At 54.9% G+C, this 115,343-nt stretch carries 80 protein-coding genes and 2 tRNA genes (1 of these 82 running past the window's edge); 36 read left to right on the forward strand and 46 right to left on the reverse strand.

Translation table 11 applies throughout. The features are described from left to right. Positions 1-583 (reverse strand): transposase (locus tag FHS27_RS00005; protein WP_184300058.1); only part of this gene is annotated, 583 nt, incomplete at its 3' end. A 494-nt stretch (positions 584-1,077) separates the two neighbouring features. On the opposite strand from FHS27_RS00005, the gene FHS27_RS00010 reads away from it, so the two are divergent. Further along, positions 1,078-2,079, forward strand: a complete 1,002-nt coding sequence (locus tag FHS27_RS00010) for a hypothetical protein (protein ID WP_184300061.1) — start codon at positions 1,078-1,080, stop codon at positions 2,077-2,079. 420 nt (positions 2,080-2,499) lie between these two features. Here FHS27_RS00010 and FHS27_RS00015 read toward each other — a convergent pair whose 3' ends face one another. From FHS27_RS00015 to FHS27_RS00040, 6 genes are all read right to left on the reverse strand, one after another. Further along, the gene (locus FHS27_RS00015) at positions 2,500-3,921 is read right to left on the reverse strand and encodes a hypothetical protein (RefSeq protein ID WP_184300064.1); all 1,422 of its coding nucleotides are present in this window, start codon (positions 3,919-3,921) and stop codon (positions 2,500-2,502) included. A gap of 384 nt (positions 3,922-4,305) precedes the next feature. Next, positions 4,306-4,581 (reverse strand): hypothetical protein, encoded by a 276-nt coding sequence (locus FHS27_RS00020; protein ID WP_184300068.1) that lies wholly within the window; start codon positions 4,579-4,581, stop codon positions 4,306-4,308. Between the two features lie 15 nt (positions 4,582-4,596). Next, positions 4,597-4,839, reverse strand: a complete 243-nt coding sequence (locus FHS27_RS00025) for a hypothetical protein (RefSeq protein ID WP_184300071.1) — start codon at positions 4,837-4,839, stop codon at positions 4,597-4,599. A 139-nt stretch (positions 4,840-4,978) separates the two neighbouring features. Next, positions 4,979-7,345, reverse strand: a complete 2,367-nt coding sequence (gene hsdR / locus FHS27_RS00030) for an EcoAI/FtnUII family type I restriction enzme subunit R (RefSeq protein ID WP_184300076.1) — start codon at positions 7,343-7,345, stop codon at positions 4,979-4,981. Then, positions 7,342-8,664 (reverse strand): restriction endonuclease subunit S, encoded by a 1,323-nt coding sequence (locus tag FHS27_RS00035; protein WP_184300079.1) that lies wholly within the window; start codon positions 8,662-8,664, stop codon positions 7,342-7,344. Before FHS27_RS00035 ends, hsdR begins: the two co-directional genes overlap by 4 nt. Beyond that, on the reverse strand, positions 8,661-10,403 hold the full coding sequence (locus FHS27_RS00040; RefSeq protein ID WP_221224783.1) for an N-6 DNA methylase: 1,743 nt from the start codon (positions 10,401-10,403) through the stop codon (positions 8,661-8,663). Before FHS27_RS00040 ends, FHS27_RS00035 begins: the two co-directional genes overlap by 4 nt. On the opposite strand from FHS27_RS00040, the gene FHS27_RS00045 reads away from it, so the two are divergent. Then, entirely contained in the window at positions 10,377-11,678 is a 1,302-nt protein-coding gene (locus tag FHS27_RS00045) for a tyrosine-type recombinase/integrase (RefSeq protein WP_184300082.1), read from the forward strand. The two genes, FHS27_RS00040 and FHS27_RS00045, sit on opposite strands and share 27 nt — an antisense overlap. Positions 11,679-11,778: 100 nt before the next feature. On the opposite strand, the gene FHS27_RS00050 is transcribed toward FHS27_RS00045, so the two are convergent. From FHS27_RS00050 to FHS27_RS00075, 6 genes are all read right to left on the reverse strand, one after another. Continuing rightward, positions 11,779-11,862, reverse strand: a tRNA-Leu gene (locus FHS27_RS00050). Positions 11,863-12,007: 145 nt separating this feature from the next. Next, positions 12,008-12,550: a 50S ribosomal protein L9 gene (gene rplI, locus FHS27_RS00055; protein ID WP_009095466.1), complete on the reverse strand. Its 543-nt coding sequence runs from the start codon at positions 12,548-12,550 to the stop codon at positions 12,008-12,010. Positions 12,551-12,691: 141 nt separating this feature from the next. Next, a complete protein-coding gene (gene ssb / locus FHS27_RS00060) occupies positions 12,692-13,183 on the reverse strand; it encodes a single-stranded DNA-binding protein (RefSeq protein WP_044252168.1) in 492 nt (163 codons plus the stop codon). A gap of 54 nt (positions 13,184-13,237) precedes the next feature. Next, the gene (rpsF, locus tag FHS27_RS00065) at positions 13,238-13,651 is read right to left on the reverse strand and encodes a 30S ribosomal protein S6 (RefSeq protein ID WP_184300084.1); all 414 of its coding nucleotides are present in this window, start codon (positions 13,649-13,651) and stop codon (positions 13,238-13,240) included. A 121-nt stretch (positions 13,652-13,772) separates the two neighbouring features. Then, positions 13,773-14,342: an aminoacyl-tRNA hydrolase gene (pth, locus tag FHS27_RS00070; protein WP_009095459.1), complete on the reverse strand. Its 570-nt coding sequence runs from the start codon at positions 14,340-14,342 to the stop codon at positions 13,773-13,775. Further along, complete coding sequence (locus tag FHS27_RS00075) at positions 14,339-14,968, reverse strand: 50S ribosomal protein L25 (protein ID WP_184300087.1); 630 nt, start codon at positions 14,966-14,968, stop codon at positions 14,339-14,341. Before FHS27_RS00075 ends, pth begins: the two co-directional genes overlap by 4 nt. A gap of 278 nt (positions 14,969-15,246) precedes the next feature. On the opposite strand from FHS27_RS00075, the gene FHS27_RS00080 reads away from it, so the two are divergent. The 3 genes from FHS27_RS00080 (at position 15,247) to FHS27_RS00090 (ending at position 19,392) form a co-directional block, all read left to right on the forward strand. After that, positions 15,247-17,466, forward strand: a complete 2,220-nt coding sequence (locus FHS27_RS00080; protein WP_184300090.1) for an NADP-dependent isocitrate dehydrogenase — start codon at positions 15,247-15,249, stop codon at positions 17,464-17,466. 71 nt (positions 17,467-17,537) lie between these two features. Beyond that, positions 17,538-18,095, forward strand: a complete 558-nt coding sequence (locus FHS27_RS00085) for a DNA-3-methyladenine glycosylase family protein (RefSeq protein ID WP_246418935.1) — start codon at positions 17,538-17,540, stop codon at positions 18,093-18,095. 16 nt (positions 18,096-18,111) lie between these two features. Continuing rightward, complete coding sequence (locus FHS27_RS00090) at positions 18,112-19,392, forward strand: hypothetical protein (protein ID WP_184300096.1); 1,281 nt, start codon at positions 18,112-18,114, stop codon at positions 19,390-19,392. A gap of 49 nt (positions 19,393-19,441) precedes the next feature. On the opposite strand, the gene FHS27_RS00095 is transcribed toward FHS27_RS00090, so the two are convergent. From FHS27_RS00095 to FHS27_RS00150, 12 genes are all read right to left on the reverse strand, one after another. Continuing rightward, positions 19,442-20,341, reverse strand: a complete 900-nt coding sequence (locus FHS27_RS00095) for a DUF1559 domain-containing protein (protein WP_184300099.1) — start codon at positions 20,339-20,341, stop codon at positions 19,442-19,444. A gap of 9 nt (positions 20,342-20,350) precedes the next feature. Next, entirely contained in the window at positions 20,351-20,893 is a 543-nt protein-coding gene (locus FHS27_RS00100) for a hypothetical protein (protein WP_184300101.1), read from the reverse strand. Further along, on the reverse strand, positions 20,890-21,543 hold the full coding sequence (locus tag FHS27_RS00105; RefSeq protein ID WP_184300104.1) for a PulJ/GspJ family protein: 654 nt from the start codon (positions 21,541-21,543) through the stop codon (positions 20,890-20,892). Before FHS27_RS00105 ends, FHS27_RS00100 begins: the two co-directional genes overlap by 4 nt. Beyond that, positions 21,540-21,947 carry a type IV pilus modification PilV family protein gene (locus tag FHS27_RS00110; protein WP_184300107.1) on the reverse strand — a complete coding sequence of 136 codons (408 nt, stop codon included), beginning with the start codon at positions 21,945-21,947 and terminating at the stop codon, positions 21,540-21,542. The genes FHS27_RS00105 and FHS27_RS00110 overlap by 4 nt, the downstream gene beginning before the upstream one ends. Next, on the reverse strand, positions 21,947-22,999 hold the full coding sequence (locus FHS27_RS00115) for a type II secretion system F family protein (protein WP_184300110.1): 1,053 nt from the start codon (positions 22,997-22,999) through the stop codon (positions 21,947-21,949). The genes FHS27_RS00110 and FHS27_RS00115 overlap by 1 nt, the downstream gene beginning before the upstream one ends. Then, positions 22,996-24,192 (reverse strand): Type II secretion system F domain protein, encoded by a 1,197-nt coding sequence (locus FHS27_RS00120; protein WP_184300113.1) that lies wholly within the window; start codon positions 24,190-24,192, stop codon positions 22,996-22,998. Before FHS27_RS00120 ends, FHS27_RS00115 begins: the two co-directional genes overlap by 4 nt. Then, positions 24,189-25,175 carry a hypothetical protein gene (locus tag FHS27_RS00125; RefSeq protein WP_184300116.1) on the reverse strand — a complete coding sequence of 329 codons (987 nt, stop codon included), beginning with the start codon at positions 25,173-25,175 and terminating at the stop codon, positions 24,189-24,191. Before FHS27_RS00125 ends, FHS27_RS00120 begins: the two co-directional genes overlap by 4 nt. Beyond that, positions 25,172-25,687 (reverse strand): hypothetical protein, encoded by a 516-nt coding sequence (locus FHS27_RS00130; protein ID WP_184300119.1) that lies wholly within the window; start codon positions 25,685-25,687, stop codon positions 25,172-25,174. The genes FHS27_RS00125 and FHS27_RS00130 overlap by 4 nt, the downstream gene beginning before the upstream one ends. Then, positions 25,680-26,282, reverse strand: coding sequence for an RNA polymerase sigma factor (locus FHS27_RS00135; RefSeq protein ID WP_184300122.1), 603 nt, complete (start codon positions 26,280-26,282; stop codon positions 25,680-25,682). Before FHS27_RS00135 ends, FHS27_RS00130 begins: the two co-directional genes overlap by 8 nt. A gap of 107 nt (positions 26,283-26,389) precedes the next feature. Continuing rightward, positions 26,390-26,758 carry a DUF3127 domain-containing protein gene (locus FHS27_RS00140; RefSeq protein WP_044252192.1) on the reverse strand — a complete coding sequence of 123 codons (369 nt, stop codon included), beginning with the start codon at positions 26,756-26,758 and terminating at the stop codon, positions 26,390-26,392. Between the two features lie 73 nt (positions 26,759-26,831). Continuing rightward, positions 26,832-27,089, reverse strand: coding sequence for a hypothetical protein (locus FHS27_RS00145; protein WP_184300125.1), 258 nt, complete (start codon positions 27,087-27,089; stop codon positions 26,832-26,834). A 60-nt stretch (positions 27,090-27,149) separates the two neighbouring features. Further along, positions 27,150-28,223 carry a D-2-hydroxyacid dehydrogenase gene (locus FHS27_RS00150; protein ID WP_184300129.1) on the reverse strand — a complete coding sequence of 358 codons (1,074 nt, stop codon included), beginning with the start codon at positions 28,221-28,223 and terminating at the stop codon, positions 27,150-27,152. 216 nt (positions 28,224-28,439) lie between these two features. Here FHS27_RS00150 and FHS27_RS00155 point away from each other — a divergent pair, with 216 nt between their 5' ends. Further along, positions 28,440-29,714, forward strand: a complete 1,275-nt coding sequence (locus FHS27_RS00155; RefSeq protein ID WP_184300132.1) for a hypothetical protein — start codon at positions 28,440-28,442, stop codon at positions 29,712-29,714. On the opposite strand, the gene FHS27_RS00160 is transcribed toward FHS27_RS00155, so the two are convergent. The 3 genes from FHS27_RS00160 to FHS27_RS00170 form a co-directional block, all read right to left on the reverse strand. After that, positions 29,686-30,750 carry a sugar phosphate isomerase/epimerase family protein gene (locus FHS27_RS00160; RefSeq protein WP_184300135.1) on the reverse strand — a complete coding sequence of 355 codons (1,065 nt, stop codon included), beginning with the start codon at positions 30,748-30,750 and terminating at the stop codon, positions 29,686-29,688. The genes FHS27_RS00155 and FHS27_RS00160 overlap by 29 nt on opposite strands. Positions 30,751-30,754: 4 nt before the next feature. Then, a complete protein-coding gene (locus tag FHS27_RS00165) occupies positions 30,755-32,119 on the reverse strand; it encodes a 3-keto-disaccharide hydrolase (protein WP_246418936.1) in 1,365 nt (454 codons plus the stop codon). A 103-nt stretch (positions 32,120-32,222) separates the two neighbouring features. Continuing rightward, positions 32,223-33,347: a sulfotransferase family protein gene (locus FHS27_RS00170; RefSeq protein ID WP_044252187.1), complete on the reverse strand. Its 1,125-nt coding sequence runs from the start codon at positions 33,345-33,347 to the stop codon at positions 32,223-32,225. Positions 33,348-33,617: 270 nt separating this feature from the next. On the opposite strand from FHS27_RS00170, the gene FHS27_RS00175 reads away from it, so the two are divergent. From FHS27_RS00175 to FHS27_RS00185, 3 genes are all read left to right on the forward strand, one after another. Next, entirely contained in the window at positions 33,618-33,938 is a 321-nt protein-coding gene (locus tag FHS27_RS00175; RefSeq protein WP_009095425.1) for a MazG nucleotide pyrophosphohydrolase domain-containing protein, read from the forward strand. Next, positions 33,935-36,310: a hypothetical protein gene (locus tag FHS27_RS00180; protein ID WP_246418937.1), complete on the forward strand. Its 2,376-nt coding sequence runs from the start codon at positions 33,935-33,937 to the stop codon at positions 36,308-36,310. The genes FHS27_RS00175 and FHS27_RS00180 overlap by 4 nt, the downstream gene beginning before the upstream one ends. Positions 36,311-36,410: 100 nt before the next feature. Continuing rightward, complete coding sequence (locus tag FHS27_RS00185) at positions 36,411-37,349, forward strand: ABC transporter ATP-binding protein (protein WP_044252184.1); 939 nt, start codon at positions 36,411-36,413, stop codon at positions 37,347-37,349. 90 nt (positions 37,350-37,439) lie between these two features. Here FHS27_RS00185 and FHS27_RS00190 read toward each other — a convergent pair whose 3' ends face one another. From FHS27_RS00190 to FHS27_RS00210, 5 genes are read right to left on the reverse strand one after another with little or no spacing between them, the layout of a single operon-like run. Then, positions 37,440-38,240 (reverse strand): class I SAM-dependent methyltransferase, encoded by an 801-nt coding sequence (locus FHS27_RS00190; protein ID WP_184300138.1) that lies wholly within the window; start codon positions 38,238-38,240, stop codon positions 37,440-37,442. Between the two features lie 33 nt (positions 38,241-38,273). Continuing rightward, complete coding sequence (locus FHS27_RS00195; RefSeq protein WP_184300141.1) at positions 38,274-39,056, reverse strand: class I SAM-dependent DNA methyltransferase; 783 nt, start codon at positions 39,054-39,056, stop codon at positions 38,274-38,276. Further along, positions 39,049-39,483 carry a hypothetical protein gene (locus FHS27_RS00200; protein ID WP_184300144.1) on the reverse strand — a complete coding sequence of 145 codons (435 nt, stop codon included), beginning with the start codon at positions 39,481-39,483 and terminating at the stop codon, positions 39,049-39,051. Before FHS27_RS00200 ends, FHS27_RS00195 begins: the two co-directional genes overlap by 8 nt. A gap of 25 nt (positions 39,484-39,508) precedes the next feature. Then, positions 39,509-40,588: a glycosyltransferase family 2 protein gene (locus FHS27_RS00205; protein ID WP_184300147.1), complete on the reverse strand. Its 1,080-nt coding sequence runs from the start codon at positions 40,586-40,588 to the stop codon at positions 39,509-39,511. A 2-nt stretch (positions 40,589-40,590) separates the two neighbouring features. Continuing rightward, positions 40,591-41,445 (reverse strand): ABC transporter permease, encoded by an 855-nt coding sequence (locus FHS27_RS00210; RefSeq protein ID WP_315854445.1) that lies wholly within the window; start codon positions 41,443-41,445, stop codon positions 40,591-40,593. A 419-nt stretch (positions 41,446-41,864) separates the two neighbouring features. On the opposite strand from FHS27_RS00210, the gene FHS27_RS00215 reads away from it, so the two are divergent. The 5 genes from FHS27_RS00215 (at position 41,865) to FHS27_RS00235 (ending at position 49,053) form a co-directional block, all read left to right on the forward strand. Then, on the forward strand, positions 41,865-43,127 hold the full coding sequence (locus FHS27_RS00215) for an ABC transporter ATP-binding protein (RefSeq protein ID WP_184300150.1): 1,263 nt from the start codon (positions 41,865-41,867) through the stop codon (positions 43,125-43,127). A 35-nt stretch (positions 43,128-43,162) separates the two neighbouring features. Continuing rightward, on the forward strand, positions 43,163-44,533 hold the full coding sequence (locus tag FHS27_RS00220; protein WP_184300153.1) for a class I SAM-dependent methyltransferase: 1,371 nt from the start codon (positions 43,163-43,165) through the stop codon (positions 44,531-44,533). A 149-nt stretch (positions 44,534-44,682) separates the two neighbouring features. Beyond that, positions 44,683-45,291 (forward strand): class I SAM-dependent methyltransferase, encoded by a 609-nt coding sequence (locus FHS27_RS00225; RefSeq protein WP_184300156.1) that lies wholly within the window; start codon positions 44,683-44,685, stop codon positions 45,289-45,291. Positions 45,292-45,778: 487 nt separating this feature from the next. Beyond that, positions 45,779-47,185: a hypothetical protein gene (locus FHS27_RS00230; RefSeq protein WP_184300159.1), complete on the forward strand. Its 1,407-nt coding sequence runs from the start codon at positions 45,779-45,781 to the stop codon at positions 47,183-47,185. Positions 47,186-47,226: 41 nt separating this feature from the next. Then, positions 47,227-49,053 carry a hypothetical protein gene (locus tag FHS27_RS00235; protein WP_184300162.1) on the forward strand — a complete coding sequence of 609 codons (1,827 nt, stop codon included), beginning with the start codon at positions 47,227-47,229 and terminating at the stop codon, positions 49,051-49,053. 336 nt (positions 49,054-49,389) lie between these two features. Here the strand turns inward: FHS27_RS00235 and FHS27_RS00240 are convergent, their stop codons facing one another. Both FHS27_RS00240 and nrfH read right to left on the reverse strand, forming a co-directional pair. Continuing rightward, positions 49,390-50,961, reverse strand: a complete 1,572-nt coding sequence (locus tag FHS27_RS00240) for an ammonia-forming cytochrome c nitrite reductase subunit c552 (RefSeq protein WP_184300165.1) — start codon at positions 50,959-50,961, stop codon at positions 49,390-49,392. A gap of 78 nt (positions 50,962-51,039) precedes the next feature. Then, entirely contained in the window at positions 51,040-51,573 is a 534-nt protein-coding gene (gene nrfH / locus FHS27_RS00245; RefSeq protein WP_184300168.1) for a cytochrome c nitrite reductase small subunit, read from the reverse strand. Between the two features lie 160 nt (positions 51,574-51,733). Here nrfH and FHS27_RS00250 point away from each other — a divergent pair, with 160 nt between their 5' ends. Both FHS27_RS00250 and FHS27_RS00255 read left to right on the forward strand, forming a co-directional pair. Then, positions 51,734-52,429 carry a Crp/Fnr family transcriptional regulator gene (locus tag FHS27_RS00250; RefSeq protein WP_184300171.1) on the forward strand — a complete coding sequence of 232 codons (696 nt, stop codon included), beginning with the start codon at positions 51,734-51,736 and terminating at the stop codon, positions 52,427-52,429. Between the two features lie 27 nt (positions 52,430-52,456). Then, positions 52,457-54,106: a permease gene (locus tag FHS27_RS00255; protein WP_184300174.1), complete on the forward strand. Its 1,650-nt coding sequence runs from the start codon at positions 52,457-52,459 to the stop codon at positions 54,104-54,106. Positions 54,107-54,208: 102 nt separating this feature from the next. Here FHS27_RS00255 and FHS27_RS00260 read toward each other — a convergent pair whose 3' ends face one another. The 5 genes from FHS27_RS00260 to FHS27_RS00280 all read right to left on the reverse strand — a co-directional run bounded on the left by FHS27_RS00260 (position 54,209) and on the right by FHS27_RS00280 (position 62,919). Beyond that, complete coding sequence (locus FHS27_RS00260; protein ID WP_184300178.1) at positions 54,209-55,993, reverse strand: SulP family inorganic anion transporter; 1,785 nt, start codon at positions 55,991-55,993, stop codon at positions 54,209-54,211. A 476-nt stretch (positions 55,994-56,469) separates the two neighbouring features. Beyond that, a complete protein-coding gene (locus FHS27_RS00265; protein WP_246418939.1) occupies positions 56,470-57,798 on the reverse strand; it encodes a DUF1559 domain-containing protein in 1,329 nt (442 codons plus the stop codon). A gap of 253 nt (positions 57,799-58,051) precedes the next feature. Then, positions 58,052-59,266, reverse strand: coding sequence for a hypothetical protein (locus tag FHS27_RS00270; protein ID WP_246418940.1), 1,215 nt, complete (start codon positions 59,264-59,266; stop codon positions 58,052-58,054). A 497-nt stretch (positions 59,267-59,763) separates the two neighbouring features. Continuing rightward, positions 59,764-61,677 (reverse strand): serine/threonine-protein kinase, encoded by a 1,914-nt coding sequence (locus tag FHS27_RS00275; RefSeq protein ID WP_184300186.1) that lies wholly within the window; start codon positions 61,675-61,677, stop codon positions 59,764-59,766. Between the two features lie 54 nt (positions 61,678-61,731). Next, entirely contained in the window at positions 61,732-62,919 is a 1,188-nt protein-coding gene (locus tag FHS27_RS00280) for an aldose 1-epimerase family protein (RefSeq protein ID WP_184300189.1), read from the reverse strand. 594 nt (positions 62,920-63,513) lie between these two features. On the opposite strand from FHS27_RS00280, the gene FHS27_RS30885 reads away from it, so the two are divergent. Both FHS27_RS30885 and FHS27_RS30890 read left to right on the forward strand, forming a co-directional pair. Next, entirely contained in the window at positions 63,514-63,930 is a 417-nt protein-coding gene (locus FHS27_RS30885) for a hypothetical protein (protein WP_246418941.1), read from the forward strand. Positions 63,931-63,960: 30 nt separating this feature from the next. After that, positions 63,961-64,527, forward strand: coding sequence for a hypothetical protein (locus FHS27_RS30890; protein WP_246418942.1), 567 nt, complete (start codon positions 63,961-63,963; stop codon positions 64,525-64,527). Positions 64,528-64,626: 99 nt separating this feature from the next. Here FHS27_RS30890 and FHS27_RS00290 read toward each other — a convergent pair whose 3' ends face one another. After that, on the reverse strand, positions 64,627-65,349 hold the full coding sequence (locus FHS27_RS00290; RefSeq protein WP_246418943.1) for a hypothetical protein: 723 nt from the start codon (positions 65,347-65,349) through the stop codon (positions 64,627-64,629). A gap of 234 nt (positions 65,350-65,583) precedes the next feature. On the opposite strand from FHS27_RS00290, the gene FHS27_RS00295 reads away from it, so the two are divergent. After that, positions 65,584-67,878, forward strand: a complete 2,295-nt coding sequence (locus tag FHS27_RS00295; protein ID WP_184300192.1) for a serine/threonine-protein kinase — start codon at positions 65,584-65,586, stop codon at positions 67,876-67,878. Between the two features lie 77 nt (positions 67,879-67,955). On the opposite strand, the gene FHS27_RS00300 is transcribed toward FHS27_RS00295, so the two are convergent. The 4 genes from FHS27_RS00300 to FHS27_RS00315 all read right to left on the reverse strand — a co-directional run bounded on the left by FHS27_RS00300 (position 67,956) and on the right by FHS27_RS00315 (position 73,021). Beyond that, on the reverse strand, positions 67,956-69,839 hold the full coding sequence (locus tag FHS27_RS00300; protein ID WP_184300195.1) for a hypothetical protein: 1,884 nt from the start codon (positions 69,837-69,839) through the stop codon (positions 67,956-67,958). A 32-nt stretch (positions 69,840-69,871) separates the two neighbouring features. Further along, positions 69,872-70,483 (reverse strand): hypothetical protein, encoded by a 612-nt coding sequence (locus tag FHS27_RS00305; protein WP_184300198.1) that lies wholly within the window; start codon positions 70,481-70,483, stop codon positions 69,872-69,874. Further along, positions 70,480-71,769 (reverse strand): reverse transcriptase family protein, encoded by a 1,290-nt coding sequence (locus FHS27_RS00310; RefSeq protein WP_184300200.1) that lies wholly within the window; start codon positions 71,767-71,769, stop codon positions 70,480-70,482. The genes FHS27_RS00305 and FHS27_RS00310 overlap by 4 nt, the downstream gene beginning before the upstream one ends. A gap of 370 nt (positions 71,770-72,139) precedes the next feature. Then, positions 72,140-73,021, reverse strand: coding sequence for a hypothetical protein (locus FHS27_RS00315; protein WP_184300203.1), 882 nt, complete (start codon positions 73,019-73,021; stop codon positions 72,140-72,142). A 326-nt stretch (positions 73,022-73,347) separates the two neighbouring features. Here FHS27_RS00315 and FHS27_RS00320 point away from each other — a divergent pair. The 15 genes from FHS27_RS00320 (at position 73,348) to FHS27_RS00385 (ending at position 94,005) form a co-directional block, all read left to right on the forward strand. Continuing rightward, a tRNA-Val gene (locus tag FHS27_RS00320) sits at positions 73,348-73,421 on the forward strand. Positions 73,422-73,864: 443 nt separating this feature from the next. Further along, positions 73,865-74,254 carry a hypothetical protein gene (locus FHS27_RS00325; RefSeq protein WP_184300206.1) on the forward strand — a complete coding sequence of 130 codons (390 nt, stop codon included), beginning with the start codon at positions 73,865-73,867 and terminating at the stop codon, positions 74,252-74,254. A gap of 897 nt (positions 74,255-75,151) precedes the next feature. Next, positions 75,152-76,369 (forward strand): DUF1559 domain-containing protein, encoded by a 1,218-nt coding sequence (locus FHS27_RS00330; RefSeq protein WP_184300209.1) that lies wholly within the window; start codon positions 75,152-75,154, stop codon positions 76,367-76,369. A gap of 124 nt (positions 76,370-76,493) precedes the next feature. Beyond that, a complete protein-coding gene (locus FHS27_RS00335; RefSeq protein WP_184300212.1) occupies positions 76,494-76,673 on the forward strand; it encodes a hypothetical protein in 180 nt (59 codons plus the stop codon). Between the two features lie 1,828 nt (positions 76,674-78,501). Next, entirely contained in the window at positions 78,502-79,746 is a 1,245-nt protein-coding gene (locus tag FHS27_RS00340) for a DUF1559 domain-containing protein (RefSeq protein WP_184300215.1), read from the forward strand. A 209-nt stretch (positions 79,747-79,955) separates the two neighbouring features. Next, positions 79,956-80,123: a hypothetical protein gene (locus FHS27_RS00345; protein WP_160167277.1), complete on the forward strand. Its 168-nt coding sequence runs from the start codon at positions 79,956-79,958 to the stop codon at positions 80,121-80,123. Between the two features lie 1,474 nt (positions 80,124-81,597). Next, entirely contained in the window at positions 81,598-82,131 is a 534-nt protein-coding gene (locus FHS27_RS00350) for a sigma-70 family RNA polymerase sigma factor (protein WP_009096146.1), read from the forward strand. Continuing rightward, positions 82,128-83,759 (forward strand): LamG-like jellyroll fold domain-containing protein, encoded by a 1,632-nt coding sequence (locus FHS27_RS00355; RefSeq protein ID WP_184300218.1) that lies wholly within the window; start codon positions 82,128-82,130, stop codon positions 83,757-83,759. The genes FHS27_RS00350 and FHS27_RS00355 overlap by 4 nt, the downstream gene beginning before the upstream one ends. 26 nt (positions 83,760-83,785) lie before the next feature. Continuing rightward, a complete protein-coding gene (locus FHS27_RS00360; RefSeq protein WP_246418944.1) occupies positions 83,786-86,533 on the forward strand; it encodes a DUF1592 domain-containing protein in 2,748 nt (915 codons plus the stop codon). A gap of 170 nt (positions 86,534-86,703) precedes the next feature. Continuing rightward, positions 86,704-88,101 carry a DUF1552 domain-containing protein gene (locus FHS27_RS00365; protein ID WP_184300224.1) on the forward strand — a complete coding sequence of 466 codons (1,398 nt, stop codon included), beginning with the start codon at positions 86,704-86,706 and terminating at the stop codon, positions 88,099-88,101. Positions 88,102-88,359: 258 nt separating this feature from the next. Then, positions 88,360-89,232 carry a DUF5060 domain-containing protein gene (locus tag FHS27_RS30895; RefSeq protein WP_246418945.1) on the forward strand — a complete coding sequence of 291 codons (873 nt, stop codon included), beginning with the start codon at positions 88,360-88,362 and terminating at the stop codon, positions 89,230-89,232. Further along, entirely contained in the window at positions 89,232-90,209 is a 978-nt protein-coding gene (locus tag FHS27_RS30900; RefSeq protein ID WP_246418946.1) for a putative collagen-binding domain-containing protein, read from the forward strand. Before FHS27_RS30895 ends, FHS27_RS30900 begins: the two co-directional genes overlap by 1 nt. Positions 90,210-90,991: 782 nt before the next feature. Then, a complete protein-coding gene (locus FHS27_RS00375) occupies positions 90,992-92,224 on the forward strand; it encodes a DUF1559 domain-containing protein (RefSeq protein WP_044252555.1) in 1,233 nt (410 codons plus the stop codon). A gap of 146 nt (positions 92,225-92,370) precedes the next feature. Next, a complete protein-coding gene (locus FHS27_RS00380) occupies positions 92,371-93,603 on the forward strand; it encodes a DUF1559 domain-containing protein (RefSeq protein WP_044252552.1) in 1,233 nt (410 codons plus the stop codon). 213 nt (positions 93,604-93,816) lie between these two features. Beyond that, positions 93,817-94,005 carry a hypothetical protein gene (locus FHS27_RS00385; protein ID WP_184300227.1) on the forward strand — a complete coding sequence of 63 codons (189 nt, stop codon included), beginning with the start codon at positions 93,817-93,819 and terminating at the stop codon, positions 94,003-94,005. 934 nt (positions 94,006-94,939) lie between these two features. On the opposite strand, the gene FHS27_RS00390 is transcribed toward FHS27_RS00385, so the two are convergent. Then, a complete protein-coding gene (locus FHS27_RS00390; protein WP_184300230.1) occupies positions 94,940-95,176 on the reverse strand; it encodes a hypothetical protein in 237 nt (78 codons plus the stop codon). Between the two features lie 136 nt (positions 95,177-95,312). Between FHS27_RS00390 and FHS27_RS00395 the strand changes: the two genes are divergently transcribed. Both FHS27_RS00395 and FHS27_RS00400 read left to right on the forward strand, forming a co-directional pair. Continuing rightward, entirely contained in the window at positions 95,313-96,104 is a 792-nt protein-coding gene (locus FHS27_RS00395) for a helix-turn-helix transcriptional regulator (protein WP_184300233.1), read from the forward strand. A gap of 291 nt (positions 96,105-96,395) precedes the next feature. Then, positions 96,396-115,343: the 5' portion of a pentapeptide repeat-containing protein gene (locus tag FHS27_RS00400; RefSeq protein ID WP_246418947.1), read on the forward strand. 9,225 nt of this gene lie beyond the right edge of the window; only the first 18,948 of its 28,173 coding nucleotides appear in the window; its start codon is at positions 96,396-96,398; the stop codon falls past the right edge of the window.

Here is a 115,343-nt window from a genome sequence, read left to right on the forward strand (position 1 = left end):
AGCTCTGAGCCCCCAAGTCCTTGCCTCGCAATTCGTCGACAAACTTGTGCCCCACCTCTTTCCACAATCGCGATACATTCGACCGGCTGACTCCCGGGGAATTCGGTTTAATGTCCTCGATCGCTCGACTGCTGACGCCAGACACGATCGCCTGGATGATCTGCGTCTGCAACTGACTGGGATCCTTCGCCGCTCGATAAGTGGCCAATTCGACTTCGTGACTGTCCCCGTCGTCGCCTCGGCGACGCACACGAGGCCGAACAACTTCTTCCCGTTCACCCTCGTAAAGAACGCGTCCGGGACTGGTTCCAGCTCGATAGTGATCGCCTTCATGCGGCGCGTGCTTGGGACCACAAAGCTGCGTGACTTCAGCAGCCATCACTTCACTGATCATCTCGCGGACGTGGCCACGGATGAAGTCACGAAAGACTTCCCCGGTTTCTGACGCTGAAACTTGCCCAAGAGATTGCAAAAGACTAACTTCATTCATGATGGTCTCCCCGTCGGTTGCCGCCGACGAAAATTGGAAAGTTGCGGAGGGCAGATTCTGCCCTCCGGGAGACCATCTTTCAACTTTCAACAATTATTGGGACGCTTCCCGTTCCAGAGACCGGCAACCGACTAGGTCTAGAGCTTCTGTTGCTATTCGCGGCCTAGTGTTCCAATCAGGACTAATCTTGAATCCTGGATTCGTTGGCAGCAAGGCTTTGTAAAAGAAAAAGAGGGTGGGGCGGTTCTGTTTCCCAAATTGTCCTTCTGCCACTATGGGCTTGGCTTGGGTGAGACATCCAGTAAGGGCCCTATCCAACGAGAACGCTTCACTTGCCTTAATCTAGCGATCCCTTGCGTTGAGTCCGAATACACTCTCCTTTTCTTGTTAGGCTGCCGTTGGATGTCACGGCGATTTGTGTGCACCATGACCGGATGCAAATTGTCGTCAACGACGGTTACAATGTCGCAGAGCGGAGGAGGCGTTTGCCGTTCACCAAATGGACGCTAGAACTCGCAGATCCTCGAGAGTCAAGATCTGTCGACAAAGCGGACCAATCGATCCATCAGATTTACGCTAAGGTCACTATGTCGCAATCCCCTTTTCTCCCCATTCAGCTTGCATCTGAGATTGCAAAAATACACGAACAGTCCAGACGTGACATATCGAACATGTTTGGCTCGGTGCTTGGATCTTTAAATAGCTCCGCCTTTGGAATAGATAACGCGATAAGAGAGCTGCAACTCACTACATCAATTCGAGGGGACTACATCCAGACCGTTGGTCGGGCAATGTCACAAGCTCAAGAAGAGATGAAACTGTTCCAACGCAATATGTTCGCTGAGCTTGGCAGTTCCATTTCGATTTACCAAGACATTTTGCGGCAACAGAAGATCCCAATAAACCTTGGGATCGCCAGGGCTGTTGAACAGTCCATGACAGATTACAGAGCGATGATTGGGCAAATTGGAAGCGAAGCTTTCAGCTCAGTCTTCGCAAGCATGGATATCTCGATTGCCATAGATGAGTTGATAAATGATTTGGAAGAGCTGGAAGTAGAGCCGATGGACGCGGAGGCTCTCGAAACCAGTCAAACCGAACTTATCCGGCAAACTGCCTTGGAGATTGGCTGTTCTAGGACAGCAGACCAGTTGTTCGAGGTTCTGAACTCGATAAACGAAAAGCTCTCCGACCTTACCCAGCCTGCAAGAAAGACAGTTTTGCTGATCCTGTTTGGTATTGTCAGTACCTACTTTTGCTCTGTGATTGACACATGGTGGGCAAGCTATATTCGAGACTACCGTTTGCACCGGATAGAATATCGGCAAGGGGTAGAAGCTCTGGAGACGCTCACTGAGACAGCCCCTTCGTTCTCTATCAGCAATGTAAGTGGTGTCACTCGAACTCCATGTGTCGCTGTAAAGAATGTTAACGGAATTCTACATCAAGCAAAGGTTTCGGCAGGCACGCTTGTGAAGGTTACTAAACGCAATGGTAAGTCAATTGAAATTCACTGGTACGACTCGGGCAAGCAACTAAGTGGATGGATCAATATCACACATGTCAGGTACCCAAAACGCTTTCGCTAACAGACTGATACTCGGTCTGGAAAATAGCAAACAGGGTCGTTGCTATGAAATTTTCTTTGGTTGAATTTGGGCGAAGATTGGGTGAGACATTGTCTTTCACCATGCTTTTTTCTCAATTGGTCAGTAGCGGGTGACCAGCCAGCAGCTATCGTCAATAGACGGTCTAGCGATTTAGTTGAATTAAATGAACTAAGGGGGCGTGCCTTTTATCTTCAAAAATGAAGTACCCCGCCTCGTCCTGTTTTGGTCGGGTAGGTTGAGAAGCAATGGAGCTTTTGAAACTTGGGATTCATTCCAAATTCAGTACTCAGGGCAGCTTCAATATCTCACCGGAAAAGTATCCTCCCCACATTAAAGAGGGAGAGTAGATCAGGAGTAGAAAGAAATATCAGAGTAAGAAAGAGAGTAAAAAAATGGTCCTCACTCTCTCGATAGCTTTGCCTTCAAACCCGACTTGCGAATACGTTCCCTGAACACTTCTTCGGCCCTGTCTGCGTCAGACTCTTTGACGTAAACGGCGTCATGCACTGGGTGCCCAAGAATGCCAGCTTGCCTTAGGTCAGTGTTGTAGTACTGGTCAATGAAGAGCCTACTTTCGGCAGCTTGCAATTCTCTGGCGACCTGACGGAAAGGCTTCTCTTCTTTGAGATCATAGACGTACTGGGCCGTCCTCTTGTAGTTCTCGAACATAAACTCCTGAATCAAGAACTGATCTTTTTTTTCATGCTTCTCCTTGGTTCTGTTGGGGCCGAATAAATATTCCATTACGGCAAACTTTGCCCGCTCTCGTGTCGGCGTCCTAAGGGCTGGCCACTTTTCCTCAATCCATTTCAATTCTTCTTCGCCCACCATATCCATCTCAGGGTCCGGCAAAAGCGGATGGGCGGAACGTGGCTCCAGGTACTCGCTTACCTTCGAATAGAACTCGTTGCCCAAGCAGTCTCCCAAGAGGTCGGGATCTGCCGTCTTGTTGGCTAGCAGTGTTATCTGGCATGAACAAATATCCAAAGCCGTTAGTCTTTCGCCATCAAGTCTCAGAGACTTCCGTAGCTCTCGCTTCAAGAACGTAAAGGGAGAGAACAGCCTGTGTCCGTGACTCTTCGAAACCCTGAAGACGGCTCCCCCACCAGCCCTAATCTGTAGTGCGGGTTGAATGATACTGGCGTTGACTCGCCCCGCCTTGGCCATCATCCATCTGTTGTATTCCCCGATATCTCGAAGTTCGTTCCACTTGTTTTCCTCATCTCTTGTATTGGGAATAAAAAACAATCCTGTTTCCTTTATCCAGTCTCTTCGATCAATGTGACTCAGGTAAATGTTTCGGATGATCTGCTTTGCTTCATCCTCGATAACTTCGGTTCGATCAAGTGCGTGACGTGAGTACTTACAAGCCGGGTCGTCGTCTGTAAAGCTCCCCAAGATTCGGTCTGTTGTTTTGAAACTTAGGTCAACGAGAACAGGGTCGTCAGTTGGGATGATCTTCATTCTGTGCGGCGTCCCTTCTTTCCAGTCAGCCCAACCCTCTGCATCGAAAAGAATTTTGAGATCGGACAATCCACCATTGCTGTCTACGATCTTCTTAAGTTCGTATTGGCGTACCTTGGCCCAGTTGTCGTCCTTCGGATCTCCTCTGCCGTTGATGAAGCTCCACATCAAGTAGATGTTGTCGTAGGTGTTGCCCACCTTTGAGAGTTTACGTTTGTCGCCATGTGCCTTCAGCTCCTCGTAGTGCTGCTTACACCACTCGACGAGTGCAGGATCTACCAATAGCGACTTACCATCCAGCATGGCCCCGATTTCGGTGTCTAGATTTTCCTCCGTCAGTCCTCTTCCATTCTTCACTAGCTAACCTCATCAATGCGAATGCAGTCCAAATACTACGCACATTGTGTCCGATGGCATGAGCTACGTGCAGAGGCTGCGAAGATAAGAAAAAGAGGGCCGCTAGACTGGTTTTTCTCTATTTATTTGCCTGTTTTCGCTGAATCGAAAAGAAAAAGGCGGCTTGGTTGAACCGCGTTGTTTTTGTGCCACTCCACATTGGCGGGCATGAACAGAATAGGCGGCCTGAAACGTTGGGGTTATCGCCCTATTTACGAGCACAAAGCAAATATCCCCTGAGCGACCACACCCAAGGGAGTTAGCTTTTGCATTTACGGGCCCTGTTTAGACAGCACCCAATCCTTTTTCTTTTACCTGCTCATTGAGCGTTCACTTTCGGTTGGCCTACACCCTGGCGGTCTCAGCAAGTGCGAGAAGGTTTCTGGCTTGGTCGTAGTCGCCCACCAGATTTAGAAACCTCTTTGCTTGGTCAACCAGATTGACGGAGTAGGACGCCATCCCCAAACGCTTCTTATGGCTACCGATCACGTTGATAATGGCCGAACTCGAAACGATTAGCCCATGCTTTCGTTTGACCTCCTGTTTGATTTGCAGGTTCGACCAATGAAGGTTCTTTCTTGAGACCTCTCGTATGGCGTCGGCTTTGTTTTTGAAACTCATTTGTTGCCTCCGTGGCTAAATAGCGGGGTGAAGAACGTTGTCCCAGCAAGAATCATTAACGATCTCGACCAGTTTGATGTTCTCTGGCCCTAGCGGCTCGTCGCCTCTTTGCGGGCAATAGTGAAAACAACTTCCGTCGCCGTCAACTTCGCCTAACAGGGCGGCTATCTCAAAGAACTCGTCTTGGTCTTCAAAGTCATGGTCTTCTGGCATGTTGTTCCATGCCTGCATTAGTCTTCTATGTGTTTGGTGTCGCATTTGGTTTCTCCCATAAATGCTGAGTGTATTAATGAGCAAAGGTGCTCTACTTATCTATACACATCTTTTGGGCGAACTCTCGTTTAACGCCAAATCAGCCCATCCAGAGTGACGGGTGAGGCACTGCAATCGAGCTGGATTAACCAGCAAGGACCGCGTAGAGAGACCTCTGGAAGCCTACGAAGGTGCTGGTGATGTCATCGGCACTACCTAGCACGGCAAGTGCGTCTTCAATCGCGTCGTATTTCAGCTTTAACAGCTCGGGCAAAATCTCGCGATCCAAAACTTCGGTTCCCGATTCGATATACCGTGAAAGCACAAACTCGACAAACTCTTTCTGTTCGTCTGAAAGCCCTGCGTAGATCATTGGCTCGGCTGCCGCTACTCTTTGTGCCCTTGTGATCGGTGAGACTTCAAACGAAACGTATTCCAACACGTCGAACAGGTCACTGTCTGGATTCGCTACCAACTCGCGGAGGGTATGTAGGGCGTCAATGCCGAATCCTGCTTCATCCAATCGGTCCAGCAAAACCTTTCGGGTCGATGGATCAGACCAGATATCTCTTAGTTCTTGTTCTGTGCGGTAGAACTCGGGCAGCTTACCGAAGAGTTGCTGTATGAATATCTCTGCGGTCACTGGTTGCCCATCTGGTCCCCAGAATGAAGTCTCTGTCATGTGGTTGATTTGAAGACTTTTTCCTTTACCCAGCTCTATCTTCACTTTCTTAATGCAGACGCATGGGCGTTGCCCGCATTCCTCACAGGGTTCCTTCTCGCAAACGCAGTATGCTTGACCGCACTTTGGGCATTCCGGTGGCGGATCTTTGATACAGATACAAGGATACTGCCCGCAGTTATCGCACTGTTCTGGTTCAACAGGGTCACCGTCCCACTCGGGGTCAGCGAAGTGATCGAAAATGTTCACGAAGTCGTAGATCGTAAAGTAATCCTTGCCCTCAAACATTCGTGTCCCACGCCCCACGATCTGTTTGAACTCGATCATGTCGTTAACGGGCCGCATCAAAACAATGTTGCGGACATTTCGTGCATCAACGCCAGTGGATAGCTTCTGTGATGTGGTCAGGATGGTGGGAATGGTCTTTTCATTATCCTGAAAATCTCGAAGATGCTGCTCTCCAATCCCCCCATCGTCTGCTGTAACTCGGCAACAATAGTTTGGATCGTCGCTGTCTTTCATTTGGTTAATTAGGTCACGCACAATCCCGGCATGAAGCTGGGTTTTGCAAAAGACAATTGCCTTTTGTTTCTGGTCTGCTTGCTCCAGATATATCTTCACCCGGTAGGCTTCACGCTCAACGATCTCAATTACCCTATTGAAATCTTCTTCTTTATATTGCTTTTTGTTCTCCACTTGGCCCTGAATGACCTTGTCATCAGGTGAGTAAACGTACTCGTCAAGCGTGGTCTTGATACGCTTAACTCGGAACGGGGTTAGAAACCCATCGTTGATCCCATCTTTCAGTGAGTAGGTGTAAACGGGTTTGCCGAAATAATCGTAGGTGTCGACGTTGTCTTTTCGTTTGGGTGTTGCAGTTAGCCCAATTTGCACCGCAGGGGAGAAGTATTCCAAAATATCCCGCCAGCTAGATTCGTCAGATGCTCCACCCCGATGGCACTCGTCAATGATGACTAGATCGAAGTAGTCTCTCGGGTAGTCTCCGAAGTAGGGAGTGTCATTTGGCCCACTCATGAAGCTCTGGAAGATCGTGAAGAAGATGCTGCCATTGGTTGGCACTCGTCCCCGCTTGCTTATCTCATCGGGGCGAATCCGCACCAGTGCATCCTCTGGGAAAGCAGAGAAAGCATTGAAGGCTTGGTCGGCAAGAATGTTTCGGTCAGCCAAGAAGAGGATACGTGGGCGTCTCGACCCATCTCGCTTGAGGTTCCATCGAGTCTGAAACAGCTTCCACGCAATCTCAAATGCACATGCGGTTTTCCCACAACCTGTAGCCATCGTCAGGAGTACACGCTGCTCACCGTCAGCGATTGCACCCGTCACGCGGTTGATTGCAATGTCCTGGTAGTACCTTGGTTGCCAAAGCCCACCACTCAGATTCATCGGCTCGCGATTGAACTTGTCTCGCCACTCATTTGACTCCGCAAACGTCTTATCCCAAAGTTCTTGCGGCGTGGGATACCGATCTATCGTGCCCTCTGCCCCAGTCTTCATGCAGATTCGGTAGATTGTCTTTCCGTTGGTTGCAAAGGTCGTGTCAATGTCCAACTTTCCTGCGTACTCCTTTGCCTGCCCAACGCCGTCGGCAGCTTCCTTTTCGTCACTCTTGGCTTCAATGACGCCCAACTTGATCCCACGATAAACAAGAACATAGTCTGCTATCATCCGCTTAGATCGCCGTCCACCAATTTGAATTCGCCCATCGGTGATTTTGAACTCACGACGCACCAATGAATCTTCAACGCTACCCCAACCGGCAACGGCTAACGCTGGGTCGATCAATTCGGCTCTGGTTTCTGATTCGTTCATCCCACCAACTCTAATTCAGCGGATTTGGCGGTGAGTTGCCCGGTGAAGGCTTTTTGCAGAATGGATTGCTTGAGTTCGTCGAGGGCGGTGAGCTTTTGCGTGTAGAGCGTTTCCATTTTCTCTGTCTTCTCACGTAGAGAATCAAACCTATCGCAGAAGGTTTCAACGAGTGCGGAGTCTGGCGGAACTGGAATCTTAAAACGCCCAAGTGCTTTGCCAGTGAAATGTTGTATGCCAGCACCCGTGAAATACTGTCGTAGCGTACCACGAACATCGGAGTGGAAGATGAAGTAAACGAACCACCTGTTGTGTGCCGCATCGTTGAATCGGATTCGATGGATGGCTTTCTGAAAGAATATGGGGTCCGTCGAATTCCAAATCGCAGCACGTCCCGGATAACCACCTTCGCACACCAACACATCACCACTTTCAGCAGTGTATTTATGTTTTTCTTGGGACTCGAACTTCATTTCGAGCAAATCGTCAAGGTCGAAGTCGAACCATCTAACATTCTTATTTCGCAAATAGGGACTTGGAGTCCCTCTGTTCTTTCGTTTGTCAAGCATTTTTCCGAGTGAGTGAATAGCGATCTCACCGACTGTCTTTTCTTCCCATCCGTCGCCTTTCTGTGCAAACACCCGATCCAGGTAGCTGGCGAACAATTCCTTGGCGTTAGCCAAGTTTCTCTCTGCATTCTCCTTCGCCCTTTCAATCGCCCCAAACGCTTCGTCGAGAATCGAAACGATTCGCTTTTGCTCTGCAACAGACGGATGACAAATGTGGAACGCTTTCGCCTCTGGGAAATAGATGGTTTGATGCACGGCACCACTTGAAAACTTGCTGTACGCTTTCTTCTCGGCGACTAAGAGATATTTGAGAAATTGCGGGTAAAGGTCGTCTGAACAAACCCAATTGACGAAATCCTGGCTGGTCGCCATCTCTTCGCCCATGACAACGACGTAGCCGACGGAAGCTGTACGCGAAAGGCACACCGTTTTTGCAGGAAGCAATCTTGCAGACGAATTTTTAAGGCCAAGCGGGTTGGTGTACTCGCGAGTTTGATGGATTGTCTCTCCGTGATATTCCCTAGCGTCCTTGATACCGAGCCACGGCACGGTTCCTCCCCAATACTCAGGGAACCTTCGACTCGGCGTATGCCCAGATTCCAACCTGGAGACGTCGGTAAGCTTGGTCCACTTCCAACCGGTGGGTGCTTCGGCTTCGGGCAGTCCAACCGCTAAGGCATACTCGCCCATGATGACTCGGTCTGTCGCTGATCTTCCGCCAGTTTTGGTGTTCGCGGTCCTTGCATTTTTCATATCAGTGCTCGGATCGTCTCAAGGATGCCAGCAGCCTCTTCGTCCAACGCTTGAATCTCATCTAGAATCGCCTCAGGTTCTCTCAACGGAACGTCTTCATCGCAATTTGGATTTTTGGCAGACAAATCAAACGATGTTTGATCCAAGTCTTTGACCTTCACCGTCCATGAATTCGCACTGTCTTTTTTCTTTTTCTGTAGCTCAACAAACTCGGCGAGGTCATTCTCGTTGAGTGGATTCGTCTTGCCCAAGTTGCGATCTAGGTTGAGTTGATAAAACCAAGTCTTCTTCGTCGGCTTCCCTTTCTCAAAGAACAGCACCACTGTCTTCACTCCTGCCCCTGTGAAGGTGCCACCGGGTAGATCAAGAACCGTGTGAAGGTCACAGCTTTCAAGCAATAGCTTTCGCAAGCTCACGCTGGCGTTGTCGCTGTTGCTTAGGAACGTGTTCTTGATGACGATGCCCGCTCTGCCACCTGCCTTCAACCGTTTGATAAAGTGCTGAAGAAAGAGAAAAGCAGTCTCGCCAGTTTTGATCGGGAAGTTCTGTTGAACCTCTTTTCTTTCCTTGCCTCCAAAGGGCGGGTTGGCAAGGCAAACATCGAAGCGGTCTTTCTCTTGCAGGTCATTGATGCTTTCGGTCAGCGTGTTGGCGTGAACGATGTTGGGGGCCGAAATCCCATGAAGGATCATATTCATCGTGCCGATGATGAACGCCATCGACTTCTTCTCTTTGCCGTAGAGCGTTTGCTTCTGCAAAGCTCGCATCTGCTTGACCGTTAGCTTCTTGCCCCTGTTGTTCTTCGGGTCTTTGATGTGGTCAAAGGCTTCGACCAAGAAACCAGCGGAGCCTACGGCAGCGTCATAAACTGTCTCGCCAATTTGCGGATTGACGACTTCAACGATGGCACGAATCAAGGGCCTAGGTGTGTAGTACTCTCCACCATTCCGGCCCGCGTTGCCCATGTTCTTGATCTTGTCCTCATACAGATGGGACATTTCATGCTTTTGGGTGCTTGTCTGAAAACGAAGCTCATCGACAAGATTGACCACTTCACGGAGAGAGTAGCCACTTTGAACTTTGTTCTTTATCTCGCTAAAAATCTCACCGATTTTGTATTCGATAGTGTCAGTGGTCTCGGCTGACGTCTTGAACTTCGCCAGATACGGAAACAGCTTGCCATTCACGAAGTCGATCAGGTCGTCGCCAGTCAATGCGGCATGATGGTCAACTTCCCCATCTGCCTTACGTGGCATCGCCCAGATTCCCCAGCAGTACTTCTTGCTGAGGATTGGTTTGTAATCAGTTCCCGACAGACTCGCGGCGGATTCTCGTTCTCTCTCCAAGTCGTCCAGGTATTTCAGAAACAGCACCCACGAAGACTGCTCCACGTAGTCAAGCTCACTGCCGCACCCAGCGTCTTTGTGAAGTACGTCGTCGATATTTTTGAATGTCTGCTCAAACAACTGGATTGATCTCCCTGCAAAGTGTGGTCTGCCATTCTCCGTAGGCGATCCAGTGCCTATTTCAATTGCCCAGCAGTTTACCAACCCAGCGGCTGATGTGCTTCCCGCCGTCAATATCGCCCCTTGTCCTCTTTTTCTCTTATCCAGCCCTTTGTTTCCTCGCGAAACCGGCCTGCGTAGTATTGGCAACCGCATGACTGGCGAATGCGGGTTGAGCGTTTCGCCCTGGTCCCGAAAGAGCAACGAATGGCAAGCCTGAGAAAGAATAAACACGGTCAGTGGGTGATTTCAATTCAATCACTTGGTTTCAATACCACGTTCTGCACCAAGACACCAAGCAAGGTCGATGCAAACCGCCTGAGACGAAATATCGAGGGAAGAGTTGACCGCGTGAAATTGGACGGAACACACCCTTTCTACGTATGGCCAAAAGCTGATCAGCTAGCTTGGATCAAAACGGGGAAAGAACCTAAGCGTGTTGAGGATGCTCCGATCACGGTAGCGATGGCAATCAAGAAATACGTTGAATTCAAGGAAAGCCAGAATCGGGCATTAAACACAACGAGAGGTTACGACTTTCATCTTCGACCTGCCAAGCGTCGGTTTGGTGAGATTCCGCTTCGGGATATTACCGCAACGCTGCTGCAAGATTGGGTGATTGAACTTGCGAAGAGTACGATAACGAAAGGAGCGAATCGCGGTAAAAAGCTAAGCGTGAAGTCCCAAAAAGTCAAAGTAGATGCACTCAAACGGGTAATGCGGCACTTCCAAAGCCTGGGCGAGCCTGGAATGAATGACCGAGTGTTCGATGCCATTACCTACGGCGTAGCAGCTCCCGATGAACTAAGCCACCTGACACCGTGGACCGATTTTGAAAGGCGACTAGGCGAACTTGAACGCCTGGGAATTGACCCTGCAACCGAAGGGGCCTTCAAGCGAATGATCCTCACCGAGAGCCAATTGAAAGAACAGCTTGGCTATCTCGAATCCAAGCTATTCCAGGATGGAACGTTAGCGAGCACCCGGCTCTACGCTACGATCTACTTTTGCTGCGTTACTGGTGCTCGAAGGTCGGAACTGACAAGGGTGCGGCGGCGTGATCTACTATTGGACAGTGACCTACCACTTGTGACGCTGTTGAAGCGTAAAGGACGAAAAGACAAGGACTTGCTAATGCAGAAGGCGGTTCTGCCCACAAAGCTAGTGCCTGTCCTCCAGCGTCTCTTGAAACTGTTACCTGATGCCCAGGAATCTCTTTTTACTTCGGATGACAAGCATTTGGCTGGAGGCGGGTTCTCAGAACGGGTAGAGCGTTCCAAGGCGAACTATCTCTCTAAGCACTTGATTGCTGCCTTGAAGGGATCGAAGTGGGAGAACACGGCGGGTTGGCACTTGTACCGACACACGTTTGCCTCTCGCCTTCTAGCCAACGGATACTCAAAAACGGATGTAATGGAGCTAATTGGCTGGTGTAGCGACTCAATGGCACAAAGGTATCAGCACCAAACTTTTGACCGCAAAGCAGCCATCGTTAACAGCCTCATCTAGCCTTTTGAAACAAAATCATGTTCTGATCATGTTTTCGTTAGTGAGTAAACAGAAAAACGACTCACATTGAATCACCGTAAGTCGTTTTGCTGTAATTAGATAGGGCCGACAGGAATCGAACCTGCACTCCAGTAAAGGAACTGGATCCTAAATCCAGCGCGTCTGCCAGTTCCGCCACGGCCCCGTGGCAAGCTGCCTGTGTGTGGCATGCAGCTTGAGTTTTTTTTGCGACGGTTGTTGCCGTCGTATTTGATTCTAGAAAAGCCATTCGGGGTTTGCGAACGGCTCTGCAGTTGTTCTGGTGCTTGGTTGACTAAGCACCGATTTGACTAGGCACCGGGTTCGCCGGTTTCCGATGCGACAGTTGGAACGACCCAAACCTTGAGGCTCGCTTCCACTTCGCTGTGCAGGTGCACTTTGACGGTGTAGAGGCCGAGTTCTTTGAGCGGGCCATCGAGTCGGATTTGGTCTTGGGCCAAGTGAATGTCGACGCTCTTGAGCGATTCGACGATTTCGTGAGGACCGACGCTGCCGTAGAGGTGGCCTTCGTCGTTCGCATTGGCTTCGATCGTGATCGATTGCTTCGCGAGTTCGTCGGCTTGGTCCTGGTAGCTCTTGAGCTTTTGGATTTCGATTTCGCGGAGTTTTTCGCGGTGCTTCTCGACCATCCGTTTGTGGTGGTCGGTCGCGATGGTAGCGAGCCCTTGTGGCAACAGGTAGTTCAGTGCGAAACCTGGTTTGACTTCGACCAAATCACCCTGTTTTCCGAGGTGTTCGACGTTGTGGATCAACAGCAATTGGATCCCGCCGTTGCTTCCTTTAGGAAGGCGTTTGAAGTGGCTGTTGGCTCGGCGAGTGGCAGCGTTGGACATAGCGGATTAACTATAAAACGGGGTGACTGCGAATGGGTTGTTTGGAGTTTGGGAGGTGCGGCGTTCGCGGGTAACGGAAATCGGCCGCGATCGGCTGCAGGTGGCTTTGGGGAGTTTGAGGTCCTGCAAAGCCGATGTTGACTAAAACGGGATTTCGGGTTCGTCGTATCCTGGTCCGCCGCCTGTAGGCTGAGCATCGCGGGAGGGTTGGGGTGGTGGCGGTGTGTTGCTGGAATTGACGTATCGCTGTTGAGCGGGTGCCGATTCACGGACAGAACCGCCACCGGAGTTGCCGCCGCCTTCGCTGCGTCCGCCGATCATTTGCATTCGCTCGCCGATCACTTTGACCTTCGAGCGTTTTTGGCCGTCTTTTTCCCACGTGTCTTGTTTGAGGCGTCCTTCGATGAAGATCGGAGAGCCTTTGGACAAATACTCGCTAGCGACTTCCGCAGTCCTTCCGAACAGGGTGATGTCAAAAAAGTTGACATCGTCGACCCACTGTCCTTCGTTATTTTTGCGTTTGTCGTTGACTGCCAGGCCGAATTCCGACACCGCCATCCCGCTCGGCAAATAGCGCAGTTCGATGTCTCGGGTCAGGTTGCCCATCAACATTACGCGGTTGTAGCTTGCCATGATTTGGGTTGTTCCTCTCGGTCGTCGGCGTGGGGGAGTCTACGTCGAGTCGACTTACGCGTCCGCTGCAGCGGGTTCATCCGAAGTTTCTGCGGTTTCGTCTTCTGCTTCACCGCCTGCGGGTCCGCTGAAGTGTTCTCCCCGTGCGTTGGCGAGGATCGGCTCGACCAATCGTGGGTCCAGTCGAATTGTCAGTTCACGAATGACTGGTTCGCACAGTTGCAAAGAGCGAGCGAGCTTAGGCAGGTTCGGCCCATCCATGCTGAAATAGATGAGGTAGTAGGTGCCTTTTTGGTGTTTGTCGATCGGATAGGCGAGCTTTTGCTCCATCCACATCCGGCTGACGAGCACTTCGCCGCCGGCTTCGGCAATGAGTTCCTCGAGTTGTTTGCTCACTCCACCCGGATCGCGGGCGTAGTGATTGCTGTCGAGGATGAACAGTGTTTCGTAGGTTTTGACGTTAGCCACGGGTCAGATCGCGGGGAAATCGGAAGATGTTTGAAAGTGAAAAAACGTAACGGTAGTCTTGGTGAGGGGGCCAGATTGAAATCGGGTTTGGTCGTCGATCGTTGGGACGGGTTTCGGTTGTTTAGGTTGCGTTGGAGTTGAAACGACTCATCGCTTCGGTAATTCCTTCGGTCGCCCAGCAGCCGATCGCGTCGCAGGATCGCATGATGGCCAAATCGATATCAGGCCGTTCCTCTTCGTTAAAGTTCCCAAGGACGTAATCGGTAACTTGCCATTTCGCCGGCGGGCGATCGATTCCGATTCGCAGCCTTGGGTACTGGTCGGTACCGAGGTGAGCGATCGTATCGGCGAGGCCTTTTTGGCCTCCTGCTGAACCGCCGCGTCGGATCCGAATTCGACCGCTGGTCAGATTCAGATCGTCGCAAATCAGGATTAAGTCTTCGAGGTTAAGTTTGTAAAAATCAAACGCTTTGCGGACGCTTTTTCCGCTCGCGTTCATGTAAGTGTGGGGACAAAGTACCAGTCCCTTTTCGGTACCGATACGGATTTCGCTAATTTCGCCATCAAATTTTTTACTCGGGGTCGATCCCGAGTATTCGCGGCACAACTGGGCCGCGACCATGAAACCGACGTTATGGCGTGTTTGTTCGTACTTCCGACCGGGATTACCCAGCCCGACGATCAGCTTCACGCCTCTTCGTCGTCTCCGCCACCGCCTTTGCTGATGACTTCCGGTTCGGCACCGATGCTGTCGGTTGCTTCTTCGTCGGCTTGTTCAGCACGAGGTGCTTCGACGTGAGCGACAACCGCATCGCCGTCGGTGACGAGTTCGACACCTTCGGGTAATTGCAGGTCGCTCGCCGTGGCGTGTTCGCCGAGGTGCAGTCCGTTGACGTCCAGTACAAGGCTCTCAGGGATGGCTCCGGCTGAGCAGCGGATGTCGACTTCACGCATGTTCTCGAGCAAAATGCCGCCTTCGCGGGTTCCGACGGCTTCGCCGTGAGTTTCGATCGGGACGGTGACGTCGACTTTTTCCTTCAGGTTCACGCGGATCAGGTCGAGGTGGAGCACTTCGATTCCGAGTGCGTCCCACTGCATTTCACTGACCAGTGCGTTTTCGTTGACGTCACCGGTGAGCTTGATCATTTTCGAGTGGTGACGCAGCAAACCCTTGACCTGGGTGGCAGGGATCGCCAGGTGTTCGTTGGATTCACCGTGGCCGTACAGCACAGCGGGAACTAGTCCATTTCGACGCAGGCGGATGGTCGCTGCGGTTCCGGTGGAGTCTCGTTTGGTGGCTTGAATGACATCCGTCATGGCGGGAACCGGTCCGGCAAAAATAGAAGGTGGAAGGGTGGATTTTTTTTGAAGCACGGCAGTATGGCGATTTTGCTCTTAACCGCAAGCCCAAACTGGGGTGACTCGGCATTGACAGATGAAGTCCGCCTCTGCAGGCTTTTGCAACCATTGGTAGCGGAACGACGCCTTGCCCCTCGCCTGGGTCTGGTGCCGGTTCAGTTCCGTGATTCACGCTCTGACGAGTGTGAAACCTCCCTTTCAAGACGCCCTCCACACATTTACTGTCGGGAATTTCCATGGCAACGATTGTATACACGATTACCGACGAAGCTCCCGCGCTGGCGACTCACTCGCTGCTGCCGATTTTACGTGCCTTTACCGCCGCATCGGGGCTGGAGTTTGAAGCAAAGGATATTTCGCTCGCCGCTCGCGTTCTGGCGAGTTTTCCTGAACGTTTGAAGGACGATCTCCGCGTCCCGGACGCGCTCGCCGAATTGGGCCGCCTCGTGAAAGAGCCCGGTGCCAATATCATCAAATTGCCCAACATCAGCGCGTCGATCCCCCAGCTCACTGCCGCGATTAAGGAATTGCAGGCCAAGGGATACAACGTTCCTGATTTCCCGGCCGACCCGCAAACCGATGAGGAAAAATCGGTTCGTGCGGCTTATGCCAAAGTGCTCGGTAGTGCCGTCAATCCGGTTCTCCGCGAAGGGAACTCGGACCGCCGCGTGGCAGCTCCGGTGAAAAAATACGCTCAGAAAAACCCGCACTCGATGGGTGAATGGATCGCCGAGTCGAAAACACGGGTCGCTCACATGAGCGAAGGCGACTTCTACGGCAGCGAGCAATCGGTCGTTTTGCCAGCAGCCGATACGCTGAGGATTGAACACGTCAGTGAAACAGGCGAAGTGACCGTCCTGCGGGATTCAATCCCGGTCGAGGAAAGTGAGGTGTTCGACGCCGCCGTGCTCAGTCGTGAGCATTTGCGGGCGTTCTATGCCGAAACCGCTGCGGCTGCCAAAGCGGACGACGTGCTGCTGTCGTTGCACCTGAAGGCGACGATGATGAAGGTGTCCGACCCAATCCTCTTCGGCCACGCGGTCAGCGTTCTGTATTCCGAAGCGTTCGAAAAATACGCCGGTATTTTCGCCCGCGTCGGTGTCGACCCCAACCAAGGTCTCGGCCAAGTCTTCAACAAGATTGAATCGCTCGAGCCCGATGAGCGCGCTTTGGTCGAGTCGACGATGGCGAAGATCGAACTCGAGTTGCCGCAATTGGCGATGGTGGATTCGGACCGTGGGATCACCAACCTTCACGTACCGAGCGACGTGATCATCGACGCTTCGATGCCCGCGGCCATTCGTGCCGGTGGCAAAATGTGGGGCAAGGACGGCAAAGCGCATGACATGATCGCAATGATCCCCGACCGTTGTTATGCGGGTGTCTACCAAGCCGTCATTGATGATTGCAAAGCCAACGGCAAGTACGACGTCTCAACGATGGGCAGTGTTGCGAACGTCGGTTTGATGGCCAAGAAAGCCGAGGAGTACGGTTCGCACGACAAGACGTTTGAAGTGACCGCGGCGGGTGAAGTCCGGGTGGTCAACGCCGCTGGTGAAGAGCTGTTGAAGCACACCGTCGCGACGGGTGACCTGTGGCGTGCCTGCCAAACCAAAGATGTCGCAGTCGTCGACTGGGTGCGATTGGCCGTGGCCCGTGCTCGTGCGACCGGTGCGGCGACCGTGTTTTGGCTCGATTCCCAGCGTGCTCATGATCGCAACCTGATCGCGAAAGTCGAAACCTATCTGAAGGACCACGACACCGAGGGCCTCGATCTGCAGATTTTGGCACCCGTCGAAGCGACTCTTCACGCGTGCGGTCGATGCCGGCAAGGGCTCGATTCGATTTCCGTCACCGGCAACGTGCTGCGGGATTATCTCACGGACTTGTTCCCAATTTTGGAATTGGGCACCAGTGCCAAGATGCTGTCGATCGTTCCGCTGCTCGCCGGCGGTGGCATGTTCGAAACTGGTGCGGGCGGATCGGCGCCTAAGCACGTTCTGCAGTTCCAAGCCGAAAATCACCTTCGCTGGGATTCGTTGGGCGAGTTCCTCGCGATCGCGGTTTCGTTGGAAGATTTGGCTGAAAAGTCCGGTGACGAGTCGCTCGCCGTGTTGGCCGCGACGCTCGATGAGGCGACCGGTCGTTTCCTCGACGAGGACAAATCGCCGTCTCGCAAAGTCAACGAACTGGATAACCGAGGCAGCCATTTCTATCTCGCGTTGTACTGGGCGGAAGCACTCGCGGCTCAGACCAAAGATGCGGCGTTGAAAGAACGCTTCACACCCGTTGCCAAAGAAATGGCGGCGAACGAAGCCAAGATTGTCGAGGAGCTGAACGGGGCTCAAGGAGTCGCAGTTGATATCGGCGGTTACTACTTCCCCGATCCGGCTGCGGCCTCCAAAGAGATGCGTCCGAGTGCGACCCTCAACGGGATCATCGACGCGCTCGCGTAGTCACCGCCTCATTGGGAAACAACCGCCCCACCCCATCCCCGCTGGACATCCTATGTCGGCGGGATCCGCAGTTGAAAGCCGTTCGCGAACGCGTCGGCGATCCGCTCGCGTGGACGCGTCCGCCGACCTTCGCGACGTTAGTTCGAATTATCCTCGAGCAGCAGGTCTCGTTGGCGTCGGCGAAGGTGACGTTTGACCGTTTGAAGGCTGCGTGCGGAGGTGTGATTAACGCCAAACGCATCGCCGGGCTCAGCGACGCGGACCTGCGTCGTTGCGGGTTGAGTCGGCAGAAGGCTCGCTATGTCACGTTGTTGGCCGACGACGTTCGCCGGCGAGAGTTTTCGGTCACGGGGCTCGCTACGATGGCGGATGATGGGGTCCGTCAATCGATCACCGCGAGAATGGGGCTGGGTAATTGGACGGCAGACATCTTTTTATTGATGGCACTGAGACGCGACGACATCCTGCCGGTTGGTGATCTTGCACTCGTCAAAGGGATCCAAGAACTCGACCCGTCGGTCGGATCCACTCTCGAAGCCATTTGCGAGCGAGCCGAAATTTGGCGACCGTATCGTTCCGCGGCAACCAAAATGATTTGGACGCTGTATTTGTTCAACCGAAACCGATAACCCTTAGCCGCGGCTGATGAATTCACCCTCGAATCAATCTGATCGTCGCGATCCGATGTCACGATACTGGGCAGTGTCGCTGGCGTTGTTGGTCGCCGCGTCGTTTCGGCTGTGGGTCCCGGCAGAATGGACGCAGACTGCGTTCTATCCGGGGGTTCCGTTGTTCGCTGTGCCCGTGTGGTTCGTTCGTTTCGCTGCGTACGCGACGGTACCGTTGTTGGTCGGATCGTGTGCGGTGGTCTTCTTTGCCGATCGTCGCGATTTGCTCCGGCGCACGGGGTGGTTGACGATTGCGGTCGTGTTGGCAATTGCGTTTCTCACCGATCAGCATCGGTTGCAACCGTGGGCGTATCAGTCGTTCCTCTACGCGTGGCTGTTTTGGTTGTTGCCCGCGAGATTGACCACGACGGCGTTTCGAGTGCTGACGATCAGCATCTATTTCTACAGCTCGATGGGGAAGTTCGACTTTCAGTTTTTGCACACCGTGGGGCAGGAGTTTTTAGGCACGGTGGCGCGTTGGTTATCGATGGATATCAGCCAGTGGGATCAACGCAGTCGTTTGATCGCGGCAGGTGGTTTTCCCTCGGTGGAGCTGACGCTGGCTTTGTTGCTGATGATTCCACGAACGCGTTGGATCGGCGGTTTGCTCGCGATCATCATGCATGTCGGTTTGATCGTGATTTTGTCGCCATGGGGCATGCATCACAGTCTCGGTGTGATCTGCTGGAACGCGGTGTTGGCAGGGCAAGCGTATTGGTTGTTTATTTATCCGCAGCGCGAGCGTTCCAGTGAATCGCAGGATTCAATGCCGAGAGACGAGACGACGGTATGCTGTCGGTCTGTTCGTGTTGGGGTGGCTTCGGTGATCGTTTTGGCTGCGGTGTTGCTGCCATTGACGGAGCGTCGGGGGCGGTCTAATCGCGGCAATTGGCACTGGGATCATTGGTTGTCGTGGGCGTTGTACTCGCCGCACAACAGTCGTGTGCAGATCGAAGTTCATCGCAGCACGTTGGACGATCTATCGCCAGCCCTTCGTGAGGTTGTCCTCGAAGACAGTAACGAGGATGCGTGGTGTGAATTGGATTTGGGACAACTCTCGTTGCAAACCCGAGGCGTTCCGATTTTGCCTCAGGCACGCTACCAATTGAAGCTCGCGAATGCCATCGCCGAGCAGCAAGGTTGGACGCACGAGATTCGCGGAGTGCAACGTTCGGCCTCGGACCGTTGGGACGGTACACGCGACGAGCAATGGATGAACCGACTCGAGGCGATGCAGGAAGCAGCGAGGCAGTATTGATCGACGACGGCTTTCGCGGTTCGTCTTTTCGCTGGTCGAGATCGATTGGTTAGTATTCGGTCCCCATCATCGCTCCGTCTTCTCGGTGGCCGAGATTTTGGAACAAAGTGGCGTCGATTGAATGCGTCAAAAAGCGGACTGAACCATCGGCAAAGCAGAATTGGGCACCGCCTTGGTGTTTGCTCGCGAAGCCTCCGACGTAGTCGCTGGCCATTTCGCCGTTGTCGACCTCGCCTGCATTGCCGGGATCGATCGCGTTGACGTCGTTTTGCTGGGTGTTGTCCGGAGTCATAACAGTTCCGCCGAAGGTGCCCGTGTTTCGCAGCGACGCGCGAGTGCCCGATGCCCAGCCAAGACTCGATTGCTCAGGAGTCATCTCGCCAATCAGGATCGTGTGCGAGCTGCCGTCGGTGATGTCGCCGTATCGCACACGGCTGTTGAGGAATAGCAAACCACTGTTGTTCGCGTCGATCGTAGCTTCGGTGTGATGGTGGCATCCGGCGTAGTTAGTGAGGCCCGATGAATTGTCTTGGTTCTGGCCGAATGGGAATGAGGGGCAAAGAAACGTTGGGATCGTTTGAGCACGAGCGGGCGCGTTGTCGGGAGCGTACGTGCCGAGGGCAATGTCGAATTGATCTGCGATCCCCCGCTGTTCCACGTAAGGGCAGAGTTGCACGAGGTACCCGACATGTTGACCTACGGGTTCGTTGAGCACCGGGCCGGTGGGGTTGATCGAACCGGAAGGCAGGTGTTCCATCGAAAATTCGAAGTTGTGCACGGCGAGGCCGAGTTGGGCCAAATTGTTTGAACACGAACAGCGTCGGGCTGCTTCGCGAGCGGCTTGCACGGCTGGTAACAAGAGACCGACCAACACGCCGATGATCGCGATCACGACCAACAACTCGACGAGGGTAAAGGCATTCGAAATGCGATGAGATTTTTGTGTCATGAGAGACTCCTACGAGTTGTCGGATGGTTCGTTGGGGGACGAGTTGTCGTCAGATGGGCGAGAGGGGGCGGGTGACGATGTGCGTTGCGTCACGACGATCTGGGACCGTTTGGTTTGCACGGGTTGGAGGTCACGGTTTCGGATCGTTGCGATAACTTCAAACTGCGTTAAGTCCGTCTCGTCGGGACTGTCGGTTGGAAGTAGTTTGATCTCAACTCTTGCTTCGGAGAACGACTCAAGGGCGTCATCGACGACCCACGATTCACCTTCGTAGTTGGAGTCTTCTGCAGCGAGGCTGAGCGTGCGTCGGATACCTGCGTCGAGTAACGTTCGTGTTTGTTCGAGTTGCCAGTGGACTTTCATTTGATGTCTCGCACGCAGGCTCGACTGTATCGCCGCCCCGGTGATCGTGGATGCGATCGCAAGGCAAACCAAGACGGCAATGAGAATGGTTCCACGAGGTTTCTGTGCTGCGTGTCGGTACGCTGGCTGCTGGTACGCTGGCTGCTGGAATGCTGCGTGTTGATGCGTGTGGCGTTGCAGTGATGTCACGGCTGAGTCTCTTCGGTTTCTGGTCCAGCCCGTTGTGTTTGTGCATTGCGCCACCGTCCGACGGCGGCTCGGACGGTGAGGTCCGTCAGCGTGGTTGATTGCTCGTCGAAGCCCTCGATGATTTGAGGGTTGATGTTTTGAGTATTATCGGAGGGGACGTTCGATTCGTCCGTGTTGCGTTTGGTTGGTGGGCCTGCGCGTCGAACGACGAGGGTCGCCCAGCCGGCCGTGGAGTCCACGTCAAACCGAAGACGAGAGTTTGTGGCGAGTTGGTAGCTTTCTCGTCCGACGACATCCTCAGCTGTTGTCTTTCGAAGGCTGCGAATAACCGCGTTGCCACCGACTCGATATCGGATCGTCAAATCGTCGAACAAGAAATCTACGCCCGCGTCGACGGGGCTTACCGAAGTGGCCAGGTGCGCGTCCTCACGGAATTGCCGTGACAGTCGAAGCAAACTTTGGTGGTTTCGCTCGTGATTTCGCATGGCCGTGGCAAGACGGAACGACTGGTGAATCCAACCGACGGCGAGCACGAGTAGTGTCGAGGATACCGAGAGTACCACCATGATTTCGATGAGGGATGATCCACGTCGAGGTTCGGTTTGCCAGCGGGAATGTGCCCGCCTGTGCCAATGGAAGTGAGTGTTCATGGTGTCGTCTCCCGCGGGGTGATCCAGCCCGTCAGAGACACCGGGTGAATCGGGTTTGTTGACCGCCACGAGAGCGTCAGGACAATGCGATCACCGAATTCGTCCGTCGCGCGAGTGGCCGAGAGTTGCGGTTGATCGAGGTTTGAGGATGCCATTGCCGAAGGTTGGATGGCGGCAATCGCTTCGTCAATTTGTTCAGCGGGAAGTTCGGTGATTGACTCGAGCGTGTTGGCGAGTTCGTTCATTGCGATTCGTTGGTCAGCAACATCGATCCACAAACGATTCACTCGAAACGCCATCGTTGTTACGGTGGTCATCGCTACCAGCAAGATCGACGTGGCGACCACGCATTCGATCATGGTGACGCCCGTGCGGTGGTTTCGATTGCGATTGAACGTTTTCATCAGACGTACACCACGCAGGCGAGAGCATTGACGAGGCCGTAGACGGACGTGAAAACAGCCACGGCTGCTAATAAGACAATCGCGGCCAACACAAAGAGCGATGTCAGCGAAATGCAACGAACGACGAAGGCTCCACGTAAATCTTTCCACGTGTTGCTCAATCTTGCCGCACGACGCAGCAGCCACGCTTGGGCCGATTTGTCATCGGCAATCTGCAGAGCGTCCATTTCGGTAGGCCCGATGATTTTTTCCGCGGCGAGTGCCCGCCATGTGTCTTCGCCCTGGTCGATGGATTTCGACGCGCGGACGAGGTGAGTGCGGATTCGACTGACCGGATGGATCCGAGACAGCGTCTCGATTCCTGATTTCAGCGGACGCCCCGATTGAATGATGATCGCGAGCAGCGACAGCAGGTCGGACCCCGCACGCGGTAATCGTCGCCCGAGCCCGAAGGCCCACGCGGGGCGTCCAAAAATCAGTGGCCCCATCGCTAACAGGAACACGAAAAAACCGAGAGACAGGATCATCATCAACGGCCAGTACTGGCCGATCGCGATCAGCAGCAGCATCGAGTCAGGTAGATCGATGCCAAATTCCTCAAACATCTTTTGGAACGTCGGAATGATGAACGTCAGTAAAAACGTGATCAGTAACCACGCCATCATGAAGCCGACCGCGACTTGATAAAGCTGGTTTTCAACCGATGTCGTGCGAAGTTCATCGGCCAGATCGGTCTGCCCATCGTTGGCGATCAGTGAGTCCAGCGTTTCGGGAAACGTCCCGCTTTCAGACGCGAGTCGCAGCAGCAATACCGCCGTCGGGTCGAGTGCTCTTGGAGTTTGTTCGAGTGCGTCGACGATGGGCGTTCGTTCGGCTAGCAGACGGGCTACCTGACGCAACGCTCGCCCGGGGCCGCGAGAAAACTCGCCCGCCAATCGCTCAACCGTGATCGCCGTGTTGAGTCGTCGACGTACCGACATCGACAAAACCCGAACGAGTGCGCGTTCGTGTGGCACCGTGACTTGAAAAAAGAGAGGTTCGTTGTTGCTCATGATAACCCCGTAATCAAGCTGACCAGCGGCGCGAACAGAGCGATGACGACAAACCAGATGATGAAACCGACACCGAAAACGATCAGCGGGGAAACCCATCCCAAACGCCATACTGTGCCGCGTTGATCACGGTCCCAGTACAGTTCGGCGATATCACGCAATACACCCGCCTGATATTGCTTTAGCGAAGTCGTGTCGATTGCTGCAGTGCGAGATGACGTGTTGGGTGGGCGAACGTGTTGGGTGAGGGCGACGTCGAGCCCGAGTGCATCGGCGAGTAAATGGCACGGCACTTTGCGAAAGTGAGTAACGCCATGAAAGGGATCGTCCCCGTTTCGAATCGCATCGGCCCAGAATCGACTGCCACGAGCGAGCCATGATTGTTGAGAGGCCGCCCCCGCCATCTCGATCGCTTCAGTTTTTCCGAGTCCCGCCCGCATCAGCAGCGAGACGTGCCACGCCCAATCAGCCCACGCACCCCGTGTTGTCCGCGGTCCGGATCCATGCAAATTGACCGACGTGCCGGAGGCGCCTGAGCGGCGATGGAGAGGAGATGTTGATCCCCATCGCAGCCATGCCAGTAATCCGACGCACGCCCCTACCGAGGCTAGTCCGAGGTAAGTCATTGGTGATTGGATCACCGCCGCAATCGCAAAGAGAGTTTGAGTAAAAAAAGGAAGCTGTAGACCGAACTCATCAAACATTTGTTCAAACGTCGGGACGACTAGCAAGCTGGTTAAGACCAACACGCCGGTGCATACGGTAAGCACGATCAACGGATAGGCGATCATGGTGAGAACTCGTTGGCCTCGCGATTGAACTTTCAGGTGAGACAACACGACGGCGTTGACCGCGGCTTCGATTCGCGATTCGATGTTTTCAGTTGGAGCGGCAGGTTCCGGCTTCGTCGATGAAGCAAGCGAGTGAGACGAATCGAGTGGATCGAAGTCACCGGTGGCGTTGGGGATGGATTCAAGGTGTAGGAAAATCTCCAACGCCAACGGGTTTTTGAGGACATCCATCTCGTTGTCGACGAAAGCGACCTCATCGGCCAATTGGCGTAGTTTTCGTCGAGGGGATCCCGAAATCACGTCGGACGTGAGAGTCAACGCCGAAACAATTTTGTCCCGATGAGGAAGCCAGGTGTCGATCCACTGCGTTTCGGGGGAGAGTGTCATGTCGTTGTCGGTCATGGCCACATTCCCTGTTCGGCCGCAATCGTTGCCAAGTCATGAATGAGCCAGATAAGCGGACCAAAAAGGATCAGGCAGTAAAACAACGCACCGCCGCCACCGAGGACGGCAACCAAGAGAGTCGGCAATCCGATTCGTAGTCGAGTCAGTCGATGCTGCGCCAGCGAGAACGCGTGGGCGGACATTAACGACAATCGACTGCGCCGTCCCGTGTAATCTTTGTCGTCGGCGTCTTCGCGTGCCCTTTCAATGTTTGCGAGAACGGCACGTGAGCGGTCGGTGCGATAGCGTCGGCCGCCCAGGCCACTGACGATGGTCGCGGAACCCTTCGTCGTGAGTCCGAGCGTGATCATGCCAATGGTCAACAATGGCAAAAGGATGAGCAGCGGATTGATGTCGGGGGCGGCGAACCAAGAGTCGCTCGTTGTCGCGGCGGGCATTAATGCCAAGTCCTCGCGAATGGCTGCAACCCGCGGAGCCGAGATGGTTGCAAAAACCGTGATGCCTGCCGTCGCGACGACCAGCATCAACGCAAGGTAGAACCAAACTGGACGAACGGTGCTGGCGAGTTCACCGGCAATCGTTGACGGCAGTGACAACGAATCGAGAACCAAATCGATCCTGCCGGTTTGCTGAAAGACACGAAACGCTGAAACATAAGATGCGGGCAGCGTGTGCGCCGACTCCTCGTTTTGCTTCCCGGGCGAATCGGTGGTTGTGCGTTCCCGGCGAACGAGATCATCGAGCAAAGGTTCGAGCCGGTCGAGCTTTGAAATGGTCGCGATACCGCCGTGGTTTTTGGCGCCCGAGAGCAGTTGTTTGTTATCAGTCGATGTGGCTGCTTCAGCGAGAGAATTGTCGGCGTGAGAACGCGGGGAACCGAGATCGAGCTTTGCGCCTGCGACAACGGTCGCACGCAGAGAGCGATGAAACGAACGCAAGCACATTGTCAATTCGTCCGCGTCCGATGCTTGCTCGTTCATCTCTCGGCTCCATCGGTCGGAGATTCGCCCGTTCGAACTTTCGGAGGATGGGCAGGTTCGCAATGGAGGCTCGCTGCCGCTGAGCGACGCCAGTCATAAACCACCTCGGTAAGTGCCCACTCCCACGCGACGCCGTCAGCGTTGGCGCGCCGAGTGGCTTGATGTTGAAGGTCGCTGGCCGTCCGGCCTCGTGGTGTGACGGCGAGGCCGATTTGACCGATGATGATCAATGCCAACACCACGGTGGTTGCCAACGCAAAGCCGCCGAAGAACCGTTGCCACATGTGGCGTCGTTCGCGTCGGCAATTTACGGACTCAAGTATGCGGGCGCGGAGTTGATCGCCGGGGTGAACGTAGTGGCCGGCGCCGCGAATCAAGTCCTCTAAGTCTTGCCCGTCATGCGACGCTTCGTCGGTAAAGTGGGGTTCTCGCAAGTCTTCGCCGAACAGATCGTTCATCTCGTTGTAGAACGAATTGTGCCGGTTGCGATTCGGTGGGGAGGGATCAAACATGATGCTGCAGATCCTCGCTCGACGACGGTGCGATCTGTTCGCGGAGTTGACCGTTGAGTTTTGCGATCGCGTACCGATATCGGCTCGCGGCGGTCGAGGGAGAAATTTCCAGAACGCCCGCGATACCGGCGAACGTCATCTCTTCCCAGATTTTTAGGACAACGACCTCGCTTTGTTCAGTCGGCAGCGTTCGCAACGCCTTCCAGATCGCACGGTAACTCTCCTCGCGTTCGAGTTCGTCGACGCGGCACCGCGTGAGTAGATCGCAAAGATCGCCGATCAGGTTCCAGCGTGGTCGTCGCCGTAGAATCATCAAAGACTCGTTGCGGACCATTCGCAGAAGATACGCCCACGGATCCGTGCATTGATGCAGCCGCCCTGGTTGGGCCGCAATCTTAACCAGGGTTGCCTGAACCGCGTCCTCGGCGTCGTGCTGGTTCCGCGTGAGCGTGGTGGCAAAACGAACCAACCTCAGGGAGGTCAGGTCGATCAATCCGCTGATCGCGTCCTCGCCGAGTTCGGCGAGTTGGCGGGCGCTGGTCCGGACCCGTTGGGAGAAGGCGGCAGCAGACGGCGGTGCGGTAGAGTGGCTCATCACCCCACAAGATGCACCTTAGGGCGACATTTGTCTAACGTTTGTGAGGTATTTCAGAGAAAACCTCAAATTGTCACCGTGGGGACGTCGTTTCCCGTTCCGTGAGGCTAGAACGGGGCGTCGTCTTCTTCTCCGCCGGCTTCGGCGAATGCGTCGTTAGCCGAACCGCTCGACGACGGGCTGCCACCGACCACTTCGAAGGACATCGCTTCGACGTTGACGAAGAATTTGACCTCGCTGTTGGCGTCTTTTTGCCATCGGCGTCCGTTGAGACGGTAAGTGACCTCGACTTCGTCGCCTTTCTTCATCTCGTCAACGCTATCGCAGGCGTCGCGGGTGAATTCCACGGGGACGTAGTTGGTGAAACTGCCTTTGTCCTGTTCCAGGACGACCATCCGTTTGCGAAAGCCCTTTTGGCCGTAGGTCTTCGTTTCCTCGATCAGGTGGACTACACCACGTACTTTTGCATCACTCATTGTATTCTCGATCAATATCGCCCGGTCAAAATCGTACCCACGCCGGCTCGTTGCCACCGTGCTCGGTGCCCGTTCAAACGGTTCCCGATACGAACGCATCGGCGTGTCCGGGAGAGCAGCACTCGATCGGAGAGTGTAAACCTTTCACCTGCGAGACTAAAGGGCGTCCCTGTTCGTTCAAGGTCACCGAAAGCCCGATCGAACGGTAAGTCCGGTTGAATTCCTCGACAAATGATTCCCCATTTTGATCGGGCATCGTCATGGGACCGACGGGGCGTCCGCTGTGGGTCACGATGGCATGGGACGGCATCGGCGGGCGGTTACTGCTCACGTTCAAACTCGTCGTCTAGGAGGAAAGGTTGTCTCGAAAACAGGGGATATCGTCTCGGTATCACTGCGAATCGTTCGTCGGTTGAGCACCGGCGACCCGGTATGAAACGCTCGGGTGTGGGAAGCCGAGCGTCTTGTCGACCCGATTGTATAGCGGCAAACCGGAAAAGTATCGACGAAGATTGATGCAAACGAGATCCGTCGTGTCGTCCACACGGCGAATCGATTGAGCCCCAACGTGCGGCGTGATTAATACGTTTGGATCCGTCCACAGCGGGCTCGTCGGAGGCAACGGTTCGGTCTCCGTCACATCCACGCCGGCACCGGCTAAATGACCGCTCGCGAGTGAGGCGACCAACGCCGATTCATCCACGACCGCGCCTCGCGCCACGTTGACGAAGTAGCTGCCGGGTTTCATCGCCGCGAATTGTTTTTCAGAGACGCAGTGCCGAGTCGACGCGTTTAGAGGCAGCGTCAAAATCACGATATCCGACGTAGCGAACAATTCGTCTGTTCGGCTCGTCGGCCATAACGCGTCGACTTCGTCCGGTTGGTTTTCGGGATAGTAATCCGTCGCGAGAATTTTGACTTCCCAGGGCCGCAGCATTTTTGCAATTTCTCGTCCGTTGCCACCGAGGCCCACGATCCCAACGGTCTTGCCACGGATGTCGTCGGTGGGGCGACGAATGAATTCAGGAATCTGCCGAGCCCGTTCAAACAATCCGATCCGTCGCAGTAATCCGAACAACAACGCAAACGTTTGCTCGGCAACCTGTGGTGCAAACAATCCAGACGCACTGCTGACAATGATGCCGGGTTCCGCGATCACACCCGCGACCAAACAGTGATCCAATCCGGCCGCTGATGATTGGATCCATTGCAACCGTTTTGCCGCGAGAACACGGTCCCAGTCGACAGGCACCTTGGCATGGCCGATGAAGATGTCCGCCGTCGGCAGCAGTTCGTCAACGCGTTCCTGGCCCGCGTCAACGACTTCGATTTCGTGGTCCAACGGGATCGTCGCGTCGTTCTTGCAGTCCGCGAGTGTTTGTTTGATCTGAGCCACATGATGTGGTTCGACCGGGTAACACAGAACGATCCGGCGAATCATTTCGAAAGTCTGTTGATTGGTCATGGGAAGCTAAAACGTCGGTGCGGGAAAATATTGAAACCTCGGGCCCGAGGATCGTATCAAAGATCGCTTAAACGCAGGAGACGGACATTTTCGCGGTGCGGTGTCCAGCGATCTTCGGCGAAATGTGCGTTTCACCGAAAGCGTATAATCGGGGATGCGTCGCACCGCAGTCGGTAAATCGATTCTGCGTGGTGATCTCATCCCCAAGGAATTCCCATGTCCGAAATCCAGTCACATTCACAGGCCTTGCCGCTTCGTGTCGCGATGGTGGAGGTGCGTGATGTTGCGATCGCAGACTCGCCGCCGGGGCCGGTTCAGTGCACCCTGCGGATCAAGCGACTCTCCCGCGTACCGGTCGAGAACGAGTCGGCCGGACGATCGGATTCGGAAGGCGGCAACCTGTTGGTGGCCAATGGTGAAAGCCCCTTTGCCGCGACTTTGGCCGCCGTTTCTCAGTTGTGCCGCAAACCGTTGTTTATCGTTTCGCATCACGAAGATGGATCCGGTGGCCACTACCGGTGTGTGGTCGCGGTGTCCGATCAAGAGGGCGGCGGCGATCTCAATGTGTCGTCGCGAGGATCGGGGCGAGCGACAGCGGGTCGGCCGGAAATCGCCTGGACGCTCGCGATCATCCGTGCTGCCAATCACGCCGGTTTGCTCAAGCGTGAGTTTCGAGCGAACAACCAAAAAACGTTGCGACAATGGTCACGGGAGGCTGTGCTAGAAATATCCGATTGTCTTTCGCGATCGGATGTTCGCCCAGGAGAAGACCCCGCGGTAATGCTGGAAGTCGAAAGCATTGTTTTGGACTATCTGAATATCGGGTCCTCCGCTGCCGTGATCACGGCTTCTAATCAGCCACGACCTGAAACAATTCTGAGCCTGTTTGACACCAGCGTTTGGTTGTACGACGAGGAAGGGCGACCACGCCGGTATTACACCGATACTGACCTTTGGTTGGCGTGGTATCCCGGTGTGGACGATGACCATCGCAGTGTTGAGGAAGTGATCGAGTCGATGCCCGCAGCACCCGCCACCGCAATCCCGTGGATTGTCAGGTTGTTTGAGAATCCGACTAGCCCGATTCGATTTCGTGGTGCAATCGACTTGCACGATCACGATGTGCTGCACGTTCTTTTGGGACGTGGATTGCAAGATCAAGACGAGGCGTTTGTGCTCGGGTTCGCAATGGGGACGGCCAAGAAAATCAGCACGATTCAGTATCACGTTTTCAAATTCTTGATGGCGCGAGTTTATCCCGAGCCCTATCGAATTCCTGGGTTCCTGCAGCCCGCGTTTGATCTCGGCGTCCAGTGTGGCAAGAAAACCGGTGCAGAGGAATTGTACAAACAGCCTCTGAAGGAACTGCGCTCATTGACGATCGAGGAGGCCCGTCGGCGGGCCGGGATCAACATGGATATCGTGAGGGAGCACTACCGAGTCGAGCAGCAACGGATTCCGTTCACGATCGCGAGTCTGCGGTTGCCTTGACAACGGCCTGCTCGATCACGGCTTTTGATTTTTGGAATCCTTCTCGCGTCACGTCAGCGACAGGGCGTTTCCAGTAGCCGGGGTTAAACAGTTCTAACGAGAACGTTCCGGCAAAGCCGTGTTTGAGCAACATCGCAATCGTCTCGACGAGAGGGCACACGCCGTCGCCCGGAAAGACTCGGTCTTTGTCCGCGATGGTCGCCGGCGGTGGTTGGTCTGGATAATCGTTGATGTGGAACAGTGGCATCCGGGACGCCTCGATCATGGCGAGCGAGGTCATTGAGTTTCCGCCTTTGTAGATGTGATAGAAATCAGGCAGTACTGCGGCGCTGGGGTGTGCTGCTGCGGTTGCAACATAGGCCAACTCGCCGAGACGGCTCAGTGTTGGCGAAAAACCCCAAAGTTCGAGCAGAGGTGTCACACCAATTTTGTCACCGATATCCAGCAAGGTTCGATAGCGTTCAGCAATCACTTCCAAATCGATCGGTCCGGAATCACGAAGGGCACTCTCGGTGTGCGCCCCGATCGGTGGCGCCGCCATCACGGTTCCGCCTAGCTGACGGACCATTTCCATGTCACGCCGTGCTTCATCGAGCCCCGCGGTTCGCTCTGCCGGGTCGTTGATAATCCATTTCGCAAACCCGATCGCACCGGCCATTTCGATACCGGAATCATCGAGTTGTTGACGCAAATCGGATAGTTTGCCACCGCCGTCAACGTAGGATCGTAAATCGCGGATCCACGGTTCGATCGCGTCAAAGCCCGCCTTCGCGGTGACCCGGATCTGTTCGGGGACCGGCAATTCGTGACCGCGAATGGTGCTAGTATTGAGAGAAATCTTGGGCATTGGCACGTTACCCACAGCCGGTTGTGTGAGTGACGATTTGGTCGCGTGCGGCGCCGCAGAATCGGCTCGACACGGCGTCGCGAACGATGCCGCAATACCGCCGAGTGCGCCAGTGCTCGCTAGGCCAGTCGTTAGCAAACCGCTGGCTCCGGTTTGGAGGAAACGACGGCGAGATGGATGGGATGCCATGGCGTTACTCGTTTTCTTCTTGAGGTGCGGCGTCTTCCGACACGACCGGCTCGGGTGAAGGTTTGACGGCGATCTTGCGATAGGCCGCTTTGGTTGTCTCGTCGTGACCTTGGATGATCAAAGTTCCCGGTTCGACCCGCAGCCCTTTGCGTGGATTTTCATGAGGTTCGCGGTCATCGTAAACGTCCGTCACTTGAAGGCCGTTCACCCACGCTGCGAAGTGCGATCCTTCTGCGGCCAACAGAATCGAATTCCAACGACCCGGTTCGCCTGCAACGATTCGTGCATCTTGGCGTTTGAAGATCCCGCCCGCTCCACAATCGGCGGGCTGCAGAGGATTGTTGTTCATGGTTTCGTTGTTGACTTGGCACTCGTACCCCATCATCACATCGCCCGGGATTGAGCGAAAGAAGATTCCCGAGTTGGACTTGGGGGCATCCATCTTGTAATCCGCGAGCAGCGTGAAATCGCCGTACGTCTGGGTGGACTCGAGTTGTTGTTTTCCGCCATCGACGATGAGGTGTTGATTGTCGTCGACGGTGAAGTCGCCGGGCATGTCGGCGTACTGTTTCCAATGAGTCAGTTCCGCGTCAATTAGGTTTTCCAAACCGATCGGACGCAAACGAATGTTTCGAAAGCGGATCATTCCCGAGCGGAATTGCAGGCCGATGTAACCGGTTCGTTCAGACGGCGCGTCGTTGATTTCGCAAGTCAGTGCACCGTCAATCTTGACTGTCACGTCGTCTTGGTTGCAAACCATGTTCATGGTGTGCCATTGATCAGGATGCGTTGTGACGGGATTGCCCCTCTCTCGCTGGACAATGCCACCGGTCGGAAACGGGTTATCTTCGGGGGCGATGTTGACTTCGTAGCAACTGGTTTTGACGTCTCGTGGTTCGATGCCGGTGCGAAGGAAGACGCCGGAGTTCGTTTCTGCGTCGCACTGAAATTCGAGTTCGAGTTCATAGTCTGCCCACTGTGTCGTCGTGGTCAGTAGACAGGCGCGACCACGGTCGGCAACGAGTGCGTTGTCTTCCACTCGCCAGTTCGCTTCGCCCGCGATAACCCATCCGAGCATCGTGTAACCATCGAAGAGGCGGATCCAACCTTCGGTCGTTTGTTCGATCGGGAGTCGCTGTTCGAGCAATTGTTCGGCACTGGCTTCGTAAGCTTTTGCTTCAAAAATGAAAGGAGCTTCTTCCTCCGGTTCGGTGTTTTCGGCGACCGAGGTGTCTGCGGCAGGCGATTTTGCGGCTGAGGCGGAGTCTTCGGAGTCGGTCGATTTCGGCTTGGCCGAGCAACCAACCATGGCGACCACCAACGAAAGACCGACTAAGAAACGAGAGACCATTCTGGAAGCAGAGATCATTCTGGATGCACTGTGATCAAGGCAAGGCATAACGCACTCAGGGATTGGAGAGTGGATGGAGTGAGGGGCGATGAAGGCCGATGCAGCGGCCCGCCAATACGGCCTAATAGCCGTACTCGTCAAAGTACTCGCCCCAACGCTCACGTAACTGTTGCTCTTGAGCTGAGGATAGTTGGTGGGCGTTGGTTTGGTAGGATTTGTGTTCGGTTTCCGTCCACGTTTGGATGTCTTCGCGGACCGTTTCGAAATCAGCGAGGCGTAACGAATCATAAATCGTTTGCAACGTTCCGACGGGGTCAGCAATCAAGTCTTCGTAACGAATGTCGATCAGGTGATGCTGGTCAATTTCTTGACGCTGTTGATGGAACGCGCGATACATTTTTTCGAGGCATTCGAGCACGTATTCTTCAATCCCGTCGTCCGACGTGTCGGCTTTCGGTGCTTGCAAACCTTGGACGTCGTCGAGACTCCGCCACAATCGGCAGGTGCTGGGGAACAACGCCCGAGGGTCCCGAGTGATGTGGATGAATCGTGCTTGAGGAAATGCGGCGGCGAGATGGCCGATCCGTCCGGTGTGCGTGGGGCTCTTGATGACGAGCGGCCGCGTGGTCGAGGCGCTGACGCGGTGTAGGAAGGACCGCATGGTCGTGATCCAGTGCTCGCGAGCGGTCTCGTCCACGCCTTCGAAGTCGAGGTATCCCATATCAACGGCCCCGCCGCGTGGGAAAGCGATCCGCCGATACGGTGAAGGCAAGCCGAGGTTGACGAGGGCGAACTCGTCTTCCTGAGGGCGGTCCCAGCCGGTGTCCATGTTGTCCATCGGCCGTTTGCCCGGCAGCATCCATTTTGCGAAACGCCGGAAAAACCACTCGGTCAACAGAAAGTGCGACGGCGCGAAACACTGAAACGTCGACGGGCTGCTGAATCTCTCGTCGCGGACCATTAATTCATGCAGCAGCGTCGTGCCGCTTCGCCAATGTCCGATGATGAAAACCGGCGGGCCGTGCAGTTCGGCCTCGCGAATCCGACGCCGGTACAGCAGGTTTTGCAGGCCCATCAAGAGCGTATTGAACGGTGTCGCGATCGAAACGGAGCACGCCAGCGGCACTCTCGACGGGCTAATCGCAAACCCTCCACTGCGCAACAGACGCCACCAAGCCGACGGTCGCATCCCATGCCAAAATCGAGGGCAATAGAACGGGTAGCGATTCAGTGAAGACTCGGGCATGAAAGAGGAAAGTCCTTCGCAAAAAAGGCCGATTCGGGCGAACAAAATGGCTCGTGTGAACGTCTGGCGACTGGCCGTTCGCCAGGTGCCGTCTCCCTCCAACGAAATACAACGTTAGACTGTTTGGGCACGCGTTCGCCCGTGAAGGATAAAGCGTGATCCCGTCCAGGCCCATTAGTTGCCTGTAGAATGGCGGGGATTTTATGCGTTTTTCCAAACCGGGTGGGGCATCTGCCGCTCCGACACCTCGTCTTTTACGTTGATTTTAACATGCCCAGTCCCGCCAGCGATCTTTCGATTGAAGATTTGCAACAGCACATTCGTCGGATGTATTACGACAAAGACGTCGCCCGTGGGATCGACGGAACGTTCATGTGGCTGATGGAGGAAGTTGGCGAATTGGCCTCTGCCCTGCGAGGCAACGATCGCGAGAACCTTCAGGAAGAATTTGCGGACGTGATCGCGTGGCTATTTACAATCGCAAATGTGGCGGACGTGAACCTGGCCGAAGCCCTCTCGGCAAAATACGGACAAGGATGCCCGGGATGCCACCGTTTCGAATGCGAATGCAGCTTGGATGAGAAACCATGAGATTTGTTCTCCTCATGATCGCGGCCGTCTTCTCGCTGGTCGGCACCGTCTCTGCGCAAGATCCACCCGCGGAGACGCCTGCGGTCGATTTTGTCGGGATCAATGGCCACTATCGAGCCGGGCGATGGACGGCGGTTCGATTCGCACCGATCGCCGATGCGGTTCTGGAAACCACGGACGGCGATGGGAGTACTGTTTTCTATGAACAAGATTTCCTCGGCTCATCAAATGATGCCGACGCGGCTGTGTTTGGGTACTGCGTCCCGGGGACCGAAGCGGCACCGTTGACGATTCGATCCGCGGGCAAAGCGACTGCGACGAAGGCTTCGTCAGGCGACCAGGTTGATACCGACGGGCTGGCAGATCGCAGTGAAGGTAGCGGCAACGGACAGGTCGCGCTGAAGACTCGTTTTCCCGAAGTCGGTACGCCGGCGGAGGGGCCCGCCATGATCCCAGATGACATGCCTTGGGTCGTTGTCTTTGGAGATCCGTTAGGGATCGAAACAATCGGTGCCAATGAGTTGCTCGACCGAGATGCCTCCATCGCGGTCACCCGAGTGACGGAGCCCGCGTCGATCCCCGACCACGTGTTGGGCTTTTCGGGTGTCGACATGATGGTCGTCACCGGTTCGGGCGTCGGTGTGCTGGAGCAGTTGTCGGAGTCACAAGGCTCGGCGATCGGCGACTGGGTTCGCGGCGGAGGGCAGTTGTTTGTCACCCTCGGAGGGTCTGCCCCAAAAACTCTCGAGGCTTCGCCCTGGTTGGTGGAGTTGTTGCCCAAGAGCGTTGCCTCGTCTTCGGTCGTTCGCATGGATCCCTCGGGGTTGGAAACGTTTGCGAACAGTCAGTCGCGTCTGAGTCCTTTCGATGGCTGGCAGTTGCCCAAGACAATCGGCGCAGGCGGCATCACATTGTCGAGCGTAGGGGAGGCGTTGATCGCGGGCCGTACTTCTCGCCGAATCGGATTGCCGCTCGCGGTGCGGTACACGATTGCTATGGGGCGGGTCACGATCGTGTCGGCCGATTTGGACGCTTCGCCGTTTGTCGATTGGCCCGAACGCCTGGACTTGGTTACCAAATTGACAGGCGATCTGTTGACCGAAGACCGAGGCGAAGTCAGCAGTAGCTTTCGCTTGGGTGGATACTCGGATCTCTCGGGACAGGTTCGGCGAAGTCTGGATCGTTTCTCGACGAAGCGAAACGTGAGTTTTTCGATCATCGCGCTGGTGATTGCTGCTTTGATCGCCCTGGTCGCGCCGCTGGATTATCTATTCGTTCGACGTGTTCTCGGTAATCCGCTGCTCGGTTGGGCGACGTTTCCGGTGGTGGCAATCTTGCTTTCGATTGCCTTGGTCATTGCTGCGAACCCTCGTCGCACTTCGCTTGCCACAGATGAGTCAAATGATGCCGCGCCGGCATCTGAACAAGGTGAAGATAGCCTGTTGCGGGCCAATGCGGTTGAGTTCCTCGATATCGATGGAAGCTCGCAGGTGGGCAGGTTGTTTCGTTGGTCTTATCTGTATTCGCATCCAGCCCAAACGGTTAGCGTGACGGCGAATCGCAGTTCATCACTGGACAACATCTCGCGGGACATTGAGTTCCAAATGCTGGGCCCGTTCGGCGCTCCCGGCCGATCGATGGGTGGTATCCAAATTGATTCGTGGAGCGAACCGCTGCACGTTCCGGTGTCGCCGTTAATGTCGGGTTCGGACGATGCGTCCCACGGCGGTGGGGTGCGTTTGGCGAGTCGCATCGATTCACTCGAGTTGGCACCTCGCAGCAGCAAATCGATCGCCGCGCAGATGCAATTCCGAACCACCTTCGAGGTCGCTCCAATGAAGCGGCGTCGTACCTCCGATTCGCTGCAGGGGAGTCTCGTCAATCCGCTCGACGTTGACCTTCTCGATTCCATGTTGATTTACCAGCAGATGGTTTATTTGTTGCCGACCCGCTTTCCCGCAGGGGCAACCGTCAAAGAAATCGACAGGATGCGGCAAAAGAACTTTCGCTGGCAATTGTCGCGGCAGCGAGCGCTCGAAAGTTCATCGCAAACCGAAGCCTGGGACGTTACCCGAAGCGATCGACCGGAACGGCTCGCTGAGATGTTGATGTTTCACGATGTCGTGGGGGGCGCCGATTACACGGGGCTTCAGAACGAGATCCTCGGGCAGCTTGATATGACTGATCTGCTCACTAAAGAGCAATGCATTTTGGTGGGGCGGTGTGCCGATCCCTGGTTAACGCTCGGTGTCAAAACGACGAGCGACGGGGCGGATTCCGGTAATGATTCGGCCAATGCCTTTGCCACCCCAGTTGGCGAAACGCAATCTTGGGTGCGTGTGATATTGCCCGTGAAAGAGGTTCGTCGTTGAGTGAGTCCACATCTGTATTAGGTTGGATTGGCTTCGTGATTTAAGTGTTTGGTATCGGTGTCCCCTTTATTTTCTCGTCTTCTTTTTATCTGTAATCGTCGTGATTAAAACCGTTGACTTGACCAAGAAATATGGCGACGCGTTCGCCATCAAATCGATCGACTTGGATCTCGAAGCTGGCGATCTGTTCGGGTTCATCGGCCCCAACGGTGCGGGGAAGACGACCACCATGCGAATCATCGCGACGTTGCTCGAGCCGAGCTGGGGCGAGGCTTACGTTTGTAATCACAGCGTTCACACCCAACCGAAAGAGATTCGCCGATTGGTCGGTTACATGCCCGACTTCTTCGGCGTGTATGACGACATGACCGTCGTTGAGTATCTCGAGTTCTTTGCCGCGGCGTATCGAATCGGCGGAGAAGATCGACGCAAACGGGTCAATGAAATGCTCGACATTGTCGACCTCGACTTTAAGCGAGATGCCTTCGCGAACACGCTGTCTCGGGGGCAAACGCAGCGACTCGGATTGGCCAGGACTTTGCTGCACGATCCCCAAGTGTTGCTGCTCGATGAACCGTTGTCGGGGCTCGACCCGCGTGCCCGGATCGAAATGCGCAACCTGCTGCGTCGCCTCGGCGAGATGGGAAAGACGGTTATCGTCAGCAGTCACATTTTGCCCGAGCTCGCCGACGTTTGTAATAAGGTCGGTATTATCGACCGCGGCGAACTGAAGCAAAACGCCAAGGTCACCGAAGTCATCCGGATGGTCCGCGAGCACACCGTTTTGATTATTCAACCGAGCCAACGCGATCAGATGCAAAAAGTAGCGGACCTCTTTACCGGGCATCCTCTCGTCCAGTCCACCCAACCCGGAGACGACGCCGTCCGCGTGATCCTCAACAGCGACACCGACGACTACAGCGAGCTCCCCAAACTCCTCATCGAAAACGGAATCGGCCTCCGCCGCTTCGCCGAAGAAGAGCTCGACCTAGAATCCGCCTTCATGGCCCTCACCCAAGGCACCAGTACCCGGATGTAGGTGCAGGAAATCATTGCCGCATTCGCGTGATGCGTGACAAGTTGCCAGTCGCTCTGCGGATCTCTCGGGCATGAGTTGTTTCGGACGCATTTATTCGAGTTCGTGCGTGCCGTCCCAGTATTGCCGTGTCTCTGAGGAGGATGTTGGTTCACCAACGCGACATGTTAGTGTCAAGCGGTCGATGATTCGGTCCGGGGTCCTTCCCAAAAAACGCTTCACACGATCCTTTAGCCCTAGTGTTGGTTCTCGTTCGAGCAAGTCTGGATGATTCAGGAGTTCGATGTGGGTAACTTGAAGTCCCAGCGTTGCCAGTGTATCACGCAGTGCTTTGGGGTTAAAGAATGTTACCGACGTTGCCTCGTAAGGGCTTTCGTCTTCGGTGGGACAGAACAGTAGCGGATACTGATTGTCGTTGAGCATCACGCCGGTTTCTAGAATCATCTGGCCGCGGTCGCTCAAAAGGTCTCGTAGTAATTTCAAGGCCCAAAACGGGTATCGGAGATGATACAGCACGCCCGCAAAAATAATTGTGTCAAATTTGCCGTAGGTTCTTTCTGTGAGGTCAAACAGATTTTGCTCGTGCATCTGAACTTTCGAATTCAGTTCGGGGATCAGCACCTCGACTGCAGCGTTTGAAATGCAGTTGTCAATGCCGATGATCTCAGAGGCTCCCGCCTTTTCTGCCTCAAATGAATAGAGGCCATCACGGCATCCGATGTCCAGTACTCGATGCCCCTTTAGGTCGAGCCGTTTAATTGCAGCCAGTACGCCTTGTTGCGTCGGAACGTATTCGGCGATTCCCTTCGTCTGCACATTTTCTGTTAAGCGGATGAAGTGATAGAAATTGTACTGATCGAGTCGATCCTGTAAGTAAGTTTCGTGTGGAGTCATCGTGATCACTTGGGTTGGTTGAGCGTAGGCGGGTTAACTTTTTCTGCAAACAAAGGCTACGCCCCAGCTATCCACGGATGGCTCTTTTTTAGAAAGCCATTCTTCTTCGTTCGCAATATGAAGGCCAGCCGCATTTGCGAGCATTTTTATTTCGGGTTCGAAGTAATATCGCATGCGATGTTTTTCTTGAATCCGTCCGATGACGCCCGTCGCCCGGTTGGTGACGAAGATAGTGTATGCGACTTCGACCAGGTTCTGCCGTTCCAAAAGTGTTGGTTCGGCAATCCGCACGACCTCAATGTTGTCGTCATTGACTCGTTTAATTCGTGTGGTCGGCAATTGCGTCAGGACTGCGGGGCCGTACCACAAATCAAACGCAAAAATCCCGCCTGGTTTCAGGTGGGCCGAAGCAGTTTGGAAGAAGCCTGCGACGTCTTTGTCGGTTGTTTGGTAACTGGCGACGTGAAAGAGTGAAATGACGGCGTCGAATTGACGGTCCACGCGAAACGAGCGAGCGTCGCCTTGATGGCATTCAAACTGAAGATCAGCAAGTTGTGTAAATCGGCGATTAGCCTGATCGAGCATTTCTTGGCTTTGGTCGACACCGACGATATCGTAGCCTTGCCGGCATAGAATCTCGGCATGGGCGCCTGTCCCGCAACCAAGTTCGAGTAGCGAGGGTGGTGTTTCCCCCGCTTCAGCACGGCAGCCATGCCGCTCAAGCAAGCTGGCGATGTAAGTGGCTTCGCCCTCGTAGTCTTTGTCGTGATAGAGTAAATCGTAATACTGCGAAGAAAGATCAAAGGGCTTAATCATTGATTTTGACCTTTTCGTCAGGCACCGCATCAAACCGCGTTTTGTCTTGGTCGCCTGAGTACGGCCCTTGCTTGACTTCGATCATCTCAGTCGGTTCGAGCATTTCGAAGCCGTGTCCACCTGCAGCTAGTAGGACGACATCTCCGGTGCTCGCGACGCGGCTCTCGAGGTAGTGCCGTCCATCGGTATAAAAGTCGATTCGGACTTTGCCGGATTTAACTAGCAGGACCTCTTGCGTCCAGAGAACCTCTCTCTGCACCGGATTATGGACGTGCGGTTCGATCTTGTATCCGGTCGGTCGATTCATGTAACCGAGTTGTTGCGAGAACATGCTGGGTGTGAAAAACTCGATGCCATCAGAATGGAAGTCGGAACGGATGATGATCCCAATCGTCTGATCAAGATGTTTGACGTGTTCGATGCTCATTGATATAGCCTGCTATCCATTGCCGTTAGCGATCGGCAGGGTCGTGCACCTCTCGAGGTGCTGGAGAAAAGTTTGGTTCGAGCGTTGGGTAATGATAATCGAAATAGGTTTCTTGACGCACCCACTGAAGCAACCGAGGTGAAGATCTCACGCAGGCGCGATGGAAGTTGAAGCCACGGACGTAGGCGCGAAAGAACCTTGCGGGCAAATCGTCTTGTGCGACGGACGGGCGCAGACTCCTTTTCAGTCGTCGAGCCCATTGGAGCGGTGGAAAAGAGCGATCGCTGCCCTCGGTGTCGGGCAAAGGAGTCGGGTCGGTTCCACTGCGGATTTCGGTGTATGAGTTGCAGACACCCTGGTAAAATGATCGCTGGTCAAAATACGATTTCGTCATCCGTTCGGGACCAATGTGGTGGTGCACAATGGCGTTAGGGTTGTAGACGGCCCTTCTCCCTGCTTCAGTAATTTTTTGACTGAGTCCGGTTTCGCCGTCGCCCTGGAAGTGCTGGAGTGAGGCAGGAACGCAATCAGGATGAAAGCCTCCGAGGGTGTTCAACGCGTCGCGACGGATCGCGTAGTTAAGGCCCCAGACTAAATCCGGATCCACATCAATCGTATCATTCGTGTCTAGTTGCAAGAGGCTAAGTTGTGCCATCTGCCTGCCACCACACGGTGTGGATTGCCAGCAATTTTTTAGCCATTGGGGAGGTTCGTAGGCGAATACCGGAACGCTAGGGCCACCCGCGAGAGCTATTTTGGGGTTGTCGAAAACGCCCGAAAGTTCGGACAGCCAATCCGACGCGAAGGTAACATCATCGTCGACGAAAATGAGAAGATCGCCAGTCGCCTCTGCTGCTCCCCTGTGTCGTCCCGAGAGCAAACCAGGAGTGGATTCAAAGAAAATCTTCAGGCCGATGTCTTTGTAGTGGTTCGCAAAGTCCGTGTACCGATTGAAGTCTCGGTAACGCGAGTCATCGGGCAGGGCGTTTTGAACAAGAATTGTCTCGTGGGGCGGGGCTTCGAGTTTTTCGAGTGAATCCAACGTATTAGAGGCGTGATCAAGTGAGTTTGCAGTCGGGATTATTACGGATTGACAACCACTCATTGCTAAATTGAATCCATGAAGGTTCGCTCCACTCGATTGAATATGATAGCTGAGCAGCCAAGTGCTACTAGGCTGAACGCCACCGCATAGCCGATGGACAAAACGGAGTACTCACCCACGCCCAAGAAGCCATGGCGTGTTACTTCAAACAGCGGAGTGAGGGGATTCCAGCAAAGCAGTAGCTTCCATCTCGATGGGATTTGCGATGCCGGGTATATAACTGGAGTTGCGTAAAGTAGTAGTTGCACACCGAATTGCAAAAATAAAACTAGATCTCGATATCGGATAGTCATTGCAGAAAAAAGCAATCCGCCCGCCAGGCCAAGATTGGCCATCGTTAAGACCACGATAGGAAAATACAGGATAGATGCGTGAGGTTGGACTTCATTACGAAGCAAGTAATAAATCCATACGCTGGCAAATAGGACGAATTGAATGGCAAAACGGAAAAGATTTGAGATCACTACCGAGAGGGGGACAATAAGCCGAGGAAAAAATACTTTTCCGAATAACGGGGCGTTGTCGCGAAATGTTGTGGCCGTTTTATTGAAGCATTCTGAAAAGTAGTTCCAGAGCGTAATGCCGCACAGGTAAAATGCGATCTGTGGCAACCCATCGGTGGAAAGGTTTGCAATCTGCCCGAAAACAATCGTGAAGATGATCGTTGTGCAGATCGGTTGGATGACAAACCAAAGCGGGCCGAGGATGGTTTGTTTGTAAAAGGCAACGACGTCGCGGTGAACCAGCAATAGCAGCAGGTCACGGTAACGCCAGAAGTACTCAAAATTAAATCTTAGGTTTGTGCGATCTGCAGAAATGGTTAGGTCCCATTCGTTGTTTTCTTCGGTAGATTGCACCAGGTGTTTACTCGAGTTCGGTTAGTAGGTAGTTAGGGCGGAAGTGGCCAGCCGATTTCAAAATCCCGCTTTGGTGGAATGAACACCGGCGAGGTTGGGCAACTTATTCTCACGTCCCACCCAAGAGGGTGCACCGCATGAGCCCTGTCTCTATGTTAACTTGCTAATCGGGAGACGGAAAGCTCTTCATGGGGTTGCTGCTTCGATGGGGGAAAGGGGTTGATAGGGAGAGGGGGTGGATTTCGCTTTCGCAATTCGGGATTGTTTTGATCCGCTGGTGAACATGGCGGCGTCGCTGTATCTCAGGCAACTGGCCTCGTTCGGTTGGTTTCTTCTTGAGCAATCAGGTTAGGGGCACTATCCTGGCGGAGTCCCCTTTTGCCTCTGAATTTCACCTGTTTGAACTAACGTTTTTGTAAATGCTCAACGCGATCCAGCTTGAAAACGTAGGGAAAGTGTACCGCTTAGGCGAAATTGGATCGAGCACGATCTCGGGTGACCTTTCGCGTGTCTGGGCTCGCCTAAGAAAGAAGCCTGATCCCCTTGCTCAAGTTGGGGTTGTGAATGAGCGTGAGCGAGTTGGGGGAGAAAGCGTCTGGGCTTTGAAAGACATCTCGCTGACGGTGCCGCGAGGTACGATTTTGGGCATTGTCGGGCGGAATGGTGCAGGCAAATCAACTTTGCTGAAATTGCTCTCGCGAATAACGGCGCCGTCAACCGGAACGATTCGGATGAAGGGGCGAATCGCAAGTCTGTTGGAGGTCGGAACGGGGTTTCATCCAGAATTGACTGGAAGAGAAAACGTTTATCTTAACGGCGCAATATTGGGGATGACGCGACAGGAGATCACGCGGAAGCTAGACGAAATTGTTGAGTTTTCAGGTTGTGCTAAGTATCTCGATACGCCAGTTAAGCGTTATAGCAGCGGGATGACAGTTCGTCTGGGGTTTGCGGTGGCAGCATATCTGGAGTGTGAGATTCTCGTGGTAGATGAAGTGTTGGCTGTGGGTGACGCGGAGTTTCAGCGAAAGTGCATCGGGCGAATGCAAGACGTTGCCCACTCAGGGCGGACGGTTCTTTTTGTTAGCCACAATATGGGGTCTGTCGAGACGCTATGCACCGATGCGATTGCAATTCACGCTGGGCAATTGATCGATTCAGGGAAGCCGCAAGCTGTTATCGAACGATATTTGAATTCTCACTCAGAAGAGACTGTATCGCGACTTCTCAGTGGCAAAACATCGCACATAAAGTCTTTTCGCCTGTGTGACAGCGAGGGGGACGAACGCAGTAGCTTTTTCGTCGGGGACACCATCGTATTCGAAGCGGAGTTGTCGGCTCACCCATCGGTCCAGGAGCCTCGATTTGGTTTTGTTATTTCAAAATCAGGTGTTGGTCGAATCGCAACTTTGCACACGGACATCCAGTACAATGAACGATGGCAAGTCGAAGGCCGTACTCGGGTTCGTGCTGTTTGGCGCGACGTCCCATTGAACGTAGGCGAGTACCGCGTGGATGCTTCGCTTTGGGGGTTTGACCGAGAGTTGGAAACCTTGCTTGGCTGTGGTCAGTTTTCGTTGGAGATGCGTGACGTGTACGGCACAGGTTTGCTGCCAGATCCATCATTCCAGGGACACGTGCTTCCTCGGGCGCGTTGGGAAATTGACAACACCCTTTCTTGATAGGTAAAGAGCCTTTTAGTAGTTCGGCAATATTTATGGAACAGTTTACCGGCAGCGGACTTGAAATAGATTGGTCGCCGCATTCATTCGAGGACCCTGGGGGCCGTTTGTTTTGGAAGGATGGGCAGGTTTATCGCGCATTGCGAGGAAAGTCTGCGGAGGCTTTTTTGGAAATTGAATCGCGAGGCTTGCTGGATCGATTAAAGGGCTGGGGTGTCGTTGGATCAGTTCGGGCTGATTTCGAAATTCCTGAGTATGATATTGTCGTGAGTCATCAGGTGATTCCGCCAAGTCCGCTGGTGAGTGAATGGTCACCGGAAATGTTGCGTGATGCGGCCGTTTTGTTTTGTGAATTAAGCGTCCATCTTGCTGAACATGGGTTTCAACTACAGGACAGCCATGGTTGGAATGTCATGTTTGACCAGGCTAATCCTGTTTATATCGATTTCGCATCAATCATTCCGCTCGGGCAAGGTGAGCCATGGAAGCCGCTTCATGAATTTGTGAATTGCTTTCTTCACCCCATACGCATGATTGAAAATCATGCAGCTGATTACGCGTTTTTTTTGCTGGGACGCGACAATTGGGTGTCGCTTGATAAGACGATACCGCGGTTCAACAGTATGCAGTTTCGCTTTGCCGAGAGACGGCAAAAAAAGAAATATCGGCGTTGGACAGAGATTCAAAATGCCGGAGGGCCGCAATCAGCAATTCGACTTTCGAAGTTGTTGTTGAACGAGGTGTCATGTTCTTCATTTCCTCATGTTTCGACGCGTTGGTCAGATTACGCTGCTTCATTTCCCGATTCGGATTTCTCCGACAGGAGTGGCTGGAATCAAAAGCAAGCCTCCGTTTTTGAGCTTCTTCAGCGTGTTGATACGGGGACAGTGCTCGACATCGGTTGCAACACCGGTTGGTATAGCGTCCTGGCGGCAAGAATGGGGCATTCTCTAGCGAGCCTTGATACGGATCGCTCGTGTATCGACGCGCTTTACACGTACTCGAAAGAGCGTCGATTGCCAATTACTCCAGTGGTTGGTTCCTTTTTTGCGCCGGTGATTTCGCACGGACCTCGTTTTTGGGATTCTCTTGAAAAACGGTTTTCTTCTGATCACACGATGATGTTAGCGTTAATACATCATCTGTTTTTCAAGCAAGGGTATGATGTGCAGTCGATTGTTCGGAAGGCTTCAGAGGTGACGAAGAAAACTCTCATCCTCGAGTACATTCCTTTTAATGATTACTGGGTACAACAATGGGGGGTTCCTCACCGGGCCGACGAGTATCGGATTGAATGTTGGCTGTCTGAGTTGAAGCAGGAGTTTCGCGAGATCGATATTGTTCCAAGTGAAAAGTCGCATGAGTCTTCGGATGTGGAGCGGTCGCTGATATTCGCCCGGCGATGAGGCCTGCGGATTCCACCCATCAGTGCGTCACGCCCGATCACTTCTAGTTAGTTGGGCGCATTGGCGAAGCGTCTTTCGCAGACGGGCGATGTGAGAGGCCGCGGCGTGTTTTTGAAGTCAACGAGTTCGTTAATTAGGGAGAACGGTCATTGTTAAAGAATAGCTTGATTGGAGTTTGGGAGGCCTTTCAGTACGACAGTTTTGTCGTGCGTAAAGGGCTTCGAAATGCAGACAAAATCGCTACCGACATGACGGGACCCGAAAAACGCCAGCTTTTTGAGTTGGTTCTCGAAGGCGGCCCTCATGTGGTTGTTGAGATCGGGTCCTACTTAGGCGCGTCGACATGTTTTATGGCAAATGCTCTGAAGCGTTTGAAGTCTGTGCCGGTGTTGTATGCGGTTGACACTTGGCGGAACGACGCGATGCCGGAAGGAGAGCGAGACACCTACGACGAGTTCTGCTCGAATCTAGATTCCTATGGTTCAACGGTGCAGAAGATACGAAGTACAAGTGCCGAAGCAGCATCGCGATTTACCAAACCAATTGATCTTCTTTTTATCGATGGAGACCATAGCTACGAGGGTGTGCTCAATGACTGGATCGCCTGGTCAAAGCATTTAGCTAGCGGGGCGACCGTCGTCATGCATGACAGCGGTTGGGCCGCAGGAGTGCAGCGTGTAATCGAAGAGAATATTCGACCTCGGCTTGTTTCGGAGGGTTCTCTTCCGAATATGTTTTGGGGTGTGTGCGGGGACTGAGTTGCCTGTGCCCTTAGCCGGTGCCTGCGGTGTGCCGTGATGGGCCAGTGTTTGACTCCAGGGTGGCGAAGGCTTTGGCTGGCTTTAGTTGCTGCGTCTCGGGAGTTAAAGTACCCTTCAGAGGTGAAATCCGTTGTCAATATGCTGCGTTTTCCGTGGGGATCCTCTTCATGCCTTCATATCTGCAGATCGAATGATGCTTTTTCGAAACCCATTTTTTTTGGCTCTGAATTTGCTCTCGGCTTTTGTCGGGAGCAGTGCATTCGCCTATTCGGTGGATGACCCCGTTGTGGTCAAAATGGTCGATGGAGGCATGGCTGCGATGGTCGCGAATGCCCAGGCTAAGCCGCATTATACGCTCGATAAGACATATTCGGGTGGGCATGGTGAGCTTTGTTTGGCCGGCTACGCAGTCATGAAGGTCAAGCACGACGCGAGCAATCCCGTTGTTCGTCGAGGAGTCGATGCGGCTCTCAGCTTCTTAAAAATGCTGAACAACGCCAAGGAAAGGAATTTCGCAAGCTCTGAAAACAAGACTCTCTACACTGCAGCTACCGCCGTTCTCGTCCTTGCTGAGGTTAATCGAAAGCAGTATCGCCCTCAGCTTAAACAGTATGAGTCGTACATACGACAAGTCCGGTCATCTCACGGGGGATATGCTTATCCTGGTGATCGTCAAGGAGACGTTTCTCAGACCCAGTACGCCGTTTTGGCGTTGTGGACGCTGGATCGGGCGGGAATCAACATTGATTACAACGGAGTGCAGGCGACCGTCAACTGGTTGTTGCGAGTTCAGGATCCGAGCGGAGGATGGCCCTATCGCGGGAGCGATCCAGAGAGCATGACGCGGATCAAGCAAGGTGGTTTGACGCCTTCTATGGCTATCGCTGGTGGTAGCGCGTTGATGATCGCCGCGGACATTCTTGGTACCTGGGGCGAGGTAATGGATGAAGCAAATACTGGTATCGTTGGGCTTCCGGAGTCTGTCAAGCTATTCCTAGAGGACATGGTTGAAGATGAAACGGATTCCAATAAACCAACAGTTGACGCTGGGCTCATTCGCAAGGCGATTCAAGACTGTCAGGCCTATATCTCCGCCAAAGCAAACTCTCCTGACCCGGGGGTCGTTAAATCATCGTGGCCGTATTATCAGCTTTACACACTTGAGCGGTACGAAAGTTTTCGTGAGGTAGTGTTGGGCGACGAGTACCGGGAAACAAAAGGATGGTACGACGTTGGCGTAAATTACCTCAAAAAGGCCGAGCAAAATGGCCGAGGTTGGCCAGGCCAGGCATACACAACGAATTCTGTGTCCACAGCGTTTGCAATGTTGTTTCTCATCCGGGGGACCAAAAAAGCGATTGAGCAATCTGCGGAAGGAACTCTGGCGGGTGGGCAGGGTTTGCCAGACGATACGACCAAGATTCGTGTAGATGGGACTCAGATCAAGGGTGAGCCTGTCGCTGAGGCGGTCACGGATTTGCTCGATATGCTGGAAGGGGATGATCCCAAGTCGCTCGAAGGAAAGTCGTTGCCCGAGGACATGAAACTCGCAGCGGAGCCAAAGGCCAGGAAAGCTCAAATTGACCGGCTAATTCGTCTCGTGAGAGGTTCCTCTTCCTGGCAGGCTCGCCGCGTTGCCGCTCGTTTACTTGGCCAAAGCGATGAAATTCGAGTGGTACCGGCACTCATTTTCGCGTTGGATGATGGTGACACCAAGGTTCGCACGTTTGCTCGTGACGGTTTGCGGTTTATCAGTCGCAAATTTGAGGGGTTCGGGATGGAAATTCAGCCCGGTGAAAAGCAGGATTACGGTGAGCTAAGGCGGGCTCAGCGACTTTGGAAAGAATGGTACTTGACGATGGATCCGGGGTACATTTTTATTGCCGAATAAACGGCGTCAGTTTTACCTGGATCGAGTCAGAGGCCTTCTTCATGCGATTTTCCCCTTTCTGCTTCCTCCTTCTGGTCGGAGGAACGCTGTCGCTGTGTTTGGCCTTGCCTGCATCCGCAAATCCGTCAGACCGTAATCCCACTGCTCCCCTCGCAGTTCACGGAACCATTCCCGAAGCGAAGGCTTTGGCGGCAAAGCTGTATTCGACCTATGATCGGATCCGGGAGATCGAATTAGAGGCGATTGAGCAGAAGGGGGATCATTCTCGATTGCCCGGAAAGAGGTTAGTTAAGGCTGCAGGGGAGCTTTGGAAGGCGATTCGCGATGCTCGGAAATTGCAGTTAATGGGAGAGCCCGCTGGATACGATATCGAATCGAAATTACGGGGGGCCGCTGGGAACGTTAATGCATACGCGATGTATTGGGGCCAATCTCCGGATGGGTTGAAGGCCAAGGCGAAGGCAAAGCAATTGCTCGACAAGGCGATTCCAAAGCTACGGAAAATTGCTGAGCGGGCAAGCGGGATGTTGAGCGATGGGCAGGTCGAACCCTTCGTCAATCTTGTCGAGAGTGAGGGGCAGCGATTGGCAGCTGAGCTCTCGTTGTTTGCACCAGCCGAGAAACCCGCTGCTCAGGAGTTTTTGAACTTCATTTCGAGCGGTGAGGCAGAGGTCGCCAAGTCGCGATTTGCTGAATATGCGGCGCAGTCGCGTGAGGTTTTGGATGCGAATCTCAAGCGCGTGGATCAGTTCGAGGGAGACTCCGCTGCGGTCATTGAGCAAGTCAGGCAGACAGGACGGTATTCGTCGGCAGATGGTGAGTCTGGGAACGTGCCAGCGGCGATGCGTCACATCGTCGACCGATGGGGGATAGCATCTGCTGCACTAATGCGTGCGCACGCGATCAGCATCGCTTTTGATGCTCGCCGAGTAGATTTCGGCGGCAGAGGTGATGTTGCTGGTGTCATTGTAGAGAGTAGTCTAGAACCTCGGATGACCGTGTTGACCGAAACAGCGATTCGATCAATTGTCTTGTTGATCGATGCAGCAACGGCTCAAGTTTCGTCTGAAAATGTTGCGCAGTTGTATGTCGATTTGCTGCCTTCTATTAGCGTGGCTCAGCGGAGGATGGGCGGGCGGTCGGATTTGCTTGTGAACGCATGCCGGGAATCGCTAAGGAATCTCGCGCAGCGTGATCCCGTGTTTGCAATCAATGTTGCATCGTACGATCGGGTAGCGAGCCAGCCACTTCGCTGGCGAGAGAAATTCGCCGCCGATCAGGCCGACAGTATGAGTAAGCAATGTGTTGCTTCCTCGAGGCTGTTGGCTAGCGAAAATGAGTCTCCAGGAGCTTCGGGGCGAAAATCGGTGATTGCACCACAGGTAATGGATCGTTGGGCCAATCTTTTAGTGGACGATGCGGTTCCTCGCCTGCTTGGAAAGCAGGTTTCCGATAGCTCCGTTCGACGGCTAAGTTCGAACGGACGATTGGGCGTCGTGCCGTATTCGGATGGGCATTACAGCCTGATCGCTTTGCCATTGGAAATTGGTGAGCAGGTTGCTGACCTGCGGACCGCGATTTCGGTCAGCGACGCGTATGCACCGCTGAGCCTAGATGCAGCAGGGGCGATCTCAGCAGCTGAAATGCAGGAGTTTGAATCGGTTGGCGGTGTGATCCGAAATGTGACTTTGGAGTCATTGTTGGTTCGATTTGCTGCCCTGCCTGAGGCAGCAAGTGTGATCCAGCCACTCGGCGAGCTGCCTGAGCTTGGTAACGATCGTGTTCCTCCGATGAAGGCCGCTTGCTGGCGGTTGGATGTGCAGCCAATGTGGGCACAGAATCGTTACTTTGTCGCCAAGGCTCGGTAGGCAATCTGAGGCTGCTTGCTGAGGATCAAAGGTGGCAGGGGTGGTCTGTCAGTTCAGTTCAGTTCAGTTCAGTTCAGTTCAGTTCAGTTCAGTTCAGTTCAGTTCGCAGGTGTTTTTGAGCTGAGCGGCAAAGGGCTGTCTCAACCAATTATCCCGGCTAGACGCACACGGTCTCGCGAAGCTCACGCAAGCCATACTCGAATCGCGAAACCCTTGACGGAAAGTCAACAGTCATTTGCTTTCGATGGTAATAGGCACAGGTAAACGAAGGTTTTGGCTCGCAGGCCTTTAGGGGCCGAATTGCTGTTCCTGTTGTCCACTCGAAATCGCAACTTTCTACTCCGTCGCGGCTACCTCTTCAGGTTGGGCTTTGGTGCCTGCTGGGAGTTTGTAGGCGGCGGCTTGGGCTTGGCGGCTGTAGTCGATCGATTCGCCTAGGATTCGGGCGGCTTCTTGGTCGGCGTGGAAGCCTTTGGAGTTTTCGCTGCTGATGTAATCTAGGCGCCACATCGCTTTGCGTTGGAGGTCTCGGATCGGTTTGAGGTCCTCTTCGGATGCACCGGCTTCTTGGGCGGCGATGATTGCGTCGAGCATGTCGGTCATGGCGACGGCGGCGCGGTCCATCAGGGCTCGGGTGCGGTCTTGGATCGTGTCGACGCGTGCTTGCAGTTCCGATTCGGAAACGTGGTGGCAAGTCTGGCAGGCTTTGTTGATGTTCAGCATCGGGCTGCGGACCCAGTGGCTGCTGACTTTGGTGGCCCCTTCTTTTTCGTAGGGCATGTGGCAGTCGCTGCAGCTGACACCGGCGCGAGCGTGGATGCCTTGGCTCCATAGTTCGAACTCAGGGTGCTGGGCTTTGAAGACTTTCGTGCCGGTTTCTTTGTGGACGTAGTCGTAGAATTCGCCCCCGCCGCCGGCCGTGCCGTCTTCGCCTGGGAACTCGGTTTCTGCCCATTCTTGTTCGAGGTCTTCGACCTTGAGCCCGTTGCTCCATGGGAACGTCAGCGTCATTTTGTTAGCACAGTAGTACTCGACGTGGCATTGGCCGCAGACAAATGAACGCATTTCTTGGCGAGTGGCATCGACGTTCGGATCGTAGGGCTCTTTGGCCCCTGAGTCACGCCAGCGTTTGATGCTAGGCAAATGCGGTACGGGGTCATTGCTGCGGGCGAGTTTGGCGATCCCTTCGATGAATCCAGGGCGAGTGACTCGGATCGACATAGTTTCGGGGTCGTGGCAATCCACGCAGGACACGGGGTGGGCGGCACCGAGGTGCGGGTCTCCCTCAGCGGGCTTGGTCGTGCCGTCGGGAGTTTTGGTGAGTTCCGCGGCGACTTCCTCGTATTTCATTTGGCTGACGGCGCGGAAGCCCTCCATGACGGCTTCTTGAGCGAAGGCCTCGCCGAGTTTTTCCTCGGTCGGCTCAATTCCCATTTTTTCCATGCCGATGCGGCGGTAGGTCGGGATGATCGATGCGTGGCAGTGCAGGCATGCCCCGGCTTGCTGAACGTCGGTGACGCGTTTGGTGACTTGTTGGTCACCGAGCATGTAGGCGTGTCCGCGGGCTTCGCGGTAGTCGATGCTGAACGCATATCCTGCGAAAAGCCGTTTGAGCCACGGGTCTTTTTCCAATTTACTAGGCGGCAGCGAGTGGTTTCCGCCGTACTCGGTTCGTTCGGTGTCCGCCGTACGCAGGTAGGCCTCGTATTGCAGCGGGAAGTTCACGCCCCAGGGTTTAGGGTCGGTGCTGACTTCGTTGACTTCGACCAGTCGTACGAACGGTTTGCGGGCTTCTTGTTTGCGTTCGAAGATGTTCACCAGCAACGCCACGACACCGACCGTCGCGAACGCGACCAAACCGGTCAAGAGAGCGAGCCAACCGAAGCTGCGTTGATTTTCAGATGCCATCGTCGTGAAACCGTTCTTGAAACTAGGGAAAAGTGTTCGTGGTGAGGTGGTCGTGATCGAAATAATGAATTGCGAGACTCAGCGACCAGCGTGCCCGACCGATGCGTGGCAGTGGACGCAGGATTGCATATCGCCGCCTCGTGTTTCCGGCAGCATCGTGTGCACGAAATTCTCGTGGCACGAGACGCACGTGCTCTGCGTGACACGTTTGTTGCGTGGTTTGATTTGGATGGGATTCTTGAAATCGCCCAGTGTGAAGGCGAGCGAGTGGAAGAATCCGTTGTCGGCTTTGGTCACCCATTTGCCGATCGGGTCGTGGGGCAGGTGGCAGTCGTTGCAGACGGCGACGTGGTGATGACTGCTTTTTTGCCAGGAATCCATGTGGTCCTGCATCACGTGGCAGTTCACGCACGTCTGAGGGTTGTTGCTTAGGTAGCTGGCGCCTTTGCCGTAGCCGAATGTGAAGGTGCCAACGCCGGCGAGCAGGCCGAGAAAAATGGCGAAGACGATCGAGCCTTTGCCGAAACTCGACTTTCGCCCTGAGGCTACGTTCTCAGGAGGAGTCGGAGCGGATTCCGCTGAGGCGTTCGTTTCGGGGGATGGCGACGTCATTCATGCGTCCTGCACGGCGAACGAATTTAAGATGAGAACCTCATTAGAGCACATCGGGTGAGGCGATGAGACATTTTTTTAAGCTCTTGTTGATTCTGGTGCAAAGGATAGACGCATGGGGTGCCTGCCGCCTTGATCTAAATCAAGTAAGCTTCGTTTCATGTCTCATGCAACGCCCATCCGAACCTGTGAAGAAGTGATCCGTTCCAGCGAGTTGCTCGGTGGTCTCGAAGATTGTCAGCAAGCCGCGTTGGCGGCGATTTCGGTGAAGCAGCAATTTGAGCAAGGCCATCGCGTGATGAGTCAGGGGCAGGCCTGTCCTGGCGTTTACCTCGTCGATTCGGGGCTGGTTCGGATTTTTCGGATCGGGCCGCGGGGGCAACAGCATGTGTTGCATCTGTGTGGTCCGGGGCAATCCTTTGCAGAGGTGGCCGCGTTTGGTAATTTCCCAATACCGGCGAATGCGACAGCGGTGCAGCGGACCCACTGTGTGTTAATTCCCATCGACGCGCTGCAGCGAGAACTCGCGAATAATCACGAGTTGTGTCGTCAGATGCTTTCGAGCATGTCACTTTGGGTGAGGCATTTTGTTCAATTGCTCGATGACATCGTGTTGCGTGATGCGATGGAGCGGGTAGCGAGATTGTTGTGCGATGTGCCTTGTGACCATTCGGGCCGGTTGAAATTACCGGGGCCGAAGAAGGACCTTGCCAATCACCTCAACCTCACGAGCGAGACGTTCTCGCGAGTGCTGCGTCGGCTCAACGAGCAGGGCGTTCTCGATGTGGATTCGGATCGCACGATCCGGGTGCTCGATTCCGAACAATTGGCAAAAATCGGTGCATTGGCGCGATAACTGAATCTCGCCTCATTGGAATGATTCATGACACACAGTGACGAAACAACGGGTCGGTTCTGGTGGGCGACCACGGGCGACATCAACGCATTTTTTGGTTTGATGCTGGATAACCTGGCAGGGTTGCTGTTGATGGTTGCCTTGCTGGCCGGGTTTGGGTTGCCGCCCGAGTTTGCGGTGTCCCATATGGTTCCCGGGACGGCATTGGGGGTGTTCCTGGGTGACCTCGCGTTCTTCTTTATCGCGTTGTCGCTGGCTCGACGTGAGAACCGAACGGACGTCACGGCGATGCCGCTGGGGTTGGACACGCCATCGACGTTCGGCATGATTTTGTTGGTGCTCGGTCCCGCATTCACGGCGGCCAAGTCAGCCGGGATGGACGTCACGGAGGCGTCGCTGCATACCTGGCACATCGGGATTTGGTGCATCGTGTTTTGCGGAATCGTCAAATTGGTGTGCGCGCCGTTTTCGCAGTGGGTGCGTTCGATCGTACCTCGCGCGGGATTGCTCGGGTCGCTCGCAGCGATCGCGTTGATTCTGATCAGTTTTTTCCCGCTGACGCATATTCTCGGTTCGCCGATTCCCGGCATCCTGGCCATGGTGATTGTGCTGGCGACTTTGATCGGGCATGTGCCATTGCCGGGACGTACGCCGGGAACGCTCGGTGCGTTGATTGTCGCCGGTGGCGTTTATTACCTGATGTGTGCATTGGGGGCATTCGGGTATGAGTTTCCCGAATCGGTGACGATTCAGTGGTTTCCGGTGCAGTGGTTGTCGAGTTGGCAGGGTGGTTGGATCGAGGCGTTACCCGATGCGATTCCCTATCTGCCGTTTGTGTTGCCCTTTGCGTTGGTGACGGTCGTCGGCGGGATCGATTGCACCGAGAGTGCGGCGTCGGCTGGTGATGAATACGATGCACGAACGGTGATCGGTGTTGAGGCGATCGCCACGTTGATCGCCGGGTTGTCGGGCGGTGTTATTCAGACGACGCCGTACATCGGGCACCCCGCCTACAAGGCGATGGGTGGGCGAGCGGCCTACACTTTGGCGACGGCCCTGTTGATCGGGACGGCGGGCACCGTTGGTTACTTCGCATGGCTCAATGCGTGGATTCCGGCGCCCGCGGTTTATCCGATTTTGGTGTTTGTCGGTTTGGAGATTACATCGCAAACCTTCGTCGCTACTCCCAAGCGGCATTATGCGGCGGTTGCGATCGCGTGTTTGCCGGCGCTTGCGTATCTCGCAATCAGTTTGCCCGACCGGATTTTCGGTGACGCGGCGATGTTTTCAGCGGGCGTTTCGATGGGCGATCTCGAAGGTGGCCCGCTCAAGCATGACCTGCAGACTCTTCGCATGCTTAGCAACGGGTTCATCGTTACCGGATTGCTGTGGGCGTGGATGCTCGCCTCGATGATCGACCATAAGATGAAACTCGCAGCGGGTGTGTTGTTTCTGTGCGCCGGTTTGACGTTCTTTGGCGTGATGCACTCGCCGCTGCAAGGCAATCGTTTGTTCGTGCCGTTCGGCGTGGCGAGTGATAGTCCTCTCGCTCTGCCGGCGGAATCGCTTCCCGCGGTTTTGCAGTTCGTCGGCGGGTATGCGTTGACGGGATTGTTTGTCCTCGCTTGGCAATGGACGTTGCCGCCCACACCGATCGCAAGCGAGGACGATCGCTAGCGAATTTTCAAAACGGATGTCACCGATGTCAACGGACTTCGGGAGGGCTGAGTTCTGACGAATCCAGCTACCGTGAATGAGCACGTCACGATTTAAAATGACCTAGCCGAGCCGGTCGGTTGCGATGTGGTAGTGAGGGTCTTCGCTGACGTTGATTTCGACGAGGTCACCTGCCTTATCGAGGAGGTCGCGGCACTCTTGGCTCAGGTGCGTCAGGTGCAAACGTTTGCCTGCAGCGACGTACTTCTCGGAGATCGTGTTGATCGCTTCGATTGCTGACTGGTCGTAAACACGGGTGTAGTAGAAATCGATCACGACGTCTTCAGGGTCGTTGGCGACATCGAACATATCTTTAAAGGACGACACAGACGCGAAGAACAGTGGTCCGTGGAGTTGGTAAATCTTGCTGCCGAATTCGTTGAACTTCACGTCGGCGGCAATGTGCGTTGCGTGCTGCCATGCGAACACGAGTGCGGAGACGATCACGCCGAGGATCACTGCCGATGCCAGGTCGTGCATGAAGACGGTGTATCCGGCGACCAGCACCATGACGAACATGTCGCTCGAAGGCATGCGTTTGAACATTTTTAGCGACGCCCATTCGAACGTGCCGATCACCACCATGAACATCACGCCCACGAGTGCGGCCATCGGGATTTGTTCAATCCAGCGGGCAAAGAAGAGGACGAATGCGAGCAAGCAGACTGCGGCGGTCACTCCTGACAAACGTCCGCGACCGCCCGAGTTAACGTTGATGAGGGATTGTCCGATCATCGCGCAACCACCCATACCACCGAAAAAGCCACAGACGAGGTTGGCAACGCCTTGTCCGACGCATTCGCGGTTGCCTTGGCCACGTGTTTCGGTGATTTCGTCGATCAGTGTCAGGGTCATCAGCGATTCAATTAGTCCAACGCCGCAGAGCACGATCGCGAACGGGAAGATAATTCGTAGCGTTTCAAAATTGAAAGGCGCGAGGGTGTCGTACTGCATGAAGAACGGCATCGGCAAACCGCCGCTGATCCCCGATTCAACTTCGGGAATGATGACATCCGGGGTCGCGGAATCGGGCGGTGTGAGCTTGTCAACGTTGGTGCGGAGAACGTCATCGACCGTTGCAACTTGGGAGCGAATCAATGTCATCGACGGTACATCGACGCTTTCCTCGTTCAAAATGACAGGTTCGACGGCAGACTCTTGTCGCGCGTCCGCGATCAACGCCGCTTGGGTATTGGTTTTCAGCATGTCGCCGACGGTCGCCAATAGATTTTTGCCATCATCGGTGGGCATCGATTGGTTAATCGCTACCGAAATCAGCGTGACGGTCAGAATCGCGGCAAGCGACGCCGGGACGGCGGTGGTCAGTTTTGGCAGGAAATAGATGATCGCCATCGTCAATCCGACCAGCGCCAGCATGATGACCAGCGGGAAACCGCCGAGGAATACCAGATCGCCGGTTTCCGAGAGGGTTTTGAAACTGCCGAGTTGGGCGAGGCCGATCACAATCGCGAGGCCGTTGACGAATCCCAGCATCACGCTGTGCGGAACCATTCGGATCAATTTCCCGAGTTTGCCGACACCCACTGCGATCTGCAGTAGTCCACACAGGATGACGGTGGGGAACAAGTACTCGACGCCGTATTGGGCCACGAGTGCAACGACGACGACCGCCATGGCTCCCGTCGCACCCGAAATCATTCCAGGGCGTCCGCCCACGACGGCGGTAATCAGACCGAGGAAGAAAGCCGAATAGAGGCCGATTAGCGGCGATACGCCTGCAACAAATGCGAATGCAATTGCTTCGGGAACCAGCGCCAATGCGACGGTAAGCCCAGAGAGAACATCGTTTTTGACAGAGTTGGATTGATGACGAAAAAAGTTCAGCATAACGATAAAAAGAGGTACCTTGAAAACACATCGAGCCCAAGCGTGCGGATGTTAATCGTCTCGCAGCAAGGGTCAACGTCGATTGACAAAGTGAACTATCGGTTGCAAAAGCCGACAGGGGAAGGCAAATCGCATCAGTGCGGGTGAGAGCACCGCTAGGGCTGTGTCAGTGTGTGGGATGCCCCCTAACCCTCCGCTCACGGCGGGCTCAACTCCCAAAATTGGCAAGTCAAGAAGTTTTTCGCGGGTGTTGATGAGGGGAAACGCGGAACGCCGACGGGGTTCCCTCGGGATCTCGATCGATTCACGCAGCGAGCAGCCGGGACACTGACGCCCGGTTCAATGACTCGAAAAGCGTTCTCGCGTCACACGCGGCTTCACATTTCTCGCGGCGGGTTGCTCTCGATTAAATCAATAGATCCGGTCGCCGCCCGGTTCGCGTGCAAACAACTCTGCCGCCACGTTTCCTCGACCAGTTATGGGAATCGAAGGGACGCGTGGATCGATTGGAGTTGGGGATCGTTCACAGGGGTGTTCTCTGCCAAACCGAATGCAACGACTTGGAACAGGTATTCGTTTTTCAAAAACACGGAGCAGTCGTACCGTAATCGGCCCGCGCCCTCGACATCACCCACCACGGTGTAGCGAGCGACGGGAACGCCGTAGTCGGTGATCTCGTCGAGGTTCTCGAGTTTCTTATTGGACAACGCCATTTGGTTGACGAGGTTGTTGGCCGTCTGATTCAGATCGATCGAGTCGATTCCGACGTCGGCGAGTGATTCGATGATGAGAATACCCATCCGCTCACCATGTTTTTGATTGCCGCTATGAACGACGGCGGCGCTAGCTAGTTCGTTGTAGTTGGCTGCAGCCGCACCGGTGGCAAGCATCCATTCATCTGTCGGTGCTGAGAAAACCGCTCCGGTAGCGGCGTGTCGATATCCCGGTTGTTCGCCGAACGCACCATCTCGCGACGCCAGACTATTCATCTTCGTGCCCGCGCCATCGGAGCGGTTGATCAGCTCCTTTCGCACCGTGATGTCGGTGCTGTCGGTAAAGAACTGCACCGCGCCATCACCCATCAGGACGTGGGCACCGCCTGGATGAGCGTGGGAGGCGTTTGCGGCATTCACAAACTCATTGGCATCCGCGTCCTGCGGACTCATCCAGGGGACGGCGGAGTCGGGCGAGGTTTCCATCACCATCAACGTGTTGCTCAGTCCATCGGTGATGTCTTGGAAGCTGATCGGGTTCGAGCCAGTGAAGATACCGGTCGGATCGACTACTGCGACATACGTGGTCAGATTGGAAGCCTCTCCGGTGGAAGGACAGTTGTAGGTTGGGACGACAGTCTCGCTGATTTCACGATTAACCGGATCATCCCACGGCCGAGTCAGATCGATTTCATTGTAGAGGGCCTGTTGTTCCAAGTACGGAAGCAGCAGCGTTCGCCAACTGTGAAGCGGTTTGCCGTTGGCGTCGACGGTGTACGCCGGGGGCAACGAATCGTAGGCCATATGATAGTTGTGCATGGCCAGACCGATCTGTTTGATGTTGTTGCTACAGGACATCCGTCGTGCGGCTTCCCGAGCGGCTTGGACGGCGGGCAACAACAGCCCCGCGCAAACACACATTACCGGCAACGTCGCGACCGCGATCAATGCGACAATCAGTAGGGTTCTGTTCTTCTTGGGCGGCGGTGTCATCGGCTGCATCGATGCGCCATACGGTGATGCCGAGTAGGGGCCGGCGTTGGCGTTTGGATTGGAATCGTTCGGTTGGCCGAATGGGTCCTGGTGAGTCATCGTTGCTCCTATTTTGATCGATGGCCGTTGAGTCGGGGCGAAGAGAGCCCTTCGCATGGTCGCATTGAGACTGGGTGCGAAGTCAACCAATCGTGCACAGTCTCGATTGTACCGAGTTTACCTCTTTGGCGGGGGGCGGCGCTGCGGCCGAACGCAACAAAAAAAGGCTGGACGCTCTTGGAGAGCGTCCAGCCCGATGCCATCAGTAACGACCCGAAGCGTGCGGCCCTGATCGGCCGCGATTCACAAAGTTCTAGAACCGGCGGTTGATCTGAACTTGGAATTCGCTGTCGTAGAAACGGTCTTCCCAATCCAGCGGCACGCTGCCGGCGACGCGGATGTTGGTAAGGCCTTTGTTGATCACGAAACCGGCAGTCGTGTTGACCACGTCAATGCTGCCGGGCGCTGCCAGCGTACCGGACGCGGTTGTGACGTTGTCGCCGTCATTAAACGCAGTTGTGTAGTGCAACTCGGTCATCGCAGCTAAGCCATTGACGAGTGCGTTGCTGCTGTCATCACGAAGCAGCCAGCAACCTGCCGAAAGACTGGTGTAAAGCAGATGTTGGTCTTGGAAGACACCCGTCTCGGCCCCATCGGTCACGGAATCACCACCGAGTGCGAAATCGGTTTGCATGAAGCCTTGGAAGAAGCAGTCGTCGGTAGGCGTATTAACAAAACCAATGAACGGCGCGAGATAGACCGTTTCGTTCTCAATGATGGTAGTTCCAATTTGGACGTCGTCTGCAGTTGGAACCGCAAGCGTCAAACCACCACCGATCATGCAAGAATCGCTGGAGTACAGCAGACTCTTGAGTGACATTTGAAGGTTTCCGAACTCACCAGCTCGTTGCAATGTTGCTGCTGTTTGGGTCGCATCAAAACCATCGGCGATGGTGATGCGCATTTCAAACGAGAACAGACCATCGAGAAAAGTCTTTTCGCCACCCAGTATGTAACGGTCGAGATACGTAGAGACATCGCCGTCAACGCTCAGTGCACCATCGAAATGGCTGTAGGAGAAGAACACTCTGTCCTGAGGAATCGGGCTCACGTTCTCGCTGATTTTGTATCGACGCGACGCCGTATTGGGGATCGTATATGGCGATCCGGCCAGCGGGGTGTAGATAGTTCCATAACCAGGCGAGTCACCCAGCATGTTAGGCGCGTCGAGTCCGCCGCCGCTGCCCGTTGTGCTCGCCAACGAGGTCGCTCCAGCCGTGGCGGCGAAGTTGTTTGCCGCGGTGTTGGCCGTCAAAGGAGCGTCGAAGGATGAGGACACATCCGATTGAAATGTCGGATCCGGTGTCGGGGCCGTGACTGCATCGGAGTTCGGTGTCGCTTCGACCGAACCGTCGATGATCGTCGGTTGACCGTATTCACCAGGATAGCAAGGCGATGAAACGGCGGGTGGGCAGCAGTCGTGGACCATTGCCGTGACGAGCCGAGTGCCAGATTCGTCGGCAGCCATCACACTGCCTCCTGAAATCGATGCAACTGCTACGAGTTGCAACAACAGCTGACGCCGTCGTGATGGTGCGTTTGAGTTCCGCCGTAGATTCATTCAAACATCCTTGTAATTAGTGCGTGGGGGGATACGGGATGTGCGTCCATTTGCAGCACCCAGTAGGGAAGTACTCAAATTGATAAATCGTCTAGATTGTCACACTTTCGTGACAGGATTGCTTGTTGCCGGGGGGGGATCCGCTACTCACGGTTCTAGTCGAGAGATTGGGGAGGGTTGCGAGGTCCGCGTTGAGTTTGCTGCTTGCGGAAGTTGCGTTAATTGCGTGCATGTTCTTAGCGGAGAGGGCCGCAGAAGTGCCGTGGACCTGTGATATTGGGACCACGTCGCGCCGAAAAATCGTGACGCTCGGTAATCATGCACCATTTGGCGCATGTGGACGTTATCACTCGCTCGGTGACGGTTTCCACCGTTTCAACGCGACCGATGCTCGTGCGCCTTAATTAAGACGTAGGTGACCCATTCTCTGCTGCGAGCATCTCGGTCGCTTGGTCAACAACTGGACGTGCCCAGGCGTCGTTTTGGTAAAGTCGAATGATCCCACGAAGCAGATTGGTGCGTTCCGCAGAAGTCATCTTTTTACTCGCGGTCAGCCGCTGCATCAAAACAGCTACTCGGGCATCCCCTTTCAAATCCTGCGGCTCGGTGGATTCGAGACGATCGAGTTCGTCGCGTACCAAACGTGTCATTCGGACGAGTTCGAATGAGCTTGGTTGCGCGTCGTCAGAGGCAAACACATCAAGCCACGCGTGCAGGTGAGTCTGCGCTTCTTCGGAAGACGTCTCGCGGAGTTGCATGGCGTCGAGGAAGGCTTGAGCGGCGGGATCGAGTTGAGAGGCACCACCGAAACGTCGGGCACGGGCGGTGAGCCTCTTGATTGTTTGCTCGAGTTCGGCCTGCCGTTGCCACTGCCTCACTTGGTCGGCATTTTCATCGTCGGGGTACGACTTGAGGAAGCGTTCCATGAGCGTCGTATTGAGTGTCAGGTCGCCGTCTTGTTCAGCGGTTTGCAAGGTTGAGAAGATGGAATCAGCCGAGGGCGTTTGAACGGCCATCACAAACAGATACACACCTCCCGCCAGGATCGCGATCATCGCCGCGATCGACGCGAATTGAATCCAGTGATGGGTAGGTGAAACAGCCGGTTCGGGGCCAAAGTAACCCGCCTCCGATTCCTCGCTTGCGATCGTCTTGAAGGTGGTTGTCGATACAACGGGTGATGAAGTGACGAACTCTGTCGATCGGTTTTCGGTTTCTCCGCTGTTCGATGGTGAATCGTCGGGCGTCACGGTGGCCGCGGTCGCGATTCCGCTGTTTGCGTTTGTGCCGGCATCGCTGGCGAGCGCGTGTGACGAGATGGGCTTGGACGTCGTCAGGGCATCGTCGCCTGACGGTTCCTGATGCGTGCCGGGGTTGCGAACATGCGAGGCATCGGTTTCGTGTGAGTGTTGCGTATCCGACGGATTACGGGCATCGTCACGAACATCCGTTCCGCTCCGCGTGAGGTCATTCTCCAGTGCAACGGTTTGCCCTCGTTGCAGTCCGGCCCGGGTGGCCTTAAGACGTTTGGAAACAGCCAACGCGGTCGGCGGGCGTTGTTTTGGGTCTTTCTCGAGCAAATGATGCACGATCTCAACCACCTCGAGAGGAATCTCGGGATTGATGAGTTCGAGTGGTACGGCGCGGTCTCGTTTGAGCGACTCGATCACCTGCGTGAGTTTCTTGCCGGCAAACGGCGAACGTCCCGCCATCATCGCGTACATCACGCTGCCGAGTGCGTAGAGGTCCGTCCGCGGTGTGATCGGGCCATCACCGGCTTGTTCGGGGGCCATGTAGTCGGCCGTGCCGAGTACCGAACCGGCGAGCGTTTGTTCGCCGTATCCAAAAAGTTTTGCGATTCCAAAATCGACCAATTTGACTTGGTTGTCTTCGGTCAGCAGTAAGTTCGCGGGTTTCAAATCGCGATGGATCACACCGATATCATGAGCGTGTTTGAGCGCGGAGGTGATCTGAATTGCGATGTCCACGGCCGGCAACCATCCCATCCGTTTGACATCGCGGATGCGTTGTTGCAGTGATTCGCCATGAACGAGTTCCATCGCATAGAACAGTCGCCCTTTCTCTTCACCGTATCCGATCAGACGCACAATTCCGGGATGACGAAGTCGTCGGAGCGTTTCGATCTCGGCATCAAAGCGTCGACGAAATCGCATGTCATCGGCAACGTGTTGGGCGATCAGCTTGACCGCGACCCGTTCGCCTGATTTGGCGTGCGTCGCTTCGTAGACTGATCCCATTCCACCGCGACCGATGATCTTTCCGATTTCGTAGGGGCCGAGATATTCGAACTCACTCATGCTGTTGTTCCGCCGTTGATTCAGAGATCCGTTGCCATCGCATTGCGTTTCATATCACTGGACACCCACGCTCCATTCAGGCCGTGGAGTTTGCGACGTGGAAACTTCGATCGACTGATCTTCGCGAATTTTTCGAATCGACTCGTCAGCCTGTTGGACCGCCTCGGCCGTGGTCAGCGGAGAGAGTGTGACGCGGAACGATTCGGTTTCACCGGGACCGAGATTCACGGTTCGGCCACGTTCGTGTTCGAAACTTCGTGGGTTTGGGAAGTTGGTGCTCGGTTCCATACCGGCGACGTACCCGTCGTCGATCTCGGCGCAATTTTTCCACAACACGAACCAAGGCAGCGTGGATGTCTTGAATCGAACCGACAACCCGCGTGCTCCTTTTGCATCGGCGATCATTGCATGCGCCATCCCCGATTCGTCAGCACACGGTTTGGCGAAATAAACTCGTTCTTGGTATCCCGATGTCGGACCGTCAAAGCGTTCCCAGCGGTCGATCTCTTCGGCCGCATGGTCGTCACGTGGCGCGACTTCTTCAACGGCAACGTTCAATCGAGCGTCTTTGCCGAGCACGGGGCTGCCGAGGTTGATGTGATACAGCATTTGCATCGAGGCCGGCGTCGACAGTTCGTTGGTTACGTCGTCGAGCAGTTCAACGTCATCGCGGTCGGCGTGGATCCGAACGCGGGTGCGCATTCGCAAGCGTTTGAAGAACAGTTTGGCTTCGATCGTTTCGGCGACCAATTCGGCTCGCCCCGATGCCTCGTCGAATTCGACCGATATCGCGTCGGCGGGAGTGTTGGCGATATGACCGTGGAGCGGATAAACCAACCGCCCCGACGCGTCGTGTTCGGGCGCACCGTTGCTCTCGAGTCCGCACCGGGCCACGAGTTCGTCGAAGCCCGACAGCCAACCCAAACCGCTCGGCTCACTGACGTCGACGTAGTTCGGGTGAACCGGTCCAACGACAGGTGATTGCCACTGGTAGCGAATGCCTCCGGCCTGCATTCGCCAAATCGACATGCCGCGTGTCGGCAGGATGTCGACGTGCATGCGAGAGTTGGCCATGCGGATAATTTCGACGCCTTCGCTGACACCACCGCGGAAAACTCCGCTGCGGATCGTCAGTTCTCCGACGCGGGTTTCGATTGTGAGATGCAGCGGGCTGGATTCGTCCCACTCAATTCGCTGTTCGCGGTCATCGGTCGTTCGCAGGACAATAGATTCAGTCGGCATGACGGAAAAAGGGGTTAAGGGAGATGGCGTATGATTGGAAAACCGCTCGGAAATCCGGCGGGAATTTTGGTGGTCGGAATCGACGTCCATGCGATGTCGCGGAGGTCGAATTGATTCGTCGTGAGATAAGTCAGATAGCGTCGAGGTCGAGTTAGGCAGCTCTAGGTGAATTCGTTTCGCGTAAGGCGTTGGGGTCAGGTGCGATCGGTGCCAAACGGGGTATCCTATAGACTGAGGCTGTGAATGCCGCCCCCCCCCGATTTTCCCGCTTTTATGCAAATCTGTAAGCGGGGCCGCCCTGATGAGCAACGTGAAATTAGATGAAGGCCTCCTAAAAGGCGACAGTGTCACCAAGTTACTCGATTAGGCAATGGATGCGGGTGACGGACTTTTGCGTCTGACGCCTACCTGGGTGCCTCGCTCGTTCTTGCACCCCGGACGCCGGATCAAATTGCATCCTGGTGATTATTACCGCTTTGGAGCCGATCGGGGCGGAATCGGCAAACGATGGTTCGGCAGCACGACTGAGGCTGCTAACGATGGGCGTGTTTGGCACGATGGCCTCAGTTTTGCCTTTTCGAAGGAAAAAAATTCTTGCTCAAAGATGCCGTCGCCGAACGAGGTGTTGATCTCGTCGGAAAATCGGTCTTCAAAAAGTATGATCGATGGCCAGTGTATTCGAAATTCTTCGACAACATGGGGCCGATTCCGCATCACATGCACCAGTCGTTCGAGGACACGAAACTGGTCGGGCAAGAGGGCAAGCCGGAGAGTTATTATTTCCCGCCACAGATCAACAATATCGATAACAACTTTGCCCACACGTTCATGGGGCTCGAGCTCAGGCTCAAGCCCGGCACGGAACCCGCCGATGTTCGGCGATGTTTGGAAAACTGGAACGCGGGCGACAATGGCATCCTCGACCTCAGCCGCGCGTACCGCCTCAAGCGGGGGACCGGTTGGTTGATCCCACCGAGAGTCCTGCACGCACCAGGTTTACTCTGCACGTAAGAACCCCAATGGGGCAGCGGCGTGTTCGGCATGTATCAATCGGTCGTCGACGGCCGCTACGTGCCTTGGTCACTGTTGGTCAAAGACATGCCTGAAGAGAAACACCAGGACCTGGACTTCATCGTCGGCCAGTTGGAATGGGACAAGAACGTGGACACCCACTTCAAGAACAGCAACTATCTCGAACCCGTCCGCGACAAAAAACGCAGTGGCGACGGATACGATGACCTTTGGATCGTCTACAGAACCGTCGATGGACAGCAGTTCTTCAGTGCCAAAGAGTTGACATCGCAACCGGGTGCGAAGTGCACCTTGCAAGACGGTGCAACGAGCAGTTGGATCACGGTGCAGGGACGCGGACGAATGGGATCACTCGATCTGCAAACGCCAGCCATGATTCGTTTCGGCGAAAACACGACTGACGAGGTCTTCATCTCACACGTCGCGGCAACCAAGGATGTTGAGATCGAAAACCTCGGCAGCGAACCGCTCGTGAGGCTTCGTTACTTTGGCCCCGACGCCCACTCTGATTTGCCCAAAGCGGGGTTTCGAGAAAATTGCGTCGGCTCACGTTACATGCTGAGCCCGACTCGTTGACCTACCGATCGCTCCGTCGACCGGTAACTCCAACTTGAGCAGACTTCGATCACGCTGGCGATCGGTATGCTCTTTCTAAATCTCGTAACCGGGGTCGGCTTAGTACAAGCGGAACTCGATCGATCCGTTCAGCACGACCGCGTCTTCGGTGTCGACCTGTCCAGCTCGCCACACGGCGAAGTCGTCGAAGTAGTTCAGTCCGAAGATCGCACGGGCTGGGATGCCACAGCAGTCGAATTCGGTTTTGATGTCGAACCCGTACGTGGTCGTGAATCCACCGGTCGTTCCCGTGTTGAATCCACCGGCTCCGTCATCGCCGACGTAGGCCCCGTCGAGGTCGTACAGACCCAACGTCAGGTCGAGCCATACGGGCGTGCGGCCGAAACAGGTTTCCCATCCGGTGACGACTTTGGCACCTTGGTAGTTCGACTCGATGTCGTGTCCCACGGTGTCTTGGTCCCAATCCATCATGCTGTAGCCGAAGCCGGCCGACAGGTGATGTTTGCCAAAGTCCCACGTGTCACGAAGCAACACGTCCACGCCGACCATTTCGGCCGAGTCGGAGATGCCGTACGTAACTCCCGATTCGATGCTCGTCCGGTAACCATCAAAACGATGGTGTCCCGAAAGCCCAAGAACCGTGCCAACCGAATCACCCGAGTCGTTGGCGAGGTCCGGCAACAGCGGAGCCCAAAGGCCAACGGACGAATTCAGTTCGGTGCCTTCAATGGCAGATGCCGAGTTGGCACCGAGGGTGAGCCACCCGGTGAGCGTCATGACGACGACACCGCTGAGGCTCCAAAGTGATCTATTGCAACGCATGGCCGGAGAGTTCCACGGTGAATATTGGTTTGGGTGCAAAGCCAGCCTCGGCACCATCTATCGCTCCGGTTGTATCGGAGCCTGCGTCGGCATCCCTCGATCGGACCATGAAGTTTTCACGTCGCGAATCGCAAAATGTGTGGCGTTGCTCGACGTAGTGAAACCTTGCAAAGGGAAGTGTTTTTGCTCAAGTCACTGGTCGATCCGGACGGGGGATGGGTTATAACGACAATCATGGACGTGACACCCGAGCCCGCCGCCGATGACCGAGACTCTGCCACCAGAAGTGCTTCCGCGGACGCCTGCGCAGCCGGTGACGACAACGCGTCGCTCGATGAAATCATGCTCGAATGCCTGCAGGCGTTCTCCGATGCCGAGAATACCGATGCGCCCGAATGTCTGGTCGCGTATCTGCCTGACGCTGACGACGACACCCGGCATTTCGTTCTTGTCGAGTTAATCAAACTGCAGATGGCAATGGCGGTGGAATCGGGATGCCCACGTCCGCTCGAGCACTATTACACGGCGTTGCCCGACCTGATCACTCCCGAGTCGACGCCGCTTGACCTCGTCATGGAAGACATCCAGTTGCAGCGTGAATGCGGGCTGGAACCCGGATATGCCGAGTTTGCCGCTCGCTATCCTCAATACGCTGACTCGCTCGCCCCCTTGCTCGGCGTTTGCGAAACTGCCATGCCTCGCGAGCAAACTCAGCCACCCGACCCGATCGATCCGGGGGCCACTGTCGATGATTTCGAGATCCTCCAACTACTCGGTAAAGGTGCCTTCGCGCACGTCTATCTCGCTCGCCAAATCTCGATGTCACGTCTTGTTGCGGTCAAAGTTTCGCGAGCGAAAAAATGTCTTGTTAACGAGGACGGGGAATCACGGGCGCTCGCGCAGTTCGATCATCCCAACATCATCCGCGTCTTCGATCAGCGGTTCCTGGATGACCCGCCACTGCATTTGCTGTACATGCAGTTTCATCCTGGTGGCACTTTGGCGGACGTGATCGCGAAAGCCAAAACAACCCACCGCATGCGACGTCGCGGAAGTCTGTTGCTGCAGTCGGTCGATGAGAATCTGTTGGCTGCCGCGCAAGTCGTTCCCGAACGTTCGGCTGTTCGCGAGTGGATCCGCGATGTCGAGTGGCCCAAACTCGTGGCTTGGATCGGTATCCAAATCGCTCACGCGTTGCAGACCGCTCATGACACCGGTGTGTTGCATCGCGATGTGAAACCCGCCAACGTTCTGCTCACTGCGGAGGGCATTCCGCAACTCGCTGATTTCAACGTCAGCCTCGCGGGAGCGGCCGGACGAGCCGGCGCCGCCTGTTCGCTCGGCGGGTCCGTCGGTTACATGTCACCCGAACACCTCCGCGCGATCACGGCCAATGTGATGGCACCGAAAGAAGACGTGCGGGAGCGGGCTGATTTGTATTCGTTGGCGGTCTTGCTCTGGGAGTTATGGCAGGGCACGCGACCGTTCGATTGTGCCGCCAACGCCGACTCGTGGACGCAAGCGGTGTCGAACCAACTCGATGGCAGGTTGAAAGAATTGCGACCGCCTGATCGAGACGATACGGCGTCTCAGCGTGTGCTCGAATCGGTGCTCCGCAAAGCCCTCTCAGCCGACCCCGATTCGCGACCATGGAGCGGGTCTGAATTTGCAGGAAGTCTGCGTTTAGCCGTGCATCCCGAGGCCGCCGAACTGTTTGAACCCAACCCGAACTCATGGACGGCTTGGTTGATGCGCCGCTCCCCTTGGTGGGTCACGATCGTGGTCATCCTCCTGCCCAACATGGCGGCCGGTCGATTTCACTATCTGTACAACTTCAACGAGATCATGACCGAGACCACGCAGAACGGTCTCGATGCACTCTCGTATCAAATTAACCTGACGTTTTTTCCCATTTGTGCACTGTTGGTGATCGCTTTCACGCGAGCACCGATGCGGGCGTTGCAGGCCGCGTCCGCAGGTCACGCAGTGAATCACTCTGACGTGAAGGCGACCTTGCAACTCGGGCATCTCGCCGCGTTGATCGGTGGCGGTTGTTGGATTTTCGCCGGCGTCTTGATGCCGTATTTGTTGGCGAGACGGTTTCCTGAATTCACGACCAGCCAATCGATTCATCTTTTCGTCTCATCGCTGGTTTGTGGTGGCGTGGCGATGATCTATCCGTTCTTCTCGCTCGGTTTGATTTGCGCCGGTGCGTACTACCCCAAAATGATCCGCCCCACCATGCAGGATCCGGAGTTCGAGCGGAACGCGGGACGAGTGATCGGGCAAAGTGAATCCTACTTGTTGATCGCCGCGTTGATCCCACTCGTCGGTGCGGCACTGTTGATTTTCAGCGAAAGCCAATCGCGGCATTTCATGTTGATCGCGATTATCGCCGGAATGATCGGGCTACTGGGGTCGTTCATCGCCTATCGAAAAATGGTCCAGATGTGGGGACGGCTCGGCGAAGTTCTCTCGGTTTCGGGGGCGACCGTTCCCGGCGATAGTCGAGGTAACCGCGGCGTCTAACGAGTGCCCACGGCTCGATGTGGTGTCCGGCGTGGCGTCCAACGTGGAGGGTGTCACGGCGTGAGGTGTGTTCCCTGTTATTGCAGGTGCGGTAGCAGTTCGTCGACGAGAGTCTCGTCAAGATTCTCGAGGCTTGTCATGACTTTCTTGCGTTCGTCCGCCGTGAACAGCTCGATCGCTTTCGCGAGCCAGTGCACGTTAGGGAAATAGTGATAACCCTTGCGTTTCTTGATTCGAACCCGTTCTTCGCTGAGTCCGCCGAGAAGTGCGAGAATCGTGTCGCACCGTTTGCGATAATTGCATGCCGACAACTTGTAGGCGATCAATTGATCGTCGAACGTGATCGCCTTTTTGTTGACCTGATGCGATAAGTGTTCGGCTAAGAATTCCAGCGCGGCCCGATCTTTCGCCGAAACACTATGCACCAACAGTTCCAGGTCGCGAGCTTCCACGAAATCGTCGAGCCAGCGTGAATCGAGGCGAACGCCGTTCTTCTTTTGGCTCGCCTGCATTTCGCCTTCGCCCGCGTCCCAACTCCATTCGCCGAACAAACTGTCACGGCCGAGGTTCTCGATCGCTGATCGGAACTCAACGTATTTGTGAGCTTCCTGTTTGGCTTGCGCGGTTTGTTTGCCCCGCTTCTTGGGCTTGGGGTCGCCTGAATACACGCGGTAGAGTGGAGAGAACGTGTCGTAAAAGGTTGCCGCTGGATAGCTCTGCAGCGCCGCACGCAGGCACGACCCGATCAATTCTTCAGGAGCATCGACGTGATGACTGGCAATCAATCCGATCTGTGCGGGTTTCCCGTGATCAAGGCTCCAGTTCACGATCGCCTGCAAGATGTCGCTGCCGGTTGAGTACTTTCCACGCACGCTCAGAAGATCGTCCCAGCGATCGAGTATTTCTTTGGCAAACTTTTGCAATGCCGCGTCGTTGCGGAGCGTGAAGCACGCCCATCCCGCTTGAAAACGGTTGATCAATTCATCGGCTTGTGTCTTTTCAGCGCTGCTGAGTTTGGGCTTGTCAAGCAAAGGTTGCAATTCGACGAGCGTGCCCCTGAGTAACTCCAAAACGAGTTTCAAACGCGACTTGCTGTATTGCTCGCGGATTGCCGACGCGACCCTCCATGATTCCTCGCCTTTCAATCGTGAGACGAGGAGTTCGTTGACTTCTGGTTTGTCGAATAAAGCGAGTCGCGAATAGGTCGCTTCGCGCACTTCACGCTGTTTCGAAACCGCCTGCTGCATTAGCAGTTCCAGGTCGCTGGGGTCGTCGCCGAGGCACGCGACCGCGGCGAGCTTCATTTCTTTTGATCCATTCTCGAATGCATCCAGAACCATCGGTCTGGCTTTTGGGGGAACCAACCGATGAAGGATTCGCAATCGCCGTCCATCACCGCTCTTGCCTTTAATCGTGATCGCATCTTCGATCAACGGCACGATCGAAGGCCCATAATCGCCGACGATCTTTTCCATGAGTTCCGCCATTTCGGAGTACCGGTCATCCAGTCCCGCGACCGCGTGATTGACGAGGCGGGGATCCTGAAACACGCCTTGCTGATACGCTTTTCGAACCGTTTCCAAACGTCCCGACCCGCCACTCGAGAGAGCTTCGATGACCGGTTTGAGCAAACGAGCGGGGGTTTGAGTTTGCGTTAGAGGTATGCCAATACTCTTGATCGGTTTGATTCGTCCCTTGCCGCCGAGTTCGCCTTGCGTGTACAGGATCGCCATCACGAGAGAACTGAGATCGAGTAGCGCCGCCGCGGACTCCTTTGGCGCCGCTTTGACCAGTCGCTCGACGCTTTGAGCAACCTTTGCAAACACCGGAGCCTTCTGGCCACTTTTATTGAGAACAGGGATGAGTTTTTTCAGTCGGAAATCATCGGCAGCGAGGTTGCTGCCCGCGATCGCTAACCGACGGGTCTCATCGAACACTTGATGCAATGCGGCAATCGACATCAGTACGTTTCCTGGGAAGGAGCATTGGGGAATCAGAGTTGGGGAATTTTGGTTGGCGTTGCGGCGGCAATCTCATCGGCAACGCACGGTAGGTTCGCTCGATCGGCGTCGCCGCGTGCCACGATGCGATCGACCAGGATGCGGCGCAGTGTGGGGTGCGACAACACGACCGACATTGATTTCGGAGAGAGGTCCGTTTGAATGCCGATCGCCGAGAGTGGCCAACGGGCGGCCAGTTCGCGGATCGTCGTTCGTAGTGGATCGAGTTGATTGGCGCCCGCACACCGACGGTCAATATCAGCGAGCACACGCAACACGAGGTCGACGGACCAGTGTTCGCTAGCGGACGTTCCCGACGGCCGGTTCGCCGCGAGGTCCGCCGGCAATTCCGTCGCGACGTCAATTCGGTCGAGCAAAGTACGGCAGAGAAAGTGCATCGTCTGTGCCGCCCAGCACGCACTACGAAGGCACAGCGGTGGTGCGTCGCCGGGCGCATCGGAGCGAGCCAATCGGTCGGTCTCTCGAATGAAGGTGCGCAGTCGATCTTCATCCGCAGGCGAGATCGCGTGCGTGTCAAATGAACCCACCACGACCACGCCGCCTTGGTTGATCGCGTCAAACACATCGCTGATCGGAGTCGTCATGTCGTCTCCTGCTTTAATACTTGGTCGAGCTGGGAACGCAATCGTTCTCCTTTTGCGGGGTCGACGAAGCCAACGTATCCGATCATGCCGGTCACCCATCCCAGGAAATCAGCGTGCCCCTCACGGTTCTGTGCTTCGAGCCCTTCCGTTTTGGCATGGTGCAGAATCGAACGCAGTTGGCGAACGGTTTCTCGCGGGACGCCGATGCGATCGTTCACCACCAGCCCCGTGACGGTTTGTCGTCCGCTGCGACGCTGCACTCTCGTCTTGGAGTCGTTGATCGCAAACCGTTCGTCTCGAACGATGCCGCCGACTCGATGCATCAAATACCCGATTTGCGAATCATCCTTGCCGCTCGTAGAGAACGAAAGGTCATCGGCGTAACGCGTGTACGTCCATCCCAATTTTTCGCACAATCCCGTCAGTCGCCTGTCCATCGATCGGCAGACTAGATTGCTGATCGCGGGACTGGTGCACGCACCCTGTGGTAACTGCCTGGGACCCGTCGCAAGCCATAACCGCGAATGGTTCACCGTGTCGATGCTACTCGCATTGACGTTGCTGGTATCCATGTCGATTGGCGTTCGAGGCGACTCGGTACACAGAAGCGCCAGCACGGTCGCCGTTTGGCGACTGTATCCGAGCGACGCGAACCATCCCCGCACGCGTGGGAAGGTGATCGTCGGAAAGAAGTCCGAAAGATCCATGTTCACGATCACGTCTTGGCCAACATGAGGTTGTGCCGCCGTTGTCGTGCTACGTCCAAGCACGAATCCGTGAGCAGCGTCATGCGGAGGAATCAATCGCAGAATCTCGCGGTCGATCCATCGACAGCATGCCGCAATCTGGGGACGTGGGGCGGCGATCGAACGCACTCCCCCGCTTTTCTTTTCTACGATGAAATGGATGTAATGGCACGACGCCTGAGCGTCTCGATGATAAGCCAGCCATCGCAGCCTCCGAGCGGAAAATCCAATCGCTTCGGCGAGTTGTTCCGGTGTTTTGAGAACGGGCAGTCCGGCCGATGACAATCGTTCGACGTCCGTCACTCGTTGCCCGAGTTCGTAAGAAACACCATCACCGAGATAACCAAACGGTTCCGCCGCAGGGGCCGTTCGCCGGCGAGCCAACCATGACAAATCGAGTTGCTCTTTCAAGCGAACCGCAGGCAACGGTCGCTTCCGATGCAGGTTGAACGATTCGGCCATCGCGTGCCGATCGGCCTCCGAAGTTTTCGGCAATTTCGGTGGCGCGATCAAGCGTCGGAGCGAATCCCACACGGACATTCGTTTAGCCCTTCCTCGTCACGGAGGAAAATAAAAGGGAAAGGAAGCGGTGAACCGACTGAAGCCAACTTCGCGTCTGAGGCCCGATTCGTCGGGTCCCCTCTCCATCGGTGAGATGGTCACGTACGTGATATTGTCCCATCTCACCGATGGAGAGGGGACAATACCGGCGATTCGAGGAAGCGAATGCTTCTCGAATTTCAACCACGGCGGAACACCGCAGCAATTCAGGTCTTCGCGTCGTCGGAACGAATCCGCTTCCTTTCCCAAGTCTTGGTTGTCTTAAGGCATTTCCATCTTTGTTGTAGCCACCGTCGCCCGACGGTCGACCACGTTCTGGCAACATCTTTTGAGAGTGCGCACTAAGATATCAAATTTTGTTGAGCCGGTTGGTGTACCCGCTGAACTGCGTGACGCGGACCGCCTCGGCCCATGTTTGTACGAACGGTGAAGCCGCCTGCGATGCGACGCGTTCCATTTCACGTCGCCCCAACTCGGACGCCCACAACGATGCGTAGGGTGGCGTCGCATCGTCGTCAATCAAGTCCCGCAAATCAGCATTGCCGGCCAAGCGAACTTTACGGGAACTGAATTCGAGTCCGGGGTGTTTGCCGAAACACGCTTTCATCAAACACCACGCGTCCAGTAATTGAGCACCATCTTTGGGAAACGACTGCGGGTACCAACGCAACGCCTTGCCCATCGTTTTGACGAAATCGCTGGGAGTCTCTTTTGCGAACTCTCGTATCGATCTCCAGACGAACCGGCGAACGTATTGACGCGTCGCCAGCGAGAATAAACGTTTCTGATGCGTTGCTCCGCGAGCGAACCAGATTCGTCGTTCGCGTTGATCGTGACCGATCGGCAACACCGGCATGACGCGGTCGTATGGACGGTCCAATCGGACTCCGTCAACCCAACCACGCTGCACGTAGTCCCAAACCCGGACGTGACGAAGATCGTGGACCACCAATTGATCCGCCATCACCATCGCCGCAGCGAGCACGCCGCCCCGGCGTTGTTCATCCGCCGCGACGATCAATCGCCTCACGACAACCTCATGCCCCGGTGAAGCGGGGATGCCGAGCAAGTATCGCTGTGCCTCTTCGGCCTCCCATTGCCGCCGACTGAGCACCCACTCGTCGACGACGTCCGCCAGCACTTCCGGCCGCGACTCCGCGATCAATTCCGGCACGAAACGCGGGTCTCGATCACGCAGGAGTTGCAGCAATAAGCGAGCGTCATCATTCATGTCGCGACGAATTCTTTGTGCCTTAGCGAACCCAACGTGTTGGCAAACCCATTCCTGTGACCGACAGTCTAGAGCATTCCTCGGATGGCGTTGTTCGGTCAGCTTGTCGAAAAAGCCTGCCTGTCAAAAAAGTCGTGAGCGTTCAACGTCTCGAGCCAACCGGTCTGGGAGGCACCGAGCCGTTTACATCGATACGCAAAAGACGATGTCGTTTGACAAGCGGACTTGATCCTGAGGCCCGTTCTCGCACGCTTGCGAAAAAAACAGGGAAAAGTTATTTTAACGCCCCGCCACCGGGCACTCGCTTTCGAGCGACCCCCAAAGCCGGGCGATTAGCTCAGTTGGTTAGAGCGCTGCTTTCACACGGCAGAGGTCACAGATTCGAGTTCTGTATCGCCCATCGTTAGAAACCCCAGGAAACCAAATGTTTTCTGGGGTTTTTTCGTTGTTGGAGGCCGTTGAGACGGGCTGGTCAGAAGGTGACTCAGACGGCCTGTTTGGACTGTGTTCGGGGCAACAGTTGGGGCAACGCGAATCTGAGACGCTTCCGATGGAGGTTGGATCGTTAGTTCTGGAAGGAGTTCGACTGCGGCGGACGTTTCGAGTAAAGAACAAGCCAGTCGAGTCTTCGTAAGTTGGTGTTCCATGGAGGCCATCACCGATTCGGTTTGAGAGCCAAAAGAGCTTTTGAACATCTCAATGCTCCGGCACTTCGCCCAACCACTCGATGCCGGAATCTCGCATGGGGGCCGAGGCAATTACGCTGACGCCGCGTTGTCGTTCGCGGCCATGGTCCCTATGGCTGGTTCATCAGCCACGGTAGCGAAGTGAGGTACCCATACGATGCGATATCATGCTCACTACCACACGAGCGGTCTTGGGCATGTTTACCAACAACGATACAAAAGCTTTCCGATCCAAGATGACGATCACTTCATCGTTGCCTGCCGTTATGTCGAACGCAATGCGTTGCGAGCGGGCTTGGTCAAGCGGGCGGAGAACTGGCGTTGGGGATCGTTGTGGCGTTGGTTGCAGGGATCAGACCCCAACCCGAAACTACTTTCACCTTGGCCGATACCGAGACAGCCACGATGGGTACAGCGAGTCAACGAGCCTCTCGACCATCGCGAACTCAATGCTGTGCAATTGTCAGCCCAGCGTGGACGTCCGTTCGGTGAGGAAGGATGGGTGGAAACCATCGCCCGAAGACTCAACCTGGAGTCCACCATGTGACCGAGAGGTAGGCAAAAAGTGCGAGCCGAGCAGCCGTAGCAGATCAAAGAGGCCTGACCCATTTGGCTTCATCCCCAGCGGTAAAGCGGGTTCGTTCCGGAGATCCCCGGACGCTAAACAATCGAATTCACTGAGTGTCCATCGAGCAGCATGGCAACTGGATCGCGTTTGGATTCGTCCCTATAAGTACGGTGTTTAGGTTTGACTGAAGGCTTGGTCGTTTGTGGCATCTGAGTTTACTTGATTTTCTTTCACTTTAAGGGCTCACGTGGCTCCCAAAAACCAGGCCACCTCAGACGACTCCGAACGCCGTTTGGAGTTTCGCGATGTCGCGATCCCAAAGTGCCCAGCCCGGTTGCCAGTACCTCGTCTGCATTCCGGCTGAGGTCCGGGTGGGACGGCAGACTTTCTATCGAGGCAGGCACGGTCACCGGAACGCGAGGTCCGGGATAGCTCGTTGTCGGCTGAGTACAACGCGAATATCCAGGCAGGTCGAATCATCGAATACAGGTTGTCGCGTGAGTTGATCGGACTTGAGCAGGTCGTTGCATTGCGATCGTTGCTTGCGCTCAGGCCTGCTGATGGTGGGTGTGGTTGCTAGTCGGAATTGCTAGGCGGCCCGGAACGGCGTGAGGCGTCCGGTGGCGAGACGCAAGGCCTTTCCTTCCCCAAGTTTGCTTGAATTGTGGGTTGTTGCGTTACTTCGATTGGCTGTTTCTCGTCGCCAAAAGGTGTTCCTTAAGGCGGCTAAAGGCCTTGGGGAATTTTTTGAATTTTTCCCTGTTTAGAAAGTCACCGTCTGCCGCATCTAATCCGCCGAATGGAGAGCGTGGCAGGGTCACTGACCAGTTTTTCATTCCTTTCTTTTCCCTAGTCAAACAATCTTTGGATACGCGAATGAACAAACGTCAAAATGATGGCTTCACCCTAGTTGAGTTATTAGTGGTCATTGCCATCATCGGGGTCCTCGTTGGCTTGTTGCTGCCGGCTGTTCAGGCGGCTCGAGAAGCTGCACGCCGAATGAGCTGCAGTAACAACTTCAAACAAATCGGGTTGGCGGTCCACAACTACCACAGTGCCTATAATAAAAACAACAAGTATATGGGTGGGACGTACCAACTGAATTCGGGTAACAGCAGTGCTGGCCCGACGGCGAATAACCTCAATTGGCTGAGCCATTGGCCGGGACTCTTGCCGTTTATGGAGCAGCAAGCGGTTTGGGAGCAGTACGCGAACCCCTATCAAGCGACGGGAGGCACGATCCCGCCTATGGGGCCAATGGTTGATCTTTCATTGACCAATCACACATCCATCGGAAACTACGACCCCTTCTTAACTAACGTCCCCACGTTGCGGTGCCCGAGTGATCCGGGGGTGGGGCTGCCAGCTCAAGGACGCACCAACTACGCGGCTTGTCTTGGAGACTCCTATATGCTGGGAGACGGCAGCGCGATCGGGCGAGACGGGGTCGAAAGCAGCGGTGTTGCTAATTTGAGGAAATGGCAGCGAGGTTTCTATGTAGCACGTGTCGAGACCGGTTTTCGAGACATTCTCGACGGTTTGTCGAATACGATTTGCATGGGCGAAATAATCACGGATCTGGGTGACCAGGATAAACGGTCGCACTTCGCAGGGAACAATGCCGGACCTGCCAGTAGGCGAAACGGAGCTAACCTTAACACTGCTCAAACGGGCGGTTTGAGGTCGACATGGTGCCGGCAGGCGGTTGACGCTACTCGTCCACTTTTTTGGAATTTTAGTGGAGGGACCGTTACCAGTTTCGGCGGCGGCGAGATCAACCGAGGCATGAAATACGCAGCAGGGCTTCCAAGCTACACCGCGTTCACAACTATCCTGCCACCGAATACAGAGGTCTGTCTCTCCCAGGGCAGGCTGGGTGCGGGGGTGCTGTCTGCATCGAGCCGTCACCAAGGTGGTGCTCATGTTTTGATGGGCGATGGAGCGGTCAAGTTTATTACTGATTCCATCGAAGCCGGTGATTCATTGTCCGTCGTTGCCGGGGACGGACTGGCCGACGGTAGTGCCAGCCCCTTCGGTCTTTGGGGAGCACTTGGGACAAGGGCTTCAAGAGAAATCATCAACGCGGATTTCTAAGGCTACTCTTGGGTCCGCCGTCCTTCCCTGTCACAGCTACATGCCTCGTTCGCCGGAAACCTACGAGGCGTGCTGGCTGGATACAACGTTTCTTCTGCACTCAATCCTCACCCTGTAGGTAATCATGAAATCTTTGGCCTCTGTTCTATTTGCCATCGCACTCTTCACCGTAGTAGGATGCGGTGGGAATTCGAAGCCGCCGACTCCAGACGAAATCACCAACTTCCTGGAAGATAATCCCGAGGTTGTCGATGCAACTGCTCGTGCCAATGCAGCAGAAAAATTTCAAGACGACCGATTTTAGTAAGTTGTTAGCCGCGAACTCCGCAGGATGAAAAGCATCCGCTGGCGTCCACTTTCACATACGACAGTAAGCGGGACGCCAGCGAGGATGCCAAGCATTACCCAGTAGTAACTCACCGCGTCCGGTAACGTGCTGATACAAAGCAATGATGGTGGCTGTGGTTTTTACCACGAAATGGACGAACGACACGAAAGCGGTGGGTGGGTTTCTTTCGTATGGTTTGCGTGTTTCGTGGTTTCTGATCGCTGTTGCTTTGCTAGCGGCAGGGTGCGAGCTGTCCGTTGCCACGTGGGTAAAAGCGTATCGTCATAGAAGGTGCTTGCCGATGTCCTTGCTCCGTGTGATAGCCGTCGCGGAAGTGATGGTCGGTGTTTTTTCTACCACGAAATGAACGAAAGACTCGAAAGTGGTGGGTGGGTTTCCTTTCGTTTTGTTCGCGTGTTTCGTGGTTTCTGATCGCTGTTGCTTTGCTAGCGGCAGGGTGCGAGCTGTCCGTTGCCACGTGGGTAAAAGCGTGTCGTCATAGAAGGTGCTTGCCGATGTCCTTGCTCCGTGTGATAGCCGTCGCGGAAGTGATGGTCGGTGTTTTTTCTACCACGAAATGGACGAACGACACGAAAGCGGTGGGTGGGTTTCCTTTCGTTTTGTTCGCGTGTTTCGCGGTTGCTGATCGCTGTTGCTTTGCTAGCGGCAGGGTGCGAGCTGTCCGTTGCCACGTGGGTAAAAGCGTATCGTCATAGAAGGTGCTTGCCGATGTCCTTGCTCCGTGTGATAGCCGTCGCGGAAGTGATGGTCGGTGTTTTTTCTACCACGAAATGAACGAAAGACTCGAAAGTGGTGGGTGGGTTTCCTTTCGTTTTGTTCGCGTGTTTCGTGGTTGCTGATCGCTGTTGCTTTGCTAGCGGCAGGGTGCGAGCTGTCCGTTGCCACGTGGGTAAAAGCGTGTCGTCATAGAAGGTGCTTGCCGATGTCCTTGCTCCGTGTGATAGCCGTCGCGGAAGTGATGGTCGGTGTTTTTTCTACCACGAAATGGACGAACGACACGAAAGCGGTGGGTGGGTTTCCTTTCGTTTTGTTCGCGTGTTTCGCGGTTGCTGATCGCTGTTGCTTTGCTAGCGGCAGGGTGCGACCTGTCCGGTGTCACGTGGGAAAGTGCGTGTAGGCGAAGAAGGTGCTTGCCGATGTCCTTCCTCCGTGGAATAGCCTTCGCGGAAGTGATGGTGGGTGTGTTTTTTTACCGCGAAATGAACGAAAGACACGAAAGTGGCGGGTGGGTTTCCTTTCGTTTGGTTCGCGTGTTTCGTGGTTGCTAATCGCTAATCGCTAATCGCTAATCGCTAATTGCTAATCGCTAACCGCTAACCGCTAACCGCTAACCGCTAACCGCTAACCGTCCGGTATCGCGTCGGGAAAAAGTGTGTCGCCGTAGATGGCGTTGGTCCCTTTTCCTTCCTAGCGGATGATCGAGCACGCGTGCAGTTGCGTTGGTCGATGCCGGTGAATTGACTGTGGGGATACAGACTGCCGGAGATGGACGCGTGTTTACTTCAGGGGCGTTGCGACCCGTGTGGATCGATGTTCATAGGTGGCCAAGGACGCCGTGAACGGGCGGGCCGCGAGTCTTGGCGGCTGATTCTGCCCAAAAATAAGATCGTCGGGGCTCTCGATTTCCAGTCTCGAGGCAACTTTCAGTGACTGAATGCGAGAATTACGCAAAAAACTTTTTTGTTGTGTAAAGATTCGTGCCCTTCGCTTCGCTTAACGGGTGTGGGGAGAAATGTCGTCCACCCGTTCCGAATCGGTTCTGTTCATCATTGGAGTTAAATACATGTCTCATTTCAATCGTTCCCCACACAATTCGCGGGGGTTCACCCTCGTCGAGTTGCTCGTTGTGATCGCCATCATCGGCGTGCTCGTTGGGCTGTTGCTCCCCGCGGTTCAGGCCGCGCGCGAGGCAGCACGTCGGATGAGCTGCAGCAACAACTTCAAGCAAATGGGCCTGGGGCTGCACAACTACCACAGCGCATTCAATCAGCTCCCGATTCACGGTACCGGGCCGATCAACGAAGCACACAGGGCTCTTGGTGGGTCTGCTGCCCGCTGGAACAAGGACCCAGCACATCAATATAGCCGAATCGGTGCATTGGTCGGGTTGCTTCCGTTCATGGAGCAACAGGCCATTTGGGAGCGGGTCAGTAATCCACTGGTCGTTGGGACGACCCAATTTACAGAATTCGGAACCGTTCCCTACACGGAAATGCAAGGGACGACGACCCAGTTCACAAGCGATGGAGTTTCTTACGACCCGTGGTTCACCGAAATCAACACGTATCGCTGCCCCAGCGATCCTGGAGTCGGCCTCCCCGCAGGAGGACGGACGAATTACGGAGTTTGTATCGGTGATTCAATCTCGCTAAATCTCGGCGCGGGGATGTTCAACGACAGCAATCTCATCAGGACCGATAGCACCAGCGTGGCAAATTTCCGAGCTTCCGATCGCGGTGTCTTTGATGTGTACGACATAAACAGGTTTCGAGATATTCTCGACGGATTGTCAAACACCATCGCGATGGGAGAGATGAACACTGACCTTGGGGACAGTCACATCACAACGGAAGTGAGAGGTGGCGGAACGAATGTTCAAAACAGGCCAGACCGATGCCAGCCCCAGATTGATCCCAATCGCCCACAGTTTTGGTCGACCACGGTCAGCCACTCCTTTACTCCACTCGCATCGCGTGGAGCATGCTGGGCAGCAACAGCGCCTGGATTCACCATCGTCAATACCGTCCTTCCGCCAAACCGTGAATACTGTAACGACGCCAACCAAGACTTCGTTTCCGCCAACGGAACGTTGACGGTCAGTAGCCGTCACCAAGGCGGGGCTCATGTGTTGATGGCGGACGGTGCTGTCAAATTCATCACTGATTCCATTGAAGCTGGGAACAGTTCAGCGGCCGATGTTCGCAACGGCGGCACTGGTGCGTCGGCCCCTGGTTCGCAGAGCCCGTACGGTCTTTGGGGAGCACTGGGGACTCGGGCAGCCAAGGAAGTGATTGATCAAGAGTTCTAATGCGCCTGCTTCTCTAGATAAGCAGGCCGGCGCATGCCCGATGGGCGCATGCTGAGCAATCGGAGGCACACCCATGGCCATTTTTTGATGGCGTGGTTGTGCTTCGCTCTTTGCCAAACATGGTGTCCGCCAGAACTGATTCAGCCCCTGACGCGAAAACAAGCGTCTTCAACTATTCAAACCGTTTCGATAGCGAAAGTTGTCCCAAGATGAAACTCGTTACTGCCATCCTTTTTTCTCTACCCTTGTTTCTGTTTACCACCGGTTGCTCGGAGCCAAAAACAGAGGTGATCGACACGTCCCAACGCCCGCAAAGAACTCCCGAAGAGATCGCAATTCTCACCGGGGCGATGGATGAAATGGAAGACGAGCAATAACGAATGAGAACAGGATCGAGGTAAATGAAAGGTGGCAAGAATCTTTTCTTTGCCTCGGTGCATGTTTCTCGGTTTCGCGGGGCAGAGGGCGGATTCGATGTCGCGTCGACGTGTGATCGGTTCAAGCCAACTTAATTTTCCGAGCGGGCTGCCTCGGCGAGTCGATCATTGGATGTGATCGAGTTCCTGATCGTCATGTCGCTCATTGACTCGCTTGAGCTAATTCAACGAACGCGGGATCGGCAATGGTGCCTGTGACCGCGACGGTGGTTTGCCGATGCGGAACCCGCGATGAGCAATCTCCAACGCTTGAGTGATGGTGGGTGTGTTTTTTTACCACGAAATGAACGAAAGACTCGAAAGTGGTGGGTGGTTTTCTTTCGTTTGGTTCGCGTGTTTCGTGGTTGCTGATCGCTGTTGCTTTGCTAGCGGTTGGGTGCGAGCTGTCCGTTGCCACGTGGGTAAAAGCGTGTCGTCATAGAAGGTGCTTGCCGATGTCCTTGCTCCGTGTGATAGCCGTCGCGGAAGTGATGGTCGGTGTTTTTTCTACCACGAAATGAACGAAAGACTCGAAAGTGGTGGGTGGGTTTCTTTCGTTTGGTTCGCGTGTTTCGTGGTTGCTGATCGCTGTTGCTTTGCTAGCGGAAGGACGCGATCTGTCCGGTGTCACGTGGGTAAAAGCGTGTCGTCACAGAAGATGCTGGTTCTTATCCTTCCTCCCTGGGATAGCCTTCGCGGAAGTGATGGTGGGTGTGTTTTTTTACCACGAAATGAACGAAAGACTCGAAAGTGGTGGGTGGTTTTCTTTCGTTTGGTTCGCGTGTTTCGGGGTTGGCTGAAATCAGAGTTCAATAGCTCTTCTGGTTCCGTGGTAAGACGGAACGTTCGTGTGTCGGTTGCAAGTCAAGATCGGGCATCGACGTCGGGGAGTTGGCACGAAGCTCACGCGTCGCATCCTCACCGGACAGGGTGGGCGGCTATGGGGGTGGGGATGGTTGGGACGCCGCAACGTTTGAGTTGCCTTGTGGTGATGTGGGTGTCATGTTCGGAGGCACGCGTTCAGTCGTTGCATCGCGTGATGCGCAGCGGTTGCTGGCGAAGTGTTGTTGCCTCATCATGGAGTCCATCGTGTTCGCCGGTGAGGCGCTCTGTGGCACTTGCACCATGCGGTGCTCGTTTACTCGGTCGAATTTCTTGTGGCAGCTCCGTTCGATCGTATCGCGATTGCGGTAGCGTGCGTTCACTGAGAATGAGGTTGGATGGGCGTGCGTGCCGTACGAGATGCCCGCTCAATAAGCTCGGCGGTGGGCGATGAACGCTAGTTTGGGTGCAACGAAATAGACCCAGAAGGCTCGTCAGACTGACGCTTGAGAATCGCGGCGACGCTTTGATCAAAAACAGCCGCTTTTACTGGATTTCTTTCGGCAAATGCGCGAACTTGGTGGAGCGTAAGGTCGGCGGAGCATATTGATCGATGGAAAAATTGGATCGCGAACAACATGACCAGTTTCTACGGCTCTTTATGGAGCATGAAGAGATGCTACGTCTGTTCGTTCGGTCGCTTCTGTTCAGTATGGAAGAGTCGCGAGAGGTCATGCAGGAAGTGGCCATCGTGTTATGGCGGAAGTTTGACGGCTCGTTGGACAGCACGTCATTCCGGCGGTGGGCTTTCGGCGTGGCAAGGATGGAGGCGTTGGCGTTCCGGCGAGATCGTGCTCGGGATCGACATCTTTTCGGAGATGACGTCGCGGAGTTGCTCGGTCACACCATTCAAGACGAATCCGCTGGGCTGGAGTGCGAACGGAATGCGCTGGAAACGTGCGTTCGGAAGCTTCGCCCCGACCAACGGGAGTTGCTGCAGTCGGCCTATCAACCGGGGGCAAATTTGAAAGACTTGGCTCAGAAGCTCGGATGGACATCGATGACACTTTACAAAAAACTCCACCGCATCCGCTTGCAGTTGATGGAGTGCGCGCAGCGCGAATTAGCGGCAGAGGAATATTCATGAATGATCGCAACGAACGACTCGAATTGATACGGCGATGCCTTGATGGCGAGGCCACCAATGAGGAGATCGCTCAATTGGAAGAATTGCTCCAGGCTGACTCCGGGGTTCGCATGGAATACTTGCGTTACCTGAATGTTGACTCGGTGCTCGCCGCTTTGCCAAACAAACGTGAATCGGCAGCTGAGCGTCGTGTTGACGCCGCGCCGCAATTGCAGTCATGCGAGTCGAGGTGGCCGCGATTTTTCGGGCCGGCCGGTTGGTTAACCGCTGCGGCCATGCTGTTGTTTTCGTCTGCGTTGACGCTCCAGTCGGTCAAACGAGATCAGAGCCAAGTCCAATCTCAAAGGACTCAGGGAATCGTCGCCAAGCCGACTGCGGTCAGGGACAGAGGCGTTGCTGTCTTGACGCGTACGGCCGGTCTTCAAGGCGCCGCATCGACCAATTGGCGAATTGGGGGAACCATGCCGCCGGGGTTGATGAAGTGGGACTCGGGGCTTTTGCAGTTGGAGTTCTATGGTGGGGCGACCGTGGTTGCAGAAGGTCCGGCGGAAATCGAAATCCTCGACGAGTCTCGCGTCGTCTGTAGGGCGGGGCGGCTTCGTGCACGCGTTCCGGAGCCTGCGAGAGGGTTTGCTGTCCTTGCTCCGAACGTTGAGCTGGTCGATCTCGGGACGGACTTTGGGCTTGATATCCTGGACAACGGTTCGGTCGAAGTGCATGTGTTTGATGGGGCGGTCGAGCTCTTTGATGTCGAATCGAACCGGGATCTAACCACGCGGCGTCAGCTCAACGCGGGTGATGCGGTCTCTGTCGATCGCGACGGGACGTCGAAACCGGTCGCCTCCCGTAGCGCCGACTTCGTCACACCGAGTCGGCTCAATCGCATGTCCAATTTTCAGCATCAGCAGACGCATCGCGATTGGCAATCTTTTCGTGACTCGTTACGAGGCGATCCACGCGTTGTCGCGTATTTTTCGTTTGAGAAAAATTCCTCGGACGATCGTGTCCTGACCGGCTATGGCAGCAATGGCACTGTCATTGAGGGTGCTATCGTCGGATGTGAATGGACACATGGGCGATGGTCGAGCAAGTCGTCGCTGCAGTTTAAGAGGCCCGGTGACCGCGTGCGACTTACCGTGCCAGGCGAGTTTGAATCGATGACGTATTCGACGTGGGTGCGAGTGGACGGGCTCGACCGAATGCATAGCTCGCTGTTGCTGACCGACGGGTTCCGGGAAAACGCCCCTCACTGGCAGATTCGCCGCGACGGGAATCTTGTTCTCGGTGTGAAGCATCCGGGTAACAACGCTATTAACTACCAAGCCCGATCGATTTTTAATGCCTTTCGGCTTGGCCAGTGGACGCACTTGGCTACGGTCTACGACTCTGAGCGGTCGCTCGTTAAGCACTACGTCAATGGAGAACTCGTCAAGAAACATCGGTTGAAATCGATTGCCAGCGGTCTCCTTGAGATCGGCAACGCAACGATCGGCAATTGGAGTGAGCCGGAGTCGCATCATCAACCAGGTATCCGCAATCTCAATGGATGCATGGATGAGTTGATCGTTTTCGGCGAAGCTCTCGATGGCAAAGAGGTGCGGCGCATTCACGAGGTTGGACGACCATGAAAATCCGTCTATCGATCTTTCGAACGATGATGTCACCTTCAACACTCGTTGCGTTTTTGCTGGTCGTGTCGGTAGTGAATTCACTTTCGCCAAGCCGTGCGAAAGCGGAGGAGTTCGTAACAACCGACAGGCTTTCGCTCGAAGAAGTGAAGTTGGCAGGAACGCTGGCGTCGAGCCTCCGCAAACCGATCCCAAATGAGGTCACGTTTGAAACGCCGCAAGCAGATCTGGAAGCATTTCGTGCCGAGATCGAGCCCGCGTTTCGCGATGCCTGTTACGGGTGTCACGGACCTGAAATCGCTGAAGCTGACATTCGCATCGACACGTTGGATCCAGATATTTTGCACGGGGATGATGTCAGTTGGTGGCTGGAGATTTCCTCGGCTGTTAGCAACTGCGAGATGCCTCCCGAAGACGCCCCTGATCTAGCTGACGAAGATCGAAAGATGATCATCGAATGGCTTTCTTCGGAACTCCAAAAGGCTTCGCAGGTGCGACGGTCGGAGCACGGGCGGTCGTCGTTTCGCCGAATGACTCGATACGAATACAACTACGCATTGCAGGATCTGCTGGGGCTGAAACTTGATATCACAAAGGATCTGCCGCCGGATCCCATCTCGCCCGATGGGTTCATGAACAGTTCCGATATGCTGCAAATGACCGGCAAGCAATATGCAGAGTATCTGGAAGTCAATCGGAGTGCGCTGAATCACGTTACGGTGAGTGGTGAGCGTCCCGGGGTGTTGTATTGGGGCGTTTCGGCGGAGCAGGCGTCAGCGAGCCAGTTTACTGAACTCGAAACGACGAACCAGCGAGCGGGGCGTCAAAGGCAGGGAACGCAATCACGAACGGGGCAGCGAAACGACCAGCGAGCGGGGCCGGAACGTGTTCAACGACGCGGTGGAAGTGAGAACAACACCGCGCGTGGCGGACCGGCTTACTACAAGAACACCCAAACCGGCCAAACGGTTCCCGCGACTTGGTCTTACGCCGGGGCCGTGCATGCGTGGGCACCGACGACGTCGAGTCCTGAAGTGCCTGATCCTTCCGACTTCATCGCCGTGCTGCCATCGAGGCAACGGCTGGTTGTCGAGCTCGGAAACCGTTTGCCTGACAAGGGGACCATGCGGGTTCGTGTCCGTGCCTCGCGAACATCTGCCGGCCAAACGCCTGCTCCCAAACTCGCACTGGAGTTCGGCTGGCAAGGCGACAAAGACCAACGATCGTTGTTCAGGATCAGCAAGCGTGACCTCGTTGTCGACGCTTCTCCCGATGAGCCGGTGTTCTATCAATGGGACATCCCGTTGAGTGAAGTGATCCCTCGCAACCCGGTTCGCAAAACGGTGGAGTTGGGGGCGATTGGCGAAACCAATCCGTCTGAATTCATCCGATTGTTCAATGCCTCCACGGGCCCATCGTCAGACATTCAATTCGACTATGTCGAGGTGTCGGCTCCCGTCTATGACAAATGGCCACCAGAGACGCATTCGGCAATTTTTATTGAAAGCGAAAACAGCGATGACGAAGGAATCTACGCGAGAGAAATTGTGTCGCGTTTCATGCGTCGGGCTTGGCGACGTGAAGTTACTGAATCGGAAATCAATCTGCAAATGAAACTGTTTGATCGTGTTCGCCCGATCTGCAGCGATTTTGAGCAAGCCGTGGTGGAGACGCTTGCCGCGGTGCTGTCCTCTCCGCGTTTTTTGTATCTCGTTCCGTCTGATTGTTCGTCCGCGGAAGCATCACGCACGGTAAATGATTTCGAACTGGCGACTCGTCTATCCATCTTCCTTTGGTGCAGCACGCCAGACGATGAACTGCTCGACCTCGCGGCTGAGGGGGCGCTGCGTCGTCCGGACAACCTAATCCGTCAGACGTATCGCATGCTCGCCGATCCGCGACATGAACGCTTCACCAAGCATTTCGTGCAGCAATGGTTGAACATGGCGCCCCTGGAATTCGTGAGGATCGACAGGAGGGCATATCCCCAGTTCGACGAAGTGTTGAAGGATGCGATGCAGCAAGAGCCGATCGCGTTGTTTGAAGAGATGTTGCAAAGCGATAGCAGCGTGATGGATTTGATTCACGCCGACTACGCGGTGATCAACGAGCGACTCGCACAACACTACGAAATCGAGGGAGTCCGCGGTAATGAATTCCAGAAAGTGTCGCTGGAGCCGAAAGACAGTCGTGGCGGGTTACTGACCCAAGCTGGATTGATGGCAATGAATTCAGATGGCAAGGATTCACATCCGCTCAAACGCGGCATGTGGTTGCTCGAAAGCATTTTGAACGACCCACCTCCACCGCCGCCACCTGCCGTTCCTGAGATCGATCTAGCCGATCCGGAGATCATGAAGATGACGCCCAAGCAGCAGATGGAAGACCATCGCAACCAGGCTGCATGTATGTCGTGTCATGTGAAAATCGATCCCTGGGGTATCGCTTTTGAGAACTTGGACGCCCTCGGGATTTGGAGAACGCAGAGCTCGGGAAAAGACATCGACGCGTCGAGCCTGTTGTACAACGAATACGAGCTTGAGGGCGTTGACGGGGTAAAGCGTTTCCTGCTCGCGAATCGCCAAGATCAGTTCGCACGGGCCATCGTTCACAAAATGACCACCTTCGCACTGGGGCGTCCGCTGACCTTCGGTGATCGAGCGGACGTTGAGCGTATTGCGGCACAACTTCGGCAAAACGGCGATGGCCTCCAAACCTTGGTTCGACTGATCGTCGAGAGCAATGTGTTTCAGAGAACCGGTGCACCTGAATAGAAGTGTTTGAAGCAGAATCAAATGCATTCTTGTGTTGTTTGCGGAATGGTTGGACACACTCACGCTCGGGGAGAGTTCTCTCTGTTGCGATTGAGAGTCTGATTCTTCTGTGAACCGGAGAGTGAGATGACGTTGTTGTCTCAAATCACCCCCATCCGTTGGAAAAAGACATGAATTTCAGCGCTCTTGATCGTCGCCGTTTTCTTCGTGGAGCGAGCGGGTTCGCTCTCGCCCTTCCCGCTTTTGAAACGTTTTCCGCAAATGCGGGAGCCCCTGAGAACGCCATGCCCCCTCGGCGACTCGCCTGCTTTTATCTACCCAACGGTGTTCCCATGCCGCTTCCGGAGGATCCGGCTTACCAAGATTGGTCGTGGTTTCCTCACGGTGAGGGAAAGGATTATCGGTTCAGCAAATGTCTCGATCCGTTGGAGCCCCTGCGAGACGATGTGACGGTACTCTCAGGTTTGTCACACCCGGCGTCACGCGATAACCATGGTCACCACAATGCCGACCAGTTCCTCACCGGGGCACCGATCGGCGGCAGAGGACAATATCGAAATTCGATTTCGCTCGACCAAGTTTATGCCGCACATGTTGCCGAGCAGACCCGTTTTTCATCGCTCGTCATGTCGACCGACGGAGGCACCGGCCCGGAGCGAAAGGCACACACCATTTCGTTTAACAGCCAGGGGCGACCCATCCCGGCCGAGAATAAACCGAAACGGATCTTCGACATGCTGTTCGCTAAAAAGAACGAAGATGCCGCACGACGACTGGCACTCAGCCAAAGCGTGTTGGATCATCTCATAGAAGACGCGAGTTCGTTGCAAAGACAACTTTCCAAGCAAGATCAGGCAGTCTTTGAAGAATTCCTTAGTTCCGTGCGAGATACCGAAATCAATGTCACGAAGTCCGCCCGATGGATCAATCTTCCGCTTCCTACCGTCGACGTCGACCATCTGAATCTCGAAATCACGGCGGAGGATCCGAGAGAGTACATGCAAACGATGTACGAACTGATTTATCTGGCATTTAAAACAGATTCGACACGCGTGGCGACCTACCAATTCGGAAAGGAGGTCAGCAAAGGGATCAGCGATTATCTCGCTCGGGCAGTCGGGCTTCCGTTGACCCACCAACTCTCGCATCAAACCAAAAAGCCTGGTGGCTGGAAGAACTTCGGCACCTTTTGCCGGTTCATCAGTGAGGAATTCGGGCGTTTTGCGGCCAGGCTGAAAGCGACTCCAGAGCCTGCCGGTGAAGGCACAATGCTCGACAACACGCTGCTCCTGATTGGCTCTGCATCCAGTGCCTTTCACCTTTCGAGAAACTATCCGCTGGTTTTGGCGGGTGGTAAAGCAATGGGATTTCAACATGGGCAATACTTGGACTACGCCGGAGAGAGTGCCTACCGAGGCGGATGGATAAAAGGGCAGCCAGAGCCTTATAAGATGAAGTCATCCCACAACGATCTTCCTTTGTCGAATCTATTCGTCACGATGCTGCAAAGACTAGGCGTGGAGACTGAAACGTTCGCGGACAATACCGGCACGATCTCAGAAGTCTAAAGCCGACAAAGAGCCCGTCATTAGTACGAACAAGATCGAACACCATTGCACGCACTCGTCCACGCAAGGGATATCGTGGCATTCCGTTTAGGCTGCGACAAATGCCTGCGCGGCAACGCGAAAACAGAATGAGTGAGCAGTTAATTTAGAAACACTCCATTAGCTCACGTAGTCGAGCCTCACTGAGGTTTCGCTAGAGGGCATCTGTCTTGAACCGACCGCACATCATGCGTCGAACGAATACCTAACGCATCCATCATGAAACCGCAAACAGCGAATCTCCTTTCGGTAGCACTGACCCCCGTTCTGCTTTGCGTCTTGTCTCTCTCTTCATTAGCGGCGGTTGTTGAAGGTGAGAGAAACTCAGACGGAAGTTTGAAAAAATGGCATCGCATTGAAGTCGTGTTCGACGGTCCTCAGGCCAACGAATCATCGGCAACGTTCAGGAACTTTCGTCTGGACGTGACGTTCACCTCACCTAGTGGCAGGCAATACCGAGTCCCCGGCTTCTTTGATGCCGATGGAAATCCGGCCCACACTTCGGCGACCAGCGGAAACAAATGGAAGGCACGTTTCGCTGCAGGAGAAGAGGGCGAGTGGACCTACAGCACACGCTTTGTGACGGGCCAAAACGTGGCAGCGAGCCTTTCGAGGGGAGAAGCCGGGACTGCTCCGGATGGTGAGACAGGGAAATTTCAAGTTGGCCCTCAGGATAAAACAGGGAAAGACTTCCGGGCGAAAGGAAAACTTGAATATGTTGGCAAACGATATCTCCGATTTGCCGACGGTGACCACTTCATCAAACTGGGGGCCAACAGTCCGGAAGTGCTATTGGAGTATGGTGAATTTGACGGAACCCCTGGACACGCCAAGGACGTCTACGCCCCAAGCATCGGCAATTGGAACCAGGGCGATCCGACGTGGGGAGAAGGCAAAGGGAAGGGAATCATAGGCCTGGTGAACTATCTCTCTTCGTTTGGCATCAATTCGCACTACTTCCTGTGCATGAATGCCTATGGTGATGGCAAAGAGGCCTGGCCTTGGACCGGTGCCGACGACATCGATGTTTATGATGTGTCGAAGCTGGGGCAATGGGAGGTGCTTTTACCCATTTCGACCGAATGGGATTGATGGTCCATTTTCAGCTTTCCGAATCTGAAAATACCAATTACCTCGAAGCTAGAGACGGACAAGGGACGTTCTCCGATGCCCGGAAAATCCTCTACCGAGAACTCGTTGCTCGTTTCGGGCATCATATGGCCATCACCTGGAACATCGGTGAAGAAAATCAAGCTGCGGGTTCTGGGATTCAAACGCCTAACAATGATGTGCAAAGGCGAGCATTCGCAACTCGAGTTAGGACGTTGACTCCCTATCGAGACCACATTTCCGTTCACAATGGTCCTGCAGGAAAGTTCGCCGATATCTTTCCTCAGCTGATTGGGTTTAAAGACATTACGGGCCCAAGTCTGCAGACGTACCTGACCAAGCCAAATCGAGCGAGAAAAGGTGTTAGCGCGCTGAGTAACCACGATGAGGTTGCGAGGTGGGTTGAAGAGAGCAAGAAGAGCGGGCATCCATGGGTCGTTTCAATCGATGAACCCTGGTGGGGACGTCGAACGAATAGACTGACTGACACTTTGCGCAAAGAAGTCGTCTGGGGAGCAATCCTTGCCGGCGGGCAGATGGAGTTTTATGCCGGCGGTGACGATGTGAAACACATCGACTATCGCACCTACGAAGACTGTTGGCGATCGATCGGGTATGCCGCCAAGTTTTGCAATGAAAACCTGGCAAACGAGATCGCGGACATGGAACCGAATGATGCTCTGGCTATCGGAGACGAAAACTGGGCGATGGGAAACGAGAAAAGCACTTACCTGCTCTATTTCAAAAATGGGGGAGAATTCGCTGCGGACCTATCCACTGCCAAAGGCCAAGAATTTTCGGTGCAATGGTACAACCCACGCACAGGCGGAAAAATGACTCATGGCACGTATGAGACCGTGCAGGGAGGATCTGAGTATGTCTTGCTCGGAAGTCCTCCTGGCACAACCGCGCAAGACTGGGTTGTCCTTCTTAGAAATGCCGCGACGCTTTCGCCGTAGCATCATAAATCTGCATACGGGCTGTTTATTGCATTGGTGATCGCATTATCTAATTCACTCTTTTTTACATGTGCAGTGGCTTTGCCTCCGCTGCGGTGTAGTTATACGTTCACTGATGAGGTTGAGCGTTTTTGTTCTTGCTATTCCCGGCTTATTGTCAATAAGCGTTTTGTAAGACCGCGAGTCGTCAGACGCGCGTTTAAGGGTTCGAGAGCGTCCGTACCGCCACAATGACTCTTTCGGAAGAACGATATGGCGCTCTTGGAAACAGTTGCTCACATCTGTTCTCCCACGACAAATTCTCCGCACTGTAGTTTCGTGATTTTCCATGCCACTATGTTCTTAGCGCAGCCTTGAAGGATTTAAGATTTAATAAATCTATAATGCATAGATTTTTTTCGGCAACTATTGAGTACTTGTGGAGCCTATCCAACACGGCGGAGCAGATCTCCAGCGTTAGATGCGTTTTCGCCATCGTGTTCATCCCATCTAGTCTCGTGCGTGCTCACAGGTCATGCGGGAATATGTCGTCTTCCTGCGAGAAGGACTCGTTCTTTTCGACGGGATGGATGCCGCATTCATAACGTGGTGTCATTTTATCAGAACTCGAACAGTGTACCTCAGGGAACATTGCTTACCCGGAGGCGGCAGCATTGGATTTTCCGGCGGTCTATCAACTCGCTGTCACCTATAGCCTGTCCAATTTTATTCATGCAGAGAGCAGTTCAGCGATGGGTGCATGACATAGTCTTCTTTCCGTGTTTCTTATGAGGAATTTTCGAATGAAACCGCTACGTTTAAGAATAGGGTTCACTCTTGTTGAGCTATTGGTGGTGATTGCCATCATTGGCGTTCTTGTCGGGCTCTTGTTGCCCGCCGTGCAAGCTGCTCGGGAAGCCGCGAGACGAATGAGTTGTAGTAACAACTTCAAACAGCTTGGGCTCGGAGTGCATAATTATCACTCTGCCTTTAATCGGCTCCCGATGCAATCTGGTGGGACGACGAATGCCGCTAATGCGAACACTCCCAGTCCTGAATCCGATGTGGCTGGGGGCCACAATCGTTTCCGGTTGAGCTGGTTAGTAGGGCTGACGCCCTATATCGAGCAGCAGGCATTGTGGGAGCAGATCTCCAATCCGCTTGATCCCGATGAAGACGGTGTCGCACCTTTCTTTCAAGCGATGGGCCCTTCGCCCGCTAGAACGTTAGCTGACCACGCTGCAAGCCCGTACCAGCCATGGCTGACCAACATTCCCACGCTGAGGTGTCCCAGTGATCCGGGGGTGGGGCTGCCGGCGCAAGGCCGAACCAACTATGCCGCTTCATTAGGCGATAGTTTGCACCACTCTCACTACGGTCACATCCGAGACGATGATGGACTATTGGAAGGATCCTCGAACTGGGAAAGGAATGCGGGGGCGGCTTGTCGTGGTTTCTTCCGCTCCCGAACCGTGCGAACGTTTTCTGACATCACAGATGGATTATCTAACACGTTTTGCGCAGGCGAAATCGTGACCGATCTCGGCGATAACGATGCGCGAACACGACCAGTGCAGGCGGTCGGTGAGAACTTGCTCAACATTGCCGGTTTTAGCCAGGCTTGCGATCAGTATCTGGATCCCGAGCGGCCTCAGTTCTGGGGGGATGCGACAGCACTCGGGACATTCACCGATGCTGAAAATCGTCGCGGATACAAATGGGCATACGGCAGGCCATTGTTCACTGCGATCATGATTTGTAGTCCGCCAAACAAAGTGGTCTGCATGGGAGCCGATGATCCAGGGGAATATGGAGTACTTCCTCCTGGCAGTCGTCACCAAGGCGGTTGCCACATGCTGATGGGAGATGGGGCGGTGAAGTTCATCACCGACTCAATTGAGGCTGGTAACCAGCAGCAGGCCCGTTGCATCGTCTTCAATCGTGCGGGCGCTTCTCATGGAGACGACAGCCCATTTGGACTGTGGGGAGCCCTCGGCACCGCCAGTATTGGTGAAGTGATTGATGGGGACTTCTAACCCGCGTCGGCCTCCATCGAGGCAATCACTTTGAGTTTTTTTGATCTGAGCAAAGCACGTGGGTGCGTGTTCGGACGATATCTGCCCATGAATGATCGCGGGCGGTTTGAATTGGCATTAATTCTTTTCCATAGTTGAGGTTTGAAATGTGTAAAACAGGAAGGCGACGCGGTTTCACGTTAGTGGAATTGCTGGTCGTGATCGCCATCATCGGTGTTTTGGTTGGGCTGTTGTTGCCCGCAGTTCAGGCGGCCCGTGAGGCGGCCAGACGCATGAGTTGCAGTAATAACTTCAAGCAGATTGGTTTGGCGATTCACAACTATCATGCTGCCTATCAGAAACTGCCCAAGCAAGGCAGTGGCACTGGCAATGGTGGCGCAGGGCTAAACGCTTGGAGTGATTCGAACAACTTCAATAATTACCGGTTAAGCATGTTGGTCGGCGTTCTTCCCTTTGTGGAGCAACAGGCCACTTGGGAGCGGATCAGTAACCCCAGTGCGGAACGAACCGACGGCAATACCGGAGCCGGGATCGGAACTCCAGCTGCGCCTTGGCCTCCGATGGGACCCACGCCTCAGAATGCACAGTACATTCCTTGGGTAACCGAGTTCCCTACTTTCCGCTGCCCAAGCGATCAAGGAAAAGGTCGGCCTGCTTTGGCACGCACTAACTATGCCGCTTGCTTGGGTGATGCCAGCTACAACGTCATGTACGGGACGTGGGATCAGAAGCGAACCGACCCTTCAGTCCGATCTGAAGACTCCCGGTCGACTCACCGTGGATTCTTCAAGCCGTTCGCGTTGAGGGCTTCGGCGTTTCGAGACGTTTTGGATGGTCTCTCAAACACAATCGCCATGGGCGAGATCGCCACATACGTCCAAGACAAAGACAAACGAACTGTGCTGCCCGGCGGCAATTTAACCGGCGGAAATCTAGACACAACCAATGTCAACATTCGCCAGAACCCCAACATTTGCGAAGAGCATCCGAACGGTCTCAATCCCGAGAAACCTATGAAGTGGCAGACTGATTCGCGCCAGGACAGAGGACGTGGGTACCGATGGGCATGCGCGAAACCGATTCACTCTGCCTGCATGACCATCCTGCCGCCGAATAGAGGATTCTGCTCTCGCGGCAATGGGGACGACCTGGACTCGATCGCAACCGTATCGAGCCGTCACCCAGGTGGCGCTCATGTACTCATGGGAGATGGTGCCGTCAAATTCGTTACCGACTCGATTGAGGCAGGCAATCCAAATAGTCCTCAAGTCTGGTCGGGTGGAACGGGGACTCAAGCACCGGGTAGTAAGAGCCCTTATGGTCTTTGGGGAGCTCTTGGAACTCGTGCAAACCAGGAAGTGATCAACGCGGAGTTTTAAAAGGCTTGTCGCCGAATAGTCAGTGCATACCACCTAAGAGGTTGCCTTGATGGCGGTCTGTGCGATGGGGCTCTCAACCTTGGTTATCGTCACCGACATGCGATCGGTGACGGGGGGCTTTGCGCGCTCCGCAGCAAAAACAGCGCAAGATTTTGGTGTTCTTTGTCTCAGTATTTGTAATTTGATTCCGCCTTCGACATTGTTGGAGAAGTGATGCTTCGTTTCTATACGCCGTTCTTGTTGTGTGTCTTTTCTGGATTCATTATCGCGGGCTGTAGCGGCCCAAGTGACCTGTCGGGAACGAACACATTCGCAGACATGACCCCCGAAGATTGGGAGGAATATAACGCGGAGCAAGCGTTGTTGGCCAAAGAAGCTGAACAAGCCATGAAAGAGAAGTAAGGGGGTAGCTCACACTCGCGTGGAGCAAAATCGAATGACGTGCTGGCCGCTGAAGCGATGAGAAAAAAGTGATTGATGCCTTTTTTGCGCATCGGTCAACATCGCGGTGATCATCGGCATGAAGTTCGAACTCGCTCGGCGCACTCCGTTGCTTTTGTTGTTTGCAGTAATTTTTCTATTTCAATAAGTGCCAGTGATGAATTTTCGAGTTTTGATGATCATGCCCGTTTGGCTTGCTGCCGCTTTCTGCATCGGCTGCGGTTCGGGATCAACATCCCAAGGTGGTATCGAAAAAAGTGAGTTGGAGGAGTATGCAAGTAAGCTTCCGCCCGACTACGAGCCAGCTCCTATTAGGAGTTCGGCGGACGATCCAATCACGAAGTGATGCCAATAGGGGCCTGGCCAGCGAGTCAGCCTGCCCAGCCGACCTAAGCCAGGGATCCTCGACGACGCCTTCCCGAGTGACGCCCGTTCAGTTCAGACGGGACGTTTGGCGGCGTGATGATGCGGAACCACTTTTTTCCCCACCATGCCTCAATTGCATTGGTCGTCATGGCAACGTGCCATTGCAGCGTTGAGAAGCCGTGTCGCGAGACAAGTTCCTTCCACGTCACGGTTAGGGACTTATCGCGGGATGTTTGGTTGATTTTCCCACTCTCTGAGCACGCTGAGCAGTCTCGTTCGTTGATCGCGATGCTGAGCAACCGCTGCCAAATTTTGCATCTCATCTGGGGCAGACTGGAGATCGCAAAGCTCTATTGTTGGAACCTTGCGGCCCCTGCATTGTCTGTCGCCCGTCTCGAGCACGATTTGTTCATTTAAACCATCCGTTAACGCATGGTCGCATTGCATTGACGCTATTGGCCCATGTTGAGTGCATCTCGTGGAGGTCACTCAGTATCTCTGATGCGACGAGCGGACAAATACTGACGCGTCATCGGTTAATTCCACAATCGGCGATATTGAGCTGACCGCTGTGCTCGGATGCGAAGACAAACTCGAGCCGTTTGGAACCCTCGCGGTAATCGGTTTCTAACGCTTCGTAGAAATCATCGCGATATTTCTCACCGACGGATTGATATTCGCCGTCGTTCTCAGGCGTGCAACGACCGAAACTGTCGAGACTCGGTAATGGTGTACAAAAGTTTTTGGCGAACTGGAACTTTTTCACGCGTCATGTCTTCGTGTACACTTCCTCACCTCCAAATTCAATCGCCTAAGTTTGCGTGAAAATCGATGGGCTATACAACTTTGCTCTACCGTTGTGATGCCCTTGGCGAAGTTCCTTTTCGTAATATCAAGTTTCTATGGAATTCTCGCCCGTCGTCGTCAACAAGCTCGTGCAGTTGTGGGACGAGCTGGAGGCATTTCCAGTCGAGCAAGCAACGGAAGCCAATGTTCACCTGATGAAGACATTGGCCACGTGGTTGGACTCGGATTACGCCTATTGGTGTGGACTTTTGCGGGTTGTTGATGGGAATGCCGCCGAAGAGGACCCGCTCGGTGGATGGCGGGTGCGAGTCAGCGAGCCCTATAAACTGCCCCAGATTTACGAGGACCATCGGGAGGAAATACTGGAGAATCAGCATCTGGCGGATACCGTTGGAGCCGCCTCGATTGCAATCATGAGAGAGGCAGGCAACTTCCGAGTTCGTCGGCTTCGAGAACTCGTGGATCTTTCGGAGTACGAAAAATCAGCGCACTTCCAAAAGCTTCAAATGCCCTACGGTTTAACTGATCGAGTGTACATTGTTACGCCGGTTAATGAAGACACGGAGTCTTGTTTTTGTTTTGAATTGGCGGGCGACGACGGCAAGCGTTTTGATTCAGAGCTGACAGATTTTGTAGGAACCGCTCTGCGTAGCGTGCGCTGGTTTCAACGTCGTTTGTTTTTAAGCCACGGCCTGGTGGTGGGCGACGAAATTTTTAGCGAAATGGAACGTCGCATCGTTCTCTTGCTGCTGACGGACAAGTCAGAGAAGGAGATTGCGATCGAAATCGGACGTGCCACCTCGACGACGCACAACTACGTCACGGGGATCTATCGCAAGTTCGGCGTCAACAATCGAGCCGGATTGATGGCGATTTGGCTCGGCTGAGGCAGCCGAGCAGTCTGATTAGACCGTTGCATCCGGCATCCCCCCACTTACAGTGGTCGCGGAATGCGTCCGGCGTGATCGGCATTGGCCCAGGTCCAGTTCTTGGATGCTTTGCTTGTCGTCGACGAGCCCACTTTCCGGTGATCGTTGGCGCGTTCCCAAAAGAGCTGCAGTGAGGGTGCTGGGGAGCGACTTGTCGGCGATGACGACATCCGTCTTGCCCCGTCATTCACTTGAGTACCGGCGGCAGGATGTAAATGCACTTTCGCTTCAACATTGAACGACACAACGATGAATCAAACCAAGCCCCGACGTACGCGTCGTAAGCCGCGTATCGGCCATTCCGTTCGTTCTTCTGCGCGGACTCTACTGGCAGAGCGTTTGGAAGCTCGGCAAATGCTGGCCGGTGACAGTGGAGCAAGCACCAATGTCAGTTTGAGTTCGCTTCAAGCCGAGCAACTTGCTGACGGGTTGGCTGATTTGAATCTTGTTGGGGATCGCATCGCGGGGATCGCTGAACTTGGGACGCCGATCAGCGGAACGAACATCACTCTGGGAGATTTGTTTCCGGTCGCCAACTCGTTTCAACTTGCCGATGCAGCGACCCCGTTGTTGAATTCAGGCTCTGCGACCACGGACGATCTATTGGCGGTGATTTCCGATCACTTCACCAGCATCATTGGTGGTGGGTCAGGAAACACCATTTCGATCACTGGCGGCCAGCTCAGTCCCGAAGAAGGGTTGCGATTCGATGTCAATCTGAGTCTGGATCAAGACTTCAACAATGCTTTTTCAATCAATCCGACCAATGATGAGCTTGGAATTGAATTCGATGTTGCTTTGGATGTCAGTGGTCAATATGAACTTTCGATGACGTTCGGAATCGATCCATCACAGCCGACTCCGTTCTTCATCGAAGTCGATCCCGTGGTGGTTACCGCTTCGGCAAACGTGGATGACTTGGATGTTGATCTGGACATCGGTAACGCGGGTGCGCAGATCATTGATGGAGACTTCGCACTGGCGGGTGAAGTGACGTTGGACTTTGGATCCGATCGGATCCAGGCGGCTTCACTGGACAACTTCGGAATTTCTGTGGAACCCACAGGTTCGCTACGTGCGAGTTTGCCGCTCGCAGGCCATCTTGGCGACTTTGACACGGGGGCGTTTGCGACACCCGTGATTTCGATCGTCAGCGAGAATGTGTTTGCGGGTTCTTTTCCCAATGTCAGCGTCGATGTCGCGGTTGGGCCGGAGATGCAACAGTCGATCGAGAATGCGCTGGGCGAGGTGCACCGATTGGCAGAGAGTTTGCAGACGAACGAAGTGTTGCAGACACCCGTTCCTGTGCTGGAACGATCTGTCGCTGAGTTGATGGTGGAGGTACTGAACTCATCTTCGGTTTCTCAGCCCTCGGATCTATTGGATCTTCAACAACCGGTTCGCGACTATTTCCAGACCGCAACGACCGCATCACTCTCAGGACTGAGTGATCACATCGCCGCGACGATCCAGCAACGCCTGGGACTTTCCACGCAGGGATCGCTTTCCCGAGGTCCCATCACCGTCAACGGTGGTTACTATCCGGAGTCCGATGAATTGCGTTTGGACGTGTTGATTGACGCGAACGTTGGCGATGTGTCGACGCTTACGTTGAACTCGGATGGCTTGCCGCTTGAATTGGACGGGCTGGCGATCGAGCGACATGCCGGAATCGAGACAGGGTTCGGAATCGCGATCGACCTTTCGCCGCTGCTTACAAACGCCGATATCGATGCGTCGCATGTTTCGGTGAGGATCGATCCTATCGAGTTGTCCGCGAAGGCTTTCGCCGACAACTTTGATCTTGCGGCCACCTTCGAATCGGTCAGTGTTGGCATCGAAGATGGTCAGTTTGATCTTGCAGTCCGTGGTCAAGTCTCTTTGGAAGGAGGCGACGGCGATGCGTCGTACACGCTGAGCGAATTGCAAACGATTGGGCCTGGCGGGATCGTGGACGATTTGCGTGCTGAGGCGAGCGGGAGCCTGGAAGCTGAGTTGCCGCTCGATGCGGCGTTTGGGAACTTTCGGAGCGAAGACTTCGGTACGGGCGTGGTGCTGCTGAGTGCCGATCCGCTGTTCGAAGTTTCCAGCGAGCAATTGACGGTTAGCACGCCCAGCGTCGCGTTGGATCTGCGAATCACCGAGAATCTAAAGGATGCCTTGATCGAGTTGATTGGCAAGATCGATCAAGCGGCCAGCAACGCGATCGGCCAAGACTCGATTCTCGACACGACGATTCCGATCTTGAATCAAAGCCTCAACGATTTGATCCTCGATCAAATTCCAGGTGAAGACACGGCGGGGCTGAGCAGCGTTTTTAGATTGGAATCGGTTGCCGCGACATTCTTCAATCGCTTTGCATTCGATCCCGATTTGCCTGACAGTTTTCCTACCGTCCGTGGGTTCATCGATGCGATCAGTGAACGTGTCAAACGGGTGACCAGTCGAGGCATCGATGCGGAGTCTCGTGATTCGGCGGGCGGCAGCTTTGCTTTTCGGCTTCCGTCGATCGATGATCTCAGCGGGTTCGATTTCAGCGGCGCGGATCTGCGTGGGTTGGACTTCTCGGCGCACTCGGCGTTGCTGGATGGACTCGATGTTGACTTTCCGCTCGTGCGGATGCGCGGTGTTGATTTTTCCGGGGCTGATCTGCGCGGTGTCAATTTCAGCGGCGTCGACTTGCGAGGATCGAGCTTTGCGGGTGCCGATTTACGGGGAGCCAGTTTTGTCGGCGCGTCGCTGATTGATGTCAACTTCGATGGAGCACGGATCGGGACGAGCGCTGGTGGACTGGCGACCAACCTGGCGGGTTCGTTCTACGGGATCGGAACCATTTGGCCTGACGGCAGTCTTGGCGGCAGGTTCGGTTTACCGAGTTTGTCATGGTCGGGAAGCGATTCGGCACGCAAGATCGCGGCGGATGAAGATTTGTCGGACGTGGCCGCGGACAACGCTTCCGCACTACGGGGTTTTGATCTTTCGGAGCTTGACTTGTCCGGGATCAACTTCACCGGTTTGGATCTAACGGGCGTTTCCTTCCGCGATACCAACTTGTTCGGATCGAATCTCGATGGCGTCAACTTGGACGACGTTTTCGCGATCGGAACAAACTTTGAAGCGGCAAGCCTCAGTGGGCTCATTGGAATTCGCGGACTGCTGTTTTCGGCGTCGACCGTTTTTGCGGATGGATCGACCGAGTCGAGCGTTGATCGAGATGGCTCCCGATCTTTTGGTTCGCTCAGCCTTCCTTTTGCGACGTTTGTCGGACTCGATTCACTGGGCAATCCGATTGACTTCCCAAGTTTGGCGACTGCGGGAACGATCCGTTTTGACTTAAGCGGTTTTGACTTTTCGGATTTGAATTTGACGGGTGTCGATTTTACTGGCTTTCGTCTGCGAAACGTCTCGTTCGTTGGTTCGCTGCTCGATGGTGTCAAGTTTGGTGGTGGAAGCGGATCAGGTGGATCGGGAGGTTCGTCGTTTGTGCTGCCATCGCTCTCGGGGGTCAACTTTCGCGGTGCGACCTTGTCGGGTGTCGAGTTTTTGCCCATCGCACTGCCAGGCGGGCTGACTCAAAATCTCAGCTTGCGATCGGCCGATTTTCGCGACGTCGACTTTGCGGGAAGTCTTCCAAGCTGGCCTGGCATCGACTTGTCAGGTGCGAACTTGAGTGGTCTCGACTTGAGCGGATTTTCATTGCCGGGTGTTGATCTGAGCGGGGCTCATTTGGATGGCACGATTTTGGACAACGTGAATTTGTCCGGTGCGATCTTGCGTGGCGTCGACTTGGGACGAAGTTTGTTCAGCGAGTTATCGTTGCCGAGCTTGGATGGATCGTTCATCGATTCCTTCACGCGATTGCCGTCAAGCATTCCGCGAGGTGAATTGGTTGACGTGACGTTGCCGGATGTGCTCGGCGAAGACGTTGACGAAGCGCCCACGTTCACGTTCGACGGTGGATTCGCGGACAACAAGCTTGGCTTCCGATTAACCATCGATCTGGAGAATCAGCAGACGATCGAATTTGATGCCAGCACGCCGGCCGGTTTCTCCGTTTCGGCATCGGGGCGAGGCAAGGCGTTGATCGGTGCGGAGCTGGACTTGGATCTGGAGGCGTCACTGGACCTTTCGGAGTTCATCGACGCATTGCCAAACATTCCCACAGGTGGGCCGTTCCCGGACATCAATGGTGATCTGGTCACGGTTCAGGTGCATGAGTTTGCAGCGGGCGTTGGTGCCGCAGTGGTTGATCTCACCGCGACGGCGGGCATCGAAGGCTTCGCAAATTTGGGTGTGGAGGACGCAAGGATCGTCGCCGAAGCGGGCGGGGTGATTGAGTTCGCAGGTGGTGAAGCGATCACGCTGAGCGAGCTGCGAAACGCATCGCCACGAGACCTGTTTGAATTGAATGTCGAAGGGCGAGCGGGAGCGTCGTTGCCAATTGTTGGTGATGCGTTCGGTTTGAACGTGACCGATTTTGGGCAGCCCATCGTTCAAGTCATCAGCGATTCGTTGTTCCGCCGCAGCCTACCTGATGTGGTGGTCGATGTGCTGCTCAACGATGAAGTGCAACAACGCGTGCTTTCGGCGCTCGAAGAATTGGCGTTGATCGGCGATTCGGTTTCGGAGAATGCCGTGCTGAACACGTCGGTTCCTGTGTTGGACCAGTCGTTGAACGATCTGTTCGCGGATGCGGCCACGCATGTAGATGTCAATCGAGTTGGCGATGTTTTGAACCTCCGCGATCGGGCTCAAGCGTACTTCGATCGCGAGACATCGCCGAGCGCGTTCGGGTTGGCGGAAGCTTTGATCGACGAGATCAGGCAGCGAGTCGATTTAGGGAGCGTTCAAATTGTCGGCGGGTTCATCCCGGATGAAGACTTGCTGCAATTCAATCTGACGATCGACGCCGAACCGACGCGTCAGGTGACGTTGGATCTGAATGATGCTCTTCCAGGTGCGAATGCGGGGATCTCGTTTGGTGATCCATTGGTGTTCGACGTGATCTCGAACCTTCACTCGTCGTTGACGTTTGGTGTGAATCTGGCTGATTTGTTGGATTCGGATGCATCGACAAACTTAGATCTCGATGATGTGTTTGTGGATTTTGAAGGCATTCAGGCTGGAGTCTCGATCGAAGCGGTTGACTTGGATTTTGGAGTCGATTTTGGTGCGCAGGCCATCGGCGTGGCAGATGGGACCTTGTACCTGGATGCGGGAGCCACTGTCGAGTTGGTGGGGCCTGATGGGGCTGGTCGATTTTCTGTTGTCGAACTGAGAGACCTGGGCGTCAGCGGGATCCGTGATTCACTCGAATTCAAAGCGACCGGTTTCCTCGACGCGGCCTTCCCGCTGACTGCTTCGATTGGTGATTTTAATTCCGATGATTTCGGCACTGCGGTCATCCTGATTCAGTCTGATCCATTGTTTGCCGTGTCTGATGGTGTCCTGGTGGTGACGTCGCCGGATGTGACGCTGGACATGCAGATTTCAGAATCGATCAAAGTCACTTTGTTGGAACTGATCAAGCGTCTTGATACCAAGGCCGGTGAGTTGATCGGCACCGATTCGCCTCTGAATACAAAGATTCCCCTGATCGAACAAAGCATCAACGATTTGGTGCTCGATTCCATTCCGGGTGAAAATCTCGCCGGTGTGGGTGGTGTGTTCAAGTTGCACGACGCAGTGGATCATTACTTCAAAGGCTTCAGTTTCACAGGCATTGACTTTCCATCCATCCGAGGATTCATCGACACGATTCAAGCCCGTTTGAAACAGATCACTGGTCGGGCGATCGATGCGGACCAACCGAACTCATCTGGCAAATCGTTCTCGCGACTTGGCTTGGGCGTGAGTGACCTGAGCGGTTTTGATTTCAGCTATGCGGATCTACGTGGAATCGATCTGTCAGGTTTGCGGATGCGTGGTGTCGATTTCACGGGCGCGGATCTGCGTGGAGTGAACTTTTCAGGAGTTGATTTGCGAGGCAGTCGATTCAGTGGAGCGGACTTGCGTGGCGTCAGCTTCGCGGGTGCATCGCTTTTGGATGTTGATTTGAGTGGCGCAAAGGTCGGTAGGTTGCCGTCCGTCGGACTGACTGATTTGACAGGGGCTCTGTTTCATTTTGGAACGATCTGGCCGGATGGCAGTTCGGGAGGCGCGTTCGATTTGCCAAGACTTCAGTGGACCGGGGACGATCAAACTCATCGAGTTGATGCCGGCGAAGATCTATCGGCAAGCAAGATTGGCAGCAGCACCGCGTTTGCAGGTTTTGATTTCTCCGGTTTGCAACTGCCGGATGTGAGCTTCGCGGGGATGGATTTGAACGGCGTTTCGCTACGTGGCACAGACTTGTCGGGGGCTGATTTGAGTGGCGTTGCGCTAAGTGGTGCATGGGCGATTGGTACCAATTTCTCGGGCATTCGTTTTGATGCTTCGCTTCCCGATTTCACGGGAATGTTCTTTAGTCGCACGACGACGTTACCGGGTGATCAATCATTGACGGAGTCGGATGGATCGATCGCATCGTTTGTGTTGCGTGGCGGCTCGTTGGATCTAGGTGGATTCAGCGTGAGCTTTGATGGGCTAATGGGACCGGACTCGAACGGAGTGAACATTGACTTCCCGTCGCTTGGAATCAGCGACCTGAGCGGTTACGACTTCGCGGGTCTGGAGCTAGACGGAGTTGATTTCTCTGGCATCAACCTTCGAGGCGTTTCGTTCGCTGGTTTGAATCTGAGTGGCGTGACGTTTGGTGGCGGCGATGGCAGCGAAGATCCGTCGTCGGGACTGAACTTCAATCCCGCCTCGCTATTTGGCGTCAACTTCCGCGGTGCTGATTTGACGGGGATCCAATTCGGCAGTGTCGGGCCATCGAGCGGTGATTCGACAGGACTGGATCTTCGGTTCGTGGATCTAACTGGAGTTACTTTTGGGACCGGTTCGCTTTCATGGCCTGAGGTGAACCTAGCCGGTGCGAACTTGAGTGGGATCGACTTGAGTGGTTTTCAATTGCCGGGTGCCAATCTGGATGGCGTGCGGCTCGATGGCACCCTATTGGATGGGATTGATCTCAGCGGTGCAGTGCTGCGTGGTGTGGATTTGACACGATCTCGGTTTGATCTTTCTTTACCGAATCTCAGCGGCGCCTCGATTGATCTGTCCAGCGTATTGCCACCACAGATTCCACGCGGTGAATTGATTGAAGTGACGCTTCCCGATGTGCTGGGGCCGGACTTGGATGAAGGTCCGACGTTCACGTTCGATGGTGGCTTCGATGCCGAAGAGCAATCACTCGGATTCCGTTTGCAAGTCGACCTGGAAAACCAACAAACGATTGCGTTTGATGTCCAGACGCCAGCGGATTTGCCTTTCCAAGCCAGCGGTAGTGGCGAGGTGCTGGTTGGGGCCGAACTGGATCTGGATTTGGAGTTGAAACTCGAACTGGCTGATTTCATCAGTGCACTCGAAGGCGTGGTCACCGGCGGTGCATTGCCTTCGATTGGTACCGAGCATGCTTCGATCCAAATCCGTGACTTCCATGCGGGCGTGGGCGTCGCCGTGGTCGATCTTACGGCGGAGGCCAGTATCGGTGGCTTTGTGAATGCGGGGGTGGAGAGCGCCAATCTGACCGCCAGTGCCGGCGCTGAGATTTCGTTCGGCGATGGTGAAGCGATCACGCTGGCACAACTGCAAGCCGACGGCGTGGGTAAACTATTCTCGTTCCAGGCCAATGGGGCGGCCGCCGCATCCCTGCCGTTAACCGCAAGACTTGGCAGTTTTGACGTCAACCGCTTCGGCACCCCGATCGTTCAGCTTTCGACGACATCGCTGTTCAGCGGTCAACAGCCGGACATCGTGGTTGATGTTCTGATCGAAGACGAGTTGCGTGATCGCTTATTGGGGGCACTCGATCAGCTTCGTGAATTTGGCGAGGACGTTTCCAGCAATCGCATTTTGGAAACCAACATTCCTGTGCTTGAGCGAACACTGAACCAAATTGTTGCTTCGTCTTCGGGTGCCGATGACATCGATTCGGTCGGTGACTTTCTTGATTTTCACGGGGTTAGCCAAGGGTACTTCGACAACACGGATCAGCCGACCGTGCTGGAACTGGTTGATGTTTTGAATGAGGCGCTGCAGAGTCGTCTGGGTTTCACCACGCAGGGTGGATTGTCGCGTGGGCCGTTCTCGATCACAGGCGGATTGGATTCGCAGAATGAGCGGATTGAGTTCGATTTTGTCATCGATGCGGCTGCCGATTTGCAGCTGCCGCTTGATCTTGAGGCGTCCAGCGGCGGCATCGAATTGGCGGTCAACGTCGAACCTGCGACTCGCGCGAAGATCGATGCGGACTTTGGATTCGGTGTCGACTATTCGGATTTGGTGGACGGCGATTCTGGCACCACTTTCGGAGACGAAGATGCTTTCGTTCGCTTGGACGGTTTCAGCGCATCGGCATCTTTGGATGCTAGCGGGGTCTCGGCATCGTTTCGACTTGGGATGCTAGAAGGCTCCGTTGGAGGCGGCACCAGCACTGTCAAACTAGAGACTGCGTTTGACGTCGGTTTTCACTCTGACGCGGATACAGACAACGATGGAATCGTCACGCTTGAAGACTTTCGCAACCGTTCCGGCAGCCTGATTGATGTCGGTGTCTCGGGACCAGTCGACGGAAGCAGCATGCTGGATATCTTCCTGCCGTTGTCGGCGAAGCTGGGCGGCTTGGATCTCGGGGCGGTGTCGCCGAGCATCTCGGTGACAGATCAAAATCTGTTCGACGATATTGCACCGGACGTTAATGTCACCGGATTGGACGGATTTGCGGATCTGTCGAATCTGCGCCCTGCCGACGTCGTCATGATGCTGGTCCGACTGGGCGATCAATTGCAAGAGGTGGCGTCAGAGTTGAATCCTGAGAGTGGCATCCCCTTTGTAGACACGGCAATCGAAGAAGTCGTTGATCTAAGCGGGACTGTGACTGACTTGGCAAGAAAACTCTACAAGATTCCACGCGTCACGGCTTCGTTTCCGGCCGAACGCCTTGATGGGGTTTTAACTGAAGACGCCCAGTTCCAGATTCAGGTTGATGGCGGCGGCATCGTATCCGTGCTTGTCCCGAGCAGCATGACGCGTAGCAATCGCTCGCTAGATGATTTGGCTTCGGACATCAACGTCGTGATCGCCAACACGCCATTGAGCGGCTTGGTCGTCGCGTCTCGCGACGGTGGACGATTGCAGCTAAGTGGTGCCACGGACGGTTCGGTACTGTCGTTGATTGTTTCAACGGTGACGTTAACGAGCCAAGGTGGGCTACCAGCCGGTGGCCAACTGAGCGATGACTTGACGCTCGAACTCGAGCTCAATGGCGAACTGCACGATTCGGTTGTCACGTTGCCTGCCTCCCTAACAGCAGACAATCGCGATGCTGAAGATCTAGTCGATGACCTCAATTTGGCACTGGCCGATGCAAAGCTTGCCGGGAATCTTGAATTCGTCTTCGAAGCTGGCTCCCTTGTACTCAGGTCAAAGACCGACACGGTCGAATCATTGCTCGTCCGAGGCGGGCAAGCGATCGGATTTGACGAGGACCAAACACAGGATGCCAATGCCGCGATCGATGCACTCGGTTTTGACGGTGGTGGTCGAACTGCGGCAGCTTTAAAGTTCAACACTCTGGAAGAGTTCGCGGGTGTGTTGAGTGACACTCTTTTGGATAGTGTTTCCGGAACTCCTTTCGATGTCGGACTGACCTACAACAAAGACGCGAGAACCGTTTCGTTCAACCTCGGTTTGAACGCCAACTTTAAGAAAGCGATTTCGCTCGATTTTGGTAGCGGATTGGATCTGGGGATTGGAAACCTGGAAGTGATCGCCGGAGCCGACGCTCGATTCATTGCCGATGCCAGTATTCAGCTTGGCGTGGGAATTGATCTGAGTTCGATCGGCAGCAACGCCAGTCTATCTCGCCAGACACGACTCACGGAATTGCTCGATGGCGGAACTGAAGCGACCACGTTCAACGTTGGCTTGGTTGCTGAGTCCGCTATTCCGATCGAGGGCATGCCGGGCAGTGACGTGGCCTTCACGATCATCACGACCGACCAAGACGGTGTCGAAGCGTCGCACGCGCTAACGCTACCGCTGACTGAAACCAACGATAACTTTGATGCGTTCGATCTGGCTGCTGATTTGAATGCCTTGTTCGCAGCGGAAGGTTTGGCAGCGATCGAAACGGGTGTGCTGTCGGAAGCCAACGGTGACCGACTGACGTTGCGAGCCATTGATGGATCGATCATTTCGATTGAAATCGAAGCGGCCGATCCTCTTGGGTTTGACGCGGCGGGCCAATCGAGCGCAGCGGATGCGGGCTTTGACGATTTAACGATCCTGCTTCGTGACACCACAGAATTCGGAGTGAACCTGGATGGTGCCGTGACATTGGGCGACGTGATCGATCGAATCAATGCCGCCGCCACGGAGGCATCGGCCAATGTCGAAGCGGCATTTGAAGTGGACCGCTTGGTGCTGACCGATCGATCCAGTGGCCAAGCTGAATTCCGCGTGCGGGCGGTTTCGGATATCCAGTCCATCGTTTCACCGGCGGCTCAGTTGTTGGGGATCGCGGCGGTCGGTGAAGACAACGACGTAACATCGGTGATCGAAGGCCGGGCACTGCATGGCGATTCGATCCTCAATCACTTCTTTATCGACACCAGCTTCCAAGGTGACTCGGGGAGCAACATCGTCCTCTCGGCGAGAATCGAAGCGGATGATATCGACCTGCAGGCCGCACTTGGCATCTTGGATATCGGCATCGTTGATGGCTCGGCCGAGATCAACCTGGGCACGTCGATCGGTTTTGTCGACCCCGATGGTCGTTTGACGCTCGATGACCTGCGGACTCAGGACTTTTCGGAAATCATCCAGCGTGACGCGTTGACGCTGAACGGATCGGCCGAGCTACCGATTCGTAGCAGCGTGTTGGATGCGATCGGCGGCAACTTGGACCGCCCCCAAATTGACGTGACTTTGTTTGCCGATGAGGCCAACCCGGTTCCTGAGATCACTTTCACTCGGAACGAAGCGTTCGATGAATTGTTATCAGGATTCAGCGAGTTTTCGATCGAGTCCGTCGTTCTGGCACTGCAAGCGTTCGTTGGTGTGCTGCAAAATAGCGATCTCGAAATTCTCAATGAACAGATCCCGCTCATCGATGTCAGTTTGGGCGACACATTGGCGGTGGCGGATGACTTGCTCGCGGTAGCACGCGACCTGGCGGCCGGTCCAGACCTCAATCTCTTGGCGACACTCCAGGAGGATTTGGACTCGGCGATCGGTCGCTTATTGGTCATCGATGCAGAAAAGGAACTGCTGCGAACGGCGAGTAGCAAACTGGCATCCGTCGTGGCGACGCGGCCTGTTGAATTGGTTTCCACCTTGGTCAGCGTGGTGGGAACGCTACGCAGCGAAGTGGCGTCGATTCCATCGGGAACGCCCGGTTTGTCTGATGTGCAGGGTGCGGTTGACGCGGTGGATTCGCTGATCGCCAGCGTGTCGTCGATTGGTGATCTGATCGAAGACGCATTGGTGCAACAGCTTGGCATCACCGATCCCAATCTGCTGAACCTGACGGTCGACTTCGTTGATGGCAATAGTTTGCTCGAAGGTTCGCAAACGATTCTGGTGTTGGGCATCGAGATTCAGAAAGAGGTGCAACAGTCACTTGACCTGTCGGTTGAACTCCCCAACATCGGACCGTTGTCGATCGAGTCAGGCAGTCAGGTGGACTTTGGCGTGGGTGGATCCATCGCGATCGCCCTGGGTATCGATGTATCCAATGCCTTTGGCGGTCTGTCGTCACCGCTGCTGCTGATTCAGCCTGGCGCGATTGCCGGAGTGCCTCACACGTCGATTAACTTGAACGCGGAAATCAATGCACCGATTCAGGTCGATGTGGGCATTGGTGGCTTGAGTGCAAGTCTGACGGGTGAAGCGGTCCTCGGCGCGTCGGTTCGTCAAACCTTGCCAGGCAACGGACCGTTTAGCGCGGTCACGCTCAATCGCGTTCCCATCACCAGCGAACTGGTGATCGTCAGCGTCGATGGCAATGTGCTGGATACCGATGCTTACACGGTCAATGGGCGATCACTGGTTTTGGCCAATCCGGTTTCCGGTGAGGTGGTCATTGAATATCCAAGCGAGTCGGTCCAGGGTCCCGCGTCCGTCAGCCTTGGTTTTGATGAGACCTTGATTCCAACCGATCGGCCTGCACGCGGGTTCAATACGATCGGCGGCGTGCCAATCAGCACGATCTTACGTCAGGGCTTCAGCGGTGTAGATGCCAACGTTCAAGGCATGATCTACACGACGTTGGAATTGGATGCCCCTGGGTTTTCAACATCCGGTTCGATCAGCATCGCGAGTGGTCTGAGCAACTTGGATCCTGTCATTCACGCCGACGCGGCTAGCAGCCTGTTTGATGGACCACTGGACCTGAGTCAACTGAGTTTGAATCAGATTGTTGGTGGTTTGTCGAGCTTTGTGGACGGACTGAAGAATGGCTTGGAGAGCGACGTCCTGACTTCGCTTCCCATCATCGGCGATGGGCTCGATTTGACTGGATCGTTCATCGGACGAATTCAAGATTCGGTGATCACGCCGATTGAGGACGCATTGACGACGACCTCCACGGTCAGCGAACAATTCCGCGTTGACCTGCAACAAACGCTGGTGGATGCGTTGGGCGTGCAGCCCGGTGATGTGATCGTGACGCTGTCGGATCCAGCAGCCACGGCGTTTGCCGATATGGAGTTTGCGATCGAAGTCAGTTTGTCTGGTCGTGATGAGATCGTTGCCCCGTTCGATTTGGGCCTGGACGCGTTGGCGTTCGAGGTCGAGGCCAACGGCGGGGTGATCTTGGGCCTGGACTATGACTTCACGCTTGGATTTGGTGTCAATGCGACCGATGGGTTTTTTGTCAGTTTGAACGACAACAGCTCCGAGCCTGAACTGAACTTTGGCGTCGATGTTTCGCTGACACCGGGCACGGAGTTGACGACTCGCTTGTTCGCACTGGAGTTTACGGCCGCCGACAATGGCACCACGGGCCTGTCAGGCGATCTGTTCTTTGACCTGATCGATCCGGACAATCGCGACGGCAAAAATCGGTTGACGTTTGCTGAATTATCAGGGCCGGGCGGATTCTCGTCCTTGTTTGACGCTGGCATCAGCACTCAAGCTCGCGTCGATATGAACTTGATGGCGGACATCAATCCGTCGGTGCCATCGATCAGTGCCGATCTCATCGTTGATTGGCCGATCTCGTTCACCAAGAATGCTGGTTTTGTGGGTGAGCTGCCTGTCGTCACACTCGCGGATGTTTCGCTGGATGTCGGTAGCTTTTTTGAAACCGTGCTTGGACCGGTCGTCAGTGAGGTGAATGACAAGATCGAACCGGTGCGGGATGTGGTGGATCTGATCACGCAGGAGATTCCGGGCATCTCGGATCTTTCGATCCTCGCGGGCAATGGACCTGTTGATTTTCTAACGCTGGCTTCGTTCCAGTTTCCCAAAGAGGCAAAGCTGGCGCGACAGGCCGCAGGCGTGGTCAAGCAAATCGGCGAAGTGATCGACCTGGTCGACGAGGCTTCGCAAACCGGTGGAAAAATCAACTTTGGCTCGGTCACGCTGGGGGCGGGGGATGGTGTTGACTTGACCAGTCCGACGCAAGGCTTCAGCATCGATCCATCACAAATCACTGGCGGCGTCAGCAGCGTTGCCGACGCGATTAGTCGCAGTGGTGGCGATCGACGCGCCAAGTCGACTCTGAATCGGTTTGCGCGCACGCCAAACAGCCAGGGCGAAGGCGGGATGGGCGTGAAGTTCCCGTTGTTCGAAGATCCGTCGAATATCTTCAAGCTGATTACCGGCGAGACGGTCGACTTGATTCAGTGGGATATTCCGAAGGTGGAGCTCGGATTCTCGTATGACCAAACGTTCTATCCGATTCCCGGCATTCCATTGGGAGTGACCGTCGGTGCGGGCGTCGACTTCTTTGCCGATTTCCAAATTGGTTTTGACACTCGGGGTTTGTTTGGCGGTGAAGCTCCATCGTTGGATGCGTTCAAGACGTTGGCGCCGGCGTCGTTCCTGGATGGCTTGCACTTCATTGATCTGCGCGATGGCGTGGACATCGACGAGTTGGGCTTTGGGATTGAAGCCTCGGTGGGTGCGTCGCTCGAGATCCCCGGCATCGCATCGGCGGGAATCGAAGGCGGCATCCGCGCGGACGTTTACGCGAACTGGTTTGACCCTAACGAAGACGGCAAGATCTACTTGGATGAACTGGCCAAGATCGTCGACCGCATCGGTGTTTCGTGTGTGTTTGATATCCGTGGTGAAGTCTCTGCCTTCCTGCGTGCGTATTACGAATTCTTGATCTTTAGCGGCGAAATTGACATCGTCGACATCACCCTGTTTGAATTCAGCAACACGTGCCCGCCACCGCCCGAGCCGGCAACCCTGGGTGCCGAAGGGATTCTGCTTTTGAACATGGGCCCATATGCCGAAGACTTTCAAAACGGTTTTTCGGAAGATGGCGCAGAAGACTTTTCCGTGATTCAAATTTCACCGGGGGTGGTCGAAGTCACGGGGATCAATGGCACGTCCGCGACCAAACGCTATTCGGGCGTGACTCGGATTGTGGCTGATGGTGGCCAGGGCGACGACCGAATCACAATCGATGCCTCAGTGACAGTACCAACTGTGATTCGCGGTGGCGCGGGCAACGACATCCTGATTGGCGGCAGCGGCATGAACCGCATCGACGGGGAAGAGGGCGACGATGAACTCATTGGCGGTGCGGGCGGCAATCTGATCATCGGTGGCGTGGGCAACGACGTGCTGACCGGTTCAGGTTCGGTTGATACGTTGCAAGGTGGCGTGGGTGACGACGAACTGTTTGGATTGGGTGGGGATGATTTACTTGATGGCGGACTGGGCAATGACATGCTCGATGGCGGTGTGGGCGATGATGTCTACACGTTCTCCGGTGCGTTCGGCTTGGACATCGTCTCCGAGGCCAATGATGCGGGAACCGATACGATCTCGTTTGCCAGCGTCACGGATTCGCTGGTCGTGTCGCTACCGAGCTTGCAGGTCACTCAAACAGCAACGTCCAACCGAGTTGACTTCAGTGGGGTGACGCTGGAATCGATTGTTGGTGGGCTGGGTGTCGACACGATTGAAGGTAACTCCATCGCGACGACTTGGAATGTGACCGGCGATGGAATTGGCAACGTGATCGACGCAGCGAATGCATTGGCATTTGCGTCGTTCGAGTCTTTGATCGCGGGTGCGGATCGCGATGACTTCATCTTTGAAAATGCGGGCAACTTAGTTGGCGAGATCGACGGCGGAGGCGGTTTCAACACGCTTGATTATTCTCGCCGCCGCCGTGGTGTGACGGTTGCTTTGGCATCGAACAGCGCAACCGCGATCGGTTCGGTTCGCAATTTACAGCGTGTGATCGGCACTTCGGACAATGACACCATCTCAGGCGGAAACGAATTCGCGATCGAGATTTTTGGCGGTGTTGGCGACGATACGCTCACGGGATCTCCGTTTGGCGATGTGATTCATGCTGGATTGGGCAACGACGTGTTGGTTGGTTTGGCGGGCGACGATGAGTTGTTCGGCGAAGAAGGCAACGACACGATGTCGGGCAGCGACGGTGATGATCTGTTGGACGGCGGGGCGGGCAATGACCAGATCATGGGCCAAGAAGGCAACGACGAACTTGTCGGCGGTGCCGGAAACGATGTACTCCGTGGTGGCGACGGTCGTGATTGGATTGTCGGCGGGATCGGGAACGATGAGTTGTTCGGCGATGCAGGCGAGGATGTTTTATGGGGCGGCGAAGCGCTATTGCAACCTAATCAGTTGGACTTGAACCTTCCAACCAATTTCGTTTTGCCCCCGCGTTTCAATGAACTCGGTTTCGATGCCATCGATCCATTCGCAGCGAACATCACACCGTTGGCTACCAACGGTCTCTCGCTGGCCGGTGGCTTCGATGGACGTGATATTCTGTCCGGCGGTGACGACACGGATTGGTTGTTCGGCGGCGGTGAGCAGGATCAATTACAGGGCGACGCGGGTGCGGATTACCTCGACGGTGGATTGGGGGATGATGAGATCCAGGGAGGCGATGGTAACGACATCGCTCGAGGCGGTTTCGGACGTGACATGATTCACGGCGGAGTTGGCATCGACTTGGTCTATGGTGATCAAGGCGACGATCGACTGTTCGGCGACGCTGGATTGGCAGGTTCGCAAGTCGGCCAACGTCTGTTCGGTGGCGATGGCAATGATCAACTCTTTGCGTTCTCCGAGAGTTCACCGGTCGAGTCAATCGGAGACGAACTTCGCGGTGACGCGGGCAACGACCAATTGTTCGGGAACCTTCGACGCGAACTGTTGATCGGGGGTTCAGGCAATGACTTCCTGCATGGCGATTACTTGGCGGGACCTGATTATCAAGTCAACTCTGCCGCCGATTCATCGGGTGATGCGGACGAACTGTTCGGCGGCACCGGCGAAGATCAACTCTTCGGTGGCGGTGGTGATGACCTGATGTTTGGCGGTGCCGATAGCGATCAACTTGACGGTCAGCTCGGCAGTGACACGCAGTACGGCGGTTCAGGGATCGACTTGTTCTTCCTGCCGCGAGACGAACAGGCCTACTCACCGGCTGATCGAGATACCATCGACGGGCATTTCGGCAACGAAAGCGAAGGTGATGTCACGGACGACAATGCGACGGATATCGTGGCGGTTACGGGCACCACCGGTGCTGATGTGATCGTGATTAGTCAGGAGACAGTTGCGGGTGAGGCGAATCCGCTGCTTCACATCACACACACGATCGGCGATTTTAGAGTCCGTATGCTGTCGGAATCGGGCGAATTATTGGTCGAACAAATTCAAGTGGCAGGGTTGGGTGGCAACGATGCCATCGGATTCGCGGTGGCTTCGTTGCCCGCTGCTTTCGATTCGACGTTCGACGCGTTCGACCTATCCAAGCAAAATGACGGCCGCGAACCTCTTGACCTATCGGCCCTTGCGGAACGTTCCCGCGATTTTGTCGGAGTCTTTGACGGCAACGGTGACAACGACTTGTTGTTTGGGGGAGCTGGCCGTGATCGATTGGACGGTGGTCTGGGAAGCGACGAATTGTTCGGCTTCGGTGGCGACGACCGGCTGTGGGGAGACCTGGGCGATGGAAGTTCGCAGGATCACGACGTTTTGTTCGCTGGTCAAGACAATGATGATTTGGTCGGTGGACAGGGCACGAATGATCTTTACGCCTGGTCGTTTGATCCCTCCGACGCAGGTGACTTCGGGGTCTTTGTTGACGCTGACGGAAACTTGGTTGGCGGAAATCCTGATGGTAGCTTGAACCAGGAATCGACCGGACTGAATCGAATCCTTGGTGGCCCAGACGATGACCGACTCTTTGGCGGAACGGGAGTCGATTTCCTGTATGGCAACGGTGGCAACGACACGCTGTTCCGTAGTGACGGCAGCACGTTTGAATCGCTGGATGAAGGATTGGCCGGCGACGAGTGGAAAGAGTACGCACGCGACACCGGCCAAGTTTGGTATGTCGGCGGCTCCAACGCCAATGACGAAATTGCCGTTGACTTTGTGACCGAACCAGGCCTCCTGACCGACCATCACCTGATCACTCGGTTGACCGACAATAACGGCAACTTCAGCTTCGCTGCCCAAGTGCGGCTGGACTTTGCGGCACTCGATGGCGATGGCAATCGGATTTGGGACGCATCAGATATTGTCACCAACGCCAACGCCTTGGCGGCAATCAATCAGCGACTCAGCGATGAAGGAAGCGAACCAGCGGACGATCAAGCCCGTGCTCAATTACTGTCCCAGGTCGAACAAACCGAGACGCAACTCGTCAATGCGTTGCTGCCACCCGAAGGCGATTTCCTGGCCATCATCGTCGATGCGCTCGGCGGAAATGATCGGGTGACTGTCGGTCCGACTGTGCAGAAGTCGGTTTGGATCGACGGAGGCACCGGTGACGACACGATCACGATCCGCAGCGGCAATACGATCCTGGTCGACCGAGCGGAACGAGCAGTGGGTGTCAACGGATTGGTCGCGCGGAACGATTCGCCCGAGTTTGCGTTTGAACTGTTCGATGAATCAATGGTCAGGAGCGACTTGCAGTTCACGGGACTCTCGATGGACAGCCCAACGGATCAAGACTGGCTTGCCTTCCGTGTCCCCGATGGCACCACGGGCGATCTATTCTTGGCCAGCGGGTCACCGATCGACCAACTTGGTCTGGAGATCTACCTGCCCGCCCCAGAAACGCCTGCCGGACGGACGTTGGTAGCTAGCAGCGATACGGGTTCCGTTTCACTTGCCAGCCTGCAAGGTCAGACAACGTATTGGCTCGTCGTCACCAACCCAAACCAAGTGCCCACTCCTTACGACTTACGTTTTGATTTCGGTTTTGGCGACATGCAGACGACGTCGCTTGCGATTCGCATTGACTCGGTTCGCCGTGATGTGATTCTGGGTGGTGAAGGCGACGACATTCTGCAAGGCGGTGGCGGTGAAGATTGGATCTTTGGTGGCGACGGCAACGACGCCCTGAGCGGCGGTTTGGATCGCGGCGCCAGTGACCTGCTGTTCGCCGGTCCGGGCGACGATACGTTCCAGATTATTCCCGATGCTCTACCGCTGCTCGGTAATCAACCCAACACGCAATTCGATCCCGCGACAGAGACTTACTTACCGACTTTTAACGATCAGTTCATTGGTGGCGATGGCGAAGACCGCGTCTTGTTTTTAGGTGGCGATCTGGATCGGCGAGGCTTTGAAGTACCCGACTTTGCAACAATTCGCTACAACACGCTACTGCACCGCTACGAGTTCGCGAGTCTACAGTGGGACATCGGCAAGCAAGAATTTGTTACCGATTCCGCAGACAACCCAGTTCGGCAATATCTTTTCTATCAAACGCGTGACGCGGAAACGACGCAGATCGACTTGCGATCTGGCAACGACGTCTTTCATGCGGACGAGTTCTCGTTTGCAGGATCACCGGATACCTTTGGCATCGACCTAGGTGATTTCCAACAAGGTGCCACTGAATCAAACCTA

The organism is Aporhodopirellula rubra (assembly GCF_014192335.1).
GTDB classification, from domain to species: Bacteria; Planctomycetota; Planctomycetia; order Pirellulales; family Pirellulaceae; genus Rhodopirellula; species Rhodopirellula rubra.

Coding starts and splice junctions, on each gene's coding strand:
- FHS27_RS00340 (WP_184300215.1), top strand. CDS start 78,502: ATGTCTCATTTCAATCGTTCCCCACACAATTCGCGGGGGTTCACCCTC.
- FHS27_RS00380 (WP_044252552.1), top strand. CDS start 92,371: ATGTGTAAAACAGGAAGGCGACGCGGTTTCACGTTAGTGGAATTGCTG.
- FHS27_RS00345 (WP_160167277.1), top strand. CDS start 79,956: ATGAAACTCGTTACTGCCATCCTTTTTTCTCTACCCTTGTTTCTGTTT.
- FHS27_RS00010 (WP_184300061.1), top strand. CDS start 1,078: ATGTCGCAATCCCCTTTTCTCCCCATTCAGCTTGCATCTGAGATTGCA.
- FHS27_RS00230 (WP_184300159.1), top strand. CDS start 45,779: ATGCTGAACAACGCCAAGGAAAGGAATTTCGCAAGCTCTGAAAACAAG.
- FHS27_RS00355 (WP_184300218.1), top strand. CDS start 82,128: ATGAATGATCGCAACGAACGACTCGAATTGATACGGCGATGCCTTGAT.
- FHS27_RS00195 (WP_184300141.1), bottom strand. CDS start 39,056: ATGATTAAGCCCTTTGATCTTTCTTCGCAGTATTACGATTTACTCTAT.
- FHS27_RS00385 (WP_184300227.1), top strand. CDS start 93,817: ATGCTTCGTTTCTATACGCCGTTCTTGTTGTGTGTCTTTTCTGGATTC.
- rplI (WP_009095466.1), bottom strand. CDS start 12,550: ATGTCCAACGCTGCCACTCGCCGAGCCAACAGCCACTTCAAACGCCTT.
- FHS27_RS00360 (WP_246418944.1), top strand. CDS start 83,786: ATGATGTCACCTTCAACACTCGTTGCGTTTTTGCTGGTCGTGTCGGTA.
- FHS27_RS00035 (WP_184300079.1), bottom strand. CDS start 8,664: ATGAAAAATGCAAGGACCGCGAACACCAAAACTGGCGGAAGATCAGCG.
- FHS27_RS00215 (WP_184300150.1), top strand. CDS start 41,865: ATGCTCAACGCGATCCAGCTTGAAAACGTAGGGAAAGTGTACCGCTTA.
- FHS27_RS00325 (WP_184300206.1), top strand. CDS start 73,865: ATGCGATATCATGCTCACTACCACACGAGCGGTCTTGGGCATGTTTAC.
- FHS27_RS00045 (WP_184300082.1), top strand. CDS start 10,377: ATGGCAAGCCTGAGAAAGAATAAACACGGTCAGTGGGTGATTTCAATT.
- FHS27_RS00330 (WP_184300209.1), top strand. CDS start 75,152: ATGAACAAACGTCAAAATGATGGCTTCACCCTAGTTGAGTTATTAGTG.
- FHS27_RS00295 (WP_184300192.1), top strand. CDS start 65,584: ATGGACGTGACACCCGAGCCCGCCGCCGATGACCGAGACTCTGCCACC.
- FHS27_RS00020 (WP_184300068.1), bottom strand. CDS start 4,581: ATGAGTTTCAAAAACAAAGCCGACGCCATACGAGAGGTCTCAAGAAAG.
- FHS27_RS00140 (WP_044252192.1), bottom strand. CDS start 26,758: ATGAGTGATGCAAAAGTACGTGGTGTAGTCCACCTGATCGAGGAAACG.
- FHS27_RS00105 (WP_184300104.1), bottom strand. CDS start 21,543: ATGAACACTCACTTCCATTGGCACAGGCGGGCACATTCCCGCTGGCAA.
- FHS27_RS00090 (WP_184300096.1), top strand. CDS start 18,112: ATGAATTCACCCTCGAATCAATCTGATCGTCGCGATCCGATGTCACGA.
- FHS27_RS00310 (WP_184300200.1), bottom strand. CDS start 71,769: ATGTCCGTGTGGGATTCGCTCCGACGCTTGATCGCGCCACCGAAATTG.
- FHS27_RS00270 (WP_246418940.1), bottom strand. CDS start 59,266: ATGGCTGCCGACGAATCTGGCACTCGGCTCGTCACGGCAATGGTCCAC.
- FHS27_RS00260 (WP_184300178.1), bottom strand. CDS start 55,993: ATGCTGAACTTTTTTCGTCATCAATCCAACTCTGTCAAAAACGATGTT.
- FHS27_RS00175 (WP_009095425.1), top strand. CDS start 33,618: ATGCCCAGTCCCGCCAGCGATCTTTCGATTGAAGATTTGCAACAGCAC.
- FHS27_RS00190 (WP_184300138.1), bottom strand. CDS start 38,240: ATGACTCCACACGAAACTTACTTACAGGATCGACTCGATCAGTACAAT.
- FHS27_RS00335 (WP_184300212.1), top strand. CDS start 76,494: ATGAAATCTTTGGCCTCTGTTCTATTTGCCATCGCACTCTTCACCGTA.
- FHS27_RS00220 (WP_184300153.1), top strand. CDS start 43,163: ATGGAACAGTTTACCGGCAGCGGACTTGAAATAGATTGGTCGCCGCAT.
- FHS27_RS00205 (WP_184300147.1), bottom strand. CDS start 40,588: ATGAGTGGTTGTCAATCCGTAATAATCCCGACTGCAAACTCACTTGAT.
- nrfH (WP_184300168.1), bottom strand. CDS start 51,573: ATGACGTCGCCATCCCCCGAAACGAACGCCTCAGCGGAATCCGCTCCG.
- FHS27_RS00130 (WP_184300119.1), bottom strand. CDS start 25,687: ATGTTTGATCCCTCCCCACCGAATCGCAACCGGCACAATTCGTTCTAC.
- FHS27_RS00375 (WP_044252555.1), top strand. CDS start 90,992: ATGAAACCGCTACGTTTAAGAATAGGGTTCACTCTTGTTGAGCTATTG.
- FHS27_RS00280 (WP_184300189.1), bottom strand. CDS start 62,919: ATGCCGACTGAATCTATTGTCCTGCGAACGACCGATGACCGCGAACAG.
- hsdR (WP_184300076.1), bottom strand. CDS start 7,345: ATGAACGAATCAGAAACCAGAGCCGAATTGATCGACCCAGCGTTAGCC.
- FHS27_RS00235 (WP_184300162.1), top strand. CDS start 47,227: ATGCGATTTTCCCCTTTCTGCTTCCTCCTTCTGGTCGGAGGAACGCTG.
- FHS27_RS00135 (WP_184300122.1), bottom strand. CDS start 26,282: ATGAGCCACTCTACCGCACCGCCGTCTGCTGCCGCCTTCTCCCAACGG.
- FHS27_RS00025 (WP_184300071.1), bottom strand. CDS start 4,839: ATGCGACACCAAACACATAGAAGACTAATGCAGGCATGGAACAACATG.
- FHS27_RS00170 (WP_044252187.1), bottom strand. CDS start 33,347: ATGCCCGAGTCTTCACTGAATCGCTACCCGTTCTATTGCCCTCGATTT.
- FHS27_RS00120 (WP_184300113.1), bottom strand. CDS start 24,192: ATGACCGACAACGACATGACACTCTCCCCCGAAACGCAGTGGATCGAC.
- FHS27_RS00255 (WP_184300174.1), top strand. CDS start 52,457: ATGACACACAGTGACGAAACAACGGGTCGGTTCTGGTGGGCGACCACG.
- FHS27_RS00115 (WP_184300110.1), bottom strand. CDS start 22,999: ATGAGCAACAACGAACCTCTCTTTTTTCAAGTCACGGTGCCACACGAA.
- ssb (WP_044252168.1), bottom strand. CDS start 13,183: ATGGCAAGCTACAACCGCGTAATGTTGATGGGCAACCTGACCCGAGAC.
- FHS27_RS00240 (WP_184300165.1), bottom strand. CDS start 50,961: ATGGCATCTGAAAATCAACGCAGCTTCGGTTGGCTCGCTCTCTTGACC.
- FHS27_RS00305 (WP_184300198.1), bottom strand. CDS start 70,483: ATGACGACTCCGATCAGCGATGTGTTTGACGCGATCAACCAAGGCGGC.
- FHS27_RS30890 (WP_246418942.1), top strand. CDS start 63,961: ATGTATCAATCGGTCGTCGACGGCCGCTACGTGCCTTGGTCACTGTTG.
- FHS27_RS00095 (WP_184300099.1), bottom strand. CDS start 20,341: ATGACACAAAAATCTCATCGCATTTCGAATGCCTTTACCCTCGTCGAG.
- FHS27_RS00365 (WP_184300224.1), top strand. CDS start 86,704: ATGAATTTCAGCGCTCTTGATCGTCGCCGTTTTCTTCGTGGAGCGAGC.
- FHS27_RS00290 (WP_246418943.1), bottom strand. CDS start 65,349: ATGCGTTGCAATAGATCACTTTGGAGCCTCAGCGGTGTCGTCGTCATG.
- FHS27_RS30895 (WP_246418945.1), top strand. CDS start 88,360: ATGAAACCGCAAACAGCGAATCTCCTTTCGGTAGCACTGACCCCCGTT.
- FHS27_RS00350 (WP_009096146.1), top strand. CDS start 81,598: ATGGAAAAATTGGATCGCGAACAACATGACCAGTTTCTACGGCTCTTT.
- FHS27_RS30900 (WP_246418946.1), top strand. CDS start 89,232: ATGGTCCATTTTCAGCTTTCCGAATCTGAAAATACCAATTACCTCGAA.
- FHS27_RS00395 (WP_184300233.1), top strand. CDS start 95,313: ATGGAATTCTCGCCCGTCGTCGTCAACAAGCTCGTGCAGTTGTGGGAC.
- FHS27_RS00200 (WP_184300144.1), bottom strand. CDS start 39,483: ATGAGCATCGAACACGTCAAACATCTTGATCAGACGATTGGGATCATC.
- FHS27_RS00125 (WP_184300116.1), bottom strand. CDS start 25,175: ATGAACGAGCAAGCATCGGACGCGGACGAATTGACAATGTGCTTGCGT.
- FHS27_RS00150 (WP_184300129.1), bottom strand. CDS start 28,223: ATGACCAATCAACAGACTTTCGAAATGATTCGCCGGATCGTTCTGTGT.
- FHS27_RS00165 (WP_246418936.1), bottom strand. CDS start 32,119: ATGATCTCTGCTTCCAGAATGGTCTCTCGTTTCTTAGTCGGTCTTTCG.
- FHS27_RS00075 (WP_184300087.1), bottom strand. CDS start 14,968: ATGACGGATGTCATTCAAGCCACCAAACGAGACTCCACCGGAACCGCA.
- FHS27_RS00300 (WP_184300195.1), bottom strand. CDS start 69,839: ATGTCGATTGCCGCATTGCATCAAGTGTTCGATGAGACCCGTCGGTTA.
- FHS27_RS00110 (WP_184300107.1), bottom strand. CDS start 21,947: ATGAAAACGTTCAATCGCAATCGAAACCACCGCACGGGCGTCACCATG.
- FHS27_RS00160 (WP_184300135.1), bottom strand. CDS start 30,750: ATGGCATCCCATCCATCTCGCCGTCGTTTCCTCCAAACCGGAGCCAGC.
- FHS27_RS00250 (WP_184300171.1), top strand. CDS start 51,734: ATGTCTCATGCAACGCCCATCCGAACCTGTGAAGAAGTGATCCGTTCC.
- FHS27_RS00180 (WP_246418937.1), top strand. CDS start 33,935: ATGAGATTTGTTCTCCTCATGATCGCGGCCGTCTTCTCGCTGGTCGGC.
- FHS27_RS00080 (WP_184300090.1), top strand. CDS start 15,247: ATGGCAACGATTGTATACACGATTACCGACGAAGCTCCCGCGCTGGCG.
- FHS27_RS00155 (WP_184300132.1), top strand. CDS start 28,440: ATGTCCGAAATCCAGTCACATTCACAGGCCTTGCCGCTTCGTGTCGCG.
- FHS27_RS00315 (WP_184300203.1), bottom strand. CDS start 73,021: ATGAATGATGACGCTCGCTTATTGCTGCAACTCCTGCGTGATCGAGAC.
- FHS27_RS00265 (WP_246418939.1), bottom strand. CDS start 57,798: ATGACTCACCAGGACCCATTCGGCCAACCGAACGATTCCAATCCAAAC.
- FHS27_RS00275 (WP_184300186.1), bottom strand. CDS start 61,677: ATGAGTGAGTTCGAATATCTCGGCCCCTACGAAATCGGAAAGATCATC.